This is a genomic window from uncultured Nisaea sp., from assembly GCF_963974195.1.
In the GTDB taxonomy this organism is placed as follows: Bacteria; Pseudomonadota; Alphaproteobacteria; order Thalassobaculales; family Thalassobaculaceae; genus Nisaea.
The window spans coordinates 1-83,078 of record NZ_CAXBDC010000004.1 but is presented as its reverse complement, the minus strand read 5'-3'; the positions used below and the strand labels follow the sequence as shown (position 1 = coordinate 83,078).

Here is an 83,078-nt window from a genome sequence, read left to right as displayed (position 1 = left end):
TGATCGGGCTGTCTTCGGAGCCGGTAACATCGTTGGCCACCAGGGTCGGCGCGTCTGCCACGGCAGCGACGGTGACAGTGAGGCTGTCTGTCGTCGTCGCCGTGTCGCCGTTTGCTTCTGTCGTTGTCGCGGTGACTGTGAGATCAATGGCGCCGGAGAAGTCTTCCGGCGGTGTGATCGTGAGACCCGCCAGCTGGCCCGGCGTCAGCGTGACACTGCCGTCGGCATTGACGGTGCCGGCGGAGAGCACCGCGCCTTCAGGAATGTTGGTGATCGTCAGGGAGACGGATTCCGAGTCATCGGTGACCGATGCCGACAGATCCAGCGCGATGGCGTTGTCTTCCAGCCCGGCTGCGTCGCTGACAGCCAGCACCGGTGCATCCGCAATCGCCGTTACCGTCACCGGCAGGCTGAGGCTCGTCTCGGCCGTGTCGCCATTCTCGTCGACAGACGTCGAGACGACGGTCAGGGCAATGTCGCCGGAGAAATTTTCCGGAGCGGTGATGGTCAGATCCACCAGCTGATCCGGTGTCAGGGTGACATTGCCATCGTCATTAACCGTGCCGGCGGAGAGAGTGGCACCGTCGGGAATGCCGGTGATCGTCACTGACACGGTCTCGGAACCATCCGCGTCGCTCGACGACGTCGAGATATCCAGCGCAATGGGACTGTCTTCTGTGCCGGAAGCCGGCCTCACCGTGAGCACAGGTGCGTCCGCAACCGCTTCGACGGTGACCGTCAGACTGTCGGTCGTGGTCGCCGTGTCGCCGTTCTCGTCGATGGAGCTCGCGGTGACCTCAAGTGCGAACTCTCCCGAGAAGTCGGCGGGTGGTGTAATCGTCAGACCATCGAGCTGATCGTCCGTCAGTGTCACGCTGCCATCCACATTGACGGTACCGGCTGACAGAACCGCGCCTTCCGGAATGCCGGTGATCGTCAGGGAGACGGATTCCGAGTCATCGGTAATCGACGTCGAGAGATCCAGCGTGATGGCGTTGTCTTCCAGCCCGGCTGCATCGCTGACAGCCAGCACCGGTGCATCCGCGATCGCCGTTACCGTCACCGGCAGGCTGAGGGCTGTCTCTGCGGTGTCGCCGTTCTCATCCGTGGCGATGGCCGTCACGGCGAGGACGATTTCGCCGGAGAAGTCCTCGGGCGGCGTGATCGTCAGGCCGCCAAGCTGGTCGCCCGTCAGCGTGACGCTGCCGTCGGCATTGACGGTGCCGGCGGAAAGAACTGCGCCGTCCGGAATGCCGGAGATGGTGATCTCCAGGCTCTCCGAGCCGTCGAGATCGGTCAGCCGGGCATCGAGATCCAGTGCGATAGGGCTGTCTTCTGTGCCGGAAGCCGGGGTTACAGCGAGCACAGGTGCATCCGCGACCGCTTCAACGGTGACCGTCAGGCTATCAGTCGTCGTTGCCGTGTTGCCGCTTTCGTCGATTGTTGTCGCCGTGACTGTGAGGTCTATGTCACCGGAGAAGTCCGCTGGCGGTGTGATTGTCAGACCATCGAGCTGATCCGGTGTCAATGTCCAGCTGCCGTCTGCGTTGGGCGTGCCCGCGGAGAGCACAGCCCCTTCCGGGATGCCGGAAATCGTCACAGAGGATGTGTCGTCGGAGACGGACAGGTTGAGCTCAATCGCCGTATCTTCCAGACCATCGGCATTGCTCGTGGTCAGATCAGGTGCCTGGAGCGAGCTCTCTCCGGCAATTCCTCCGCCCGGGGTGCCGCCGCTGTCTTCACCTGTTCCTGGACCGGAGGCGCTTCCACCGCTTCCCGATCCTGTAGTGCCTCTTTGTCTCGAGGACGAAGAAGTTCCCTGTTCTGATGGGGGGGCAGAATCCGGGCGCCCGAGAATGTTGCCATCCTGAAACTCTCGGGCTGTTGTTTGTTCCGTAGATGTTGCCGAAGCATCGGGGCTGTTGATCGACACGCCTTCGACAGAGGAAGATGCTGCCGCCGGGCGCCCCCCTGCAGTTCGTGGTGATGCAGAGCCAGACCGTCCCGCGCCGCCTTCCGCAAGATCCAGCGCATCCGGTCGGGATGCCCCTTCATCTTCGCGTTCCGAGCCCTTGGCGATTTGCTCCTTGTTCGAGCCGGTATGCAGAAGATCGTTCGTCCGCTGGCGGTCTTCCGCGTTCTCATCTCCCGGGAGAACTTTCCGTTCCAGGGCGTCAAGAGGGTTCTGCTTCAGATTGGTCGAAGCGGATGCGGATGCGCGTACGGGATCTTTTGCCATTGGGCTGTCTTTCTTTTCAGAGTATAGGGGCTGAAAAAATCAGTAACGTGTTGATGTATGGTCCTGATTTTTCAGCTACTCATCTTTCGCTCATAGCTTGATCAATATTCGTGTAGATAGGCTTAAGAAGATATTGGAGAATTGTTTTTCTTCCCGTTTGAATGTCCGCCTGAACGGTCATTCCGGGGAGAAGTTTGTTTTTCTCATTGTTTTCCCCGACATATGATTTTTTCAGGAGAACGCGACCTTGATAGTAGGGCTCCTGGTTTTCATCCAGAAATGTCGTTGCAGAGACATATGCCAATTCACCAGGGACGGCCCCGAGCCTGGTGAAATCAAAAGTATGGACTTTGACATCCACTGCCTGGCCAAGTTCGACGAAGCCGACATCCCTTGGCGAGATGCGGTTTTCGACAACAAGGGCTCCGTCAACCGGGACGATTTCAGCAATAAGTCCGCCCGGGGCCAGAACCGTTCCGATATTTTTTACCGGCAGGCTTTGTACGATGCCGCGGACAGGAGAAACGACGTCCAGGCGGTTGACCCGATCCGTCAGGCTTTCGATCATTTCCTCTACCTCGACGCGCTGGCCCGCGACGGAGCCGGCATCGGCAAGAGAATCCGACCGGAACTGCGACAGGAATTCGTCCAGTTCCTGGCGGGATTCATGCAATGATTCCCGCAACTGTGCCTGTTCGTTCCTTAACCGCTCGGAGCGCCCTTGAGCCTCCGCAAGCTTGATTTGGGTGGCGAGGAGCGTTACCCGGGGGCTGAGGCCCTTTTCGGTTAGCCCGGCCCTGATTTTCATCTCTTCTTCGAGCAAAATGGCGACATGCTGTGCATTCTTCATGTCTTGCTGGCCGGTTTCTATCTGGGCTTCGATTTCGCGCACCCGGCTGGCCAGGACTTCTTTGCTCTTGTCTCGTGCTTCGATCTGGGATGCGAGAATGTCCCGCTGATCGTCAACGAGAGGCTGGAATTTGGCGGGCACGGCGAGAAACTGCGGAGGGCGGGATTCAGCCAGCGCACGCAGACGTTCTTCTTCGAGCGATAGGGCAATGAGGCGGGCACCCATTCGTTCCAGGTCCGCCTGGGCCGCAGACGCCGCCATGCGGACAATAGGTTGTCCTATCTCGACGACATCACCTTCCTTGACAAGGGTCTGCTCGATGATCCCACCTTCCAGGTGCTGTATGGGCACGACATTGCCGGCCGGCACCACGGCACCTACGGTCACCGCTGTTTCATTAACCTCGGTCACAGCGGACCAGCTGATGAACAGCACCATCGTCAAGGCGACGACAAAGATCCCGAACCTGATCAGTTTTGTCGAGCCCGCGTCACTGATCGAAGGGGCCACGTCAAGGCTGGTCAGAGAACGGTTCCCACGGCCTGGCGGAAGCATTTTTGTGGCATTATTCATGACGTGATTTCCTTCTGGATTTCGCCGCTAAACGCCTCGGTGAGTTTTTCGATCACCGGGCCAGGAGGGCCGAAATAGCGTGACGCTCCGTCTTTCATGACCAGAACCCGGTCAGCCAGGCGGATATGGCTCGGGCGATAGGTTACGAGGACAATCGTGGCCTTGCCGCGAAGCTGGTTCAGGGCATCGACGAATGCGAACTCGCCTTCGAAGTCAAAGCTTCCCACCGGCTCGTCCAGCAACAGAATGGGCGCCTTGCGAACATATGAGCGGGCAAGGGAGAGTTGCCCGAGCAAGCTGGTTTGCAGTTTGCTGATGCCGCCCGAATAGACTTGCGTATCAAGCCCTTCCGGCAGGGACAGCACGAGATCACGAATGCCGGCGAGGTCCAGGGCTTCTTCCAGATCCTGGTCCGTGGCCGTGGGGGCTGCCAGGAGAAGGTTTTCGCCGATGGTGGCGTCGAACAGCTCGGGCGAATGAGGTGCATAGGCAATAATCTGGCGTAATTCGGATGGATCGAACTGCCGAACGTCACGCCCGTCGATCCGGATGGCTCCACCCTGAGGGGTATGCAGGCCGGCAATCAGTTCCAGCAGGTTTGAGTTACCCATGCCGTTCGGCCCGGTCACGGCAATCAGCTCACCCGGTTTGATGTCCATGGCGACATTCATCAGCACCGGCGTCAGGTCCGCCGCCGGTTTGAAAGTCACCATGTCGAGCGTGATCCGGCCTTGAACACCTTCAAGCGCGGTGCCCTCCACATCGGCGGGACGCTCCGGCTGCAGAGCCATGAGCCCATCGATCTGCCGGATCGATGAAAAGACCTGGAAGAGTCTGGTCGATGCCACAAAGGCGGACTGCAGCGGGGTTTGCACGCGCCACCCCAGCATCATCACCGCGATAAGCGCGCCGGGAGTCATTTGCTCATTGAGGACACCGCTGACGCCCAGTGCCAGCAGGCAGAGCATACTGAGCATCAACGCGAATTGCCCAAAGCTCTGCGCCATTGCGGCAGCCTTGATTTGTGCGAAATTTCTCGCAATGGACGCCGCGGACAATTCCTTGAACCGCCTCCGGAAGACGGCTTCCGCACCGGTCACCCGGATGGAACGCATCTTGTCCAGTGCCTCGACCACAAGCATCTGCCGACGAACGCCCGCCTGTGCGCTGTCCGACGACCTGTTGTTGATAATCCAGTTGTAAAACAGGGCGGCGAGAGCGAGGACAATGGCCGATGCAACTGGCACGATGGCAATCCAGCCCGCGACCAGTGCGATGGTGACCACGAAGATGATGAGGACGGGCAGCTCAAGCATTGCCGTCGTCAACGGTCCGGCGAGTACGCTGCGCACCCGTTCCAGGTCCCTCATTCTTGCAATCTGTGCCGTGACGCCGGCGCGCTCCAGAAGGGCGAGCGACAGCCCAAGCATGTGCCCCAGAACCTGTGAGCCGACCAGATAGTTCAGCCGCGCGGAAACGAACACCTGGATCCGCATGCGGATGTTCCGGAGAGCCAGATCGGACAGGACCGCGAGACCGATCCCCAGAGCCAGCAGCCATATGCCCTCGCGATCACCTGTCGCAATGATCCGGTCATAGACGGTCATCACGTATAGCGGTATCGCGAGTGCGAGAATATTTATGAAAAACCCAAGAGCGAAAGCCGCGCCGAGCGGGTGCATGAATTTTGCGAAAACCGTGCTGAACCAGCCGCTTTTGCGGCGGGCTTCCGACTGAGCTCCTCCCTGACCGGATCTGGTATCGATAAAGACCATGGCGTCGACAGCCTCTATGGGGCGATCGACGATGGTCTGCTGACCCGTGACGGGGTCATAGATCAGCACTCCCTTGTCTGCCTGATCAAGGATGACTGCCGCAGGGGCATTTTTGCGCAGCCAGAGAGCAGGGGCCTCGATAACAGCCTGATTCCAGCTGAGATTGACGCGCCGGGAAGAGAAACCAAGCCGATTAAGCGTGCTGGTTAAATCGACCAGATCAAAGGGCGTTCCCTCGACGGGCATGGCTTCCAGCAGTTGCCGTGGCACACCGGCCCAACCGAGGGCGGTGACCAGCGCCGGCAGGCACCCGGCCAGATCCGACATCTTCGCGCGATTTTGAAGCGCCGGGCTCATCAGCTCCTCGACGCGTTGCTCGAAGCTGTTCCCGGCCCCGATACCCTGCATCAACGGATCGGGAATTGCGCTGGCTGCTTCCGGCGGAAGAACATCCGTGTGTTCAACGTGTGCTCTCATAGCAGTGCCTCTGTCGATACGGAGTCCTGATCAAGCTGACCATCCGCCAATACATAAACCTGGTCTGCCACGCGCAGAAGGGAGGGTCTGTGACTGACGATGACTAGCGTGCATTGGCCCTTAAGGCGCCGGAAGGCATCCTTGACATATTGGTCGCCGGCTCCGTCGACCGCCGAGTTCGCTTCATCGAAAAGAATGATTTTAGGCGGCACAACCAGGGCTCGTGCGATTGCGATCTGCTGGATCAAGCTGCGTGAAAGGAGCTGGGTTGTGCCTTCACCGGTCTGGGTGCGGAAACCTCTGGGCATGCGTGAGATCGCTTCCGAGATGCCGAGCACCTCGGCTACGAGCATTGCTCGGGGCTCTAGTTCGGGGCGGAATGTCGTCAGGTTTTCCATGATGGATCCCCTGAACAGGACTTCTCTCTGGGGCAGCAGGACCACCTGCCTCCGAAGAGCTTCCCGATCGATATTCTCGATCGACAATCCGTCAAGTGTCACGGATCCGGCAGTGGGATTTGCCAATCCCGCCATGATTGTCAACAAGAGCGATTTTCCTGATCCGTTTGGACCGGTGATCCCGATTGCCGAGCCGGCGTGAATCTCCAGATCAAGACCGTCCAAAATGACCCGCTCGTCGTTTGAAGACCGGTATTGCAGGTTTGACAAGCTAATGGCGCCGGTCAGTTCCACATCCTGTGATGCGCCGGTTCCGCTCGGGTCGGCCGGAAGATCGAAAATGCTCGCGACCCGCTCTCTCGCCGCACGGACGGATTGGTACCTGACCCAGAACCCGGCGATTCCACTGAATGGAACCAGGGCGCGTCCTGCCAGCAACGTACAAGCAGCGAGACCGCCTGTCGTGAGCATGCCGTCCATGACCGCAAAGGCTCCGACCGTAACCACCCCGGCCGTACTGATCTGGGAGAAGGTGTTCCCTTGATCGACCAGAGATGTCGACAGTTTGTCTACATCGGCGGCTTTTTCTGATTTTTCCAGCTGCAGTTTTTCAAAGCGGCGGCAAATGCCCTTCTCGAGGGCCATGGACTTGATACTCCTCCAGCCATTCAGGAGGCGCAGCAAAAAGCCTATTCGCGATTCTTCGGTTTGCAGATGGGCACGAACCGCGTGGGCCAAAGCCCCGCTGGAATAGCCGACGACAGCAAGATAAAGGGCGATGAGCAGCAGGGGCACATAAACGACCGGGCCGCCGATATACCAGATAAGCAGAACGTAGATGACGGCAAACGGCAGGTCGCAAAGGGTCAGGATGGCTTGACCGGAATAAAATTCCTTTGCGGTCTGGAGGGCGTCGAACCTCTCCACGAGCGCGCCGGATCCGATCTGCTCATAAGCCGCGAGATCGGAATCGAGCAGGTGATCGAAAGCGTCGCAACCAGCCTGATATTCGTATTTCGAGGCGGCAGCGCCAAGCAGGTACGACCGGCCGTACCGCAACAGAATTTCAAGAAGAACAGCGAGACCAACCCCGGCTATCAGAACCGTCATCGTGCCGTATGTCTGGTTCGGGATGATCCGGTCATAAACCTGCAGAAGAGCCAACGGCATTGCCAGGGCAAGAATGTTGATCACCACGGTAGAGACGAGAATGTCAGAGAAATTCCCACTGAGGATTGTTGTTTTGTTCCGGGCGTGAACTGACTGAACCATCAGCCTTTCCTCTCGTTTTTAACGGCCTCAGGGTTTCCTGTTCCGTTACCTGGCTGCAGTTCCGTCACTTGACGGCAGGGGCTGCCGATGCCCAAGTTCACACTTGGTATGTTGATTGTTTCCGGTTGCCGGGAAGGACTTGAAGGCCAATGAGGAACTCTGTTCGCGGAAAAGTCCTGATCGTCGACGACGTTCCGACGAATACCGAACTTCTCGGTGTGGTTCTCGGCCAGGAATTCGATGTCGTTCAGGCAACTTCCGGTCCAGAAGCGATCGATATCGCCCAGGGAGGCAACATCGATCTGGTTCTGCTCGATATTATTATGCCTGGAATGGACGGCTACGATGTCTGCCGTGCTCTGAAGGCTGATCCAGTGACTGCCGATATCCCGGTCATTTTCATTACGGCAATGTCTGAAGAAGAAGACGAGGAGGCCGGGCTTGCAATCGGCGCGATCGACTATGTGACAAAGCCGTTCAGCCTGCCCATCGTGCGGGCCAGAGTGCGAAATCATCTTCTGTCCAAAGCCCGGGCCGATGCGCTTGAGGTAAGCAACTCCAAGCTGGAGCATCTTTACCGGCAGATGAGTGACGATCTGGATGCCGCTTCCCGGCTGCAGAACAGCTTCCTTCCAAAGAAGAAAGCCGAAATCGGGAACGTTTCCTTCGGTTACATGTATTACCCGTCTCAATATCTGTGCGGAGACACGCTGAATTTTTTCAGTATCGGCAACGATATCGTTGCCTTTTACATTGCCGATATTGCGGGGCACGGGATTCCGTCCGCTCTGCTCTCGGTCACGCTCAGCAACACCATGACTCCCGAATTCTGTACGCGGGTCAGCGGGAAAACCGACAGGGAATATGGTGTTCCTTTGCCTTCCACTGTGGTTTCGGCCTTGAACCGGCGCTTTCTCAGCGACGGGGACAGAATGGATTATCTGACGATGATCTATGGCGTGATCAACACTGCCACCGGCGCGGCCCGATTGTGTCAGGCGGCGCAGCCAAGCCCTATTTTGCTGAGAAAAAACGGGGCTGCCGAGACAATTGGAGACGGGGGCTTTCCTGTCGGTATGTTTGCCGATGCCACATACGAGGATATTGAGTTCAACATGCGCCCCGGCGACCGCTTGGCGATTTTTTCCGATGGCATCACGGAGTGCGAGAACGCGACTGGTGTCCAGTTCGGCGAGGAGAGGTTGACGGACGCATTGTTTGGCGTAAATGGCACTGTTCTGAATGGATTGCAGCGCAAAATTCAGAACTGGACGGGGCAAAAACCGCCGACTGACGATGTTTCTCTTCTGCTGATGACGCTTTCTTGAGCGCGCTGGTTGTGCGTGAGTGTGGGCATGCAGGGGGGCGTCAGTGCGAGGATCAGAATATTGACTGCGGTTTTCTGCGGTGACCGGGAGCGGACATGTTGAGGATGCGTTATTTATCTCCGTGAATCCGCGAGCCTCAATTCCGTGCATCATCAAGTCACCTGACATTAAATTGTTATTTGAATAAAATTCAATATATCTGGGTGGCGATGGCGTTCCCTGCTGCATGACCCTCGCTCCCTAGCTGTTCCTTAAAAATATAGAGTTAAAAGATAACCCTTCCACGTCCTGAGCTGGTTTTCTCAAGTTTAGTGGACAAAATTAAAAACTTAGTATGTTGTTATTCACTCGCCCTCGTGGAAACAATGTCCCATGAAACGGTAAAGTTTTCATTAATTCTATGGATCAGATGTAATTTCTTAGGGAGCACTTAATTCTTTGAGAAATAAGGATGATTTTGATCGGAAAATGAATCTACCAAAGAAATCAAAAGGTGCTCCTTGAGTTAAATGTCCAAATTAAGAGCCATTTTTAACAATTTTGCCGTGTGCTTTGAGGGCCGTGTGAGCGGCGTTCTCCGGGGCTGAATGCGAAGACAGGCCACGGATTGTAACCGCAATTTTGGCGGGGATTATGGAATGATAATTTCGTGATATGTTTTCCGCTTCGGAGCGATCAGCATTAGTTGAGATCGGATATCCTGGAATGACCCACCAGAAAACATCATACTCTGAACTCGACAGGCTTGCGGAGCTTGGACGGCTCAAGATTCTCGATACGCCACCGGAACGGGCTTTTGATCGCGTTACCGCTCTTGCCACGAAACTTCTCGATGTTCCTATATCTCTGGTGTCTCTGGTCGACCGGGACCGTCAATGGTTCAAGGCGAAATGTGGTATCGACGCCGTTGAAACGCCCCGGTCCTGGGCTTTTTGCGATTATGCCATCCGGCAGGATGAGATCATGGTCGTCGAAGACGCTCGCAAGGATAACCGATTTAAGGACAACCCGTTGGTTGCGGGTGATCCGTTCATCAGGTTCTATGCGGGAGTTCCCCTGAGATCGCCGAACGGATTTCCGCTTGGAACGCTTTGCATCATTGACAGCAAACCGAGGTCACTTGACGCGAAAGAGTGCGAGATCCTGAAGGATCTTTGCGACATCGCAGCGGACGCGATCTGGTTGAGGGACCTTGCATCAAGATCCGATGCCGCCAGTGCCGAGGCCACGCGCTCTTCTCAGGTTATCGCAGAGATGATCGAGGCGATCCCGGATGGTTTCGTCAAATATGGCGCGGATCGCAGAATTGAATTCTGTAACTCGGCCTTCAGCGCATTTTTCCCTTGGGAAGACGGCGTCGTGGCCCCCGGCGCGCTCCTGGACGACATCCTGAAATATGGGATTGAGCGCGGGTTTTATGCCGGGGCGGGGAAAAGAAAAGAAGATCAGCAGGCATGGATAGAGGAACGTTTATACCGGCACGGCAAGCCCGGTGAACCGTTCCTGCAGGAAACGGCCGACGGCAGATGGATGCGGATCCTGGAATCGCGGACAGCCGATGGAGGCATTGTCGGTATCCGGTCGGATGTGACTTCGCAGAGACGGCACGCCGATGTCCTGCGCGCCATGCTGGCTGCCGTGTCGACAGGCTCAACCAACTTGCAGGAAAGAATTTCGAGAATACTCGAGATTGGCTGTGAGTATCTGGAGCTGCCGATCGGAATCGTCAGCAAGATCGAAGACGGCAATTATGTCGTTGAATATGCCGTGTCACCCGATGGGGGCATCAGCCCGGGCACGGCGTTTCGCCTTGATCAAACATATTGTGAGAATGTTTTCAGCGGCTTTGATCCAATCGGCTTTTCACATGTCGGGGGTGGCGAATTGCGGACCCACCCGTGTTATCTCGCCACTGGTCTCGAATCCTATATCGGCTGCCCTGTCATGGTCTCCGGACACCGGTACGGCACCGTGAATTTTTCCAGCCCGTTGCCGCGGGAGTCGATCCAGGACAGTGACCTGGATCTCATGCGCTATATCACTTTGCTGGTTGGCTCGGAGCTGACCAGGGCCGAGGCGGCAAATGCGCTGGAACTGGCCAAAGCCCAGGCCGAGGAAGCCAGTCAGCAGAAGTCCGAATTCCTGGCAACGATGAGCCATGAAATCCGGACACCGCTTAACGGCCTCCTCGGGATGGTGGATCTGCTTCTTGGGAGCGCGCTCAGTGATGAGCAGGCAAGGCTGGCGGAGATTGCCAAGCATTCCGGCTCCAACCTTCTGCTGATAATCAACGACATTCTGGATTTCTCGCGCCTTGAAGGTGAATGGCTTGAACTGGACGATGCCCCTCTGAGCCTGATGGAGATGATCGGCGCCGTGATCGACAATGCCTCGGCGACGGCACGCGATAAAAACCTTGAACTGATCGCGGTGATGCATCCCTCCATACCGGATTACCGCGAGGGAGATGCGGCCAGACTGCGGCAAATCCTGTTCAATCTGGTTGGCAATGCCGTCAAGTTCACTGACGAAGGCGGGGTCGCCATCGAGCTCCTGGAGGGCGCTACACCGGACCGGATCCGGTTTCAGGTGAGAGACACCGGGATCGGGATCGCCGAGCATGACCGGGAAACGCTCTTCGATCGGTTTACCCAGGTCGATTCATCGATTTCACGCCGCTTTGGTGGCACGGGACTGGGGCTCGCCATCAGCAAGAAACTCGTCACCCTTATGGGAGGGGAGATCGGTGTCGTCAGTGAAGAGGGTATTGGCAGCACCTTCTATTTCGAGGTGCCCCTGACGATTCTTGATGGTCCGCCTCAACAAAACAGGGCGCCAAAGCTGGACGGCAAGCTCGTCCAGCTCGCTGGCTGGGGTGATTTCAGCGTTCCTTTGCTTGTGTGGCAACTGGAGGGGCTGGGAGCCCGGGTTGTCGTGGACAGCCGTTCGGCAGCAGGAGGGCCTTCCGCAGGTTCAGCGCGGTCTCTGGATATTTTGATGGTCGATATGGATGCAGATGATGCTTCCTCGTCCAGGCAGGATGGCATTCCCGATACCCCTGACCAGAATAAGCCCGCGATGCTTTATTGCACATGGCAGGATTTTCATGTTCGGCCGGAGGATCAAGTTTTGCCTGCCTCTGAGCGGACCGTGCTGCGAAAACCGCTTCATCCGCGGGCACTTATGGGTGCTCTTGGGGGGGAGGGAAGTGATCCTGGAGAGAAACAGGAAGATCTGGATAAGCCAGAAACTGCCCCCGTTCCGGGGACGGTAGTCAGCGGGACCGGTTTGAATATCCTTGTCGCCGAGGATAATGAGATAAACCAGATCCTGATGCTTCGTGTGCTGACGAAACTAGGGCATCAGGTTGATCTCGCCGGGGACGGGCTGGAAGCCATCGAAGCCGTCCGGAAGAAGCAATATGATGTCATTCTGATGGATATCCAGATGCCGCGCATGGACGGTCTTCAGGCCACCAGGATACTCGTGGAAAAACACCCGGACACGCGCCCGCCAATTGTCGCGCTAACGGCGCATGCCCTGAAGGAACACGAGGAAGAGTTTAGGGGAGCTGGTATCGACTCCTATCTCACCAAACCTCTGGACGTCGAGAAATTGACGGAAGTTCTGAACAACATCAGGCCAAGCGCCAAATCCGGCGGCGAAATTGCCGCCGTCAAAGCCGGGGAGTGGGACGCCACGGAGTGTTGACCCGGTCAATCAACTCCACGGCGGCCCGACGGGGTCTGATACGCTGTGTCATCTTTGTGTTATTTCCATGATAACTATCTAAAAAAATTGACAAAATGCTGCACGCCCTCAACCTCATGACGGCCTGAGGAGAGCACTCGAACCGGGATTCTAACGGATACACCCCCGTGTAATGGCTGTGGGCCGGCTGGCTCAAAAGCCGATTTGAGGCATCTGAAGGCATTCGGTTCTTGGGCCGAATTTGATGGGGTGACTTGAGAGTGCCATGTTAACCATTACGAGACGAAATTCGGAACAGACAACGGCAGTTATGGTGCCGCGGAAATGCACATGCGCAGGATTGCCTTCTTTATCATCATCACCCTTTCCGCATGCAGCGCTAACCCGCCTGCAAGACACGATACTGCACAGGGGACTGTTCCTCCCGCGGCTTCGGCGCCCACGGCTCCTCCGCCAGTGGCTTCTCTCCCTGCGGCTTCGGCACCCCTTCCGCTTCCCCGGCCGGCACAACGGCCTGCCTCGGCATCCGGCAAAACCGCATCGGATGGGAAATCCGCGCCCGCTCGGGAAAATAACAATCAACCTGCGCCGGCAACAATCGATCTGGCTGCACTGGAAGGTGCGGATCTTGTCAGCATTGAGGCAATCGTCGGGCCGGCCGATGATGTCCGCGTGCAATCATCCGGTCTCGTCTGGGCCTATAACGATCCGTCCTGCAGCGTCGAATTTTATCTGTTCCCGGAAGTTTCCACGGCTGATTTCTCCGTCCTGGGGCACAAAATCCTGCCCGCCGAACTATCAGAGAGCGAGAGGGCGGCATGCCTAGAGCGTCTAGCCTCGCGGAAACGGACACCTTGACCCAGCCCCTCGATTTCGCACGCATCCTCGTTGTCGATGATGACCCGCTGTTGCTGGAGACGTTGGCCATCAATCTTCAGGATAACGGGCTTTCGGTCACGACCGTGGAGAGCGGAGAAAGTGCCCTGCGTCTGCTGGATGAGGATGCAGGGTTCGACCTTGCGATACTGGACTGGAAAATGCCGGGTCTGTCCGGGCTCGATACGCTCAAGGAAATAAATGCGCGGGGTGTGGAGTTGCCCGCATTGTTTCTGACCAGCCTGACGGATCAGATCTTCGAGGAATCGGCCCTGGCTTCGGGGGCCATCGATTTCGTGGATAAATCCCGCAGTTTCTCGATTCTGATGCGCCGGATCGAGATCATTCTGCTCGGGTTGAGACAGGGAAAAGCACGGAACGGTACGATCTCCGGCGAAAGCGCCGACCGGCAAAATGAAGAAACGGCTATCGGCGCCCTTGGGCTGGACCAGATCGCCGGGCGGGCTTTCTGGAACGGCCAGCGTGTGCCGTTGACCCTGACCGAATTCCATATCGTCGAGCATCTCGCGCGGAATGCCGGCCGGGATGTGAAATACCGGGAGATCTACAATCTGGTGCACGGAGAAGATTTCTATGTCGGTGCAAGCGAAGACGGCTATCGCGGCAATGTGCGCAGCTTCGTGAAACGCATCCGGCAAAAATTCAAGGAACTGGATCCCGGCTTCGACCAGATCGAGAACTATCCCGGCTTCGGCTATCGTTGGCGAGAGACCGGCCGTGCTGCAGGATAAGCAGGAACGGCAAAGCACCGAGCCTGGTGTGTTGCGTGCCCGCTTCGCACGCTCCATCGGCGCGAAGCTGGTATTCACTCTGGCGCTTTTTCTGATCGTTCCGGGCATCCTCTACTGGCGCTTCCAGAGTGCGGACGAAACCCACCGGGCTTTCGTACTGGACAGCATCCGCCACCACGGCACGGCAATCGCACAGGCTCTTGCGAACGATCTGGGGGACGCGGAACCCGATATTTTCCCGAAAATTGCCCAGAAGCTGCAACTGTTCGAAAGCGACGGCGTGCGCCTGCGGTTGCTGTTCAACCCGGAAAGCGAGAGTGGAGGGGACTTCTTTTATGTCGCCTCAGCCCCCGCTGAACCACAGATCGACGGCGAGCGGCAATATCTGAAGGAAAGCGGCCTGCTTGGCGATATCTGGTCTTCCTGTACCGGCGTCGCCGAAGTGAGCCGCGTTGCCGTGGCCCCGGATGCCTCGCACGAGGTCGTTGTCTCGGTGACGCCGATCAAGACCTCGCAGGGATGCTGGGTTCTGATGACATCGCTTGCCGCCGACGAACCTGCCGCCCTGTCCTTGATCGGCCCTTATTGGCAGCGTCCCGAGGTCATTGTGGCGGCCGTGATCTACTTGCTCATGGCCAGTGTCGTGATTGCCATCCTGATCGACATGCGCTCCGGCCTGCGCCGTTTTGAACGGCTGGCGCGGACCATCGCCGACGGATCCGACAAGAGAGCGTCCTTCGTCAGGATGAACCGCTTGCCGGAACTGGACGGAGTTGCGCGGCAATTCGACGAGATGGTCGGACGGCTTCAAAAAATCGCGGCGGATGTCCGGGAAAGCGCGGAAGAACAGGTGCATGCTCTGAAAACACCGGTCGGCACCATTGCCCAGTCGCTCGAGGCGCTCCGTTCGGCGGTGCCCAAGGAAGACGAGAGGGCGCAGCGCATGCTCTCGATCATTGCCCAATCCCGCCAGCGCCTCAGCGCCCTGATCGCCGCCGGTCAACAATCGACGGAGACAACCGCCAGGCTGGCCTCGCCCCCGCGAGAGATGATCCGGGTCGACACCTTGATCGAGGGGCTCTGCGAGGATTTTCGCGGGCCGTGCGAGGCGCGGGGCATTCATCTTGAGCTGGTTGTGCGGCAGCCCGCCTATCTTCTCGGCAGTGAAGAGATTATCGAGACAATCCTCGAGAATATTGTCGAGAACGCCGTCGGTTTTTCTCCCGAAGGCGGGACGATCTTTGTCCAACTCAGCCAGCACAAGGACAGCGTGACCATCTCCGTGCGTGACCAGGGTCCTGGCGCGTCCCTGGATATCATCGATAGCCTGTTCGACAGGGGGGTCACAAAGCGTCCGGCCAGCCACGCCGAAGACGGCAATGCTCATTTCGGGTTCGGACTCTGGATCGTCCGGCGCAATGTGGCGGCACTGGGCGGCAGTATCTTCGCCCGTAACGTAAAGCCGTCCGGCCTTGAACTGGTGATCGAAATTCCCGGCTTCGTTCCCGCCTGATTTCCGGCAATCACGAACTTTCCCGGTGGCGAAGGGAATAGAATAGCCACTTTCCCTGTCTTTGTTCTGAACAAGGATATCGCGCACGGACGCGAGACCTTTCTCACACGGACAGGGAACATGACGGACATCTCCATGAACCAGAACCGGAATGAGGCCTCGCCCCGGCGCGCAGGCTTTCGCCCCGGGACGATCGTGACCGGTATCGTCTTTCTTACCATCGTTGTGGCGACGACCACGGCCCTGACGATGCTGTTCGAGGACCTTATGCCGTATCGCCCGAACGGGCCGTATGGGTTCTTCCGGCCAATGCTGATCGGCCTCTTCGCTGTGTTGACGGGCTGGATTTCCTGCAATTTCTGGCTGGCGAGCTTTGGAGCTGTTTCCGTTGCCATTCGCCGCAGACGGCGGCCCTCGCTCCCGGAACAGATGGTTGGAAACCGCCTCGCCATCCTCCTGCCTATCTATGAAGAGGATCCGCAGGCGGTCGAGGGGCATATTGCCAGCACGCTGCGTTCCCTTGTGGAACAGCCCCGTTTGCACGGCTGTCATCTCTTCATCCTGAGCGATACCCGGTCGGACGAGGTCGCGCGGGAAGAGAAGCGGATGTTCGAAACGCTCTACCATGAATTCGCGGACCAGTTTTGTATCTCCTACCGCCGCCGCAAGAACAATATCGGCAGAAAGGCCGGTAACGTTCAGGACTTCGTGGAGCATTGGGGAGGGGCTTACGATTACATGCTTGTCCTGGATGCGGACAGCCGCATGGATGGGGCAACGGTGGCGCGGCTGGCGGACGAGCTGGATGCTGATCCGGGGCTGGGCCTGATCCAGACCTGGCCGCGGCCGGTGCGGGCACAGACCCTGTTCGGCCGTCTGCAGCAATTTGCGGCTTCGCTCTACGGCCAGCAGGTTGCCGCCGGGTTTGCCCTGATCATGGGGAATGCGGCAACCTATTGGGGGCATAACGCGATGATCCGGGTTCGGGCTTTCGCGGAATGCTGCGGACTGCCGGCCTTGCCGGGCAATGCCCCCCTGGGCGGTGAGATAATGAGCCACGACTTCGTTGAAGCGGCCTTCCTGCGCCGGCGGGACTGGGCGGTCCGGATCCTTCCGGAGCGGCTTGGCAGCTATGAGGAGCCGCCGCCAAGCCTGATCGCGCACGCCACCCGGGACCGGCGCTGGTGCCAGGGCAACCTACAGCATCTTCAGTTGCTGGTCGCCGACGGGATCGGTCTGAGCGGCCGCCTGCATTTCCTGATGGGCTCGCTCGCCTATCTCACCTCGCCAATCTGGCTTGCCTTCCTGCTTCTGAGTGCGGGGCTGTTCGTTGCCGCGCAGCTCGGCAATCAGGGGATCGGTCCCTGGGGTTCAATCCCGTTGCCCGCCGACATGGCCTTCTACCGGGATCCGGCCATTCTGTTCGGCGCGATCCTGTGCATGCTGTTCGGCCCGAAGATTCTTGGTCTGCTTCTGGCTCTGTCCGACGGCGAGCTGAGGAGGGGGCATGGCGGTGCCTTGCGGCTTACCCTCAGCGCTCTTTTCGAGATGATGCTCAGCGTTCTGACCGCGCCGGTCATGATGCTGTTGCACAGCCAGTTCGTGTTCGAGATTTTCGGCGGACGGGCCAGCGGCTGGCGGACCGTGGATCGGGCCGGCAGTGGAGAGCCCTTCAGCAACGTGATCCGGGTGCATGCGTTGCATTTCGCCCTTGGGGCGGCGGTGGCCTGCGTGATGGCGATCTATACCCCGACCGCTATATTCGCCGCATCGCCGATCCTGGCGGGCTTGTTATTGTCTCTGCCGGTTTCGTATCTGGGGAGCAAGCCATCCTGGGGACGCGTCTCGCGGGCGCTCGGGCTGTTCCTGATACCGGAGGAGGTTCGATTGCCTGACTTGCTGTCGGATCGCTCCGTCTCCCCGCCGCCGGATGTCGCGCCGACTGCGGATGCCACGGTCTAGGCAGCCGAGTGTAAAAAAACGGCGCCGGTCAGATATGACCGGCGCCGCTCGTCATTGGCGAGAAAATTTTAGTGCAGGGAGCGTCTGATCCGGAGAAGAGCAAGCAGATGCACCGGGAATTCGATTGCCCGCTGCAAGAGCCCGCCCACGGTACGGACATGCTGCACCGGCATCACGAGGGGCGCGGGCGGCGGCAGTTCCGTGGGGATTGCGCGTTGTGCACCGCCGCGGTCTTCGGCTGTGTCCAACGGGTTCGTCATCTGCCGTTTTGGCTCGGGATGGGACGATGTCGGATAGCGCATGGATTTCATTCCTTGGCGAAGAGTTGCTGTACAGCGGGCCGGAACCGACAGGTCCTTCCACGCGTTTCCTCTACTAGACGGAATGCCGAACAATAAAATTCCCCGAGCGGTGAAATATTTTAGGGGAAAGTCCGGTCTTCCCGACGGAGCAAAATAATTAGATCAGCGTCTTACGGAGGCGAAATGCGGATCAATAGAAGAGAAGCCATGGCGTTCGGAGCATCGTCCCTGGCGGTCCTGGGTATAGGGGCACCGGCGATCGCCCAGGGTAAAGTGCCGGCCCATGGCGAGGTGCGGGGCTATGAAGATCTGCAGGTATTGGCACAGGCGCTGTCCACGGCCCCGTTCGAGCCGCCGCGCAAATTGCCGGAAAGGTTCGCCAGGCTGTCCCACGATGAATACATGGCGATGAGACTGGCCAAGGGCGGCAAGTTCTGGTCCGACACGGACCTGCCATTCCGCATCGCACCGTTTCATGGCGGCTGGCTCTTCACCCGTGCTGTGGACTTGTTCGAGATCAAGCCGGACCGGACCGAGGCGATGACCTTCGACCCGGCACGGTTCGATTATCCGGATGGTTCGCCAAGCCCCGAAGAGGCGGCCCAGCTGGCCTATACCGGCTTCCGTATTTTTGACCGGTTTGATTTCGAACGGGACATGGCCGCTTTCCTTGGTGCCAGCTATTTCCGGGCGGTCGGCGGCGATATGCAATACGGCCTTTCCGCCCGGGGGCTGGCCATCGACACCAGCCGCTTCGGCGAAGAGGAGTTTCCCTATTTCACCGCCTTCTGGTTCGAGCGTCCCAAACCCGGAAATGCGGCCATGACTGTTCTCGCCTTGCTCGACAGCGGCAGCACGACAGGCGCCTACAAATTTACCATCGAGCCGGGAGGCAACACGATATTCGACGTTGCAGCCACGATTTACCCCCGGCGGACACTGAACGGCATCGGCATCGCGCCGATCACTTCCATGTATCTCTATGGCGAGAACGATTACCGGTCGCGGGATGATTTCCGCCCGGAGGTGCATGATTCGGACGGCCTGATGATGCGCACCGGTGCCGGCGAGTGGATCTGGCGGCCGCTGCAGAACCCTTCCGTGCCGCGCGTGAACAGTTTTCAGGATACGCAACCCAGCGGCTTCGGCCTGGTGCAGCGCGATCGCAATTTCGATCATTATCTGGATGATGGTGTTTATTACGACCGCCGCCCCAACCTCTGGATCGAGCCGAGCGGGGACTGGGGAAAGGGCCGGATCGAGCTGGTTGAACTTCCGGCGCATGACGAGACCGTCGACAATCTCGCGGCCTATTGGCGCCCGGAACAGGTTCCCGATCCCGATAACCCGATGAGTTTCTCCTACCGGATGCACTGGGGCTCGGTGATGCCTGACAGGCTGCCCGGACCGGGGCGGACAATCGCAACCCGGACCGGTCTTGGCGGCATACCCGGACAAGAGCGGAACGGCAGGATCCGGAAGTTCGTCATCGACTTCAAGGGCGGAGACCTAGACAGACTTTCATCCGATAGCCCGGTCGAGCCCGTGATCACCGCCGTCGGTGCGGAGATCATCAAGCCGGCCGCCCGTCCCCTTGAGGAACTCGGTGCCTGGCGGATGGAATTCGATCTCGATCCGATCGGCCAGGGCAGTGTTGATCTTCGTGCCTTCCTGCGCTCCCACGGCGGCGCTCTCACGGAGACCTGGTCTTACCAGTGGCGGGAAAACGACGACCTGTAGCCTCAGATTTAAGAGAAGAGGGGCACTAAAAATACAAGCGTGGGAATAATCCCACTGCCAGTTGGTCTATTTGATCGGAGTGCCCCTTTTTTCAGGACCTTGACGTCCCGCTCCTTACTCGGGAGCCGCATCGTCGGCTCCCGCTTTTTTCTCCGGCGGAATATCGGCATCCTCAAGAAAATCGTCGCCGATCAACCAGTTCAGCCCAAGAACTTCCCAATTATCGTACCCGGAGATGCCGACAACCGGCTCGTTCCGGTTCGCAAGCGATCCGTCCTGACGCCAATAGGCCGTGAAGGCGACCTTGGCGATCCCCCGTCTGCGCTCCTTGGCCACCAGCGACAGCTCTGGAACCGTCAGATCACCGGTGAGGGGGATGGGAATGCTGAAGGAGGGGATCCCGACCAGCGTGCGGTTGCCCGATGTCGACAGAGCACCGGAGCGGATCTCGACGATCACATCCGCCAGCTCTCGCGTCAGCGCGATGTTCAGTCCGGCGACCAGGAAACGGTCCCGCATCACCCCAATGGCGTAATCCTCGTCATAGCCCTTGAAGCGGGAGGAATCGATATAGATGCGGGTCCCCGCCGGCAACGAGATATCGAGTTGCCCGGCAGCCCGGTCCATGGCGGTTGAAAGCAGCAGTTGCTCGGTGGCGGTGCGCTCGGGATTACTCCGGCGGGTTTCCGTACAAGCGGAGAGCGTCAGCACAAGAAATCCGGCCGAGGCGAGTGAAATCAGCAGTCTGGACATAAAAACTCGATTGGTATGCTGGCCGTTACACAAGGGCTCGGGAGTTACTCTGATAGACGGTGCGGAGACGGCAAAATTCCATGCCGCCGCAATCCGGAACCTCACCATACCAAACTTGACACAGCTTTGCCTCAGGCAAGCCATGACAGCACCACCACTTCCAGTAAACCGGCGCGGCGAGCGCATCAATTCTGTTCGCAGCGGCTCGGTTTAAATTTGGGAGTACAGCCGTGACCGTCACCAAGATTGAAGTTCAGAATCACTTCGACTCTCTGCGCCGCACCGCCCGCATGCTCACCGCCAATCACGCCGACGCCGACGATATCGCGCAGGAAGCCGTCGTGCGGGCGATCACGTATGCGAAAGACGGCCGACACGTCCAGAACTGGCGTGGCTACCTTACCCGGGTGGTGCGCAATGTTGCCGCGGATCACTATGCCAAGCGGGCAATGCAGGGCATCCCGGTCGAGCTGGACGATGCGCATAGCGATCTCTCTGTTCTGCCGAACCAGTTTCATCGCCATCGCGTGCATGAACTCGAAACGGCCCTGACGAACCTTCCAGCGCCGCAAACCGAAATTATCCGGCTGATTGCGATTGACGGCCTTTCCTACAGCGACGCGGCCACCCGTCTCGGGGTGCCGGTCGGCACGGTGATGTCACGGCTTTATCGAGCGCGGGAGAACCTGCGCCGGCGGTTTGAAGACGGCTGGCCTCTTGGCGATGCCCGAAGCACGAAAAAAGCGCCGGCCCCGGCACCTAAACTGGCACCGGCCCCCGCCGTCGCCTGATGCAAGGCACCTGATTTTCGGCGCTGTTGCGGCTGGCCGTGTCGCTGGCGTCTGAATACCCCGCGGGCAACGGCCAAACCGGCCCCCGGGTTTCATCTCCGGCCACGTTGACCGGAGCAACGTGTAACCATCGAAGGAGGAAGTGATGGTTCGAACAGTCAATGATCACATGAGTATCTACTCTCGATCCGCCATTCTAGCGGCCGCATTGGCAGTGATGCTGGGAATGGCTGCAACGAGGGCCGATGCGCAAACCGCAGCGTCGCCCGATAGCACGGGAGGCCCCACGAACCTTCTCCAGGATCCCCAGGCGGCTGAGCCAGTGACTCCCAGCCCCGAATTGCGGCAGGAACAGCAGCCCGCACTCCAGAAAAGCGATCTGAAGGGTGCCAAGGTCGTCTCGGTGGATGACAAGATTGCCGGCGAGGTGGACGACGTTGTCGATCAGCACGGCGCCAAGGTCGCCATCGTCGAATTCGGCGGCATTCTGGGCTTCGGTAAAACCAAAGTCGCAATTCCCGTCACCGAACTGGCCCTGGTGAGAGCCGGCGTTGCCGTTGTTCCTATGACGGAAGAGCAGGTCAAGAATCTGCCCGAATACAAGGGCTAGATACCCGCACCAATTTGTCCCACCCACCTGAGGCACCCCGTTTCATATCGGGGTGCCTTTTTTTGCGTTTTGGCTTCGGAGCGGCTTACCTGTGAAGACCATGCGGGGAAGAGGGCACCCCCATACGCTATAATTCGCCCTGAAGCGGCTTTCTTCCGCGCTTGATGCACTTTTGCTCAAAAATAATAATTAATTACAAATGTGTATAAGGAATCCTTCTCTTAAATCATGAGGAGGAGATAAAGCGTTTTTCTCGTTAAATCAGGGATGCAGAGAAAGCAATCTCACAGCGTGTTTAGCCGCTTGAATAGGATAGACGTCAGTCACCGAGTTTCTAGGTGCTGCCTATACAGGATAATCGCATAATGTATATTATGGGAAATTATACTGATACATTACCTGTATGAACGTTCGGCGCTTATCCACGCCCAAGTCGCCGATCTTCATCGGCCAGCCTCGGATCCCGATCCTTAACGAGGCCATATCCGCCGCCGCCCGGTGTCTTGACGCGAACTCTGTCACCCGCCTTGAGCGGAATATCCTGTTCTTTCGAAAGATGCTCCGGGATGTATTTCACGCCATCACGCCAGACCTCGACCACATTCGGCGCGCCATCCTCGCCGCCGAGTGCGCCTTGCGGGCCGAAACGTCCGTGATCCATCACAAAGCTTGCCCGGGCGTCGCCTCTCCGGAGTTCGATTTCATAATCAAGACCGAGGCCGCCACGATGTTGTCCTGCCCCGCCTGATCCCTCGCGGAGAGCGTAGCGGTGATAGAGCACCGGGAAGTTCTGCTCCATGATCTCGACCGGCGGTGCCTTTGAAATTCCGATGGTCGAGCAGCCGTTGGACAGGCCGTCATGATCGGCATTACCACCATAGCCGCCGCCGGAAAGCTGATACATCACGAAGTCCCGGTCTTGTTCCGGATCATGACCGCCGAGCGCGAAGTTACCGCTGGTACCGGCCGGAGACGCAGTCACCCGATGCGGTAAGGCCTCTACAAGAGCCGCGAACACGGCTTCCGCAATGCGTTGGCTCACTTCGGCGGCACATCCTGAAACCGGTCTCGGATAATGGGCATCCAGAAATGTGCCCTCGGGCCGGATCACCTCGAGTGGCGCGAAGGCGCCGGCGCTGATCGGCACTTCGGGAAAGATATGGCGCATGGCCAGGTAGACCGAAGACAGCGTGGTCGCCAGGACGGAATTCATCGGACCAAGACAAGGCGGACTGGAATTCGAGAAATCGAACCGCAAGTGCCCCGGTGTCTTTTCGACTGTGAGTTTGATCGCCAGCGGTTCATTGACGACGCCGTCGCTATCGACCCATGCCGTCGCACTGTAATTTCCGTCAGGGATTTCGTCGATCAGGGTACGCATCTGGGTTTCGGCCCGGACGCGCAGCTCTGCGATCGCATCGCGCACCACATCGTCGCCATAGCGGTCCAGCAGTGCGTTCAGTCTCTCCTCACCCACAGCGAGCGCGGCGGCCTGCGCCTTGACGTCACCGATCCGCTGATCCGCGACCCGGATGTTAGAACAAATGATGGCGTAGATTTCCCGGTCGAGGACACCTTCCTTGAAGAGCCGGACTGGCGGCAGTCGCAGCCCCTCCTGCTCCACGGCCGTTGCCGAGGCAGAAAAGCCGCCGGGAACCGCGCCGCCGGTATCCGGCCAGTGACCGGTGTTCGACAGCCAGCAGAAAATCTCGCCATTCCGATAAAACGGACGGGCAAACCGCACATCCATCAGATGCGTGCCGCCCAGATAGGGATCGTTGACGATATAGACGTCGTCCGGCTTTGGCGCCGGAGCGGTTCCTGCGGCGATCATTTCGATCAGCGTGCGGGTGGAATATTGCATGGTCCCGACAAATACCGGCAAGCCACCCGCCCCCTGGGCAATCAGGGAACCGTCATCGGCGGCGTAGATCCCGTCGGAACGGTCATTTGCTTCCGCGATCACCGGCGAGAAAGCAGCGCGCGAGAAGCTCAGATCCATTTCGTCACAGACTTGCTGCAAGCCGGCCTGGATGACCGAGAGCGTAATGGGGTCAATGCTCATGATCCGGCTCCTATATGGATCAGCAGATTGCCGTCCGCCGCCCCTTCAACCCGGTCTCCGGGCGGCACAAGGGTGGTGCAATCCAGTTGTTCGATTACCGCAGGTCCCGACAGCGATACATCCGCCGGAAGAGTGTCCCGCCGATAGACCGGTGTCTCATGCGCGATCCCGTCAAAGATCACGCTCCGCGTGCCCACGGGCACGGCTTCCTCTAGACGGCCTGCCGGGTCGATCAGGCCAGAGAGATCCACCGGATCGCGCTTGCCGATGACCGAGCAATTGATATTGACGACGACGGCACTGATCTCCGCCAGCTCCACCTTGAAGCGGGCCCAATATTCCGTCTCGAACCGGCTTCTCAATTGCTCGCGGCTCGGCGTTCCGTCATCCAGCGGCACGCGAACGACATGGCTTTGCCCCTTGAATTGCATTTCCACGCTGAATTCCTTCTGGATGTCGCGAATGGAGATACTCTCCCGTGCCAGCGCGTCTGTCCCTGCCCGCACCTGCTGCTCGAAGATGCCGTGAAGTTTTTCAATATCAAGCATATCGAGCGGCTGGTTGATGGTCTGGACGAAGTCGTGGCGCAAATCGGCCACGATGCATCCCAGGGCATTCGTGATACCGGGTCGTGCGGGAATCAGAACCCGCGGCACGCCGAGTTCCCGTGCGAGGGCCGCCGCATGCAACGGCCCGGCTCCACCAAAGGCGAAGAGCGCGAAGTCCCGGGGGTCGGCGCCAAGGGAGAGTGAAACCATACGGATGGCGCCTGCCATCTTGGCGTTGGCGACCCGGATCACCGCTTCGGCGGCTTCAATGCCGTCAACGCCAAGCGGCTCGCCAAGGTCACGGCGGAAAATATCCTCGACCGCCGCGCGAGAGATGCCTCCTTCGACGGAATTCAGACGTTCGGGGTTCAGCCGGCCAAGCAAAAGGTTGGCATCGGAAATCGTGGGGCGCTTACCACCGCGCCCGTAGCAGATAGGGCCGGGTTCAGCACCGGCGCTCTCGGGGCCGACTTCAAGCAGGCCCGCTGCATTGACAGAGGCGATCGAGCCGCCGCCCGCACCGACCGTCCGGACATCGACCATCGGGACGTGGATCGGCATCGCATATTCGATTTCGATCTCGTTGGAGACAGGAGGATTTCCGCCCCGGATCAGCGCAACGTCAGTGGAGGTGCCGCCCATATCGTAGGTGAGCAAATTCACTTCGCCCGCACGCCGTCCCGTATAGGCTGCCGCCATCACGCCTGACGCCGGTCCCGACATCACTGTCTTGGCTGCCGCGCTGGCCACCATCCTGGAGGAAACCATGCCGCCGTTTCCGTTCATCACCAGCACGTCGCCCGCATATCCCTTATCCGCCAGCTCCTTTCGAAGCCGGGCGATATAGACCTCCAGGATCGGCTGCACAGATGCATTCACCGCTGCCGTGACCCCGCGCTCGAACTCACGGGTTTCCGACAGCAGGGCATGCCCCATTGTGATGTAGCTGTTTGGCCAGACCTCGGCCGCGATCTCTGCCGCCCGGCGTTCATGCTCCGGATTGGCATAGGCATGGAGAAAATGAATAACCAGCGCTTCGCATCCGAGCCCGACCAGAGCCTTCGCGGCCTGACGCACCGCATCCTCGTCAAGCTGCGTAACCACGGCTCCCGAGGCATCCATCCTCTCGGGCACTTCAAGGCGCAGATCGCGCGGAATGATTGGCCGGAAAACGCCTTTCATCCCATAAGCCTGAGGTCTGGTGCGCCGGCCAAGCTCCAGAATGTCCCGAAAGCCCGCTGTCGTGATCAGTCCAGTCTTCGCCAGTTTGCGCTCAAGAACGGCATTGGTTGTCGTCGTCGTTCCGTGGACAATCAGATCGACGGCGCTCGGGTCGACACCCGCCTCGGCAATGGCGTTCAGGACGCCAAACGCCTGATTGTCCAATGTGGTCGCCGTCTTGGCCATCCGGATACCGCCAGTATCCGGATCAAGCATGACGAGATCCGTGAAGGTTCCGCCGACATCGACGCCGATGATTCCGCCTTTAGCCAAGACCCCGCCCGCCATAGTTTGTTCCCGCAGTTCGCGTACCGCAGATTGCTTGTATACAAATAAAAACGTGGCGCGCGACTTTTAGTCAACCTTAATCGAGATCGCGGCCGTGACCGGCGTTCCATCGACGACATAGGCGCGGTGATCGTTGGTGTTCAGTGTCACCCGGACTTCATGCGTACCCTGTGGCAGGGCACCGATATGCACTTCCGGCTCGTACAGCCGCCCCAACTTGACGCCGCCAACATAGATGTGGCCGTGCCCCATGCCCGGCACGTGGTAAAGCCCGGCGAGTTCCTTGGAAAACTGGAAATCCTCGGCATTGACCTGCAGGCGCCAGCCCTCTCCCTCCGGAGCCACCGAGAGAGAAATCTCCGGTGCCGGCTCACCCTCCCCGACAGCGCAAATCTCACCGAGACCGAACAGCCCGACTTCACCGGCCGCACCCTCTTTCGCCGGATCGGCAAGACGGGCCTTGATCGTTATCTTGCCCGCCTTGGCAAAAGTCAGCTCCACGGGCAGCAAGGTGCCGTCGGCCAAGGGAGATTCGATATTGCTCAGACGAATATGTGCGCCATCCAGAGCAAGGGCGGCCGGGCCAGTCGGGATCGGCAGGCCGGGTGTCTCGATCGGGCTGTAAAGACTGGCCAGGCCTGCACTGCTGAAGGCCCCGATCAGGCGGTCCGGCTCACCCGTATTCTGGATATTCAGAAAGATTGCGGCATCCTGGTCATTTAGGGGTTTCGCAACAGCGTCACTGACCAGAAGATGTGTCGCACTTCCATCTCGCATGGAGCCCCACCACAATCCGCCGGCCATCGCAGCCAGGACCAAAAAAATCAGGATGGTTCTCATGACGCCACTCTCACATGGAAATACCCTATGACAGTGCGGAAATTGATTTTTGCGGTCAAGCTGGCGGTCCTCTGGCCGGGAACGGCATGGGCTCATGCGTCCGAGCAGGGATTCGTGCTGCTGCTGCCGACCGGCGTTTATACGGCATCCGGTGTTGCCGTGGTCGCGCTCACCGTGGCCTTGCTGATCGCCATTCCGGGCCGTTTCATTCTGACACTGTTTCGCGAGCGCAGTTTCACGGCTCCGGCATGGGAAAATCTTCGGACAATCACCAGCCTCATATCTTTTCTGGGTATGCTGGCGGCGATCTATATCGGCCTCACCGGACCGCGCGATCCCTTGTCCAATCTGATGCCGCTGATGTTCTGGACTGTTGGCTGGATCGGCCTGGTCAGCCTGACAGGATTGTTCGGAGATCTGTTTTTCTGGCTCAATCCCTGGACCGGCCTTTACCGCCTTCTCGGCTCAATACGGCCGTTGGTTCATCTACCTTCCCGGCTCGGCGTCTGGCCGGCTGTTCTGCTGCTGGTCGGATTTGCCGCCTTTCTGCTCGCGGATATAGCTCCCGACGATCCGGGCCGTCTGGCCAAGCTGGTGGGGTTTTACTGGCTTGCGATGATGATGGGCCTGGTGCTGTGCGGGCCAAACTGGCTGGGGCAGGTCGAACTCGGATCGGTCCTGTCCGCGCGCTATGCGGATCTAGCGCCGGTACAGACCGGTAATCAGGCGGGTGCCGGCATCCCCGGCTGGCGTCTGATTGGCCGCAAGCCTGTTCCCGCAGCGGGAATATTCGCCTTGACCCTGCTCGCCGCCGGAAGTTTCGACGGAATAAACGAAACCTTCTGGTGGCTGGGAATAATCGGGGTCAACCCGCTTGAATTCCCTGGCCGCTCCGCCGTTGTCGTGCCGACGCTTCTCGGTCTGTTCGGCGCGGTCGTCGCCTTACCCGTGATGTTTGCCATAACCGTCTGGCTGGGTCTGGCCGCGGCCCGGACAAAAGCGAAATTCACAGACGTGTTCGAGCGGCTCGCACTGAGTTTGCTGCCGATCGCGTTTGCCTATCATATTGCCCATTACCTGACCTCCTTCCTGGTGAACGGCCAATATACTCTTGGTGCCCTGAACGATCCCTTCGCGCGCGGCGCGGATGTCCTGGGGCTTGCGCCGTTTCATGTCACCACGGGTTTCTTCAACAGTATCGCTACGGTCGAGATTATCTGGCTGTCTCAAGCGGGAGCGGTTGTCCTGGGGCATGTATGGTCCGTACTGCTGGCACACCGGATGGCCCTCGGTCTGTTCCCGGAGAACCGTCGTGCCGTTCTGGTCACGCTGCCACTCTCTATTTTCATGATTTTGTACACATTTTTGGGATTATGGTTGCTCGCGGCTCCGAGGGGAGCATGAGCGTTATCTCAGATCGACCGCAGCTGTCCGGAAGAAACCGCTGGACATGTTGCATGTATACAAACAAACTTTTCGCGAGGTTAAGCGGACCATTCAAAAACCAGCGCCTCGCCAACAGGGAGACTGCCGATGTTTAACAAGTTACCAAGTCGCCGAACTCTCATAAAAGGGGCGGCGGCCAGCGGCCTTTTGGCGGCTGTACCTTTGTCTGGCCGATTTGCCCAGGCTCAATCCTCCGCACCGATCAAGATCGGCTTCCAGCAGCATTCAACGGGAATTGGCGCTGCCTACGGACGCTGGTACGGACGGACAACCGCTGCCGCTGTCAAGGCGATCAACGATGCAGGCGGCATCAACGGCCGCCCGGTCGAAATTGTCGCCGAGGATGACGGAACCGATCCCAAGCGCGGGGCGGAAGTGGTCGAGAAGTTCGCCAATCAGCATGGCTGCGACGTGGCGTTCGGGACACTCTTCAGCCACGTGGTCTATGGATCGGCCCCCGCTGCCGGGGAACTCAAGATCCCGTATTTCGTGGTCTCTGAAGGCCATCACGTGGCCAGCGGCAAGCTAAACCGCTACACGCTTCAGCCCGGTATCACCGACGTGAAGAGCCAGGTTCAGGCCATGGCACCGTTCATCGGCAAAAATCTCGGCAAGAAGGTCACGATGATCTTCCCGGATTTCGCCTTTGGCCACGACCATCGCGATTTCTTTACCTCGGCTATCGAGGCGCAGGGTGGCGAGGTGCTCGAGCACATTGCGATCCCGCCGAGCGAAACCTCCTTCACCAAGTATTTCCCGCGTATCCCGCGTGAGACAGAGGTGATCTACCATGTCATGGTAGGCCCGGGCGTCCTGACGTTCGTCAAGGAGCTGGGGGAATTCTTCGGCCCGTCTCGGCCTGAAATCTTCGGCTTCATCGACAGCCTGGAAGCTGTCGATCTCTCCTCTCCCGGTCTGGATTTCCTGGAAGGGACTTACTTCTGGGAAGGCAATCCGCGTTATGCGCAAGCCGACCAGACCAGTTTCGACAAGAACTATCGCGCAGCTGTGGGCGTCGACGAGAACGGGGCTTCGGTCTCCGATCCGAAAGACGTCTCCACTTACGCACACATGTTCGGATGCTGGGAGACGCTGAATATCATCAAGGCGGGAATGGAAGCCTCCGGTTATCAGGGGCCGTCCGATCGCCAGAAGCTGATTGAAGCCGTCGAAGCGATCACGGACATCCCGGAGAGCGACGCTCATCCGCAAGGCCCGAAACTGTTCAACGGCAAGACCCACCAGGTCTTCGGCGTGCAGTACATCTCCCGGGTCGAGAACGGAAAGCTGGTGAAGGTTCACACCACGTCCATTGAGGACACGCTGTATCCGGACGAAGTCGACTACACGAAGATGTCCTTCTGATCACTTTTTAGGAGCGCCGGAGCCCACTGGGCTCCGGTTTGCTATTCCAGAGAAAAATGGATTTTGGTCCTCACCTTCTGCTCGCCTCGCTAGAGGGCGCTGTCGGCGCCGCCGTGCTCGCATTGACTGCGCTCGGCCTCTCGCTGGTGTTCGGCGTCATGCGGGTCGTCAATGTCGCGCATGGCGAATTCTTCATGCTGGGCGCCGTGGCGACGTGGTTCGTGGCCTCGATTATCCCGGGGCACCCCGCCATCGCTTTTCTGGCCGCCCTGGTCATAGCTCCGCTGTTTGCCGCCGCGCTGGCCATTGCCGCGGATCATCTGGTCCTGAAGCATGTCGATTACGATCCGGAAGCGACGATCGTCGCGACCATCGGCATTCTCTACATTCTCCAGCAAGCAGTGCTGATGACATACGGACCGGAAGCGCGCCCGGTGGAGCCGCCCTTCAACAGCCGCATCGCCCTGCCCTGGTTCGAATTCGGCGAAACCGGTCTGCAACTTTATTACCCATGGGGCTTCGGCACGACGAGCTACAAGCTGTTCGTCATCGGTGCCGCCATGTTCATTCTTGTCGGCTTCTGGCTGCTGTTTTCCCGCACGCGCCTAGGACTGGTGTTGCGTGCGACCCAGCTTGACCGGGAAACCGCACAGGCCTTCGGCATCTCGGTTCAGCGGGTCTATTCTCTTGTTTTCGGCCTCGGCGCAGGCCTCGCCGCCCTGGCGGCGGTTCTGATCGTACCGATCCAGCAGGCACACTATCTGATGGGCGGCGATCCGCTCCTGCTGAGCTTTATTGTCGTCATCATCGGCGGGCTCGGCTCGATCCGCGGCACTGTCGTCGCCGCGATCATCATTGGCATGTCCGACGGCATCATCTCGGTGTTTTTCAGCCCGACGCTCGCCAAGATCATCGCCACCATGCTGGTCGCGCTGATCCTGGTCTTCCGTCCGCAAGGCCTTTACGGGAAGAAACCGTCATGAGCACCATCAAACGCGAGACCGCGCTTCATGTCGGCCTGATCGGCGTGCTTTTCTGCCTCTGCTTTCTGCTCCCCGCCTATCATCAGGGGAATCTGGCGCGGATCATGGTGCTGGCCACTTATGCGGTCGGCTACAATGTGCTTTTCGGCTACACGGGATTGCTCAGCCTCGGACACGCGATGTTTTTCGCTGCGGGCATGTATGGGCTGGGCCTCGCCATGCAATATGGCGGCGTCCCCGCACTCCCGGCTTTCTTTGTGGGGATCCTGGCGGCGGCGGTGCTGGCGGCGCTGGTTGCGGTGCTCGCGCTCAGAACGATCGGCGTGGCTTTCATGATCGTCACCCTGATGTTCGCGCAGGCAGCGTTTTTGACGATCCTTCATTTCGGTGAATGGACACGCGGTGACGAAGGATTTGTGCTGCCCCAGGCAACCCGGCAGATAGCCGGACTGGACCTGACCGACCCCGTGACGCGCTATCTCGCGGCGCTGCTGCTCTTTTCAACGGTTTTACTTATCACCGCCCGGATCATGCAGGTCTCTTTCGGTCATGTCCTGGTCGCTGTACGCGAAAACGAAGAGCGGACGCAGATGCTCGGATATAACGTCTTCAGGCATAAATTCGCGGCTGTGGTGATTTCGGGATCGATCGCGGGAGCGGCGGGTGCCGGTTACGCCCTGCTCTTCGGTTATGTGGGCGCGACCTTCGCATCTGTTCACTATTCCATCTTTCCGCTGCTCTGGGTCTTGCTGGGCGGTGCGGGGACGACCATCGGTCCGCTGATCGGCGCGGCCTTCATGTTCTACCTGATCGATTATTCCAGCAGTCTGACCAGCGCCTACATGATCATTGCCGGTCTGGTGCTTGTCCTCCTGACCCTGTTTGCCCGGGCCGGGATAGTGGGGGAAATCCGGAGGCGCTGGGTGCCGTGGCTGCCATGATGTTGCTGCAGACAAAAGCCCTGAGCCGCCGATATGGCGGATTGACCGCCGTAGACCGGGTCGATTTCTCACTCCCGGAAGGACAGGTGCACGCCTTGATCGGCCCGAACGGCGCCGGAAAGAGCACGTTCGTCGGCATGGTCGCCGGACGGATCAAAGCCAGTGACGGCGAAGTCTGGTTCGACGGCAAAGACGTTACCCCTCTGCCTGCGCATGCACGCATCCGGCGCGGCATGGCCTACACATTTCAGATCACGGCGATCTATGCCCGCCTCAGTCTGTTCGACAATGTTGCGCTGGCGCTCGGATCACGCGAGGAAGCTGACGTTTTGGCAGTGCTTGACCGGGTTGGCCTCCGGGACCGGGCGGATCAGATCGCTGGCACCCTTTCCTACGGCCATCAGCGCCTTCTCGAAATCGCCATGGGCGTCGCCCAGAACCCGCGCCTGCTCATTCTTGACGAGCCGACCCAGGGTCTCGCCGAAAGCGAGATCGCCGGTTTCAAGGAGTTGATCGGCCGGCTGCGGGCAGAGACGACGATCCTGCTGATCGAACATAATATGGATGTCGTCATGTCACTCGCCGATGCCATCACCGTGCTCGAGACCGGCCGTGTTCTGGCCTCCGGTACACCCGAGGAAGTCCGCGCCGATGCACGCGTCCAGCACGCCTACCTGGGGACGGCTCCATGTTGAAGCTCGACAGGGTCAGTGCGGGATACGGTCCCGTTCAGGTGCTTCACGAGGTCAGTTTCGAAGCGGTTCCGGGTGAAGTGCTCTGCCTGCTCGGCCGTAACGGCGCGGGAAAGACCACGACCCTGAAAGCAATCATGGGGCTGGTGAAACCGTCCGGTGGCAAGGTGCTTCTCGACGGACAGGACATAAGCGCCCTGCCGGCAGAAGAAGCGCCCAAGCGGGGCATTGGATATATTCCGCAAGGACGGCGCCTGTTCTCGGAACTCACGGTCGCCGAGAATATCGAAATCGGCCTGATGGCCCGCGACAAGGGAACGGAAACCCGCGAGCGGGTCCTGGAGATGTTTCCCCGTCTCCGCGAACGTCTCGATCAGCGTGCCGAGACCCTCTCCGGCGGAGAGCAGCAGATGCTGGCGACGGCCCGCGCGCTCTGCCTGGAGCCATCGGTTCTCATGCTGGACGAGCCGACCGAAGGATTACAGCCGTCAATGATCGATATCATCAGGGAGACGATCGTCGAGATGCGGGCACAAGGCGTCGCGGTCATCCTGGTTGAACAACGGATCGAAGCGGTTCTGTCTCTGGCGGATCGCGTTGCGTTTCTTGAGAACGGGCACGGACGTGAAATCGTTCCGGTGGCTGATCTCAAGTCCGATCAGACGCTCTTGCACAAATATGTCGGTGTTTAACCCGGCTCTGTCGTTCAGACGAGTTTCGCCAGGATGGCTTCCAGTGTTTCGGTTTCCTCGGCCGTAAGCGGCTCGAGCGTTTCTTCCCTGGCCCGGAGAGCCTGAACATGCGCAGCCTCGAAAGCCGCCTGCCCTTCCTCGGTCAACTCCACGATACGGAGTCGCTGATCATTCTGGTCCGGGCGCAATGTCAGCAGATTCTTGGCCATCAAACGCTCGACGACCCCTTTGATCGTGGCCGAGTCCATCGCCGTCATGCGTCCCAGTTTGTTCTGGGACAGAGGGCCAAGCTCATAGAGTCGGGCAAGGGTGGCGAACTGTGTCGGCGTCATACCGTCAACATGCCGGCTGAAGATCGCGACATGGCGTTGATTGGCCCGCCGGAGGTTGAAACCGACCTGATTTGAAAGCCGGTACGTATCGGCCATGTTGCTGCTTTTTCCCATCCGCTTCTATTGACAGGTTGACGGGGTTGCCGCAACATCCACTTGTATACAAACAAGTTTGTGTGTTCATGATGCCAGCCACGATGACCTATCTGCGACCTGATATGTTGGCGTCTGCCCTGGATGCACTGGCATCGAGGCCGCTTACCGTGGCAGCGGGTTGTACTGACCTTTACCCGTCGACCGAACGCAAGTCCCTTCCCTACGACGTGCTGGACATTACCGGAATCGAAAGCCTCTCCGGTATCCGCCGGGATCAGGAAGGCTTGACGATCGGTGGGACGACAACCTGGGCCGAGATCGCTGAAGCGGATCTGCCGCCTGCCCTGCATGCCTTGCAACTGGCCGCGCGGGAGGTTGGATCGAGACAGATCCAGAACCGGGGAACAATTGCCGGCAACCTCTGCAACGCCTCACCCGCGGCGGACGGTGTGCCGCCTCTTCTGGTGCTCGATGCAGAGGTCGAGCTGAGTGCATCAAGCGGTGTGCGCACTCTGCCTCTTGCGGACTATCTGACCGGCCCGCGCAAAACACAGCGGCGACCGGACGAAATCCTGACTGCGGTGAAGATCCCGGCCAAGGCTCTTGCCGGAAGCAGTCATTTTCTGAAACTGGGTGCCCGCACATATCTTGTGATCTCGATTTCCATGGTTGCGGCACGTGTCGTGATCGAAGACGGCATCGTGACCGAAGCGGCTCTGTCCGTCGGCGCCTGCGGGCCCGTCGCACAACGGCTGGATGCTGCGGAACGCGCTCTTGTCAGTCATCCGCTGAACCCGGACGCGGTATCTGACCAGCTCGTCGCTGATGCCCTGAGCCCCATCGACGATATCCGCGCGGATGCTGATTACAGAAACACAAGCGCTGCCGAGTTGCTTCGCCGCACGTTGCGCGCACTACAGGCCGGTCCGGGAGACATGGGATGAATGTGCATTCAAGCCGAATGATGCTGACTGTCGCCGGTGAACAGCATGCCATCCTGTCCGAGCCGGGACGCCGGCTGTCCGAGGTGCTTCGGGATGACCTCGGCCTGAAGAGCGTGAAGATCGGTTGCGATGCCGGTGATTGCGGCGCCTGCACCGTGCTGATCGATGGCAGGCAGCATTGCGCATGCCTTACCCCCGTTGCCCAGGTTGCCGGACGGCGGGTCGAGACGGTGGAAACCGCCGATCCGGCTCTGATGGGGCGGCTGCAAAAGGCGTTTCTGGCACACGGTGCTGCGCAATGCGGCATTTGCACACCGGGCGTTCTGATGGCCTCCATGGAGTTGTTGCAGAACAACCAAAAACCCGACATTGCCGAAATCGAGGACACGCTCGCCGGTGTGCTGTGCCGCTGTACTGGCTACAGAAAGATCATATCCGCCATTATGGCAGTCGGATCGCCGATAGAAGAGACAGTCGCCCCTGTTGCCGGGAAAGCAGTTGGCCACCCGGTGCCGAGACTGGACGGTGTCCGGAAGGTCGACGGCACGGAAATCTTTGGCGCCGACTATGCACCCGAAGGATCTCTTGCGGTTCGGGCCATCCGCTCTCCGTACCACCATGCCCGTTTTGAACTCGGCGACATCGTGCAATGGCAGATAGGCCATCCCGGTATCTCTGCCGTGGTGACAGCGGCGGACATTGAGGGGGAGAACCGGTTCGGCGTTATCCCGCCACTCGCAGATCAACCGGCCATCGCCGAAGAAGTCACGCGCTATCGTGGCGAGCCTGTGGCCCTGATCGTCGGCGACCCGGAACTGGTCGAAGCGATGGATCTCGAAAATTTCCCGGTCACATGGACCGCCCTGCCCCATAGCCTAACGCAAGCCGAGGGCGGAATGGCTGGTGCCCCCCAATTGCATGAGACCCGATCAGAGAACACGCTGATTCGGGGCCGCGTCGCCAGTGGAGATCCGGACCAAGCCATGCAATCGGCGGCGCATGTCGCGTCCGGGAGCTTCGAAACCTCCTATGTCGAGCACGCCTATATCGAACCGGAAGCGGGTGCCGCCTGGCTTGATGGCGATACATTGGTGATTCAGGCCTGTACGCAAGCGCCGGTGATGGACCGGGACGATACTGCAAAGGTTCTGGGCCTGCCGGTGGAACGGGTCAGGATCATTCCGTCGGCTGCCGGTGGCGGGTTCGGCTCGAAGCTCGACATCACGGTCCAGCCGCTCCTTGGGCTGGCCGTTCTGAAGACGGGACGGCCCTGCCGCATGGTCTTCAGCCGGTCCGAATCCATGCGGGCCAGCACGAAGCGCCATCCCGGTACGCTGGATGCATCGATTGGTGCCGACGAGAACGGCCGGATTACGTCCATGGTCCTGCATGGCGATTTCAATACCGGCGCCTATGCCAGCTGGGGGCCAACCGTGGCGACCCGCGTCCCCGTGCATGCCTCCGGCCCCTACCTCACCCCGAACTATCGGGCAACCAGCCGGGCCATCCATACCAACGGGCCGACTGCGGGCGCTTTCCGGGGCTTTGGCGTGCCGCAGGCGGCGATCTGCCAGGAAGTGCTGTACGATGATCTTGCCGGGAAATGCGGCATTGATCGACTGGAATTCCGGCGCCTGAACGCGCTACGGGATGGCGATGCGACGCCGTCCGGCCAGGTGCTGCAAGCCGTCGGGATCGAGGAATGCCTGGACGCGCTCAAACCTCATTGGGACAGGGCACTCGCCGAAGCCGCCGCACATAATGAAACGTCACCGGTGCTGAAACGCGGCATCGGCGTCGCTTCCTGCTGGTACGGATGCGGCAACACGGCTTTGCCGAACCCCTCGACGATCCGCATCGGCATCACGGCCGGGGGCACGCTCAAACTGCACCAGGGCGCAACCGATATCGGTCAGGGCTCAAACACCGTGATCACACAAATCGCGGCGGACGCGCTGGGCGTCCCGCTCAGCTTGTTCGAGCTGATCGGTCCCGACACGGCTCTGACGCCGGATTGCGGCAAGACCTCGGCCTCCCGCCAGACCTATATTTCCGGCAAGGCGGCGGAGCGCTCGGGCGTGGCTCTGCGCGACACTATCCTGCGCCTCACCAATTTGCCGGAAACCGCGCGCATCGAACTCGGCACCGGCAGCATCATCGTCAGCCACGGCGACGAACGGCGCGAGATCGATCTGAAGGCGCTTCCGGTGAACCCGGACGGCTATGTCCTGATGGCGGAAGAGACATACGATCCGCCAACGACCGCGCTGGACGAGGACGGTCAGGGCACGCCTTACGCCGTCTATGGCTACGGCGCGCAAATGGCCGAAGTCGAAGTCGACTTGCTACTCGGCAGGACCAGGGTCATTCGCATCACCGCCGCACATGATCTTGGACGGGTCATCAATCCGCTGCTTGCCGAGGGTCAGGTCGAAGGCGGGATTGCGCAGGGGCTTGGGCTTGCCCTGATGGAAGAGTTCATCCCGGGCCGCACGGAGAACCTGCATGACTATCTGATCCCGACGATCGGAGACATGCCGGAAGTGCAGTCGATCTTCATCGAGAAACACGATCCGGAAGGGCCGATGGGTGCCAAAGGGCTTGGCGAGCATGTGTTGATCCCGACCGCCCCCGCGATCCTGAATGCAATCAGGCACGCATCCGGTGCCCGGATCACAAAGGTCCCCGCCCTGCCCCATCGTGTGCTCGCGGCGATAAAGGCCGCGCAATGAGCCGCCCCGAAAAAATCCGCTGCGATGCCTGTCCGGTGATGTGTTTCATCGCCGAGGGCCGGGCTGGAGCCTGTGACCGTTATGCCAACGAGAATGGCAAGATCATTCGCTGCGATCCGCTGACGATCCTGGACAAACGTCTGGCCAAAGGCGACGAGATCAAGCCGTTTCTTGCCGCCGAATGGGACGGGCAGACCGTATCGGGCGACACGGTGGTTGTCTCTGCCGTCGGTGCTGGCACGACCTATCCGGACTTCAAACCCGCTCCCTTCATCGTCAGCCGGGAGATCGACGGTGCGGATTTCGTCACCGTCGTCACCGAAGCCATTTTCTCCTATTGCGGCGTCAAGGTGAAGATAGACACCGACCGCCACCTTGGTCACGAAGCGGCGATCGTCCGGGCGGAAGGCGAGCCGGTCGGTCATGTCATGACCTCGGAATACGGCTCGCAGATGCTGTCGCTCGGCGGCGTCGACCACCTGACCGGAGGCAGCAAGGCCGAAGGCCGCAAGACCTGTGCCGCGCTTCTGAGCCTGTGCAACAAGGAGCCGGTCGAGCTGACCGTGGATGGCGGCTCGACGGTGATCGTACAGGCCGGAAAGCCCCCTATCGTCGACGGTACACCCGAAGAGCGGATGCGGGTCGGTTGCGGCTCCGCCGCCATCGGCATGTTCGCCTCGCAATGGAAGGGCCTCGTGGACGATGTGGTGGTAGTGGACGATCACATTACCGGCGTTGTCTCGGAGCATCAGGCCGGAAAGGTCATCGACTGGCCGGATACGGGCATCAGCATTCTCGGCCATCGCTCGACGCCGGGCCGCTATTTCCGCGTCGCAGAACCCGGTCTTGGCTGGGGCGGCACCAATATCGAGGACCCGCTGAGCATTCTCGGCCCCTGGAAGGAAAAGAAAGGCGCCCGGCCCGGTCTGTCCGTCCTCATGGTCTCCACCACAGGTGAGCATTCCGGCTATTACGTACTCGACGAGGATTTACAGCCGGTCGAACAACAGATGCCTGAGGAGCTGAGACGGTCCGTCGACCTGATTGCGGAGAATTGCGAGCCAGCTCTCTGTACCGTTCTGTTCATGGGAGGCGCGGGCGGCTCGCTCCGCTCGGGTGTTACCCGAAACCCCATCAATCTCACCCGGTCGGTGCAGGGCCGTAAGACGCAGGTCACGGTCGGCGGTGCCCCGGTCTATGTCTGGCCGGGTGGCGGCATCACCATTATGGCCGACGTCATGCAGACACCTGACGGCGCGTTCGGCTCCGTTCCGACTCCGGCGCTGGTCGCGCCTCTCGAGTTTACCGTCAGCCGCGCGGAATACCGGCAGCTCGGCGGGCATGACGATGCCGTCCGCTCTCTGGAAGACGTTCTTGCCCTGGGCGGAGAATATGGCTCCGACAGCCGCATCCTCGGAACCGGCGGATGAGTGCCGCGCCGCAAGCGGCCATGCTGCCGGACGGACAGCGGTTGCATCTGCATCATGGGCCGATCGACCTGATTATCCAGGCTTGGGGGCCTGAGCGCGCGGCCTGTTACGAGCAGGCGGCTGCCCGCTTTCAAACCATTCTGACAGGACTGGTATCGGAATTGCCGGCCTTGCGCTCACCGGTATCGCGCACGTCGGTTTTCAATGACCCGGTCGCGCGACGGATGAAAGCCGCAGTCGCCGGATATAAGGGCGTTTTTATCACGCCAATGGCAGCCGTTGCCGGGGCGGTTGCGGATGAAATCCTGTCGGCGATGATCGCCGGGCGTGATGTTCCGAAAGCCTATGTGAACAATGGCGGCGATATCGCTTTTCATCTCTCGGGAGGCGAAAGCACTGTTGCCGCCGCACCGGGAGGCGCCATCCATATCCGCGCTGCCGATCCGGTGCGCGGTATAGCCACTTCCGGCTGGCGTGGCCGCAGTCACTCCCTCGGGATCGCGGATGCGGTCACGGTCGCGGCCCGGTCGGCCGCCGCCGCCGATGCCGCTGCGACTTTGATCGCAAACGCTGTCGATCTGCCCGGCCACCCCGCAATCGAACGGGTGCCGGCACGGGACATCGCACCGGACAGCGACCTCGGAGACCGGGAGATCACTGTCTCCGTTGGCGCCCTAACCCATGCCGAGATAACCACGGCTCTTCAGAACGGCGAAGCGTTGGCCCGGCACCTCGTCTCGGAAGGAAAGATCACCCAGGCGTCATTGATGCTCAGTGGTGATGTCGTGGTCATAACTGCCGAAACAGAAACCGCTATCCAGGGAACGCTCGCCCATGCCTGATTTTTCCGTCCGCAAGATGCAGATGATCATCGAGGAAGTCCGGCATGATGGCGGCCCGCCCCCTGAAACGCCGCGGCAGCTTGGTGCCATCCTGGCCTGCGTTCACAATCCGTTTGCCGGCCGGTATGAGGCCGATCTCCAGCCTGCGATGGAGGACTTGAAGCCTCTCGGTCTGGAGATGAGTGAGCGCCTGATCGCGGCACTCGGCGGCGCGGACCAGATAGACGGTTATGGCAAGGCGATGCTGGTCGGCGAGAACGGGGAGCTCGAGCACGGGGCTCTCTGGCATGTTCCAGGCGGATATGCGATGCGCCAGCTGCTTGGTGAGTCGAACGCGATCGTGCCATCCAACATGAAGCGGGGCGGAGTCGGCTCGAGCCTGGATATACCGCTCGGCCATATCAATGCGGCTTATGTACGGAGCCATTTCGATGGTTTCGAAGTCCGCCTGCCGGACGGACCGCGCGCGGATGAAATGATCCTGGCGCTGGCCATGTCATGCGGTGGCCGGGTGCACAGTCGTATGGGCGGGCTGGAAGCCTGGGACGTGAAAGGCGAAGACGGCCTCAGATAGGCCTGACTTATATATTGCTTGTATACAAGCAATATTGTTCGCGGCAAGATACCGACAGGATTTCGATGGAGATGAGTCATGTCGGACGCGATGCAGGAAACAGGCGGTAACGAAACAGGCACGCAGGACTTTCCAGTCCCGGCAGGCGTCTATGCCGAGCCGGTCCTTTCCGTAAAGCATTATACGGACCGCCTGTTCTCATTCCGGATAGCCCGCCCTGCCGCCTTCCGGTTCCGGTCCGGGGAATTCGTCATGATCGGCCTTCCGAACGCGGAGAAGCCGGTCTTCCGGGCCTATTCCATCGCATCGCCATCCTGGGACGAAGAGCTGGAATTTTATTCCATCAAGGTTCCGGACGGGCCGCTGACGGAACACCTGCAAAAGATCAAGCCCGGCGACACAGTGCTCCTGCGGAAGAAGTCCGTCGGGACCCTCGTCAACGATGCCCTGATCCCGGGCAAGCGGCTTTGGCTATTCTCGACGGGAACGGGCATCGCGCCGTTCGCAAGCGTTATCCGGGATCCGGAAACCTACGATAAATTCGAACAGGTCATCCTGTGCCACACCTGCCGCGAAGTGGGTGAGCTGACCTATGGCCACGAGCTCGTCGAGGCGACCAAATCCGATCCGTTGATCGGAGAAGAAGCGTCGGTAAAACTCATGCATTACGCCACCACGACACGGCAAGAGAGCTCGCATATGGGACGGATCACCGATCTTATTCAGAGCGGTAAACTGTTCACCGACCTCGACCTCCCGCCGCTCGATCCCAAGGTGGATCGCGGGATGATCTGCGGCTCCATGGATTTCCTGAAAGATACCAAACGGATCCTGGAAGAAGCTGGCCTCACCGAGGGTGCGAACTCCAATCCCGGTGAATTCGTCGTAGAGCGCGCTTTCGTCGATTGAGCGATATCAGATGTAACAGCGCTTTACCGGGCTCAGTCCTTCATGACGATTTTCGCCGCCGGTGCGCGGCCTGCTGAATCGACAAGGGTCTTGAAGGTTGTCCTTGTGTCCGATTTCTCGAAGCTTTTGGAAAACCGGATCATCCCGTCCGATGTTCGCAGCAACACATGATGTTGCCGGCATAGTGCAGCGAGGTCACCGAGGAAAGCTGCTGCTTCGTCTTTCGTAAGAAGCAGTTTCTGGTGATCTTTCTGTAACTCGCCGATCAAATTCGGGTCTATCATCGGGTTCCGGTTCCTCGGTCGCGGTCAATACTGGATCTCTGTGTGGGCAGAATAGCACTTGAGGATGCTCTGAAGAAACCTGGTCGGGTGATCACCTGGCATGCGGGCGAGCACAACAGATCGCACAAGAGCTCACAGCGCGAAGATTACATTACGGTCGTCCCCAAGGAACTCGCAGGCATGCTGCATGCCATTGGCTCGACGACCACGCTTTATGAGTTCCTGGAAGTTTTTATCGAAGATCTGCTTTACGAGCGCTTTGCCACTCCGGATTCAGCCGGGCTGGGTTCGGCTGACATGTCCGGCGCGGGCGACGAACCTGTTCTGGAGTTACGCGGATATTTCGATCGCTGGATGGAATTTTATGTCCGCGAAGTGATCCCGCCCCTGCCCGATCCGTCAGGACCGGAAGGCGCGGCGGGCTTCGTTACCGCCATGCAGCGGCAGCAGCCCCGCTGGCTTATTCTGGCAAACCAGAATGCGCGTGACGAGGCACGGTGTATGGAAGGGTTTGAAACCCTGCTCGATGTCGCCGGGACGGTATCGAATCGTTTCGATTTGCGCCTGGATCTGGAGATGGCCCGAAACGGCTTCAGGAGCATGTTGCGCAGGCGGGCTGAATCCGATGGAAAGCCGGCTGACTGGAGCCTGCTCGATCTTGGAAAATTATGACCAATGGCGTTAAGGCTTCCTCTTATCCTGCTGCTGAAGCTTATTAATTTCCCGGCGGCCATGTTTAAAAACTGGTACGGCCTTTCAGATCCTGAAACGGCAGCATGACATGCTCTCTGTAAGCCGGGCGCTCCTGCAAGCGTTCGTACCAGGCCTCGACATGCGGTACCGCGGGCCATTCCAGGTCCATGCCGAAGAGCCGGTAAAGATTGGTTCCGGCCGGAATATCCGCCAGACCGAATTGCCGCCCGCCAAGAAATTCACGGCCTTCCAGGGCATCGTCCAGACGCTTTAGGTGTTGGCCTGTAAGCTTTTGTTTTTCGCGGATAGTTGGCCAGTCCCTCTGTGCTTCCGGCGCGCGGAAGTAGCCCCAGAATATCCCGGTCAGAAATGCTGGCTGAAGGCTGGTCTGGGACCAGTCCATCCACCTGTCGGCTTGTGATCTGGCCGCGGGATCGTCCGGCCAGAACGCGGCATCGCCAAAGACGGCGGCGAGGTAGCGCAGAATGGCGTGGGATTCCCAGACAACTGTTCCGTCATGGTCTATCACGGGAACCCTGCCGTTCGGATTCATGGCGAGAAAGGCGGGATCATCCAGTCCACCCGCCGCGCCGCCCAGTTCCGTGTGCTCATGCGGCAGATCAAGCTCGCCGATCAGCCACATGACTTTCTGCACGTTGAAGGCACTGCGCCGTCCCCAGACTTTCAGCATTCACCTGCTCCCACGATCCCTGCTCAGGCCAGCATAGTACGGCCTGTTGGCCGATGCGCAATCAGCCGGTCACTGCATATCCGGAAACTCACTGACACCGAACGAGCACGCCATTGCCAACCATGACAGTCCTAGACTGAAGGATCGAAATCTATCCTCCAGGAGATCCGGGAATATGGGCGCGGTCAGTGAGTTCGAATACCGCTACAACATGACGATCAAGGCATTTCCGTCACATGCCGAACCAGCCTTCGAGAGCGCGGCACAGCAGGAAGAAGTCTGGGGCTGCAACTGGGGCTGCGACAATGATGTCGGCCAGCTGCGGAAGGTGCTGATGCACCGTCCCGGCGACGAGATGAAGATCATCGACCCGAAAATGCGCCTTGAGCAACTGGGCTCATACGGTGATGCCGAGGGCGAAACCTGGTATTGGCGCGGTGACGAGGTTTATCCGGTCGAGGAGCTGCAGGCGCAGCATGACGGTCTGGCTGACGCGCTGCGGGCCGAAGGGGTCGAGGTTGTCTATCTGAAGCGCTGCGCACCCGGGCGGCACAAGGCGGTCTATACCCGTGATTCCTGCATCGGGGTCAAGGGAGGGGCAATCGTCACCCGTCTCGGTCCGATCGTCCGGCGCGGAGAGGAAGCGCCGGTCACCGAAACTCTTGGCTCGATCGGCATGCCTATCCTGCGCACCATCCACGGCACCGGCCTGATGGAAGGCGGCAGTTTCGTCTGGCTGAATTCAAAGACCACCGTGATCGGCCGTTCCTCGCGGGTGAACGAGGAAGGCACGCGCCAGGTCGAGGAAGTGCTGAATGCGCAAGGCGTCGAGCTGCTGCGCGTCGATCTGACCGGCTACCGGCTGCATATCGACGGCACGATGGTAATGGTCGATGTCGATACCGCCATCGTCAATCCAAGCATCCTGCCCTTCTGGTTCCTGGAGAAGCTGGAAGAGCTTGGTATCCGCACCATCGAGGTTCATCCGGACGATCCGACGGGCGTGGTGAACTGCCTCGCGGTCCGGCCGGGGCGCGTGATCATGCAGTCCAACGTCTCGCCCCGCACGGCGGACACCATGGATAAACTGGGCATCGAGATTGTCGAAGTACCCTATGCCAAGATGTTCCAGGGTGGCGGCGGTATTCACTGCTCAACCTCACCGCTGATCCGGGATTCCGTGGACTGATCTTCTGACGTGCTGCGCCGGGGCGCGAGGCCTCGGCGCGGTGCCCTCTTAGATCTCTATAACCAGCCCGTCATAGCCAGGCTCGGTGCCCGGCGGACATTTCGCCAAAGTCTCTTCGTAATCGAGAGAAGCTGCCATATGGGTGAAATACGCCCTGCCCGGCTTTACGCGGTTGATCCAGCCGAGTGCTGTCTCCAGATTGGCGTGGCTTCGGGCCGGCTCGACGCGAAGACAATCCACGATCCAGACCGGAATATTCCGCAGCCTATCCAGCTCGGAATCGGTAAAGATCGCAACATCGGTCGAGTAGGCGAAGACATCGTTGACGAGCAACCCGAGCGACGTACCACTGGGGCCATGATCCTGCTCCGACAACTCGATCGAGAACGGACCGATCTCCAGCATATCCCCGGCGGCGATGTCTTTCGCTTTCAATGGTGAGCGGAAGTGCGGCGGGCTATCCGGCGTTTTCTCGAACATGTATTCGAAACGCTTGAAGAGATCGCTCCGTGTCTTTGCATCCATATAGGCCGGGATCTGCTTGCCGGTTCCCCAGCAGAGCGGCCGTATATCGTCGATGCCATGCACATGGTCCGCATGGCTATGTGTATAGATGATCGCGTCCAGGTCGGTGACCTGAGCATCGACAAGCTGATCATGCAGATCGGGGGTCGTATCGACGAGAACACGCGTCCCGTCCTTTTCCAGCAGGATCGATGGGCGCCGTCTGCGGTTCTTCGGATTTGCCGGATCGCATGCCCCCCAGCCATCACCGACAACCGGAACGCCGGAAGACGGCCCGCATCCGAGCATGGTGATCTTCATGAGCGGAGTCAGGCTCCGCTATTGAGGGCTATGCCCCCGGGCACGGAAACCCGCGAAAACAGACGGAAGAAATTCTCCGTCGTGAGCTTCGCCATTTCCTCTACCGAAACGCCGCGCAACTCGGCTAGTGCCTGATGGGTATGGGCAACATAGGCAGGCTCGTTCCGTTTGCCGCGCTTTGGTACAGGCGCGAGATAGGGAGAGTCCGTTTCGACCAGCAGACGATCCTGCGGCACGTCCCGCACGGTTGAGCGAATATCCTCGGCATTCTTAAAGGTGATGATGCCGCTCAGCGAGACATAGAAGCCGATATCCAGCGCCCGCTCGGCCAGCCGGCGGCCGCTGCTGAAGCAATGCAGAACGCCCGTATAGGGCTTGCGGGCATATTCCGCTTCCAGCAGATCGGCCGTGTCCTCATCCGCATCACGGGCATGGACAATCAGCGGCAGGCCGGTTTCCTGCGCCGCTTGGATATGGGTGGTGAAACTGCGGCGCTGCGCATCGCGTGGGGAGCTGTCGTAGAAGTAATCGAAGCCGGACTCGCCGATGCCGACGACTTTCGGATGTGCGGCAAGCTCGACCAGTTCCTCGACGGATACTTCCGGCTCCTCCCCCGCCTGGTGCGGATGAATGCCGACGGAGCAGAAGACATCGTCATACTGCTCCGCGATCGCGCGGATCTTCGGAAAGGTCGTGATGCGGGTGCTGATCGTCACCATGCGGCAAACACCCGCCTGCCGGGCCCGTTCGATCACCTCGTCCCGTTCTTCCTCAAAGGTCTCGAAATCGAGATGGCAGTGAGAATCGACGATTGCCGGCGCGTTCACTCAGGCCTCCGCTGCTTCCGGTTCGACATAACGCGGGAAGACCGGACTCGGCTTTGGCAGCTCTGTCCCTGGCACCAGCCGGTTTCCGAGAGCGGCGAACTTCCGCTGCTCCTCACCAAGAGCAAGCTGATCCAGCATCTTCGAGGCACTGTCCGGTACAACCGGCTGCATCAGCACGCCGAGCACGCGGATCGTATCGGCCAGCACATAAAGCACGGTCGCCATCCGGTCGGGATCGGTTTTCTTGAGCCCCCATGGAGCCATCTCATCGACATAGCGATTGGCATCGCCAACAATCTGCCAGACCTGATCAAGCGCCTTGTTGAAAGCTTGCGCATCGTACGACTGCCGAATGGACTCAAGCAGGCCAGCTGCCGCATCCATCAAGGTCTTGTCAGCGTCGGTGAAGTCCCCATGCGCCGGCACCTTGCCGTCGCAATTCTTGGCAATCATCGAAAGGACGCGCTGAGACAGGTTGCCGAAATCGTTCGCCAGCTCGCTGTTCACCCGGTTGACCATGGCCGTGTGGGAATAATCGCCATCATTGCCGAACGGTACTTCCCTCAGCAGGAAGTAGCGCACCTGGTCGAGGCCGTATTTCTCGATCAGCTCCAGCGGGTCGATCACATTGCCGACGGACTTCGAAATTTTCTGGCCTTCGTTTGTCCACCAGCCGTGCGCGAAGACACGCTTGGGCAGCGGCAGGTCCGCAGCCATCAGGAAAGCGGGCCAGTAAACGGCGTGAAAGCGCAGGATATCCTTGCCGACCATGTGCAGGTCCGCAGGCCAGAAAGCCTTGTAGTCGCTGCTTTCGGTATCAGGATATCCGGCGGCCGTGATGTAGTTCGTCAGGGCATCGAGCCAGACATACATGATATGGGCGTCGTCGCCCGGAACCTGCACCCCCCATTTAAAGCTGGTGCGGGAGACCGAAAGATCACGCAAGCCGGATTTCACGAAGCTCATGACTTCGTTACGCCGCGCGGACGGAGCGATGAAGTCGGGATGCTCCTCGTAATATTTCAGCAGCGGTTCCTGCCATTTCGAGAGATCGAAGAAATAGCTCGGCTCTTCCACCCATTCGACAGGCGCACCGGTCGGTGCCTTGCCGTCGACAATTTCAGTCTCGGTGAAGAAGGCTTCATCCCGCACGGAATACCAGCCTTCATAGGCGCCGAGATAGATGTGCCCCTTTTCCAGCATCTTGTTCCAGATGGCCCGACAAGCCTTCTTCTGTCGCTCTTCCGTCGTCCTGATGAAATCGTCGTTTGAAAAGTTCATCGCGCTCGCAAGGTCGCGGAAATTCTGGGACACTTTGTCGGTAAAGGTCTGGGGATCGACACCTGCATTGGCGGCGGCGGTTTCAACCTTCTGCCCGTGCTCGTCAGTGCCTGTCAGAAATTTGACGTCATAGCCGTCCAGACGCTTGAACCGGGCCAGCGCATCACAGGCAAGCGTCGTGTAAGCGTGGCCGATATGGGGCTTGTCGTTGACGTAGTAGATCGGTGTCGTCAGGTAATAATGCGCGCTCATGGATATATCCGATCGGCGGTCGCTGTCCGCTTTGGTGGTCAGTCAAAGAATCTGGTGCATTGAGGTACCGCCCGCACCTGTCAGTTTCAAGGTGAAACGTCAGGAAGCGGCGTGATCCGGTGCCAGGGAATAGAACACATCCATCAGCAATTGCCGTTTGTCGAGATTGAGGCCCATGCCTTTTCCGAGAAGCGCCGTTATCCGGGAGCGCCGTTCCGCCACACCGGCCGGGCCAAGTGTTTCGGTGAGTTTCTGGGCGGCTGCCCCCATCCCCCTGATCCGGTCGATAGGGGCTTCTCCCGCCGCGGCATCCCGCGCGATACGCCCGAGCCACCAGTCCAGAAGGTTCATTCCGGTCTCAAACGGATCGCTTTCCTCTGCCTTCACCGCACGTGTCCAGCGATCCGCCAGCTCCAGCAGAGACAGGTCCTGCAGGGACGGATAGCTGCTGAGTGCGCCAAAAATATCCTCAAGCGCGGAAATACCGCCTTCGGCTGCCAGAGCAAGCGCACGGCCTACGCTTCCTTCGGAGATTGCAACCAGGGTTTCAATCGTCGCCGGATCGAGATCCGGCTTGTGAATGCCCAATAACTCGGTGATCTGAGTATCGAAGAGCGGACCAAGGCGAACGGACCGGCACCGGGACCGGATGGTTGGCAGCAAACGGCCGGGCGTGTGGCTGACAAGGATGATCAGCGCTTGCCGGGGCGGCTCTTCGAGCAATTTCAGAACAGCATTGGCCGCATTCCGGTTCATCTCGTCCGCGCTGTCGAGAATGACCACGCGCCAGCCACCGAGCGACGGCGTAAGCCTCAGGAAACTGCCTATCTTGCGGACATCGTCAACGACGATCTCGCCACGCATCTTTTTGCGTTTCTCATCGTAACCGCGCTCGACCACCAGCATATCCGGATGGCTTCCGGCGGCGATCTGCGCGAATACGGGATCGTCACGCGAGACATGAAGATCGGCGGCAGCGGGCGGCAAGGCATCGCCGAAAAGCCCCGGCCCCTCATCCTGAACGCCGCCAGACAGCACAAAACGGGCAAACCGGTACGCAAGCGTGGCCTTGCCAATGCCCGACGGCCCCGTGATCATCCAGGCATGGGGGATGCGTCCGGAGGCAATCGCATCATGCATCGCCGCCTCGGCCGTTTTATGGCCGATCAACATCTCGTTTTCGCGCGGCAGAGGAATTGCGCTCTCGTCGCTCATCAAAGTGCTCCCAACCTGCTGTTGACCAATGTGGCGATCATCAGGCTTACGGATTCGGCGTCACCGGCGGCATCGACCAGCGCGACCCTGTCCGGCTCCCCGTCGGCAATCTCCCGGAAGCCCTCGCGCATGCGCTGGTGGAATGCGAGTTTCATCCGTTCAAAACGGTCTTCGGCGCCGCGCCGTGCCGCTTCATCAGAGACACGGGTGCGGGCAAGGCCTGCTTCGGGATTAAGATCGAGGATAATAGTCAGATCGGGTTTGAGATCTCCGAGCACGATCTTGTGCAAGGCCGCGATCTTGCCGCGATCAAGCCCGTGCCCATAGCCCTGATAAGCCATGGTGGAATCGGCAAACCGGTCGCAGAGCACCCATGTGCCTTTTTCGAGCGCGGGTTCAATCAGGCGGCGGACATGGTCCCTGCGAGCGGCATAGAGCAACAGCAGCTCCGTCATCGCATCCCAGCGATCCGGATCGCCGGTGACGAGAAGTTCACGGATTTGCTCGGCTCCGTCCGAGCCACCGGGCTCGCGTGTCAGGCAGACCGCTTTTCCCGCCTGTTCCAGGGCAGCCGCCAAAACACGGATCTGCGTGCTTTTGCCAGCCCCCTCACCGCCTTCGAATGTGATGAAGCGCCCTCTTTCAGAGGCCGCGAGGTCAGCCACCACTGCCCCAGACGAGGTATTCGACCGCGGCGCCAACTTTACCGAAAACGCCAAGCTGGTCCACATCCTCAGCTGCATAAAGCGGGATCGTCACGTCATCCATATCCGGTGCCGAGACTTTCAGCGTTGCCAGTTGTGTGCCGGCTGCAATCGGGGCCGGGACCGGGCCTTCATAGACCACACTGACTTTCATTTTCTGGCGTGCGGACCGCTTGAGCGTGAGCAGCACGTCACTATCGGTCACCAGAGGAACTGTTTTGGCATTGCCCAGCCAGACATCGGCATTGGCGACAACAGCGCCCTTCTCAAAGAGATTGTAATTATCGAATTCCCGGAAGCCCCAGTCGAGCAGTGCCTCGCCCTCGCGAGACCGCGCGGCAACGCTGCCCAGACCATTAACGACCAGCACCAGACGGCGGCCATTTCTGACGGCGGATGCCGTCAAGCCATATCCGGCGGCTTCCGTATGCCCGGTCTTCAGACCGTCCGCGCCCATGTTCTTGTAGAGCAGCGGGTTCCGATTGCCCTGTTTGATCTTGTTGTAGGTGAACTTCGTTTCCGAATAGATCGGATAATATTCCGGGAACCGGCGGATGGTCTCGACGGCAAGGCGCGAAAGATCGTGGGCCGTTGTCCGGTGCTCCGGATCCGGCCAGCCTGTCGCATTGCGGAAGGTGCTGCTGGTCAATCCGATCTCATGCGCCCGCCGGGTCATCTCCTCGGCAAACGCTTCTTCGGTTCCGCCAAGCGCTTCGGCCAGGGCGATTGCCGCATCGTTACCGCTCTGCACGATGATGCCGTGCAGAATGTCGTGCACAGCGACACGGGTATTCACTTTCACGAACATCTTCGAGCCGCCCTTGCGCCAGGCCTTCTCGCTGATGGCGATGGTGTCGTCCATCGAAAGCCGGCCGTCCTTCAGACGCTCGAACGCCATGAAGACCGTCATGATTTTCGTCATTGAGGCTGGCGGCATCGGCTTGTCCGCATCCTTTTGATAAAGGATCGTGCCGGTGTCGTAGTCGAGAAGGATGGCTTCCCGTGCACTGGTCTCAAGCGCGGAGGCCTGTAACGCCCAGAGCAGGTTGGCGGCAAGCAGGCCGGTGACAAGCAACCCGGCCCCGCCCAGGGCACGGCACGTGCTCCCGACTGCTGCGTTCCATTTGCCGGTCAATATCATCATGAGTTCCCCTCCCGCCCGAATGACGAGACGTTTTGGTCCAACAAGTTATCGGCTTTCATAGCCCCAAGCGTTTTTCTGCATAATGCACAACTTTGATTGAAATGAGACACAGGGGGCTCTTTGCCAATTTTGCGCCTTGTAGCTACTGCTGTTACTCGACGATCACCCGCGCGCCCGGATACCCCCGGCTGATGACGGATTCAAGAATCCGGTCGGCATCCTCCGCCGTTGCCAGCGGGCCAAGGCGCACACGGTAGAAATATTGTCCGTTCACCTGCCGGGGATCGATCCGCACCGGTCCGACATCGGCCAGAATTTGCGTCAGCTTGTCCGCGTTGTTCGCATTCGTAAACGCGCCGGCCTGAACGTATATTTCGGTTGGCTCCGGCTCGGTCAGGATCACTGTCTGGCTGCGGGACTGGCGCGCGAGATCAATGGCGCTGCCCTGATCGGCGGGACTTGGCGCTGTGGATACCGCAGGCGGCGGAGGCGTCAGAACAACAGCTCCGGGTATCTTGGAGACATTGCCTTTGGAAACAGCCACGCTCGGGGCCGCTTCCGGTGTTGGAACCGGTTCGGGATTCAGGCTGGCGAGCTGCACCGGCTTGCCCGACTGGTAGGCTTCGGCAAGCCGACGGCTCTCCTCCGGCAGGACTTCGACCCGGACCTTCGCGGTTCCCTGGCGTTCGAAGCCCAGAAGCTGCGCGGAACGCCGCGAGAGATCAATGATCCGGCCATGGGCAAACGGCCCTCGGTCATTCACCCGGACAACCAGGGCGCGGCCATTCTCCAGATTAGTCACCCGCACAACGCTTGGCATCGGCAGGGTGCGATGCGCGGCGGTGACGGCATTCTGGTCGAACACCTCGCCATTGGCGGTGTCTTTGTTGTGGAAATTCGGCCCGTACCAGGACGCGATCCCCGTTTCGACGTACCCGTAATCGGCCTGAGGATAGTACCAGACACCATTTATCGCATAAGGAGAGCCAACCTTGTAGCGGCCAACCGGCCTTCCATCGGACGTGGCGCTCTGGACCTGCTTGGCCGTATGCACCACGAACTCGGTCTCCGCACAGGCGGACAAGAACAAGGCAAGCGTCATGAACGAGAGCGTGGCGAGAGGTTTCATGTCTGTCCTTTGGGTCCGTACGGCGCCCAGCTTACAACGGATATGCAATTTAAATTACGACACTACCATATCTCGTGGTCGATTTCGCGGTGAACTATTCCTGTCCGATAGCTTCCGCAAGCGTGCCAACCGCCGTCGCGAAGTAGCTTGAGCGGTTCCATTTCAGGATGACCTCATAGTTCGAGTAGGCGAGATACGCCGGTGCCAGCTCCCCGTCACCCGGAACCACCAACTGGCTTGTCAGGTTACGGCTTGGCAACGGGCCACCATCGCGCCTGGTAACGCCCAGCGCTTCCCATTCCCGCATCGTCTTGGTGATCTTGGAATCGATAAGGGACTTATCGAAATTCGCGGGCAGACTGACCGCGCGGCCCCAGGTTTCACTGCTGTTCCAGCCGGATTTGGACAGATAGTTCGCAATGGAGCCGAAGACATCGGCTTTGGTGCCCCAGATATCCTTATGGCCGTCCCCGTCATAATCGACGGCGAAATTATGGAAGCTGGAGGGCATGAACTGACTCTGCCCCATGGCCCCGGCCCAGGATCCCTGCATGTCGCCCGGCGCGATATGGCCTTGTTCCAGGATTTTCAGTGCCAGCAGCAGCTCTTTGCGGAAGAAAGCGCTGCGGCGACCGTCATACGCCAGCGTCGCAAGGGAAGCGACGACGGGGAAGCCACCAGTGATACGTCCAAAATCCGTCTCTACCCCCCAAAGGGCAACGATGAAACGCGGTTGGACACCGTATTTTTCGGAAACCTCCGTCAACAACGCCTTGTTCTCTTTCAGGAGCGCGCGCCCCTTCTGGATTCTGGCATCCGGAACGACACGGGTCAGGTATTGCTCGAATGTCAGGGTGAATTCAGGCTGCTTTCGATCCAGCTCAACAACACGCGGGATCGGCGTGACGCCAGTGAAAGCCTGATCAAAGATGGATCGGCTTATCCCCTGCTTCTCCGCCTCGGCCTTCAGTTCGGTGACCCAGGCCTCGAATGGCTGTGTCGCGGCGGCGTAAGCGGAGGTGAAAGTGGCTGCCGAAAGCAGTCCCGCGAGTACCAGAATTTTTCTCAACATATCGATGCCCGATGCCCAGCCTGTGTGCCAAATGCAATACAGTATGTTGTGGCATAGGGGACTGGCGCCCGCAACAAAGCGCCGGGTCAGCTCACAACTCATTGATCCGGGACGAGAGTTTTCAAGGCGTCTTCGCCCTTCCAACCCCCACATGTGCGAATCTGACTGGAGAGGGACCGGCAACGACTTGCTGCATCAGTGCCTGCAAAAAGCACCCGGCTTAAGATTCGATCTGGACAGATTGATCACATTAGATATCCTGAATATGAAAATTAATCATATTTAAGAGATTACAAATGAGACGAGTACTTCTTACAGGTGCGGGTGGAGGCATTGGCCGCCGCATGCGAAAGGCACTCGCCAACACCTATCCGATACTTCGTTCATCCGACATGGTTGAACTGGAGCCGGCAATGGACGGCGAGGAAGTCGTGCGGGCGGACCTGACAGTTCAAGAGGATCTGGAGCGGATTGTTGATGGTGTCGACGGGATCATCCATCTCGGCGGCCTGTCCGTCGAGCATGAGTGGGACGACATCCTGCGCACCAATATTGATGGCACATATCGCCTCTTCGAGGCCGCCTACAAAGCCGGGGTGAAACGGATCGTCTTCGCCAGCTCAAATCACGCAATCGGGTTTTATCCGCGCGGGCAGATCCTGGACGGATCGGAGCGCCCTCGCCCGGATTGCCGATATGGTCTCAGCAAGGTCTTCGGCGAAGCGCTGTCGCAGTATTTCGCGGACAATTACGGCCTTGGCGTTCTCTCCATCCGTATCGGCTGGTGTTTCGAGAAGCCCGAAACCCAGCGGACGCTCGGATCCTGGGTCAGCATCGGAGATCTGGCCCAACTCTGCCGGATAGGGCTGGAAACGCCGGATTTGCATCACGAGATCGTCTTCGGCATGTCCGACAATTCACGCACCTGGTGGGACAATAAGACGGCCCGCCGCCTTGGGTATCAGCCTGGGGACTCATCGGATATCTGGGCGGCGGAAGTGGATAATTCCGGCATCCCCGAACCAGGGGACGCCGTAGGCCTTGCCGTTCAGGGAGGCCCCTTTGCCAGCGAGGGATATCAGGGCGACCCGCTCCGGGTTGCCGCTCGCAATGCTCAATCCAAGCCCTGACTTAACGTCAGGTTCTCTTCTCACCCCGCTAGGGAGAATTGCCGTGTCTTTATCGCCCCAGAAGCTCAAGGCCCGTATGGCCACAGGCCTTCTGTCCTTTCCTGTCACGCATTTTGATCAGGATCTGAAATTCGCCCCCAAGGCCTATCAGGATCATGTTTCCTGGCTGGCCTCCTACGATGCTGCCACCCTGTTCGCCGCCGGCGGGACGGGTGAGTACTTTTCCCTCGGTCAGGATGAATTCCCGGCCATCATCCGGGCGGCGGTCGAGGCCGCGGACGGACGCTGCCCGGTGGTTGCCGGGTGCGGCGTGAATACAACCCGCGCCATTGCCGATGCCCGGGCCGCGGAAGCCGCTGGCGCCGATGGTCTCTTGCTGTTGCCGACATATCTGATGTCTGGCACCCAGGAGGGACAGATGGCCCATGTGAAAGCTGTCTGCCAATCCGTTTCCATCGGAGTCGTGGTCTATAACCGCGCCACATCCGTGCTGACGGCGGACAGTGTCGCCCGCCTCGCGGAGGAATGCCCCAATCTGATTGGCTTCAAGGATGGTGTCGGCGAAATCGACCATGTGACCCGTATGCGAACCATGCTTGGGGACCGGCTGGTCTATGTCGGCGGAATGCCGACGCATGAGCTGTTTGCCGCCGCCTACGATGCTGCCGGGTTCAGTACCTATTCTTCGGCCGTCTTCAATTTCGTGCCCGAACTGGCGCTCAGGTTCTATGCCGCCATGCGATCCGGAGACCGGCTGGTGATGGATGACATCCTGAAATCCTTCTTCTACCCCTTCGCGAATATACGGGACAAGGTGCCGGGCTATCCGGTCAGCCTGATCAAGGGCGGACTACGTGCTGTCGGCCGGGACCCGGGAAATGTACGCCCGCCTCTTTCTGCCGCGACGGACAAGCATATCGAAGAGCTTGCCGCGGTTATTGAAGCATCCAGGCTGGCTGCCGCCGCATAGAAGTAGGATTCATTTTTCGATAGATTGACCAATTTTCAAAAGGAGGCATACTTATCCGAGGAACACAGACGGCGCATGAACCGCCGCATTCCGCAACACGCATCGCATAAGAAAAAACAAACCAGTGATGCATCGGTTCCGGACACAAAACCGGACCAAAAGGGAGGAAATACAAAATGTCGATGATTCACAAAATCGGATCTGCCGCGCTGGCAGTCGCCTTGCTCGCGGGCATCTCCAGCAATGTCGAGGCTGCGGAATGGAAGGGCTGGAACATTCACAAGCCCGGATATCCCAACACGGTCGCGATGGATAAGTTCGCCGAACTTCTGGTGCAGAAAACCGGCGGGCGTCACAGCCTGAAGATGTTTCATTCGGGTGTTCTCGGCAGCCAGCCGGATGCGATAGAGCAATTGCGCATCGGCGGCCTTGAAATTGGTAATTTCAATCTCGGGCCGATTGGGCCGATCGCACCGGAAGCGAATGTCGTCTCCCTGCCCTTCATCTTCAAGGACATGGAGCACATGCATCGGGCGATGGACGGCGCTCCGGGTGATCAGATCAGTGCCGGCATGGCGAAAAAAGGCATGATCGCTCTTGCCTGGTACGATTCAGGCGCGCGATCTTTCTATAATTCCAAACATCCGATCAACAAGCCCGAGGACGTCAAGGGCATGAAGGTCCGGGTGATGAATAACGACCTCTATTCCGGGATGATTTCCGCCCTCGGCGGTAACCCGTCCCCGATGGCCTTTTCTGAAGTCTATCAGTCCCTGAAGACAGGCGTTGTCGACGGTGCGGAGAACAACTGGCCATCCTATGAATCGACCGGCCATTTCGAGGTCGCTGGATATTATTCACTGTCCCAGCATCTGATCATTCCGGAATGTGTCTGCATCAATGCCGACGTCTATAACGGCCTCTCCGACGCGGACAAGACCGCAGTCAAGGAAGCCGCCCGTGAGTCCGCCGAATTGCAGCGGAAATTGTGGGCCGAACGAGCCGAAGCCAGCCAGAAAATGGTGATCAAGTCCGGCGTCAAGTTCAATGACGTGGCTGACAAGGCGGCATTCCAGGATGCCATGAAGCCGGTCTTCGAAAAGTTCCTGGCAAGCAACGAGGAACTGAAGCCACTCGTCGCAGCCATTCAAGCGACGCAATAAAGCTCCTGTCCCGTGGCCGCCGGAATGGATCACAGATGTGAGCCTTTCCGGCGGCGCTTTTTGACATTCGTCATGCACTGTGCCGAGCGCGGCACTTTTCGAGCCGGGAATTCAGATGACCTCCATGCATTCGACCAGTGCCAAGGCCGGCGCCGACACGGCATCGCCACACATGGCGTCACATAGCGGGATCGTCCTGCTGCGGTATTTTTTCCAGAGCCTGGACACGCTTTGTCGCCTCAGCCTTTGGGTTTCCGGAACAGCCATGGTCGTATTGACCTCTATCTTCGGCTGGCTCGTATTCGGCCGGTATGTGATGAACGCAACCCCCACCTGGGTGGAGCAGGTCGCCCTTCTGTTGGTTGCGCTTATCGGCTTCGTCGGAGCATCGACAGGCGTGCACGAAAGATCCCATCTCGGGGTTTCGTTTTTCCGGGACATAGCGCCTCGCCCGCTGCAGCGGATAATGGATTTCCTGGTCCATCTGATCATGGCTGTCTTTGGCTCGGTCATGATGGTGCAGACCTATTATCTCGTCCTGTTCAAATGGGACGCACAGATACCTCTCATCAACGTTCCCGAAGGTCTTCGCGCGGTACCGCTCACCTTCTGCGGCGCTGCATGCCTGATCTATTCGGTAGGGCATCTGATCCGGTTCTTATTGAGCCGTGAGCAGCCCTCTTCCTCTCTACGCTGACCGGGGTAATCCAATGGGCCTTCTTATTCTGCTCGGCGTTTTCGCCGTCTGCGTCGTCATCGGCGTACCCGTCGCTTTCGCTTTAGCTGTGGCGGCCGTGACGGCATTCTTCGTTGAGGGGTTGCCACTTGTCGTTGCCTTTCAGCGCATCATCTCGGGCATCAACGTTTTTTCCCTGATGGCGATCCCCTTCTTCATTTTCGCCGGAGAGCTGATGTTCCATGGCGGCATCGCCATCCGGCTGGTCCGGCTGGCATCCGCGGCTGTCGGCTGGGTACGTGGCGGACTTGGCGTGGTGAATGTGTTCTCCTCCATGCTGTTCGGCGGTATCTCGGGCTCGGCTGTCGCTGATATCTCGGCGCTTGGCTCGATCCTGATCCCGGTCATGAAGGAAAAGGGCTACGACGATGATTATGCTGTGAATGTCACCGTGACATCCTCGATCGCGGGCATCCTGGTGCCGCCATCCCACAACATGATCCTGTTCGCCATCGCCGCGGGCGGCGGCATTTCAATTTCGCAGCTCTTTCTGGCCGGTGTGATGCCCGGTGTTCTGATGTGTATCTGCCTGGCGGCGGCGGCCTATATCATTGCTGTCCGCAGAGGATACGGGGTTGAGCCGTTTCCGGGGTTGTATTCGCTGTTCATCAGCTTCATCGCCGCCCTGCCCGGTCTCTTCACTGCCGTCATAATCGTGGGCGGCGTGCTGTCCGGTATCTTCACCGTTACCGAGTCAGGGGCATTCGGTACGCTTTATGCCTTCGCCATAACGCTGATCGTCTATCGGTCACTGAGCTGGACAGCCTTCAAGACCGCCGTGCTGAACTCTGTCCGTACCACCTCCATGGTGTTGATCCTAGTCGCCTCGGCGACGGCGTTTGCCTACATGCTGACCTTCTATCAGGTACCTACCCGGATGATCGAGTTCATGACCGGGCTAACCGAGAACCCGATTGCCATCCTGCTGATGATCAATCTCATGCTGCTCGTGCTCGGCATGATCATGGACATGGCGGCACTGATCCTGATCTGCACACCGATCTTTTTGCCGGTCGTGATTTCGCTTGGTATGGATCCGGTACAGTTCGGCATGATCCTGATGATGAATTTGGGGCTAGGGCTCTGCACGCCACCAGTCGGTGCGTGCCTGTTCCTTGGATGTGCGGTCGGAAAGGTCCCCATCGAACGCGCGGTGCGAACGATCTGGCCCTTCTACGCAGCCATTCTCGTCGCGCTTATGCTGACGACCTTTATCCCCGCCATTTCGCTGACATTGCCGCGGCTTATTGAAGGGTAAGGGATACTCTGACAGGCGGTCAGGTTCCGCAGGGCGGCGGCGCGTAGCCGGTGACCCCGGGCTCGCAGACGAATATACCGCCAGCCTTAGGCTGGCGGTCCTCGCTGCCGGGGGTGATCAGGGACCGGCCCATGCTGGTGATATAAAGCTGCTCCAGCCGGGGACCGCCGAAAGCGAGACAGGTTGGTTTTTCGACCGGAACCGGAATGGACCGGTCGACCGCTCCGGCGGGGGTTAACCGGAGGATCTGCCAGCCATCGACTCCGGCCATCCAGTAACACCCTTCCGCATCCATCGCCGCGCCGTCCGGACGCCCTGCCACGACGTTCGTGTCGAAGAAGGTGCGCCGGTTCGATGGCGTTCCTGTTTCGGTTTCATAATCGAAGACCCAGATCGTGCGGACCGGTTTGTAGCTGTCGGAGAGGTACATCCGCGTGCCGTCCGGTGAAAAGGCAAGCCCGTTCTGGATATAAAATCCGTCCAGAACTGCTCGGCAGCTTCCGTCGGTTTCAAGGCAGAACAATGTGCCGTCCCCCGGCTCGCCCGCAGCCGCATCGCGCGGACCGCTTTTCGGCATGGTCCCGGCCCAGAACCGGCCCGCCGGATCTACACTGCCATCATTGAACCGATGAGTATTACGACCGGGCGCCATATCATTGATTATGCTGACAGAACCGTTCGACGGATCAAACGTGCACCAACCCTCTTCAAGGCCAACAATTGCGCCGCCAGACCGGCGCGGTGCCACGCAACCGATGGCCGACGGCATTGACCAGGTTTCATTGCTGCCTGTCCCGGGATGAAATCTGTGCAGGGACGGTGCCGCTATATCGACCCACCAGAGCATGCCATTTTCGGCATCCCAGACCGCGCCCTCACCGAGAGTCGCTCCGGCATCGAGTATACATTCAACCGGTACAGCCATTTCGGTCTCCCGTCGTTCAGCTAAATTCGGGGTATTTCTAACTATGAGGAAAGAGATTTCCGATAGCGTGTGATGCTGCCGCTCAGATGCTCGCGCATGGCCTGTCGGGCACCGTCCGCATCACCGGCGGAGATTGCATCGGCAATTGCCCGGTGCTCCTTATTAACCCGGGCGAGATAGTCCCGGTCGATCAAACGCTCACGATCCAGCTCCGTCAGCGTGCTGCGCGGGATCGCGCCTTTCCCGAGAGACGTAAGGAAGGCGGAGAACAATTCGTTATTGGTGCCCTGGGCGATGGAGAGATGGAATGCCATGTCCAGGGTAACCGCGGACGCACCGGTCTCCACGGCGCGCTCGAACTGGTTCAGGCTCTCGCGGATACGGGCATCCTGGGAAAGACTGCGGCGGGTGGCGGCAAGTCCAGCGGCCTCGACCTCGACGGCCATGCGCAATTCAAGCAGATCAAGCGTGCTATGCGCATCGCCCGTCAGAAAGGACGGCAGCCCCTTGTTACGGGTGCCATTCGGATCGCGCACGAAAATACCCGCGCCGCGTCTCGGCTCAACCAGACCGTCGGCCTTCAGAACCGCGACGGCCTCTCGGATAACGGTGCGGCTGACGCCGTATTCCGCTTCCAGCTCTTTCTCCGTCGGTAACCGGTCACCTGTTTTCATTGGGCCGGCGGCAATTTTAGTCCGAAGAGCCGCGGTTGTTTCCTGGGTAAGATTCCGCCCAGCCTGGATCTTCTGAGGCATTGATATGAGTTCCCGTTGAGTCCACAAAGTATGACTAGAGGTGATTAAATGTAATATTAATTTCGGTGATTGATCAATTCCAATGTTGGTGCATTAACCCCATATATCACATAGCAAAATGGCAACTACAGCCGTTCAGGAGAGATGCAGGTCAAGGGCCTGAGTGGTTTCGCGATCTGTTTTCCTGTTCTCTGTATCGGGTAGTCAAGAGGACGCAGCGTTGCGGATCGATCCAAGGCTTGCTGAAATATCAGACGCAACAACAGGAAAGGTCGACACCTGATGACTGAACCTCCGCACCCGTACCAGAAGTTCTACGAGTCATGGCGGCTCGATGTTAGATACAGAGAGAATGAGCGAACAGCCGCACTTGATCGCGCCACCCAATTTGCTCTGTTAGGGTTGAAGTTCGCTCTAGGGGTTAATGGAAGCGCAATACTTTCTGTTCCGATTTTCATAGAGCTTGTTGGGAAGAATGAACTGTGGACCCCGAATTCCTGGCAGATAGCTTTAGCGGTAGGTGCCTTTGGGATAGGTCTCCTCTTTGCAACCATCTCAATATTTTTTGGTTACTCCGGCCACGCAGCTATTGCGAATGAGCAATCGTTCAGACGTGATTCATCCGCACGGACCACTATCCGGGATTTAGTTCGAAATATATCTAAGGCGCCACTTGATCCCAACTCCGAATACGAAACTGAAGCCGGTCAGAAGATATCCGATGCCGATGATCAGGCATCTAAATTTCTTCGCAGCGCGAATTTTTGCGTCAGTGTGGCTGAGGTATTCTATGGCAGTTCCATGATCTGTTTTCTTGTGGGAGCGGTTTTTTTTGGCTTCGCGTTGTCACGCGCTCTCGGCCTAATTGGTATTGACGGCCTAGCCTCTTGCGCACCGGCATGACTGACTGTATGCATCTGTCCGCTGATCGAAACTTCACTCGGTCGGTATAATTCGGTGGCAAGAGAGCGCTAATGCATTTGGCGCTGTATTCTAAGTCATTGGGTTTCCTTTTGCGGATGGGTGGCCGAGCGGTTGAAGGCACCGGTCTTGAAAACCGGCAGGCGGGAGACCGTCTCGTGGGTTCGAATCCCACCCCATCCGCCATATCCTTACAGGATCATGGCAGCACCGCAGCGATATCTTCCTTGCTGTATGGTTTTTTCAGTGTTTTCACGTTTTCGAACGCGCCACTCAAATGAGAGGTGTCGCCGTATCCCGTGGCGAAAACAAATGGGATCCCCTGTTCTCTGAGTGCTTCAGCCACAGGTTCGCTCGTTTGCTCTCCAAGGTTCATGTCCAGAAGCGCAAATGTGATCGCTACCTTTTCGATCAGGTTCAGTGCTTTGGAGACACTTGCAGAGAGATGAACTTTCGATGCGCCGAGTTGCATAAGGCAGTCTTCTGCATCGAGAGCGATGATCATATTGTCTTCCACAACCAGTACGTCTCCGGAAAGCGTGCCGGCAGACTGGGGCGCTATTTTCTTGTTTGACAGACCTTTGATATCTGCATTGCCTTCAACGACAAACGTCATTGGGATTTCGAACCTGACGCTTACTCCCGAAGGAGCAAAATGCAGATCTACCGTTCCTTCCAGATCATAGGGTATGGAACGCTCAATCACTGTCGTGCCGAACCCTCGTCGCTTGGGCGGCTCTGTAATTTCGGGACCGCCCTTTTCCTCCCAGGAAATGCCAAGTACCTCGTGCTTTTTCGTATCCAGACAGATCGTGATGCTACCGCCGGACTTTGAGAGAGCGCCATACTTTGCGGAATTCGTCATCAACTCATGAATCACGAGTGCTACGGTCGTAAATGCGCGCGGGTGTAGAAGGACATCGTCACCCTTGATTTCAATCCGGTCCGGAACATTCCCTAGGTACCCCTCACCTTCCGTCTTGATCATTTCCCGAAGTGATGAAGGTGACCAATTTTCTTCCGTAATCTGATCATGAGCGCGTGCGAGCGCCTCAATCCGGCCACCTATTACCTTGGTGAAATCAGCTACGCTCTGCCCCTCGACATGACTTTGTGTAATCAGACTGCGTATGAGATTGAGGATGTTGCGGACTCTGTGATTCAGTTCCGCAATAAGAAACTCCTGGCTTTCCTGGGCCCTTGCCCGCTCCTTGTTGACTGTATCCGTCATCCGAAGGACGACTTCCAACAAAGTCATCCTCAGAGATTCAGCTAGCTTCAGCTCAGTCCGCGTCCAGGGGGAGCTGTGGTTGCGTACTGTTTCCTGCCACGCTTCAAAGCTTTTGCGTGGCGTCAATCGAACGCCGTTCGGCCCCAGTTCCACGGGCTTTTCAGGATTACCCGCCCAGTTGACTGTTCTCAAAATCTCCCGTCTGAACAGGACGATATAATCACGAGGGGTCCGGGAAACGGGAAGCACCAGCATGCCAACAGATCGGTCACTGAAGTCAGCTCCCTTCTGATATACGTCAGGGATACTCTCGGTATGGTAAATCGTGCTTGCTGTTGTTGTATTCAGGAACCTTGCAAGCTCGATAAACTCCGCCTGTGTTGGTGTATACCCACGGGAAACAAATTCGCCGTCCATCCAGCCGACAACACCGTCATAAGGCACAAGTGTGTCTATTGCTGCGATGATTGCCTCAAAGCTCTCGGCAACACTGCTACCCTCGGCGAGTTGTGCCAACAATTGGTCGTGCAATTGTTGTGCTTTTGCCTCTTCGGCTCGCACCATATCGCTATCTTTTTGGTCAAGTACAAAAGAGAACAATTGGCCAAACAGCTCTGCGGCAGTTCGAGTCTCATATGGAAGAACGCGAGGGGTATAATTATGACAGGCGAAGAGCCCCCAAAGCTCGCCCCGCCTTATAATTGAAACTGACATAGAGGCTTCCACGCCCATATTGCGCAGATATTCAAGATGTATTGGCGACACTGCGCGCGTAACACTGAGAGATAAATCCAATGGCTCACCCTGAGGATTTCTCGTAGGGACAACCGGGTGTCCGTTGTCATTTACATCACTGATAATGCGCAGGAGATTTCGTTTATAAAGATCGCGTGCTTGCCGCGGGATATCACTGGCCGGGTAACGCAGGCCCAGATAGGATTCAAGATCCAGACTGGCTGATTCAGCGATGACAATACCTGTTCCGTCAGTATCGAATTTATAGACCATGGCCCGGTCGAAGCCGACAAGCATTCTCATTTGTCTGGCCCCAAGCTCGCAAACCCGGGAGACAGAATCCACGCGCCCAATTCTGTCGATCAGTGCACGTACATAACTCGCGTAATCGGTTTTATCCCTGACCCCATGATGTTCTATCTCGATAATTATTGAGCGGCCCGAATAATGGATAGCCAGGTCAAATAGGGATATGTCGTCATGCAGCTTAACTCCAAATACTCGTTCAACGGAATCTGCCGTTGAGAGCATTTGTAATCTTCCGCGGATCGTGTGTATGGCAGCCTCGGAAAGGCACTGCACAAGCGGTCGTCCAATCAGGTCTTGGACTTTTGCCCCAATAAACTCATCAATGTTTTCCGAAGCATGATTCACGATCCAATCTGTAGAGACAGAGAGCAATGCACCAAACGATTGAACCCGCCCAAGAATATGGATGGGCTCCCGGTCGCAGTTTGATAAATCGACCTGCATTTCGGAAATGTCATTATTCTCTTGGTTATCAGGCATAAGCCTTGCTCTCTCTGCTAATGACTCTGTCAAATGCGAGTTCAAATACGGAAAAACAGCGGTTCGCTGAATCAATTATGTCTTCCGCCTCCAGCCCGTCGGCTGGAAGATTTTCAAGTGTCTTGATGAGCATCGACCATTGCTCGGCAGGCACATCGTCTTTTAAAAATGATGACGCGTTGTGCACGCGTTCACTCGTGGACAACATCAAGGTTTTTCTTAGGACTTTTGACCCGAGATATGAGCCGCAGATCACGTAGGCGATTGCCAACGGATTAATATGCCCAACAACTGGTGCAGCAGACACTGGACGCACTTTCTCTCCAAGCTCGCTTAGATCACTCTTGATCAAAATAATCCGCCTCTTCAACCACTCTGCTTTTTGAGAGAGACATTCGAGAAGACGTTGGTGAGATTCGAGCTGTGCGCTGAGAAAGGAGATAAGGTCTTCTTCATTCGACAAGTCCAACTGCGAGGCCAGTTTGTCTATTCGCTCGTGTGCTTCGGCTGTATCGATCCTCAATCTTTTCCTAAGCGTGACGCTTGTCGATTTTGTTTTCATCTAATTAATTTTCATCACAATTTTCTGTGCACCCGATCAATTCATTCTGTTTTATATGCAGCTGTACCGTTTGCGCCTGCCGGAAACGGGATTATTCGCACTCCAATATCTATAGCGCATCAAATGTGGGAGGCTTCCATATTGGGCGAAATTAATGTTCCTTGCCTCTTAGTTAACAGATCTGATCCTAGCTTTCACGACTCTAACGCTAATGATTATCATTTTTAAATTCGCATCAAATTTTACACCTTAACCTATTAAGGGAGCGGAATTTTTACACAAAAGCAGATTACCCTCTAATAAGGTAAAAATTGAAATCAGCTGATCTAATGCACAAAAGCACAATTCCTCCTTATGGTATTACTCGTGCTTTTCGGAGGCACGCCTCACTTGAGCTGACATTTTATCTGTACTGGGCCGTATCAGGCTCCAGGCTTTCAGGATCTTATGGTGAGTAGTTTTGGAGACTGTCCGATGTCCTATGCCTGTCAGCGGGAGCTGTTCGACCTACCGGATGGACTGACCTATTTCAACACCGCGAGCCAGTCTCCCTGTCTCAACACCAGTTTTTCGGCCGGTGAACGCGGGCTCAGGCGCAAATTGCACCCATGGTCGGCCGACCGCGCGGCCCTGCCCGGCGAGATGGAGCGCTGCCGTGACCTGTTTGGCGGCTTGCTCGGTGCCACGGCGGATGATGTCGCGATCGTTTTTGCGACCAGTTATGGAATTGCCTCCGCGGCAGCTAATCTGCCTCTGTCGCCGGGACAGGATGTCCTCATGCTCGAAGCGCAATTTCCGTCGAATGTTTATGCATGGCAGAGGCTGGCCGACCAGTCGGGTGGCGGTATCCGATATGTCCCACGCGGTGCGGATTTCGACTGGACCGGGCCGGTTCTGGAAGCGCTGGATGATGGCGTGGGCATCGTGGCCCTGCCGAACTGCCACTGGTGCGATGGCGCGCTCGTCGATCTGGAGCCGATATCGGCGGAATGCGTCAGGCGCGGGATACCGCTGGTCGTGGATGCCACCCAGTCGATTGGCGTAAAACCGCTGAACCTTGAAACGGTTCCGGCGGATTTCATCGTCGCCTCCGGTTACAAATGGCTGCTCTGCCCGGACATGATGGGGTTCATGTATGTGGCGCCGAAGCACCAGACGGGCATGCCCCTGGAGCTGAACCACGCCGCACGAATTGATGCACCGTCCATGGAAACCGGCAGTGGCCTTGGCGGCCGCCTGAAGCCGAACGCACGACGTTTCGATATGGGGGCCGCGGACAGCATGGTGCACATGCCCATGTGCGTAAGCGCCCTGGAGCAGATCACGGAATGGACGCCAGAGGCGATCCACGGCTACCTGTCCGGCCTGGTCGATGTGATTGCCCAGAAGGCTGAGGAACGCGGGTTTATTTGCCCGCCGAAAGCGCGGCGGATCGGGCATTTCATCGGACTCTACAGGGATCAAGCCTGGCCGGCGGATCTCGAAGCACAGCTGGCCGCGCGCAACGTCCATATTGCTTTCCGGAACGGCGCGCTGCGGATCAGCCCCTATCTCTTCAATGACGAGGCGGATGTGGATCGTCTGTTCTCGGCACTCGACGCCGAACTGGATTAATTCCGGCGGAAGTCGACCTGGTGTTTTTCACCGCCAATACTGACCGTGCTCATCTGCGGCGGTGCTTCAGCAATCACCTGTCCCCGGCGAATGACGAACAGCCGGTTCGGTTTCAGGCGAATGGCTTCCATCGCATCGCCCGCCTGCAGGATGACCAGATCAGCGTTTGAGCCCTTCGAGATGCCGTAGCCTTCCAGCCCCATTGCTTTCGCCGAATTTTCGGTGACGGCAGCAAACATGGCTTTCATTTCGTCAACGCCGGTCATCTGCCCGACATGCACGGCCATGTGCGCGACTTCCAGCATGTCGTGGCTGCCGAGGCTGTACCAGGGATCCATTACGCAATCATGGCCAAGCGCGACATTGATCCCGGCTGCAGTCATTTCCTTCACCCGGGTCATGCCCCGGCGCTTCGGATAGCTGTCATGCCGGCCCTGCAGGGTGATGTTGATCAGCGGGTTCGGGATCGCGTGCATCCGGCTTTCAGCCATCAGCGGCAGCAGCTTGGAGACGTAATAATTATCCATCGAATGCATGGAGGTCAGGTGCGAGCCGGCAACCCTGCCCTCCAGCCCGAGCCGCTTGGTCTCCGCCGTCAGCGTTTCGATATGGCGCGACATCGGATCATCCGTCTCGTCGCAATGCATATCGACCCTGAGCCCCCGTTCCGCTGCGATCTCACACAGCGCCCGAACAGAGCGGGAGCCATCTTCCATGGTGCGCTCGAAATGCGGAATACCGCCGACGACGTCGACGCCCTTGTCCAATGCACGGGTCAGGTTCTCCGCCGCGCCGGGAGAGCGGAAAAAACCGTCCTGCGGGAAGGCGACAAGCTGGATATCGATATAGGGCTTCAACTCCTCCCGCACCTCGATCAGAGCGTCCACATTGATCATCCGGGGATCGGAGGTATCGACATGGCTGCGGATCGCCAGCGTACCCTTGGCGATGGACCAGCGGGCAAGCTCCCGGACGCGCTGCTTGATAGCGTCCCCGGTCAGATGCGGTTTCAGCTCTCCCCAGAGCTGGATGCCCTCCAGCAGGGTGCCGGACTGGTTCAGACGCGGCTCGCCCAGGCTGAGGGTGGAATCCAGATGGAAATGCGGATCGATGAAAGGCGGTGTGACCAGGCAGCCACCGGCATCGATGGTTCGGCCTGCATCGCCGGATACAGACGGCCCCACCTCGACGATCCTGTCGCCCTGAATGGCAATGGACTGTCCTGTACGCCCATCGGGAAGCGTCGCATTCGTGATCAGGATATCGAGCATTTTGAAGGCCTTGGATCTAGACTCTGTCGCCGCGCCGGAATGGAACCAGCAGGGCTTTCGGATACCGCGCCCGCCGCGCCATCACAACCATGGCGGCGATGGAGAGGATGTATGGCGCCATGAGGAAGAACTGATAAGGGATCTGTGCTCCGGCGAATTGCTGCGCCCGGACCTGCAGGGCATCGAGTCCGGCAAACAGCAAGGCGCCCAGCAGCGCCTTGCCCGGCTTCCAGGAGGCAAAGATCACCAGCGCGACGCAGATCCAGCCACGGCCGTTGATCATGCCGAAATAGAAGGCGTCGAATGCACTCATGGTGATGAAGGCACCGCCGATGGCCATGAAGGCGCTGCCGACCATAACCGCGCCGGTTCGCACGGCCAGCACGTCGATCCCCTGGGATTCGACGGCGATGGGATTTTCGCCCGCCATCCGAACCGCGAGCCCGAGCGGGGTACGCTCCAGCACATACCAGACGGCCGGAACGGAAAGAAGCGCCAGATAGGTTAGCGGCGTCTGGCTGAACAGCGCCTCACCGATGACCGGAATGTCCGACAGGCCCGGAATGGCATAGGGCTGGAACGGCACGATCTTCGGCGGGGTTGTCGCGGCCGGCAGCATCATGCGGAAGACATAGTAGCTGAGGGAGGACGCAAACAGCGTGATTCCGATGCCCGTGACATGTTGTGACAAGCCCATATAAACCGTGAAACTCGCGTGAAACAAGCCAAACAGCGCGCCGATGAAAGCCGCGAAGACAATGCCACCCCAGAGGTCTCCGCCCTGATAGACCCACATCCATCCAGCCATCGCACCCATCGTCATGATGCCTTCGATGCCGAGATTGAGCACCCCTGCCCGCTCGCAGATCAGCTCGCCGAGAGTACCGAGGATCAGCGGGCTGACGATGCGGATGGTCGCGGCCCAGAAACCGGCGGTGAGTAGGATTTCGAGAATGTCGCCCATCATCGCCTCAACTCCAGCGGATGCGGTAACGGGTCAGCATGACACTGACCAGGATGGTCAGAACCGAGAGGCCAACCAGCACGTCCGCGATATAGGTCGGGATATCCGTCGACCGGCTCATGGCATCCGCGCCGACATAGACGGCGGAAATGAAAAAGGCCGAGAGGATAACGCCGAGAGGGTGCAGTTGCGCCAGCATGGCGACGGCAATTCCCGCATAGCCGAATCCCGGTGAGAGATCCAGGGTGAGATAGCCCTTCAGGCCAGCGACTTCGCTGACACCAGCAAGCCCTGCCAGACCTCCGGAAATCAGCGCCGTGCGGATAACCGTGGCGTTGACGCCAATTCCCGCGAAGCCCGCAGCGGAAGCATTCAGGCCAACGGCCCGGATCTCGTACCCCCAGACGGTGAAGCGCATCAGTGCCCAGGCAAGCAGTGCGGCAGTGAGGGCGAAGATAAAGCCGAGATGGAGACGCCCCTTGGCCAATAAGGGGGGCCAGATGCCCTCATCCACGATGGGGGCGGCCTGTGGCCAGCCAAGTGACATCGGGTCCTTCCACGGGCCCTCCAGCAGATACCCAACCAGCAGCAGGATGACGAAATTCAGCAACAGCGTCGTCACCACCTCGTCGACCTTCATGTGGGTCTTCAGCAGAACAGGCACGATCAGGATGGCGCCGCCGGCCATGGCGCCGACCAGCATCAGAAAGGGGATCATCAGATAAGGTGGAAGGGAGATCATGCCGGTGCCGAAGAAGGTCGCCGCCAGCGCGCCGCAATAGAGCTGTCCCTCTGCACCGATATTGTAGAACTTCGCCCGGAAGGCGACCGCAACGGCAAGACCCGTGAAGATCAGTGGCGTTGTCCGCGTCAGGGTCTCGTTCAAGGCAAAGGCGGAACCGAGCGCACCTTTCAGCAAGGCCCAGTAGGAGCCGAGCACAGGCTCTCCCGCCCACAGGATCAAGCCCGAGCCCAGTACAAGCGTCGCCAGTATAGCCGCTATCGGCGCTGATATAATGCGCCAGACCTCGACATGTTCGCGTGCTTCAATGCGCATGGACGGCCTCCGATCCACGCGCTGCCCCTTGGCCGGACATCATCAATCCAACCTCTTCAACTGTCAGGTCCGCCGTTGCACGCTGGGCCATGAGCTGGCCGTGATAGATCACTGCGATCCGGTCACTTAGAGCGAAGAGTTCATCCAGATCCTCGGAAATCAACAGAATGCCCGCGCCCTGTTCCCGCGCTTGCAGAAGCCGGCTTTGCACATAGGCAATGGCACCTTCGTCGAGACCACGGACCGGTTGGTTGGCGAGGATAAAGCGCGGCCCGCGCGAAAGCACACGTGCAAGGATGAGCTTTTGCATATTACCACCTGAAAGCAAACGCGTTTCCGCTTCCGGTCCTTCACAACGAATGTCGAACTCCTCGATCAGTTTAGTGGCTCTGTCCAGCGCCCGTCCCTTGTCGATAACGAAACCGGCCCGGGCGATCTCCGCGCTCCGGCGGTCCTCGCTGATGAGATTTTCCCAGAGAGGCATTTCGCTGATGACACCGGTCGCATGGCGATCCTCGGGTATACGGCCGACACCACGCCGAACCAGCGCGGTCGCATCAGCCCGGCCCGTTGTGCCGAGAATTTCAACATCTCCTGTATCGGCCGTTGTCAGGCCGGACAACAGGTTGGCAAGTGTGCGCTGGCCGTTGCCGGCCACACCAGCCAGGCCAATAATTTCATGCTCCCGGATTTCCAGACTGAGATCTTTCAGGCCTTGAGCCTCGGACTCAGCCCGGCAGGTTACCCGGTTAAGCCGCAGAACAGGTGCTCCCGGCTCCATGGGTTCCGCCTGGGGGCGGATAACCTCGGCACCGACCATCATGCTGGCTAGACTGTTCCGGTCGGCTTCCGCTGTCGTGACAGTGCCCGCCACGGCTCCGCGCCTAAGCACCACAACCCGGTCCGTATGGTTCAGGATCTCATTCAGCTTGTGGGTAATGAAGATGACCGCCAGTCCGCTGGAGGTCAGTTTTTTCAGTATCTCGAACAGGCTATCGGATTCTTGCGGGGTCAGGACGGCCGTCGGCTCGTCCAGAATGAGAATACGGGCATCGCGGTAAAGCGCCTTCAGGATCTCCACCCGCTGCCGCTCACCGACGGAGAGTTCGCCAACCAGTTTATCCGGATCGGCATAAAGACCGTATTCATCGGCCATCCCGGTAATCTTTGCCCGCGCCGCTTTAATATTCCGATGCCAAGCGAACAATGGCTCCGTGCCGAGCGTGATGTTCTCCAGCACCGTCAGGTTCTCCGCCAGCGTGAAATGCTGGTGCACCATACCGATACCGGCGCTTATTGCCGCTTCTGTCGAGCCGGGAGGCAATTGCGCTCCTTCGACCAGTATCTCTCCATCATCAGCAACGTAATGTCCGAAGAGAATGTTCATCAGGGTGGTTTTGCCAGCGCCATTCTCGCCCAGTAAGGCGAGAATTTCTCCCTGATGCAGATTGAACGAGATCGCGCCATTCGCGACCAGCGGACCAAAACTCTTGGTGATGCCCCTGAAAGACAGCAGGGGCATCACGGGATCGGTTTGTTGGGTCACGCGCGCACGCCCGGCCGAATCAGAACGTGGATTTCGGTTCGGTGTCGTTAATCTCGACCACGAACGCGCCGGACATGATCTTCTCGGAAAGCTCGGTGACCTTTGCCTTCGCTTCCGCCGGGATCTTGTCCTCGAACTCATAATACGGAGCGAGGCTTGCGCCGCCCTTCTGCATCATGGTCCATTCCTTGTAATCGGCCGCTTCGAACGAGCCTGCCTTGACCTGCTCGATGGCATGATCGATGGCGTTGGTCATGTCCCAGAGCGCGGAGGTTACAACAACGTCCTTGCCGTTCTCTTCCTTGTTCATGTCGTTGACGTTGCCGAAGGCGAGAATGCCCTTCTCGCGAGCCGCGTCGACCACACCGGCACGTTCCGCATAGAGGATATCGACACCGGATTCGATCTGGGCAAAGGCGGCTTCCTTGGCCTTCGGCGGATCGTACCAGGAGCCAATGAAGGTGACCTTGAACTCAATCGCCGGATCAACGGATTTGGCGCCTGCCATAAAGGCATGGAACAGCCGGTTCACCTCACCGATCGGATAGCCGCCGACCATGCCGATCTTTTTCGTTTTGGTCATGCTTCCGGCGATGATGCCCATCAGGTAGCACGGCTCGTGAATGTAATTGTCAAAGACGGAGAAATTGCTGCCGTGCGGCTTGAAGGGATCGCCCATGACGAAGGCAACGTTCGGGTATTCGTCGGCCACCTTGCGGGCTTCCCGACTGATACCGAAGGCCTCGCCAACGATCAGCTGCACGCCACTCTCGGCATACTCGCGCAGCACACGGATATAGTCGGTATTGGAGACCTTTTCCGAAAAGGAATAATCGATCTTGCCCGCGGCTTTTGCGACCTCAAGGGCCTGATGCAGGCGCGCATCCCATTTCTGCTGGATCGGCTGGGTATAGATGCCCGCGACCTTGATCTTGTCGGCCGCATTGGCGATGCCCGCCGGCAGCATGGAGATGGCGCTGAGTGCGGCCAGCGTTGCCAGAACCTGGCGGCGCGAAAGAAGTGTCATATCAGTCCCCCGAAAAGCGAAGTGGCTCATGCCCCAAATTGTCTTCGGATGCATATCGCCGTTTTCATTTTGCTAAATCCTCCCGTCTCACTCCGTGGCACTCTTTTGAGCCTACCCGCCTTGCGGTTTCCGGATCATGGCCGGATCAGCGGTGCCATCGTGTGTGACGTTTTGATTTCAACGGTTTGGTTTCGCAATGTCAATCGAACCCGGAGGGATGTGTAAAAAGCATCCCCCAGCGCCACTCTTGTTGGGTGGCAATTTTCAGGCCCTAACTGTCGGCGTATCTTCACTTCTGGAACCCGGATCTTCAGGCTCCGGGGCAATAACCGGGATCAGGAGGGTGAAGGCAGTACCCTCACCCGGAGTGCTCTCGACTGTCAGGCTGCCGCCAAGCACATTCGCCGCGGCATTGTAAGAGATATGCAGTCCAAGGCCAGTGCCTCCCTGGCCGAACTTCGTCGTGTAGAAGGGATTGAAGATTTTTTCCAGCACGTCCGGAGGCATTCCAATTCCGTCATCACGGACGCATATCCTGATAGCCCCCTTCCTTGCCTCCGTAACGGCAATATGGATGCTCCCGGACCTGTCCGGAAAAGCATGCTTTGAGGCATTGTCCAGAAGGTTGGTCAGGATTTGCCCGAGCTCACCCGGATAACTGTCTATTTCAAGTTCTTCAGGTATATCCTCGACAATGACCTGGATGTTTTTCTCTATGGAAGGCTGCAGCGTCAGAACCGTGCCGGAGACCAATTCATGCAAGCGGAAAACCCGGCGATAGGATGTTGTCCTGTCAACAGCCACCTGCTTGAAATTGGTAACCAGATCGCAGGCGCGTTCAACATTCATGGACGCCATCGAGGTTGTTTCACGTATCCGGTCAAGAAACACCATCAGGTCCGATTTTCGCAGCCCCTTCGCCAGTAATTGCCCAAAGTTCTCGATCTCGTGGCTCTGGGCGGACAAACTGAGTTTACTGTTGCCAAGTGGCGTGTTCAATTCATGTGCAATACCGGCAACCAGCCTTCCGAGAGCAGCCAGTTTTTCAACCTCGATCAGCTCGTTCTGCGTCATTTGCAGATTGTGCAATGCTTCGGAAAGATCGGCATTTGAAGAAGCCAGATCGTGCGTTCGTTTCTTGACCCGGTCTTCGAGCTCTTCATTCATCTGCTTCAGAGCCTGTTCACGGCTGACAAGGGCCTCGGCCATGGCTTCAAGGTCGCCGGAAAGCTGATTGAATTCCTTGATCGTTCCCGTTGGCCATGCCTCTGGTTGCCGTCCGGAGGCTACCAAACGAGCGCGTTCGATAACCGATTTCACGGTGCGTGACATCGTCTGAGCCCAAAGCGGGGCCAGAAGCGCTCCAATGATCGATGTGGAAATAAACCCCGTAACGATGATCGTGATGAGTTCCCGGGTCGTGGAATTATCCATGCCACGCGGAATACGGCTTACGAACAGCCACCCCAGGGACTCTGAAAATTCCGCCCATGCGAAATAATCCCGCCCGTCATAAGACAGCACTTCCGGCATGGGGTCTCCGCTCAATCCAGCCTGGACGATCGGCAGATGAAGAAGGTTGAGACGACCTGAACGCGCGATTCTTGTATCCGCAACGACCTCGCCAAGACGATCGACAATCCAGAGATCAAGCTGTCTGTCACTGCGCGAAAACTGACTTATGGAGACGATCTGGTCGAGCGGGACTTCCCCGATAATGGTTTTGTTGCTTCCCGCCAGGGGAACAGCCACACCGACGGTAACGATGCCTGAAATGGACGACAGCTGTGTGTCGCTCCATGCCTGCTTATGAGTTTCCGTGACTGTTCGGAAAAGCCTGTTTCCGGACATATCAATACCGACAATTTCCTCGATATATTCAGTGCTGTAATTCTTGACGCTGGCGTCGACGAGAATCCCCTGCTCATCGACAAGATATATCGCGTCGAAGCCATCGCCACGGGCCGTCTGCAGCAGGAAATAAACCTCCTGCTCGGGAACGTTATCGACAGCGGCGGCCAAAACCTTGAGGCGGTGTTCAAGAGAACGCAAATACTGCTCGACCCGCGCGGCCATCTCCGCCGCGGACTCTTTGGCTATCGTGCGGTTTTCCTCGGCAACTTGCGGCAGGCGAATGGCAAGTGTGATCGATCCGACAATCACCAGCGCGACCAGAGGTGTAACGACAAACAGAAGAGACAGCGCAACGCGCAGTGAGAGCACCCGGGGGATCTTCATTTCCGAATGAATTTCCCTTTCTGAACAGTTACGAAAACAAGCTGTCTGGCACTATCACCGGCACTGTCAAAGGTTACCTTCTGCTGCAATCCCTGCACGCTGCCAAGCGCATCCATCGCCTCCTTAACTGTTTGATCTTCCTTTTTATTCTTGAGAGCCGAAAACAAGACCATCGCACCGTCATAAGCCGCAATACTGGAGAAGCCAGGGTCAGAACGGAATCTCGATCTATAAGCGTCCCGAAACACGACATAACGTGCCGTTTCGTCATAACGGTCGTAAGTCTGTAACAGGAGAAGCCCCTCTATCGCCGCCCCGCCAAGAGTGAGAAGGCTTTCCGAAGCAGCCCATTCCGCGGCGAGGAGCGGTATTCCGGTATCGTGTTTACGCACCTGTTGTGTGAGTTGTGCGGAATCGACCCCGTTGGCGATAAAAATCAGTGCTTCCGGGTTAGAGGCCAGGAGAATTTGCGCCGTACTGGAAAAAGCTCCGCCGACACTGTTGTCGAACGGAAATGAGACAACGACAGTGCCTCCAAGTTCTGTAAAAGCTTTTTTGAATTCGTCGTTCCAGCTCGACGAAAACAGGGCATTGCTTCCATCAAGCGCCGTGGAAACCTTTCGAATCCCCGCATCAATGCAGTACTGAGCGTAGGCTTCGGCATATTGGCGTGTAGATGAGCCAATCCGGTAGAAATGATCGTTTTGCCCCACAAACGCCAGGGAAGAGACGGTAGGCGTGATGGCAACAACCCCGGCCTCGTTGATCACCGGCACCATGCCACCTGCGACCACGCTGAGATTCGGGCCAATGATTGCGTCAACCCCTTCCGCGATCAGGGATCGCGCGGCTTCCGCACCGCCCTCGTCCGTTCCATGGTCATCACGGACCAATAGCTTAATCTGGCGCCCGTTAATCCCCCCGGCCTCGTTCTTCTCGTCAACAGCCAGTTGAACGGCATTTCGAGATGCGATGCCGATATCGGATGCCCGTCCTTCAAGGCCACCGATGAAACCAACACGAATAACCTCGGGATCGCCGCAGGCTGCGAGTTGCAGCAAGCACAGAAGTAGCGCAGATAGCGTCGCATATAGTCGCATGAGCTGTCTCACCAGTGCCAGAGTCAGCCGATAGTTTCATGTCATGAATAAAATTTAGTAAATATTTTAACGCATCTTCGATGCCGCTCAGGCGGCGCGTAAATCACGGCCTGGAAAACCGCCCATCCCTGACAAGCATGACCGTTGAATCCCTGCCGCTGTCGCCAAAAGCGTCAAATTTTATAATTTGTTGTAAACCGGGATATCCGGCAGAGCGCAACAACACGGACTTCAGATCAATTCCATTGTCCGATGATGCCTGTAACGCAGCGAACAGTGTCGTCGCAGCGTCATACGAGGCCACACTTGCCTGATTGGGCTCGACCTTGAATTTTTTCTGAAGGCTGTCCCGGAATTTTGCATATCGTGCGCGTTTATCGTTCCTGTCGAAAGTATCCAGGAGCAAGATCCCTTCAACAGCCCGCCCCCCTAAAATTATCAGATTGTCGGACACGGCCCAGGACGTTGCGAGCAACTTTATAGTGTCGTCATGCTTTCTGATTTGCTGCGCGAGTTGCGCCGTATCTATGCCGTTTGCCAGGACAAGGATAGCCTCGGGCTTCACCTCAAGCAGAGAGAGAACAGTATTCTTCAATCCTACTTTTCTTGCCGCATCAAAGGGTGTTGCAAATAAGACTGTACCGCCTAGAGCACCAAACTCCGCTTTGAATGATTTTAGCCAACTCGTTGTAAAAATGGCGTTATGGGCATCTGTCGCCACTGAAATATTGTGGTAGCCAGCGCTATAAAAAGCCTTGGCATAATCAAATGCTGATTGCCTGCTTGAAGAATTCAGCCTGAAAAAATAATCGTCTTTTCCAATAAACTGCTCCGCGATAACCGTTGGAGAGACCGTTAGGACCTTCGCATCGTTAATTACGGGGACAACACCCCTCGCTACCACGCTTAATATGGGGCCAATAATTGCGGTAACCTTCTCGTTGACGAGAGCGCGCGCGGCCTCCTCCCCACCTTCTGTCGACCTTTTGTCATCCCGGATAACAAGTTCAATTTTCCGGCCGTTAATACCGCCTGCGGCATTCGCCTCATCAACAGCCATCTGCACGGCATTTCGCGATGCAATTCCAAGGTCGGAGGCACGGCCTTCCAGACCAGCGATGAAACCTATGCGTATGGGATCAGACTCACTGCACCCGATTAATAAAATCAGGCTCGCCAGAAGAAGGGATTTTTGTCGGAACCGCTTCATTGTTGACCATCACACTCGATATGAAGGTTTCACCGTGGCTATGGAAAAGATAAGATTTCGTAAATCGAGAATAAAAAATCATTATTTCTACCATAAAGAATTAATGATGTATCATCTGGACTCAATCAGCACATGACCTCCGCTCGGTTGCGGACTCTGAAAAACGTAAAAACTAGGATATCAAGGGCGCTCTGTTCTGTAGGAGGGTTCCATGACCGATCTTGAAGTCTATTTGTCCGGCGAAATTCACACTGACTGGCGCGCGGAAATCGAAGAGGCCGTAAAAGCGGCCGATTTGCCGGTTACTTTCACGGCACCGGTAACCGTTCATGAAAACAGTGACGATTGCGGCGTGTCCATTCTCGGCAGCGAGGAAAAGCCGTTCTGGGCGGATCACAAAGGCGCCAAGGTCAATGCCATCCGCACCCGTACGCTGATCGAGCGCGCCGATATCGTCGTTGTCCGGTTCGGCGACAAGTACAAGCAATGGAATGCAGCCTTCGATGCCGGATATGCCGCGGCCCTCGGAAAACCACTCATTATCCAGCATGATCCGTCTCTTACGCATCCCCTGAAGGAAGTCGATGGCGCGGCTCTGGCTGTGGCTGAAACACCCGCGCAGGTGGCTGCTGTGTTGCGGTATGTGGTGACCGGGGAACTTTAGATAACTCGCATACTATGATGAAACATATAGGAATTGTCGGCTGCTCAGCCGAGGGCGCGGCGCTTTGCTACAGAACGATCTGTGCTGATGGCGCGGCATTGCTTGGCCCGCACAAACATCCTGAAATCTCGATGCATACGCCATCGCTCTCGGACTATGTCAGGTGCCTTGATACGGGTGACTTGAACGGCGTCGGAGAGCTGATGCTCGATTCTGCGCGAAGGCTGGAGCGTGCCGGTGCCGATTTTCTGATTTGCCCGGATAATACCATTCATCAGGCATTCACTTATGTCGCGGAGCGGTCGCCCCTGCCCTGGCTGCATATAGCGGAAGAAACCGCATCACTCGCCCGCAAGCAGGATTTCCGCAAGGTGGCTCTGCTTGGCACGAAATGGCTGGTGGAGAGTGACGTCTATCCGGAGAAACTGGAAGCGCTCGGCATAGGCTGGCTCAGGCCTGAGCCGGAGGAGATCTCCGAGATTGCCCGGATCATCATGGATGAACTGGTTCCGGGCCACTTCCTTCCCGGCTCGATATCGTATTTCCAGATGTTGATCGGCCGCATGAAGGAGCGCGGTGCGGATTCGGTGCTTCTCGGCTGCACGGAGATCCCGCTGATCATCAGTGACGAGAACAGCACCCTGCCGACACTGGATTCGACCAGAACGCTGGCGCGCGCGGCCCTGCAAAAGGCGGTCGGCTGATTTAATGCCCCACACAAACTAAACGCGCCGCTTGAAGGCGGCGCGTTCGGCAGAGTTTCGGATGTAGGGGGAATTATCCGAAAGTAATGTATTCGGCCCAAATCTGGTCGAGCTGGCGCAGGGTGACGTTCGCGTCTTCCATACCGCGCACCAACTCACCACGACCGTTGGTGAATTCCATGTGACGCGCTTCCAGGTCCCGGAGGCGGGAGACGATATCCCGGCCCTTCGGAGACAAGCGCAAACGCACCGAACGGCGATCATGTGCCGCACGCTCCTGCTCCAGGTAACCATACTCGGACAGTTTCTTGACGTTGTAGGAAACGGTCGAGGCCTGATAGCCCTTGCGATGGATGAGATCCCGGACGGGAATGTCTTCGTCTCCGATACCGACAAGCATCAGCGCCTGGGAGGGGTTGATGTTGTTGATCCCCATGGATTCGAGTTCAACCCGAACTACATCGAGATACCGGCGATGCAGCCGGTCGAGCATCGCGGTCAGTTCCAGGTAGCCCGACCGTACGGTTTCGGCGGATGCGCCGATGCCGATATCAGCCGTATCGATCTTCAGAGCAGAGCGTCGAAGTGTTTGTACGGTCATGGTTTGTCTCCGCATTGCATGGGCAGTTGCTTTCAAACTGATACCATTCCATCAAAATGGTTTCTAATTGTAAAGCACAATCGATAAATGACATTCCAAACGACTGTCAGAACAAAGTATGCGGCGGTATTGCTCCGCTAATGCGCTGATTTCCTTCTAAAAATTAAAAAGAAATTCGGGGAAAAAATTATTCCCTCCCAATCCGGTCCATCATGCACGCGGCATTTTTCAGAAGCTGACAGCAAAAAATTGATGCGGTCCCCGGGCGGGAACCTGATTGACCAGCGCAGAGGCTCCACGATTATAGGGGCGGGAACGTATAAAAAGACCGGGCGGCGCATGACGGGCGGATGCTTGAGTCATAATCAAACCACCGATTGAAATGGACCGGGAATGACGGACTTGGGAACGCAGGGCACAGGCTACGTGGACAGCTATTATGGCAGAACCGTAAAGGCGCCAGCCTCGCGCCCCCGGCTCACACACGACATTGATTGTGATGTCTGTATTGTCGGTGGCGGCATGGCAGGTCTTGCAACGGCACTCGGACTTGCCGAGCGCGGCAAGAAGGTCATTGTGCTGGAGGCTCGCCGGGTAGGCTGGGGAGCGTCAGGGCGCAATGGCGGTTTTGTCAGCGCCGGATACAGTCTTGGACTTGATGACATAGAATCCGCGGTAGGAAGAGAGGATGCCGACGCACTTATGTGGCTCACTCTCGATGCCCTCACCCTTATTCGCTCCCGGCTTGAACGCTACGGCATTGATGCCGGCCCCATGCGCGACGGCATCATGAAGGCATCCTGGTACAAAAATGCCGACGGGTTGAAAGCCAGTGCGGACAAAAAGAACGAGCGGTTCGGGCTCGGTCTTGAATTCAAGAGCCGGGAGGAGATGCAGGAGCTCTATCGCACCAAGCGCTATCATGAGGGGCTCCTGGACCCGACGGCATTTCAGTTTCATTCCCTGAACTTCACCAATGGGATTGCCGATGCGGCCACCTCTCTCGGGGCAACGATCTTCGAGGAGAGCCCCGTTACCCATATGGATCTCAGCGGCGATAAAAAACGAATCGACACGGCAAAAGGCAGTGTGACTGCCGATCAGGTAGTGATTTGTTGTTCAGGCTATATCGGCCACCTTCACCCGAAACTCTCTCGCGCTACCTTGCCCGTTGGCACCTACGTGGTTCTGACCGAGCCTCTGGGTGATCGCCTGCAGGAGGCGATCAGGGCGCCCTACGGAACGTCGGACAGCCGGATCGCGAACGATTACTACCGCGCCCTGCCCGACACCCGGCTGCTTTGGGGCGGTCGGGTCAGCTCCAACCTGGAGCCGCGCAATCTCGGCCAGAAGATGATCGGCGACATATTGAAGATCTACCCACAACTCGAAGGTATCCGGGCTGAAGTCGCCTGGCCCGGAACCATGGGGTATTCGGTACACAAGATGCCCCAGATCGGCCAGCTGCAGCCGGGTGTCTGGTACAATCAGGGATATGGCGGACATGGAATGTGCGCCACCACGGCCGGCGGCGAGGTCGTGGCGAAAGCGATTGCCGACGGAGACGAGACCTACAAGCTGTTTGCGCCTTTCGGTCTCGATTTCGCCGGAGGGCCGTTTGGCCCGCTTATCGCCCAATGGGCCTATTGGGGCTTTCAGATGCAGGACCGCTGGCAAGCCTGGCGCTCGAACTGAGCCAGACGCGCAAGCACAAGCGGCTCCAGCAATCCACTAAAGGGAGCAGATGCGCCTAGGCCATCTGCTCCTTCACTTTCAGGAACTTGATCTTCGGCCAGTTTTCCGCCGTGTGCTGCAGATGCCAACCATTGCGGGCCATGAAGACCGGCATGTCGTCATGGTCGTCGCCAAGATCGCCCTGATTGGCTTCGATGAATTTCTTCAGCTCTGCCGGGTCCTCTGCCTCCAGCCAGCGGGCTGTGTACAGGCCAGCTGTTTCGAAACTCACAGGCACGTCGTACTCGGTGCGAATCCGGTCCGCCAGAACCTCGAATTGCAACGCGCCGACCACACCGACGATCCAGCTTCCGCCGATCCGGGTCTTGAAGGCCTTCGCCGCCCCTTCTTCCGCCAGTTGAACCACTGCCTTCTCAAGATGCTTGGCCCGCAGAGGATCGGTCGGACGCACCCGTTGCAGCAGTTCCGGCGCAAAGCTCGGGATGCCGTTGAACTGAAGGTCTTCGCCCTCGGTCAGTGCATCGCCGATCCGCAGATTGCCGTGGTTCGGGATGCCGATGATGTCGCCCGGCCAGGCTTCGTCCGCGATTTCCCTGTCCTGTGCCAGGAACATCACCGGGTTATGGATGTTCATGAGCTTGCCGCTGCGCACATGCTTCAGCTTGGCACCGCGCTTGAAATGACCGGAGCAGATCCGGGCAAAGGCAATACGGTCCCGGTGTTTCGGGTCCATGTTCGCCTGGATCTTGAAGACGAAGGCCGAAACCTTTTTCTCCGCCGGCATCACTTCGCGGGATTTCGTCGTTTGCGGACGCGGGTGCGGCGCATAGCGCGCAACGCCACCGAGCAACTCCCGTACGCCGAAATTATTCACCGCACTGCCGAAATAAACCGGCGTCATGCTGCCACCGAGGAATGCTTCCGGATCGAAGTCGGGGCACAATCCGCGCGCCATCTCGACTTCCTCGCGAAGTTGCTTCGCGGCGGAGGCAGGCAGCAATTCGTCCAGCTTCGGATCGTCCAGCCCGTTGCAGGTCAGACCCTGATCCGGTGCATCGTGACTGCCCCGATCCATCAGAATCAGCTTGTCTCTGAGCAGGTCGTAACAGCCCTTGAAGGCCTTCCCCATGCCGATTGGCCAGCTCGCTGGCGTTACATCGAGGGCCAGTTTCTGCTCGATCTCGTCAAGCAGCTCGAAGCTGTCCCGCGCCTCGCGGTCCATCTTGTTGACGAAGGTAATGATCGGCACGTCGCGCAGGCGGCAGACCTCGAACAGTTTGAGGGTCTGCTCCTCGATACCTTTCGCACCGTCGATCACCATGATGGCGCTGTCGACCGCCGTCAGCGTCCGATAGGTGTCTTCGGAGAAGTCCTCATGGCCCGGTGTGTCGAGCAGATTAAAGGTGTTGTCCCCGTAATCGAAGGTCATCACGGACGACGCCACGGAAATGCCGCGTTCGCGCTCGACTTTCATCCAGTCGGAATGGGCACGCCTTTGCTGTCCGCGCGCCTTAACGGCACCGGCCATCTGAATCGCGCCCCCGAACAGGAGCAGCTTCTCGGTCAAAGTGGTCTTACCGGCATCCGGGTGCGCGATGATCGCGAAAGTGCGCCGGCGCCCCACAGCGTCGTCAAGGGAACTCATCTAATCGTCCTTATTGGGGAACGCCGTTGTATATAAAGACTTTGGCCGGTCAGTCCAATAGCGGATCCTGATCGGCGGCCATGCGGAAACAGGAGGCCTTGGGGAAAGTGCAGCCGGGGAAACATAACCTCATCACCGATGTTCCTGGTCTTCGGGTAGGTAATGCCCATGACGATCGCTTGCGGAGCGGTGTCACCGTGCTGATACCGGACGGCGAAATGGTAGTCGCGGTTGATTCGCGCGGGGGCGGAACCGGATCGCGCGAGTTCGATCTGTTGCGCCCCGAAGCAACCGTGCAGAGCGTGAATGCCATCGTGCTGAGCGGCGGATCCGCCTTTGGTCTTGATGCCGCGGGCGGCGTTATGGCGGCACTGCGGGAAAAGGGAATCGGATATCGTGCCGGTGCCTCGATTGTTCCCATTGTCCCGGCAGCGATCCTGTTCGATCTGAATAATGGCGGCGACAAGGACTGGGGCACCGCATCCCCCTACCCCGCACTTGGCCGCAAAGCCTTTGAGACTGCGTCCGATGATTTCACTCTCGGCAATGCAGGAGCCGGATTCGGCGCTAATGCCGGCGGGTACAAGGGGGGGCTCGGCAGCGTCTCCATGCAGCTCGCCGATGGCGGCCCGACGGTCGGCGCACTGGTTGCCGTCAACGCGGTTGGCGCCCTGACGCACCCCGTCTCTGGGGCTTTCTTCGCGTGGGATTCAGAAATTGACGAAGAGTTCGGCGGCGTCCTGCCGGTTGCCGAAGACCGGGGCAGCGCCGTGCGCATGCCGAAGCTCTCCGGCCCGGGGGAAAACACCACGATCGCTATCGTCGCGACCGATGCCGTTCTGACAAAATCCCAGTGCAAGCAATTCGCCATCATGGCGCATCAAGGTTTGGCGCGCGCTATCCGGCCTGCAAATACGCCGTTTGACGGAGATGTGGTTTTCGGTGTTTCCACAAGCATGATGCCTCTCAAAGATCCGGTGCGCGATCTTGCGACACTCGGCGCACATGCTGCGGATTGCCTTGCCCGTGCCATTGCGCGCGGGGTCTTTGAAGCCAAGAGTCAGGAGCAATCCGTCAGTTATCAGGACACGTTTGGATTTCCATGCCGGACAAGCTGATGATTTCCGGCCGCAAGATCACGATCCGCACCCTGCTGCTGCGGGATATTGGCGGCTTGTTCCTGATCGCGCTCGGGGCGGTGCTGGCGGTGACTCTGTATTTCGGCAACCAGGGCGGGCTTGTGGTTCTCAGGGAGAACGCCAACGCTTCCATCAATTCAATCACGCAGACCATGACCGCGCATATTCAGCCCGCGCTGAAAGCAGCAGAATTTGTCGGTCAAAAAGCCATGCCTGCGGGCGCCCCTATCAACATGGTCGCTCAGGACATGGCGCGGACCGTGATGCATCTGCACCCGAACATCCGGGCGCTCGCCTTCATCTGGCAGGACGGACCGGTTGAATGGATCGCAACGGATGGAAGCACCGGCTCACGCGCCATCATGCCCGGCTCGGTCGAGGAACAGGCCGTTCAGGACGCACGCCATATCGGCGAGCCTTACCTGGCAGGCGCGGTTTATTCGGAAGGCGCCAAACTGACCCTGATAAGCGCGCGCAGCCCGATCTACGATAAAGAGGGAAACTATGTCGGTGTTGCGGCCGCCGCCTTTTCTCCGCTCGATATTTCAGTCTTTCTGCGGGATTCTCACATCACGAACGCATCCGTATTTGTGCTGGATGAAAAGGACCGTTTGCTCGCACACCCGATTTTGACCGCCCCCAGCATGCAGGCCCTGATGTCCAAGGACAAACCCCTGCTCAATGCAACGGAACTCGGCGATCCGGTGCTGGCCGCCTTGCTTGATCCGAAAAAGCGGAGCGCGGGCACACTGGACAAGGACAGTGGCACCGAATACTGGACCGCGGATGTTGGCGATACGAGCTATGTCGCCCTCGCCCGGAAAGTCTCCTTTGCCCGCGGCAACCGGTACACGGTCGGTGTTTATACGGATCAGTCCGTAAGCAGCTACAACGACATGATGCGCTATTTGACCTATGGCGCCATTGCAGGGCTGATCGTTATGGGCTTGGCAATGCTCCGGCTCAGGCAGCTCGCCGAGCGAATCAGGCTCCCGGTCACGGAGCTGGCCTCCGCGTCGAACGCCATAGCAAAACTCGATCTGGAAACCGTGCCTGAAATCCGCGGCAATCCCGTCCGTGAGTTCAATGATGCGGCCGACGCCTTCAATGCAATGATCGCCGGGCTGGCGCAGTTCCGGGTCTATGTTCCGCGTTCGCTCGTCATGGAAATTCTCCAGGAACGCGGCAGTCATGGCGTGCCGTCCGTTGAGCGGGAGGTAACGGTCCTGTTTTCGGACATCGTCGGCTTCACCGGGATAT

The 83,078-nt window shown here is 58.4% G+C and carries 68 protein-coding genes and 1 tRNA gene; 35 read left to right on the top strand and 34 right to left on the bottom strand.

Annotation, left to right across the window (positions count from 1 at the left end; genetic code table 11):
* The 4 genes from AAC126_RS02055 to AAC126_RS02040 form a co-directional block, all read right to left on the bottom strand.
* On the bottom strand, positions 1 to 2,239 hold a 2,239-nt coding region (locus tag AAC126_RS02055; RefSeq protein ID WP_339849485.1), incomplete at its 3' end, for a tandem-95 repeat protein.
* 79 nt (positions 2,240 to 2,318) lie between these two features.
* Complete coding sequence (locus AAC126_RS02050) at positions 2,319 to 3,662, bottom strand: HlyD family type I secretion periplasmic adaptor subunit (protein WP_339849483.1); 1,344 nt, start codon at positions 3,660 to 3,662, stop codon at positions 2,319 to 2,321.
* The gene (locus AAC126_RS02045) at positions 3,659 to 5,914 is read right to left on the bottom strand and encodes an ATP-binding cassette domain-containing protein (RefSeq protein WP_339849480.1); all 2,256 of its coding nucleotides are present in this window, start codon (positions 5,912 to 5,914) and stop codon (positions 3,659 to 3,661) included. The genes AAC126_RS02050 and AAC126_RS02045 overlap by 4 nt, the downstream gene beginning before the upstream one ends.
* Complete coding sequence (locus AAC126_RS02040; RefSeq protein ID WP_339849478.1) at positions 5,911 to 7,584, bottom strand: peptidase domain-containing ABC transporter; 1,674 nt, start codon at positions 7,582 to 7,584, stop codon at positions 5,911 to 5,913. Before AAC126_RS02040 ends, AAC126_RS02045 begins: the two co-directional genes overlap by 4 nt.
* A 149-nt stretch (positions 7,585 to 7,733) precedes the next feature.
* Between AAC126_RS02040 and AAC126_RS02035 the strand changes: the two genes are divergently transcribed.
* The 5 genes from AAC126_RS02035 to mdoH all read left to right on the top strand — a co-directional run bounded on the left by AAC126_RS02035 (position 7,734) and on the right by mdoH (position 17,726).
* On the top strand, positions 7,734 to 8,912 hold the full coding sequence (locus AAC126_RS02035; RefSeq protein WP_339849475.1) for a SpoIIE family protein phosphatase: 1,179 nt from the start codon (positions 7,734 to 7,736) through the stop codon (positions 8,910 to 8,912).
* Positions 8,913 to 9,617: 705 nt separating this feature from the next.
* On the top strand, positions 9,618 to 12,623 hold the full coding sequence (locus AAC126_RS02030; RefSeq protein WP_339849473.1) for an ATP-binding protein: 3,006 nt from the start codon (positions 9,618 to 9,620) through the stop codon (positions 12,621 to 12,623).
* A gap of 818 nt (positions 12,624 to 13,441) precedes the next feature.
* Positions 13,442 to 14,251: a response regulator transcription factor gene (locus AAC126_RS02025; protein ID WP_339849470.1), complete on the top strand. Its 810-nt coding sequence runs from the start codon at positions 13,442 to 13,444 to the stop codon at positions 14,249 to 14,251.
* Positions 14,238 to 15,764 (top strand): HAMP domain-containing sensor histidine kinase, encoded by a 1,527-nt coding sequence (locus tag AAC126_RS02020; protein WP_339849468.1) that lies wholly within the window; start codon positions 14,238 to 14,240, stop codon positions 15,762 to 15,764. Before AAC126_RS02025 ends, AAC126_RS02020 begins: the two co-directional genes overlap by 14 nt.
* A 120-nt stretch (positions 15,765 to 15,884) precedes the next feature.
* The gene (mdoH, locus tag AAC126_RS02015) at positions 15,885 to 17,726 is read left to right on the top strand and encodes a glucans biosynthesis glucosyltransferase MdoH (protein ID WP_339849466.1); all 1,842 of its coding nucleotides are present in this window, start codon (positions 15,885 to 15,887) and stop codon (positions 17,724 to 17,726) included.
* A gap of 68 nt (positions 17,727 to 17,794) precedes the next feature.
* Here mdoH and AAC126_RS02010 read toward each other — a convergent pair whose 3' ends face one another.
* Positions 17,795 to 18,028 carry a hypothetical protein gene (locus AAC126_RS02010; protein ID WP_339849463.1) on the bottom strand — a complete coding sequence of 78 codons (234 nt, stop codon included), beginning with the start codon at positions 18,026 to 18,028 and terminating at the stop codon, positions 17,795 to 17,797.
* A 207-nt stretch (positions 18,029 to 18,235) separates the two neighbouring features.
* Between AAC126_RS02010 and AAC126_RS02005 the strand changes: the two genes are divergently transcribed.
* Positions 18,236 to 19,768: a glucan biosynthesis protein gene (locus AAC126_RS02005; RefSeq protein WP_339849460.1), complete on the top strand. Its 1,533-nt coding sequence runs from the start codon at positions 18,236 to 18,238 to the stop codon at positions 19,766 to 19,768.
* Positions 19,769 to 19,882: 114 nt separating this feature from the next.
* On the opposite strand, the gene AAC126_RS02000 is transcribed toward AAC126_RS02005, so the two are convergent.
* Positions 19,883 to 20,521, bottom strand: coding sequence for a DUF6655 family protein (locus AAC126_RS02000; RefSeq protein WP_339849458.1), 639 nt, complete (start codon positions 20,519 to 20,521; stop codon positions 19,883 to 19,885).
* A gap of 230 nt (positions 20,522 to 20,751) precedes the next feature.
* Here AAC126_RS02000 and AAC126_RS01995 point away from each other — a divergent pair, with 230 nt between their 5' ends.
* The gene (locus AAC126_RS01995; RefSeq protein WP_339849455.1) at positions 20,752 to 21,312 is read left to right on the top strand and encodes an RNA polymerase sigma factor; all 561 of its coding nucleotides are present in this window, start codon (positions 20,752 to 20,754) and stop codon (positions 21,310 to 21,312) included.
* A gap of 322 nt (positions 21,313 to 21,634) precedes the next feature.
* A complete protein-coding gene (locus tag AAC126_RS01990) occupies positions 21,635 to 21,922 on the top strand; it encodes a PRC-barrel domain-containing protein (protein ID WP_339849452.1) in 288 nt (95 codons plus the stop codon).
* 418 nt (positions 21,923 to 22,340) lie between these two features.
* Here AAC126_RS01990 and AAC126_RS01985 read toward each other — a convergent pair whose 3' ends face one another.
* The 3 genes from AAC126_RS01985 to AAC126_RS01975 form a co-directional block, all read right to left on the bottom strand.
* The gene (locus AAC126_RS01985) at positions 22,341 to 23,987 is read right to left on the bottom strand and encodes a hydantoinase B/oxoprolinase family protein (protein ID WP_339849449.1); all 1,647 of its coding nucleotides are present in this window, start codon (positions 23,985 to 23,987) and stop codon (positions 22,341 to 22,343) included.
* Positions 23,984 to 26,029 carry a hydantoinase/oxoprolinase family protein gene (locus AAC126_RS01980; protein WP_339849446.1) on the bottom strand — a complete coding sequence of 682 codons (2,046 nt, stop codon included), beginning with the start codon at positions 26,027 to 26,029 and terminating at the stop codon, positions 23,984 to 23,986. Before AAC126_RS01980 ends, AAC126_RS01985 begins: the two co-directional genes overlap by 4 nt.
* A gap of 81 nt (positions 26,030 to 26,110) precedes the next feature.
* Positions 26,111 to 26,821: a copper chaperone PCu(A)C gene (locus tag AAC126_RS01975; protein WP_339849443.1), complete on the bottom strand. Its 711-nt coding sequence runs from the start codon at positions 26,819 to 26,821 to the stop codon at positions 26,111 to 26,113.
* Positions 26,822 to 26,911: 90 nt separating this feature from the next.
* Here AAC126_RS01975 and AAC126_RS01970 point away from each other — a divergent pair, with 90 nt between their 5' ends.
* From AAC126_RS01970 to AAC126_RS01945, 6 genes are all read left to right on the top strand, one after another.
* Complete coding sequence (locus AAC126_RS01970; RefSeq protein ID WP_339849440.1) at positions 26,912 to 28,288, top strand: hypothetical protein; 1,377 nt, start codon at positions 26,912 to 26,914, stop codon at positions 28,286 to 28,288.
* Between the two features lie 204 nt (positions 28,289 to 28,492).
* Complete coding sequence (locus AAC126_RS01965) at positions 28,493 to 29,695, top strand: ABC transporter substrate-binding protein (protein WP_339849438.1); 1,203 nt, start codon at positions 28,493 to 28,495, stop codon at positions 29,693 to 29,695.
* A 56-nt stretch (positions 29,696 to 29,751) separates the two neighbouring features.
* Positions 29,752 to 30,678 (top strand): branched-chain amino acid ABC transporter permease, encoded by a 927-nt coding sequence (locus AAC126_RS01960; protein WP_339849435.1) that lies wholly within the window; start codon positions 29,752 to 29,754, stop codon positions 30,676 to 30,678.
* Positions 30,675 to 31,619 carry a branched-chain amino acid ABC transporter permease gene (locus AAC126_RS01955; protein WP_339849432.1) on the top strand — a complete coding sequence of 315 codons (945 nt, stop codon included), beginning with the start codon at positions 30,675 to 30,677 and terminating at the stop codon, positions 31,617 to 31,619. Before AAC126_RS01960 ends, AAC126_RS01955 begins: the two co-directional genes overlap by 4 nt.
* The gene (locus tag AAC126_RS01950; RefSeq protein WP_339849488.1) at positions 31,616 to 32,314 is read left to right on the top strand and encodes an ABC transporter ATP-binding protein; all 699 of its coding nucleotides are present in this window, start codon (positions 31,616 to 31,618) and stop codon (positions 32,312 to 32,314) included. Before AAC126_RS01955 ends, AAC126_RS01950 begins: the two co-directional genes overlap by 4 nt.
* Complete coding sequence (locus AAC126_RS01945) at positions 32,308 to 33,003, top strand: ABC transporter ATP-binding protein (RefSeq protein ID WP_339849430.1); 696 nt, start codon at positions 32,308 to 32,310, stop codon at positions 33,001 to 33,003. Before AAC126_RS01950 ends, AAC126_RS01945 begins: the two co-directional genes overlap by 7 nt.
* A 14-nt stretch (positions 33,004 to 33,017) precedes the next feature.
* Here the strand turns inward: AAC126_RS01945 and AAC126_RS01940 are convergent, their stop codons facing one another.
* On the bottom strand, positions 33,018 to 33,431 hold the full coding sequence (locus AAC126_RS01940) for a MarR family transcriptional regulator (RefSeq protein WP_339849428.1): 414 nt from the start codon (positions 33,429 to 33,431) through the stop codon (positions 33,018 to 33,020).
* Positions 33,432 to 33,517: 86 nt separating this feature from the next.
* Here AAC126_RS01940 and AAC126_RS01935 point away from each other — a divergent pair, with 86 nt between their 5' ends.
* From AAC126_RS01935 to AAC126_RS01910, 6 genes are all read left to right on the top strand, one after another.
* Positions 33,518 to 34,375 (top strand): xanthine dehydrogenase family protein subunit M, encoded by an 858-nt coding sequence (locus AAC126_RS01935; protein WP_339849426.1) that lies wholly within the window; start codon positions 33,518 to 33,520, stop codon positions 34,373 to 34,375.
* A complete protein-coding gene (locus AAC126_RS01930) occupies positions 34,372 to 37,107 on the top strand; it encodes a molybdopterin cofactor-binding domain-containing protein (RefSeq protein ID WP_339849424.1) in 2,736 nt (911 codons plus the stop codon). Before AAC126_RS01935 ends, AAC126_RS01930 begins: the two co-directional genes overlap by 4 nt.
* Positions 37,104 to 38,537 (top strand): 6-hydroxynicotinate reductase, encoded by a 1,434-nt coding sequence (locus AAC126_RS01925; RefSeq protein ID WP_339849422.1) that lies wholly within the window; start codon positions 37,104 to 37,106, stop codon positions 38,535 to 38,537. Before AAC126_RS01930 ends, AAC126_RS01925 begins: the two co-directional genes overlap by 4 nt.
* Entirely contained in the window at positions 38,534 to 39,379 is an 846-nt protein-coding gene (locus AAC126_RS01920; RefSeq protein WP_339849420.1) for a UPF0280 family protein, read from the top strand. The genes AAC126_RS01925 and AAC126_RS01920 overlap by 4 nt, the downstream gene beginning before the upstream one ends.
* Positions 39,372 to 39,953: an amino acid synthesis family protein gene (locus tag AAC126_RS01915; protein ID WP_339849417.1), complete on the top strand. Its 582-nt coding sequence runs from the start codon at positions 39,372 to 39,374 to the stop codon at positions 39,951 to 39,953. The genes AAC126_RS01920 and AAC126_RS01915 overlap by 8 nt, the downstream gene beginning before the upstream one ends.
* A gap of 78 nt (positions 39,954 to 40,031) precedes the next feature.
* Positions 40,032 to 40,862 (top strand): ferredoxin--NADP reductase, encoded by an 831-nt coding sequence (locus AAC126_RS01910; protein WP_339849415.1) that lies wholly within the window; start codon positions 40,032 to 40,034, stop codon positions 40,860 to 40,862.
* 32 nt (positions 40,863 to 40,894) lie between these two features.
* On the opposite strand, the gene AAC126_RS01905 is transcribed toward AAC126_RS01910, so the two are convergent.
* Positions 40,895 to 41,146 carry a hypothetical protein gene (locus AAC126_RS01905; protein WP_339849413.1) on the bottom strand — a complete coding sequence of 84 codons (252 nt, stop codon included), beginning with the start codon at positions 41,144 to 41,146 and terminating at the stop codon, positions 40,895 to 40,897.
* 42 nt (positions 41,147 to 41,188) lie between these two features.
* Here AAC126_RS01905 and AAC126_RS01900 point away from each other — a divergent pair, with 42 nt between their 5' ends.
* The gene (locus tag AAC126_RS01900) at positions 41,189 to 41,818 is read left to right on the top strand and encodes a hypothetical protein (protein WP_339849411.1); all 630 of its coding nucleotides are present in this window, start codon (positions 41,189 to 41,191) and stop codon (positions 41,816 to 41,818) included.
* A 64-nt stretch (positions 41,819 to 41,882) separates the two neighbouring features.
* Here the strand turns inward: AAC126_RS01900 and AAC126_RS01895 are convergent, their stop codons facing one another.
* Positions 41,883 to 42,530 (bottom strand): glutathione S-transferase family protein, encoded by a 648-nt coding sequence (locus AAC126_RS01895; RefSeq protein WP_339849408.1) that lies wholly within the window; start codon positions 42,528 to 42,530, stop codon positions 41,883 to 41,885.
* Positions 42,531 to 42,705: 175 nt separating this feature from the next.
* Between AAC126_RS01895 and AAC126_RS01890 the strand changes: the two genes are divergently transcribed.
* Positions 42,706 to 43,719: an arginine deiminase family protein gene (locus AAC126_RS01890; RefSeq protein ID WP_339849406.1), complete on the top strand. Its 1,014-nt coding sequence runs from the start codon at positions 42,706 to 42,708 to the stop codon at positions 43,717 to 43,719.
* 48 nt (positions 43,720 to 43,767) lie between these two features.
* On the opposite strand, the gene AAC126_RS01885 is transcribed toward AAC126_RS01890, so the two are convergent.
* From AAC126_RS01885 to AAC126_RS01850, 8 genes are all read right to left on the bottom strand, one after another.
* Positions 43,768 to 44,544 (bottom strand): MBL fold metallo-hydrolase, encoded by a 777-nt coding sequence (locus tag AAC126_RS01885; RefSeq protein ID WP_339849405.1) that lies wholly within the window; start codon positions 44,542 to 44,544, stop codon positions 43,768 to 43,770.
* An 8-nt stretch (positions 44,545 to 44,552) separates the two neighbouring features.
* Positions 44,553 to 45,371: a TatD family hydrolase gene (locus AAC126_RS01880; protein ID WP_339849404.1), complete on the bottom strand. Its 819-nt coding sequence runs from the start codon at positions 45,369 to 45,371 to the stop codon at positions 44,553 to 44,555.
* Positions 45,372 to 46,904 carry a methionine--tRNA ligase gene (metG, locus tag AAC126_RS01875; protein WP_339849402.1) on the bottom strand — a complete coding sequence of 511 codons (1,533 nt, stop codon included), beginning with the start codon at positions 46,902 to 46,904 and terminating at the stop codon, positions 45,372 to 45,374.
* Between the two features lie 99 nt (positions 46,905 to 47,003).
* Positions 47,004 to 48,119, bottom strand: coding sequence for a DNA polymerase III subunit delta' (locus AAC126_RS01870; protein ID WP_339849399.1), 1,116 nt, complete (start codon positions 48,117 to 48,119; stop codon positions 47,004 to 47,006).
* On the bottom strand, positions 48,119 to 48,784 hold the full coding sequence (gene tmk / locus AAC126_RS01865; RefSeq protein ID WP_339849396.1) for a dTMP kinase: 666 nt from the start codon (positions 48,782 to 48,784) through the stop codon (positions 48,119 to 48,121). Before tmk ends, AAC126_RS01870 begins: the two co-directional genes overlap by 1 nt.
* The gene (locus tag AAC126_RS01860) at positions 48,777 to 49,967 is read right to left on the bottom strand and encodes a D-alanyl-D-alanine carboxypeptidase family protein (RefSeq protein ID WP_339849394.1); all 1,191 of its coding nucleotides are present in this window, start codon (positions 49,965 to 49,967) and stop codon (positions 48,777 to 48,779) included. The genes tmk and AAC126_RS01860 overlap by 8 nt, the downstream gene beginning before the upstream one ends.
* 151 nt (positions 49,968 to 50,118) lie before the next feature.
* Positions 50,119 to 51,096, bottom strand: a complete 978-nt coding sequence (locus AAC126_RS01855) for a septal ring lytic transglycosylase RlpA family protein (protein WP_339849392.1) — start codon at positions 51,094 to 51,096, stop codon at positions 50,119 to 50,121.
* 94 nt (positions 51,097 to 51,190) lie between these two features.
* The gene (locus AAC126_RS01850) at positions 51,191 to 52,168 is read right to left on the bottom strand and encodes a lytic murein transglycosylase (RefSeq protein WP_339849391.1); all 978 of its coding nucleotides are present in this window, start codon (positions 52,166 to 52,168) and stop codon (positions 51,191 to 51,193) included.
* Between the two features lie 296 nt (positions 52,169 to 52,464).
* Between AAC126_RS01850 and AAC126_RS01845 the strand changes: the two genes are divergently transcribed.
* The 5 genes from AAC126_RS01845 (at position 52,465) to AAC126_RS01825 (ending at position 57,425) form a co-directional block, all read left to right on the top strand.
* Complete coding sequence (locus AAC126_RS01845) at positions 52,465 to 53,298, top strand: NAD(P)-dependent oxidoreductase (protein WP_339849389.1); 834 nt, start codon at positions 52,465 to 52,467, stop codon at positions 53,296 to 53,298.
* A 43-nt stretch (positions 53,299 to 53,341) separates the two neighbouring features.
* The gene (kdgD, locus tag AAC126_RS01840; RefSeq protein WP_339849386.1) at positions 53,342 to 54,268 is read left to right on the top strand and encodes a 5-dehydro-4-deoxyglucarate dehydratase; all 927 of its coding nucleotides are present in this window, start codon (positions 53,342 to 53,344) and stop codon (positions 54,266 to 54,268) included.
* Between the two features lie 176 nt (positions 54,269 to 54,444).
* Positions 54,445 to 55,431, top strand: a complete 987-nt coding sequence (locus AAC126_RS01835) for a TRAP transporter substrate-binding protein (RefSeq protein WP_339849384.1) — start codon at positions 54,445 to 54,447, stop codon at positions 55,429 to 55,431.
* 115 nt (positions 55,432 to 55,546) lie between these two features.
* Positions 55,547 to 56,128 (top strand): TRAP transporter small permease, encoded by a 582-nt coding sequence (locus tag AAC126_RS01830; RefSeq protein WP_339849382.1) that lies wholly within the window; start codon positions 55,547 to 55,549, stop codon positions 56,126 to 56,128.
* 13 nt (positions 56,129 to 56,141) lie between these two features.
* Complete coding sequence (locus tag AAC126_RS01825) at positions 56,142 to 57,425, top strand: TRAP transporter large permease (protein ID WP_339849379.1); 1,284 nt, start codon at positions 56,142 to 56,144, stop codon at positions 57,423 to 57,425.
* A gap of 19 nt (positions 57,426 to 57,444) precedes the next feature.
* On the opposite strand, the gene AAC126_RS01820 is transcribed toward AAC126_RS01825, so the two are convergent.
* Together AAC126_RS01820 and AAC126_RS01815 are read right to left on the bottom strand one after the other, a co-directional pair.
* Positions 57,445 to 58,350: an SMP-30/gluconolactonase/LRE family protein gene (locus AAC126_RS01820; RefSeq protein ID WP_339849376.1), complete on the bottom strand. Its 906-nt coding sequence runs from the start codon at positions 58,348 to 58,350 to the stop codon at positions 57,445 to 57,447.
* Positions 58,351 to 58,391: 41 nt separating this feature from the next.
* The gene (locus AAC126_RS01815; protein WP_339849373.1) at positions 58,392 to 59,105 is read right to left on the bottom strand and encodes a FadR/GntR family transcriptional regulator; all 714 of its coding nucleotides are present in this window, start codon (positions 59,103 to 59,105) and stop codon (positions 58,392 to 58,394) included.
* A 282-nt stretch (positions 59,106 to 59,387) separates the two neighbouring features.
* On the opposite strand from AAC126_RS01815, the gene AAC126_RS01810 reads away from it, so the two are divergent.
* Together AAC126_RS01810 and AAC126_RS01805 are read left to right on the top strand one after the other, a co-directional pair.
* A complete protein-coding gene (locus AAC126_RS01810) occupies positions 59,388 to 60,008 on the top strand; it encodes a hypothetical protein (RefSeq protein ID WP_339849371.1) in 621 nt (206 codons plus the stop codon).
* A gap of 114 nt (positions 60,009 to 60,122) precedes the next feature.
* Positions 60,123 to 60,212, top strand: a tRNA-Ser gene (locus tag AAC126_RS01805).
* 13 nt (positions 60,213 to 60,225) lie between these two features.
* Here AAC126_RS01805 and AAC126_RS01800 read toward each other — a convergent pair.
* Both AAC126_RS01800 and AAC126_RS01795 read right to left on the bottom strand, forming a co-directional pair.
* The gene (locus AAC126_RS01800; RefSeq protein ID WP_339849370.1) at positions 60,226 to 62,781 is read right to left on the bottom strand and encodes an HWE histidine kinase domain-containing protein; all 2,556 of its coding nucleotides are present in this window, start codon (positions 62,779 to 62,781) and stop codon (positions 60,226 to 60,228) included.
* On the bottom strand, positions 62,774 to 63,343 hold the full coding sequence (locus tag AAC126_RS01795) for a biliverdin-producing heme oxygenase (RefSeq protein WP_339849369.1): 570 nt from the start codon (positions 63,341 to 63,343) through the stop codon (positions 62,774 to 62,776). The genes AAC126_RS01800 and AAC126_RS01795 overlap by 8 nt, the downstream gene beginning before the upstream one ends.
* A 474-nt stretch (positions 63,344 to 63,817) precedes the next feature.
* Here AAC126_RS01795 and AAC126_RS01790 point away from each other — a divergent pair, with 474 nt between their 5' ends.
* Positions 63,818 to 64,957 carry an aminotransferase class V-fold PLP-dependent enzyme gene (locus tag AAC126_RS01790; protein WP_339849368.1) on the top strand — a complete coding sequence of 380 codons (1,140 nt, stop codon included), beginning with the start codon at positions 63,818 to 63,820 and terminating at the stop codon, positions 64,955 to 64,957.
* Here AAC126_RS01790 and AAC126_RS01785 read toward each other — a convergent pair.
* The 8 genes from AAC126_RS01785 to AAC126_RS01750 all read right to left on the bottom strand — a co-directional run bounded on the left by AAC126_RS01785 (position 64,954) and on the right by AAC126_RS01750 (position 75,370).
* Positions 64,954 to 66,228 carry an amidohydrolase family protein gene (locus AAC126_RS01785; protein WP_339849366.1) on the bottom strand — a complete coding sequence of 425 codons (1,275 nt, stop codon included), beginning with the start codon at positions 66,226 to 66,228 and terminating at the stop codon, positions 64,954 to 64,956. The two genes, AAC126_RS01790 and AAC126_RS01785, sit on opposite strands and share 4 nt — an antisense overlap.
* 16 nt (positions 66,229 to 66,244) lie before the next feature.
* Entirely contained in the window at positions 66,245 to 67,195 is a 951-nt protein-coding gene (locus tag AAC126_RS01780) for an ABC transporter permease (RefSeq protein WP_339849363.1), read from the bottom strand.
* A gap of 4 nt (positions 67,196 to 67,199) precedes the next feature.
* Positions 67,200 to 68,249, bottom strand: a complete 1,050-nt coding sequence (locus tag AAC126_RS01775; RefSeq protein WP_339849360.1) for an ABC transporter permease — start codon at positions 68,247 to 68,249, stop codon at positions 67,200 to 67,202.
* The gene (locus AAC126_RS01770; RefSeq protein WP_339849358.1) at positions 68,239 to 69,795 is read right to left on the bottom strand and encodes an ABC transporter ATP-binding protein; all 1,557 of its coding nucleotides are present in this window, start codon (positions 69,793 to 69,795) and stop codon (positions 68,239 to 68,241) included. The genes AAC126_RS01775 and AAC126_RS01770 overlap by 11 nt, the downstream gene beginning before the upstream one ends.
* Positions 69,796 to 69,814: 19 nt before the next feature.
* The gene (locus AAC126_RS01765; protein ID WP_339849356.1) at positions 69,815 to 70,822 is read right to left on the bottom strand and encodes a BMP family protein; all 1,008 of its coding nucleotides are present in this window, start codon (positions 70,820 to 70,822) and stop codon (positions 69,815 to 69,817) included.
* 264 nt (positions 70,823 to 71,086) lie between these two features.
* Positions 71,087 to 73,060, bottom strand: a complete 1,974-nt coding sequence (locus tag AAC126_RS01760; protein ID WP_339849354.1) for an ATP-binding protein — start codon at positions 73,058 to 73,060, stop codon at positions 71,087 to 71,089.
* Positions 73,057 to 74,160 carry an ABC transporter substrate-binding protein gene (locus AAC126_RS01755; RefSeq protein WP_339849352.1) on the bottom strand — a complete coding sequence of 368 codons (1,104 nt, stop codon included), beginning with the start codon at positions 74,158 to 74,160 and terminating at the stop codon, positions 73,057 to 73,059. The genes AAC126_RS01760 and AAC126_RS01755 overlap by 4 nt, the downstream gene beginning before the upstream one ends.
* Before the next feature lie 103 nt (positions 74,161 to 74,263).
* Entirely contained in the window at positions 74,264 to 75,370 is a 1,107-nt protein-coding gene (locus AAC126_RS01750) for an ABC transporter substrate-binding protein (RefSeq protein WP_339849349.1), read from the bottom strand.
* 211 nt (positions 75,371 to 75,581) lie between these two features.
* On the opposite strand from AAC126_RS01750, the gene AAC126_RS01745 reads away from it, so the two are divergent.
* Together AAC126_RS01745 and AAC126_RS01740 are read left to right on the top strand one after the other, a co-directional pair.
* On the top strand, positions 75,582 to 76,034 hold the full coding sequence (locus tag AAC126_RS01745) for a YtoQ family protein (RefSeq protein WP_339849347.1): 453 nt from the start codon (positions 75,582 to 75,584) through the stop codon (positions 76,032 to 76,034).
* A gap of 17 nt (positions 76,035 to 76,051) precedes the next feature.
* Positions 76,052 to 76,738: an amino acid racemase gene (locus AAC126_RS01740; protein ID WP_339849346.1), complete on the top strand. Its 687-nt coding sequence runs from the start codon at positions 76,052 to 76,054 to the stop codon at positions 76,736 to 76,738.
* Between the two features lie 73 nt (positions 76,739 to 76,811).
* Here the strand turns inward: AAC126_RS01740 and AAC126_RS01735 are convergent, their stop codons facing one another.
* Positions 76,812 to 77,339, bottom strand: a complete 528-nt coding sequence (locus AAC126_RS01735) for a MarR family transcriptional regulator (RefSeq protein WP_339849345.1) — start codon at positions 77,337 to 77,339, stop codon at positions 76,812 to 76,814.
* Positions 77,340 to 77,732: 393 nt separating this feature from the next.
* Between AAC126_RS01735 and AAC126_RS01730 the strand changes: the two genes are divergently transcribed.
* On the top strand, positions 77,733 to 79,034 hold the full coding sequence (locus AAC126_RS01730) for an FAD-binding oxidoreductase (protein WP_339849343.1): 1,302 nt from the start codon (positions 77,733 to 77,735) through the stop codon (positions 79,032 to 79,034).
* A gap of 55 nt (positions 79,035 to 79,089) precedes the next feature.
* On the opposite strand, the gene AAC126_RS01725 is transcribed toward AAC126_RS01730, so the two are convergent.
* Positions 79,090 to 80,679 carry a peptide chain release factor 3 gene (locus tag AAC126_RS01725; RefSeq protein WP_339849341.1) on the bottom strand — a complete coding sequence of 530 codons (1,590 nt, stop codon included), beginning with the start codon at positions 80,677 to 80,679 and terminating at the stop codon, positions 79,090 to 79,092.
* An 80-nt stretch (positions 80,680 to 80,759) separates the two neighbouring features.
* Between AAC126_RS01725 and AAC126_RS01720 the strand changes: the two genes are divergently transcribed.
* Positions 80,760 to 81,797 carry a P1 family peptidase gene (locus AAC126_RS01720; RefSeq protein WP_339849339.1) on the top strand — a complete coding sequence of 346 codons (1,038 nt, stop codon included), beginning with the start codon at positions 80,760 to 80,762 and terminating at the stop codon, positions 81,795 to 81,797.
* Positions 81,782 to 83,078 (top strand): hypothetical protein (locus AAC126_RS01715; RefSeq protein ID WP_339849337.1); only part of this gene is annotated, 1,297 nt, incomplete at its 3' end. The genes AAC126_RS01720 and AAC126_RS01715, both read left to right, overlap by 16 nt.

Excerpts from the sequence above, each read along its gene's own strand:
- AAC126_RS01930 (WP_339849424.1), top strand. The coding sequence starts at position 34,372 with ATGAATGTGCATTCAAGCCGAATGATGCTGACTGTCGCCGGTGAACAG.
- AAC126_RS01815 (WP_339849373.1), bottom strand. The coding sequence starts at position 59,105 with ATGCCTCAGAAGATCCAGGCTGGGCGGAATCTTACCCAGGAAACAACC.
- AAC126_RS01795 (WP_339849369.1), bottom strand. The coding sequence starts at position 63,343 with ATGAAAACAAAATCGACAAGCGTCACGCTTAGGAAAAGATTGAGGATC.
- AAC126_RS01850 (WP_339849391.1), bottom strand. The coding sequence starts at position 52,168 with ATGTTGAGAAAAATTCTGGTACTCGCGGGACTGCTTTCGGCAGCCACT.
- AAC126_RS01720 (WP_339849339.1), top strand. The coding sequence starts at position 80,760 with ATGCGGAAACAGGAGGCCTTGGGGAAAGTGCAGCCGGGGAAACATAAC.
- AAC126_RS01830 (WP_339849382.1), top strand. The coding sequence starts at position 55,547 with ATGACCTCCATGCATTCGACCAGTGCCAAGGCCGGCGCCGACACGGCA.
- AAC126_RS01800 (WP_339849370.1), bottom strand. The coding sequence starts at position 62,781 with ATGCCTGATAACCAAGAGAATAATGACATTTCCGAAATGCAGGTCGAT.
- AAC126_RS02030 (WP_339849473.1), top strand. The coding sequence starts at position 9,618 with ATGACCCACCAGAAAACATCATACTCTGAACTCGACAGGCTTGCGGAG.
- AAC126_RS01780 (WP_339849363.1), bottom strand. The coding sequence starts at position 67,195 with ATGATGGGCGACATTCTCGAAATCCTACTCACCGCCGGTTTCTGGGCC.
- AAC126_RS01790 (WP_339849368.1), top strand. The coding sequence starts at position 63,818 with ATGTCCTATGCCTGTCAGCGGGAGCTGTTCGACCTACCGGATGGACTG.
- AAC126_RS01730 (WP_339849343.1), top strand. The coding sequence starts at position 77,733 with ATGACGGACTTGGGAACGCAGGGCACAGGCTACGTGGACAGCTATTAT.
- AAC126_RS01785 (WP_339849366.1), bottom strand. The coding sequence starts at position 66,228 with ATGCTCGATATCCTGATCACGAATGCGACGCTTCCCGATGGGCGTACA.
- metG (WP_339849402.1), bottom strand. The coding sequence starts at position 46,904 with ATGAGCGCGCATTATTACCTGACGACACCGATCTACTACGTCAACGAC.
- AAC126_RS01750 (WP_339849349.1), bottom strand. The coding sequence starts at position 75,370 with ATGAAGCGGTTCCGACAAAAATCCCTTCTTCTGGCGAGCCTGATTTTA.
- AAC126_RS01955 (WP_339849432.1), top strand. The coding sequence starts at position 30,675 with ATGAGCACCATCAAACGCGAGACCGCGCTTCATGTCGGCCTGATCGGC.
- AAC126_RS01935 (WP_339849426.1), top strand. The coding sequence starts at position 33,518 with ATGATGCCAGCCACGATGACCTATCTGCGACCTGATATGTTGGCGTCT.
- mdoH (WP_339849466.1), top strand. The coding sequence starts at position 15,885 with ATGACGGACATCTCCATGAACCAGAACCGGAATGAGGCCTCGCCCCGG.
- AAC126_RS01760 (WP_339849354.1), bottom strand. The coding sequence starts at position 73,060 with ATGAAGATCCCCCGGGTGCTCTCACTGCGCGTTGCGCTGTCTCTTCTG.
- AAC126_RS01910 (WP_339849415.1), top strand. The coding sequence starts at position 40,032 with ATGTCGGACGCGATGCAGGAAACAGGCGGTAACGAAACAGGCACGCAG.
- AAC126_RS01885 (WP_339849405.1), bottom strand. The coding sequence starts at position 44,544 with ATGAAGATCACCATGCTCGGATGCGGGCCGTCTTCCGGCGTTCCGGTT.
- AAC126_RS01755 (WP_339849352.1), bottom strand. The coding sequence starts at position 74,160 with ATGCGACTATATGCGACGCTATCTGCGCTACTTCTGTGCTTGCTGCAA.
- AAC126_RS02010 (WP_339849463.1), bottom strand. The coding sequence starts at position 18,028 with ATGCGCTATCCGACATCGTCCCATCCCGAGCCAAAACGGCAGATGACG.
- AAC126_RS01890 (WP_339849406.1), top strand. The coding sequence starts at position 42,706 with ATGGGCGCGGTCAGTGAGTTCGAATACCGCTACAACATGACGATCAAG.
- AAC126_RS01970 (WP_339849440.1), top strand. The coding sequence starts at position 26,912 with ATGACAGTGCGGAAATTGATTTTTGCGGTCAAGCTGGCGGTCCTCTGG.
- AAC126_RS01735 (WP_339849345.1), bottom strand. The coding sequence starts at position 77,339 with ATGACCGTACAAACACTTCGACGCTCTGCTCTGAAGATCGATACGGCT.
- AAC126_RS01740 (WP_339849346.1), top strand. The coding sequence starts at position 76,052 with ATGAAACATATAGGAATTGTCGGCTGCTCAGCCGAGGGCGCGGCGCTT.
- AAC126_RS01820 (WP_339849376.1), bottom strand. The coding sequence starts at position 58,350 with ATGGCTGTACCGGTTGAATGTATACTCGATGCCGGAGCGACTCTCGGT.
- AAC126_RS01835 (WP_339849384.1), top strand. The coding sequence starts at position 54,445 with ATGTCGATGATTCACAAAATCGGATCTGCCGCGCTGGCAGTCGCCTTG.
- AAC126_RS02025 (WP_339849470.1), top strand. The coding sequence starts at position 13,442 with ATGCCTAGAGCGTCTAGCCTCGCGGAAACGGACACCTTGACCCAGCCC.
- AAC126_RS01725 (WP_339849341.1), bottom strand. The coding sequence starts at position 80,679 with ATGAGTTCCCTTGACGACGCTGTGGGGCGCCGGCGCACTTTCGCGATC.
- AAC126_RS02050 (WP_339849483.1), bottom strand. The coding sequence starts at position 3,662 with ATGAATAATGCCACAAAAATGCTTCCGCCAGGCCGTGGGAACCGTTCT.
- AAC126_RS02000 (WP_339849458.1), bottom strand. The coding sequence starts at position 20,521 with ATGTCCAGACTGCTGATTTCACTCGCCTCGGCCGGATTTCTTGTGCTG.
- AAC126_RS02045 (WP_339849480.1), bottom strand. The coding sequence starts at position 5,914 with ATGAGAGCACACGTTGAACACACGGATGTTCTTCCGCCGGAAGCAGCC.
- AAC126_RS01860 (WP_339849394.1), bottom strand. The coding sequence starts at position 49,967 with ATGATGATATTGACCGGCAAATGGAACGCAGCAGTCGGGAGCACGTGC.
- AAC126_RS01985 (WP_339849449.1), bottom strand. The coding sequence starts at position 23,987 with ATGAGCATTGACCCCATTACGCTCTCGGTCATCCAGGCCGGCTTGCAG.
- AAC126_RS01925 (WP_339849422.1), top strand. The coding sequence starts at position 37,104 with ATGAGCCGCCCCGAAAAAATCCGCTGCGATGCCTGTCCGGTGATGTGT.
- AAC126_RS01765 (WP_339849356.1), bottom strand. The coding sequence starts at position 70,822 with ATGACACTTCTTTCGCGCCGCCAGGTTCTGGCAACGCTGGCCGCACTC.
- AAC126_RS01915 (WP_339849417.1), top strand. The coding sequence starts at position 39,372 with ATGCCTGATTTTTCCGTCCGCAAGATGCAGATGATCATCGAGGAAGTC.
- AAC126_RS01845 (WP_339849389.1), top strand. The coding sequence starts at position 52,465 with ATGAGACGAGTACTTCTTACAGGTGCGGGTGGAGGCATTGGCCGCCGC.
- AAC126_RS01960 (WP_339849435.1), top strand. The coding sequence starts at position 29,752 with ATGGATTTTGGTCCTCACCTTCTGCTCGCCTCGCTAGAGGGCGCTGTC.
- AAC126_RS01940 (WP_339849428.1), bottom strand. The coding sequence starts at position 33,431 with ATGGCCGATACGTACCGGCTTTCAAATCAGGTCGGTTTCAACCTCCGG.
- AAC126_RS01975 (WP_339849443.1), bottom strand. The coding sequence starts at position 26,821 with ATGCGAGATGGAAGTGCGACACATCTTCTGGTCAGTGACGCTGTTGCG.
- AAC126_RS01895 (WP_339849408.1), bottom strand. The coding sequence starts at position 42,530 with ATGCTGAAAGTCTGGGGACGGCGCAGTGCCTTCAACGTGCAGAAAGTC.
- AAC126_RS01825 (WP_339849379.1), top strand. The coding sequence starts at position 56,142 with ATGGGCCTTCTTATTCTGCTCGGCGTTTTCGCCGTCTGCGTCGTCATC.
- AAC126_RS01905 (WP_339849413.1), bottom strand. The coding sequence starts at position 41,146 with ATGATAGACCCGAATTTGATCGGCGAGTTACAGAAAGATCACCAGAAA.
- AAC126_RS02035 (WP_339849475.1), top strand. The coding sequence starts at position 7,734 with ATGAGGAACTCTGTTCGCGGAAAAGTCCTGATCGTCGACGACGTTCCG.
- AAC126_RS01855 (WP_339849392.1), bottom strand. The coding sequence starts at position 51,096 with ATGAAACCTCTCGCCACGCTCTCGTTCATGACGCTTGCCTTGTTCTTG.
- AAC126_RS01870 (WP_339849399.1), bottom strand. The coding sequence starts at position 48,119 with ATGAGCGACGAGAGCGCAATTCCTCTGCCGCGCGAAAACGAGATGTTG.
- AAC126_RS01745 (WP_339849347.1), top strand. The coding sequence starts at position 75,582 with ATGACCGATCTTGAAGTCTATTTGTCCGGCGAAATTCACACTGACTGG.
- AAC126_RS01775 (WP_339849360.1), bottom strand. The coding sequence starts at position 68,249 with ATGCGCATTGAAGCACGCGAACATGTCGAGGTCTGGCGCATTATATCA.
- AAC126_RS02040 (WP_339849478.1), bottom strand. The coding sequence starts at position 7,584 with ATGGTTCAGTCAGTTCACGCCCGGAACAAAACAACAATCCTCAGTGGG.
- AAC126_RS01950 (WP_339849488.1), top strand. The coding sequence starts at position 31,616 with ATGATGTTGCTGCAGACAAAAGCCCTGAGCCGCCGATATGGCGGATTG.
- AAC126_RS01920 (WP_339849420.1), top strand. The coding sequence starts at position 38,534 with ATGAGTGCCGCGCCGCAAGCGGCCATGCTGCCGGACGGACAGCGGTTG.
- AAC126_RS01810 (WP_339849371.1), top strand. The coding sequence starts at position 59,388 with ATGACTGAACCTCCGCACCCGTACCAGAAGTTCTACGAGTCATGGCGG.
- AAC126_RS01945 (WP_339849430.1), top strand. The coding sequence starts at position 32,308 with ATGTTGAAGCTCGACAGGGTCAGTGCGGGATACGGTCCCGTTCAGGTG.
- AAC126_RS02005 (WP_339849460.1), top strand. The coding sequence starts at position 18,236 with ATGGCGTTCGGAGCATCGTCCCTGGCGGTCCTGGGTATAGGGGCACCG.